Raw genomic sequence first — 106,507 nt, 5'->3', positions numbered from 1 at the left:
CCGGCTTCCTGCGCCCGCGGCCGGGGCGCGCGGGACCGCCGCGGCCGCTGCCGGCCGTCGTCGGTGCGCCCGTCGGCGCGGTCGCCGCCTTCCTCGGCGTGGGGGGCAGCGTGATGACCGTCCCCGCGCTGCGGCGGGCCGGGCACACGATGCACGTGGCGACCGCGCTGGCCAACCCGCTGACCCTCGCGACCGCGCTGCCGGCCGCCGCCGTCTTCCTGGGCGCCTCCGCGGGACCCGCCGATGCCCACGCGCACGTGTCCCTGGTGGGCCTCGTCGACCTCCGCGCGGCCGGGGCACTGCTCCTGGGCGCCCTGCCGGTGATCGCGGTGCTGCGCCGGCGACCGCCGCACCTTCCCGACCGCCTCTACGCCTGGACGTACGTCGCGCTGCTCGCCGCGGTGGCGGTCGCGATGGTGCTGTGAGGCGCCGTCAGGCGATCACGGCCTCCCAGGTGTCGACCGCGAAGTGGACCGTCATGCCATGGCGGCCGTACAGCCGCGGGGCGCCGGTCGCGTTGGCGGTGTCGACACCGAGGCCCACCGTGTCCCGGCCCCGGGCGGCGAAGGCCGCGAAGGCGTGCCGCAGCAGGAACCCGCCCAGGCCGCGGCCGCGGGCCTCGCGCAGCACGCCGAGGCTCCGGATCCAGCCCATGGCCTCGCGGTCGTCCCGGGCGAGCAGGAACCCGGCGTCGCCCAGGTCGTCGGCCTCGGCGAGCCACACCAGGGACCAGTCGAGGCCCGTGGCGTCGATGTCGTCGAGCCACAGCCGGTAGGGGCGCGGCCGGAAGTCGAAGTGCTGGGCGAACGACCGCTGGTACAGCTCGTGCACCCGGACGCGGTCCGCCTCCGTGGCACACGCCCGCACCCGCACGCCCGCCGGGGCCCCGGGCGGGAGGTCGGCCGCCGGGTCCAGCGCGCGGCGCAGGACGTGGTGGGTGCGGACGACGCTCCAGCCGCGCTCGGCGAGGAGCGCGGTGTCGGTCGTGGGCGTGGCGTTGAGGTGGAGGTGGACGACGGCGCGCTCCGCGCCGTTGGCCCGGGCCTTGGCCAGGGCGCGGGCCTCCATGGCCACCAGCACGCGCAGCCCGGTCCGCTGGTGGCCGGGCAGCACGTAGTGGTCGATGTCGACGCGCTCCCCGCCGGACTCGTCCCACAGCAGCCCGTACGCGACCAGCCGGCCGTCGTCGAAGGCGAGCCACGAGTCCCGGGTCAGATCCGTCTGCTGGTGCTTCAGGTCGGCTTCGACGGTGTGCTGGTCGGTCTCGGGGCGGCCGATCTCGATCCGGTCGATCTCGTTGAGGAGTCCGGTGATGGCGGGGGCGTCGGCAAGGGTGGCCGGTCGCAGGTCGGCGGTGGACATGAGGAGCAGAGTCGGGCACGCGGCGGGTGGCCGCAACGGATTTTCCGCCGGACGCGACGGAATGACGTACTGCGGCGAACCGGGGGCATACGGATGTCCCGAGGCCTTCTCCCCCGCCGACCCACGGGAGTTCCCTGTGACGCCGAGCCTGCGCACCGCCCGCGCGTGCCGTGCCGCCGCCGCGCTCCTTGTCGCCGCCGCCGTGTACGCGGCCATCCGCCACTCCTGGCTGACCCTGCCCGGACTGTACGTCGCCGCGGTCTTCGCCTGGTGCGCCGCCCGTGAGGCCGCGGAGCACCGGCGCAGGGTCGCCCTGGCCCGGCGGGCCGAGCTGCTGGCCCGGCCGGAGCCGCGGGATCCGTTCGCGCCCGGTCTCGAGCCGTGCTGCGCGTTCTGGCGGCACTCCGAGGGTGTCGTGCACGGACCGGAGTGCGCGCGCCCCGTGGCCGACCGTGTCCCGCTGCCCGAGGACTGCTGCGAACGGTGGTGGACCTCGCTCGGCGCGCGGCACGACGCGGGCTGCCGTCGTCGCGCCGGCGCCCCGGGCCGGGGCCGCGCCCGGCCGGCGTCGCAGTAGCCGGGTCAGGGCCCGAGTGGTTCCCGCCCCAGTGCCGTCCGCAGGGCCAGCGGGGTGGCGGCGGCCCAGGCCTGCGGTGAGCAGGAATGGGGGTAGGGAACGGGCGCGGTGGTCGCCGAGCGGTCGTATCCGGCGAGGACCTCGGGCAGCCGGTGGCCGTGATGGGCCGCCGCCGCGACGAGTCCCTCCGCGACGGTGCGCACCTCCGCCGCGAGTCCCTGCCGGGCCAGGCCCAGGACGATGACCGCGTTGTCGTGCGGCCAGGCGCTGCCCCGGTGGTAGGACAGCGGGTGGTACGGACGCTGTCCGGCGGCGAGGGTGCGGATCGCCCAGCCGGAGAAGAAGTCCGGCTCGAGGAGTCGCCGGCCCACCCGGCGGGAGCGTTCCGGGTCGAGGATGCCCGACCACAGCAGGTGCCCGGCGTCCGAGGCCAGCGCGTCGACCCGGCGGCCGTCGCCGTCCAGCGCGAGGGCGGGGAAGTCCGCGTCCGGCATCCAGAAGTCCGCCGTGAAGCGGTCCCGCAGCCGGGCGGCGCGCTCGCGGAGCCGACGAGCCCAGGCCTCGTCCCGCCAGACGGCGTCGGCGAGTTCGGCGGTGCGCAGGAGTGCGTCGTAGGCGTAGCCCTGCGCCTCGCAGACCGCGACGGGTCCCCCGGCCTGGGTTCCGTCGCGGAAGCAGACGGCGCCGGCGGAGTCCTTCCAGTTCTGGTTGACCAGCCCGCCCGGGTCCGGGTCGTACACGAGGTACCCGTGCTGCTCCAGGCCGCCGTCGGTGAGCATCCAGTCCACGGCCCGCCGGGCGTGCGGTTCCAGGCGTTGTGCCAGGGCCCGGTCGCCGGTCGTCTCGTGGTGGGCGTGGAGCAGGACGAGGAAGAGCGGGGTGGCGTCGACGGCGCCGTAGTACCGGCCGTACGGGACCTGCCGGAAGTGGGCGAGTTCGCCGTGCCGGGTCTCGTGGACGATGCGTCCGGGCTGCTCGCCGCTGAAGGGGTCGTGCCGCCGGCCCTGGGTGGCGGCGAGCGCGCTGAGGACGGCGGCGGACGTCGCGGGCCGGTACGGCAGCAGGAAGTAGGCGGTCAGCAGTGAGTCCCGGCCGAACAGGGTGAAGAACCACGGGATGCCGGCGGCCGGGACCCGCACGTCCTCTCCGTCGACGCCGGGGACCGGGATGGTCAGCAGGTCGATGTCGGCGAGACCGCGTGCGCAGGTGCGCGTCAGGTCGTCCGTCGCGCTGTCGGGCCGTACGGGACGCCGTACGGCGGCGGGGGTAGGGGTGGGGGCGGGCGGCCGGGTCCGTCCGTGCGGGTGGGCGCGGACGGTCAGGTGCAGGTCGGCCCGTCCGTGCGCGTCGAGGGGCAGGTGCCAGGTCAGCTTCCGGGCGGTGGAGCGCGGCTGGTCCCGCGCGGGGGCCGACTCGCCCGGGGCAGGGCTGCAGGTGAGTTCGGTCCGGGCGTGCCAGTCGGCTCGTCGGTAGCTGAAGAGCACTCCCTCGGCGGTGTCGCGGCTCTCGTACTCCGCGCCGGGCTTGGCGTAGTGGCGGTCGTCGGCGCGGAGTTCGAAGAGGTCGGCGAAGTCGGCGTCGACGGTGAGGTCGAGGCGGGCCGTCACGGCGTCGGGGCGGTTGCTGACCAGGCTCAGGTGTTCGGTGAACGTGCCGGCGGTGACGCTCTGCCGTCGGAAGACGGTGTACGCGGGCGGGTTGTCCCGGGTGCCCTCGGGGGTCAGCACGCCGGTGGCCGTGTCGTCGGTGTCCGCCGTGGCGGGCACGAGGGCGACCGGAGCGGTGCCGTCGACGGTGAGGCGCCAGCGGCTGAGGTGCCGGGCGTCCTGGCGGAACAGCCCGTCGGGCGCCGAGCCGCGGACGCCGCTGATCGCGCCGTCGGTGCCGAGGCGGACGAAGGTGGCGTCGCGCACCAGTTGGACGCGGGGGTCGGCCGCGGTCATGCTCCGGTCTCCTTCGGGTCGGCGCTGAGCAGGTCGAGCGTGAGCGCCGCGGTCCAGGAGAAGTGCCGGGTGCCGCAGGCCGCGCCGGTGGCGGGGTCGACGTACTCGGCGAACCCGGAGCGTCCGGCCTCCGCGAGGAACCCGGCGCGCAGGCGCGCGGCGTCCTGCCCCAGGCCGTGGGTGCGCAGCCCGCGCTCGATCAGCCAGGCCGTGTTGAACCAGGCGGGACCGCGCCAGTACCGGGTGGGGTGGAAGGCGTGCCCGGTCAGGTCGTAGCTGGGCACCAGGTCGGTGGCCGGCGCGCTGAAGTGCGGTCCGGTGAGCGTGGCGTGCAGCCGCCGGACGACGTGCCGCGGCAGGCGCGGGACCAGGAGCGGGATCAGTCCGCTGACGGTCCGCTCGTCGACCGGTGTGCCGCGGTGCAGGTCGCGCACGCGGAACAGGCCGGCCTCCTCGTCCCAGAGCCGGTCCACCAGCGCCCGGGTCAGTTCGGCGGCCCGCTCGGTGTGCCGCCGTGCGGGCAGCCCCAGTTCGCGTGCCATGGCGGCCAGGGCCAGTTCGCTCACGATCAGCAGGGCGTTGAAGGCGGGGTCCTCCACGGCGAAGAGGTGCCGTACGACGCGGTCGTCGTAGCCGGCCTCCCGGTACTCGGTGGCCAGCCGGACGTACCGGCCGTAGTCGAGGTCGGTGGGCCGGTCGACGGGGCGGCCGTGGTCGAGGTCGGCGCGCCGGAAGGTGCCGGGCGGGCTGGGTTCGACCCGTCGCAGGGCCCGGTCCCAGCTGGGGCTGTTGTCCATGCCGGGTTCCCACGGGTGGACGACGGCCGCGAGGCCGCCCCCGCCGAGGTCCCGGCGGTCGAGCAGGTAGTCGTGCCAGGCGGCGAGCCTCGGCCGGACCCGGGCGAGGAAGCCGCGGCGCCGGGACTCGGCCGGGTCGGCCCGGTGCACCAGCCAGGCGGCCAGGGCGTGCACGGGCGGCTGGACGATGCCGGAGGTCTCGACGGACGAGGGGGCGCCGGCGGCCCGGCCCGCCGTGGAGGACTGCCAGAAGTCGGGGCTCGGGAAGTAGGCGTCGTGCGGCAGGGCGGGGTTGAAGACGATGTGGGGCACGCGTCCGTCGGCCCACTGCGCGGCCAGCAGGGACTCCAGTTCCCGCTGGGCGCGGCGCACCGAGAGGTGGCGCAGCCCGATGGCGACGAAGGCGGAGTCCCAGCTCCACTGGTGCGGGTAGAGGGTGCGGGAGGGGACGGTGGAGGCGCCGGTCCAGTTGTCGAGCAGGACCCGCGCCGCACCGCGCCGCAGGGTCAGGTCCGCGGGCGCGGTGGGCGCGGGCCGGTCCAGGAGGTCCAGGGGGGAGTTCACGCGCCCGACCTCTTGAGGAAGGCGGGGACGGAGCGCACGGCCTGGACGGGGTCCCCGGTCAGCCGGGATTCGAGGGCGAGGTGGCCGTCGTAGCCGACGGTGTGCAGGGCGCCGAGCCAGGCGGGCCAGTCGAGGTGCCCGGCGCCGGGCTGGAAGCGGTTGGAGTCGGAGACCTGGGCGTGGCCGATGACGTCGGCGTGGGCGACGATGGCGGCGGCGGGGTCGCTCTCCTCGATGTTCATGTGGTAGCTGTCGATGCCGATCCGGACCGAGTCGAGGCCGACGGCGCGGATCAGGTCGGCGGCCTGGTCCAGCCGGTTGACCATGTGGTCCTCGTAGCGGTTGAGCGGCTCCAGGAAGAGCGTGACGCCCTCGCTGCGGGCGTGCTCGCCGAGTTCGGTGAGCCCGGCGAGGAGCACCTCGCGGTCCTCCTCCTCGGTGCGCGGCGGCTCGAAGGGCGGCAGCCGGCGGGAGAACATGCCGTACGAGGCGGGGGTCTGGGCGCCCACTCCGCCGATCTCGGCGATCACGGTGAGCTGGGACTTCATCTGGGCGACGGCGTCGCGGCGCAGCTCCTCGTCGAAGGCGCCGAGGAAGTGCAGCATGTCGACGCAGACGGTCGGCATGACGACGCCGTCCTCGCGGGCCCGGCGCAGTTCCTCGCGCCGGGAGGCGAAGTGGAAGTCGCCCTTGCCGCGCAGTTCGATCGCGTCGTATCCGGCCTGCTGGGCGAAGTCCCACTTGGCCTGCAGAGTGTCTCCGGGCAGGAGTTGTTCCTGGACGGCGGTCTTGAGCATGGGGGTGCCTCTGCCTTTCGGGGCTCTCAGAATTCCAGGACGACCTGCAGCGCCTCGGCGGGCCGCTCGTCCAGCAGTACGTAGGCGTCGGCGGCGTCGGCGACGGGGACGACGTGGCTCACCAGGGAGTCGACGTCCACCTGGCCCTCGGCGACCAGGCGCAGGAAGGTCCGCTGGAGGCGTTCGACACTCCAGCGGTTGGACAGCTGGGGCGGGACGCCGCCGATCTGGGAGCAGATGAGCTGGACCCGGTTGTGGTGGAACTCGTCGCCGAGGCGCAGGCCGATGCCGTCGCCCTGGTAGAAGCCGGAGGCCACCACCCGGCCCCCGGCCGCGACCGAGCGCAGCGCCTCGTGCAGGGCCGGGTAGGCGCCGCTGATCTCGATGGCGAGGTCGGCCCCGAGGCCGCCGGTGGCCTCGCGGACGCGTTCGGCGACGGCGTCGGTGCGGGCGTTGAGGGTGTGCTGGGCACCGTAGTGCTTCGCGGTCTCCAGGCGGCCGTCGAGGGCGTCGACGGCGGTGACGCGGGCGCCGCTGAGCCGGGCGAGCCGGGTGGTGAGCAGGCCGATGACGCCCTGCCCGAACACGGCGACGTCCTCGCCGAGGTGGATGTCACCGGCCAGGACCGCGTTGTACGCGATGGCGCCGACCCGGGCGAAGGCACCGGCCAGCGGTTCGAGACCGGCCGGCAGGGTGTGGCCGACCATGCGCTCGGCGGGGACGACGCCCTCGCTGCGGTGGCCCCAGATGCCCCACACCAGGTCGCCGGGGACCGGCAGGCCGGGGGTGCCGGCCAGCTCCGGGGAGACCTCGACGACCTCGCCGACCTCGGAGTAGCCCCAGCCGGCCACCGGGTACTCGATGCCGGGCGCGCCGTCCCGGAAGAGGCGTGCCTCGGGGTCCCAGGTCCGGGTCAGGTACGGGTTGGTGCCGCGGTAGGCGGTCAGCTCGGTGCCGGCCGAGATGCCCGAGTAGCGGGTGCGGACCCGCAGGTGGCCGGGCGGCAGTTCGGCCCTGGTGTGCTCGGCCACCTCCACCTGGCGGGGGCCGGTGAACTGGACGACGCGCTCCACGGATGACACGGGCGACACGGATGACACGGAGGGCTCCGGAAGGGTTGCTGATGCGGTTGCGTCGACAATATCCGCAACTTATGTCTTGTCAACAAGCAAAAGTGATGCTGTGATGCGTGACGAGCAGACGTAAGTCGGAACGAGGACACTCCATGCGCATCAGGACCCTGCGGTCGAGGACGATCGCGGTCGGCGTCACGGCAGCTTTGGGAATCGGGCTGCTCTCGGGCTGCGCGAGCAGCACCGGGCCCGGCAAGCCGGACCGTGAGATCACGGTCTGGTCGCAGGAGAACCTGCCGGACCGCGTCGCCGCGACGCAGAAGGTCATCGACGGGTTCGAGAAGAAGACCGGCGTCAAGGTGAAGCTCGTCGGGGTCGACGAGGGGCAGATGCCGCAGCTCATCATGTCGGCGGCGGCCTCGGGCACCCTGCCCGACGTCATCGGCGCCGCACCCATGGGCCAGGTCTGGCAGATGTACAGCAACGGCCTGCTGAACACCGACATCCCGAAGCGGATCGTCGACGGGCTGGGGCGCGACACCTTCAACGCCAACGCGCTGGAGCTGACGTCCGACGGCGGCACCAGCCTCGGCGTGCCGTCCGACGCCTGGCTCCAGCTGCTGGTCTACCGCAAGGACCAGTTCGGGCAGAAGGGCCTGTCCGCTCCGGACACGTACACGAAGGCGCTGGCCGCCGCCAAGGCACTCACCACCAAGGGGCACGACGGAATCTCGGCGGCCACCGACCCCAGCGACGTCTTCACCTCCCAGAGCTTCGAGAGCCTCGCCCTGGCCAACGACTGCCAGCTGGTCGACGACCGGCACGAGGTCGCCCTCGAATCGCCGCGCTGCCAGGCGGCCTTCCGCACCTACGACCAGCTGGCCCGCGGCTACGGCGCCCCGGGTACCCAGACCGTGGACTCCACCCGCGCCACCTACTTCGCGGGCCGGTCCTCCATGGTCATCTGGTCCTCGTTCCTGCTCGACGAACTCGCCGGACTGCGCAAGGACGCCCTGCCCAGCTGCCCCCAGTGCGCGAAGGACCCGCGGTACCTGTCGGACCACAGCGGCATCGTCACCGCGATGAAGGGGCCCGACGCCGAGGATGCCGCCCAGTTCGGGGAGATCACCTCCTGGGTGACCACCAAGACGGCCGAGACGGCGGCGTCCCGCGAGTTCATCGAGTACATGATGGGCACCGGCTACGAGTCCTGGTTCGGCATGGCGCCCGAAGGCAAGATCCCGGTCCGCAAGGGCACGGCCGCCGAGCCCGAGCGCTACCTGGACGCCTGGCGGCACAGCGACATCGGCGTGGACACCCGCGAGCCCCTGGACGAGGTCTTCCCCAGGACCCTGCTGGACCAGCTCGCCGACGGCGTCAGCAACATGCGCCGCTGGGGCATCACGCAGGGCGAGGGGGCCCTCGTCGGCGCCACCAACGGCGAGCTGCCCGTGCCGAAGGCCATCGGCGCCATGACCAGCGGCCAGAGCTCGCCGTCCGAGGCGGCGCGCGACGCCGACGAAGAGGTCGCCGCACTCAAGAAGTCCCTGCAGTAGCCGCCCGCCGCCTGCACATCACGAAGGTCTCTCATGCCCACAGCCCCAGCCGGCGCGCCGCAGCGCCGGGACACCAGCCACCGCTCCACGGACCCGTCCGGGGACCGGCCCCCCTCCCCGGGCCGCCGCCCGCTCACCGCGAGCCGGCGCGCCAACCGCGCGGGACTCGCGTTCGTCTCCCCCACCTTCGTCGTCGTCCTCGTGGTGGTCGTGCTGCCCATCGCGTGGACCGTGCTGCTGGCCTTCCAGAAGGCCAGGCTCGTCGACATCCAGGGCATGGGCCTGTTCGGCAACTGGTCCCTGGACAACTTCTCGCAGGTCTTCGACTCGGCGGGCTTCTGGTCCAGCCTCGGCACCACCCTGCTGTACACGGTGGGCGCCACGCTCGGCTCGGTCCTCCTCGGCCTGGTCGCCGCGCTCGCCCTGCGCAAGCCGTTCAGGGGCCGCGGGCTGCTGCGCGCGGCGATGCTGCTGCCGTACGTCGCACCGGTCGTCGCCGTGGCCTTCGTCTGGGAGGTCGCGCTCAGCCCGCAGTACGGCGTGGTCAACGACTGGGGCCGGCGGCTGTTCGGCTGGGACGACCCGATCGCCTTCCTGTCGACCCGTCAGTACGAGGTCGACCTGCTGGGACTGCACTTCGACGTCCCGCTGGCGCTGCTGACCGTCATCGTCTTCGAGTGCTGGCGGTACTTCCCCTTCGCCTTCCTGTTCATCCTGGCGCGACTGCAGGCGGTGCCCGACACGCTGGAGGAGGCCGCGCTGGTCGACGGCGCCACGCCGACCCAGCGGTTCCGGCACGTGCTGCTGCCCCAGCTGATGCCGGTGATCGCGCTGCTGTGCGTGCTGCGCTTCATCATGACGTTCAACAAGTTCGACGACGTCTACCTGCTCACCGGCGGCGGCGCCGGCACCGACGTGGCCGCCGTGCGCGTCTACGACTTCCTCACCGCCCGCTACGACGTGGGAGCGGCGGCCGCGCAGGCGCTCGTCCTGGCCCTCTCGCTGATGATCCTGCTGGGCTTCTACTTCAAGTTCTTCGGCAACAAGGTCCAGGAGGAAGCGTGACCGGCAAGACGGCCCTGACCCGGGCCCGGTTCGAGGAGAGGTTCTTCGGCGTCGCGCGCTGGATCGTCATCGCGTTCCTCGCCGTGATCACCCTCCTGCCGTTCTACTACATGGTGCTGCTGTCGCTGAAGCCCATCGACGCGCTGCTGCTCGACCCCGGCTCCCTGTGGATCTCGGCCAAGGACTTCACCCTCTCCACCTACCGGGACGTGCTGCGCTCCACCGACGACGGCGGCCAGGGCTTCCTGAAGTTCCTCCTCAACTCGGCGCTGGTCTCCCTCGGCACGGTGGTGCTGACCCTCGTGGCCGCCGTGCCCGGCGCCTACGCGGTGAGCCGGCTGAAGTTCTTCGGCCACCGCCAGGTCAGCGCGCTCTTCCTGGCCGTCTACCTCTTCCCGGCGACGCTGCTGGCCGTGCCCCTCTTCGTGATCTTCGCGAAGATCGGCCTCTCCTCCAGCCTGGTCGGCCTGGCCGTCGTGTACGTCGCGCAGACCGTGCCGGTGTCGATCTACATGCTGAAGAACTACCTCGTCACCATCCCCGCCTCCATCGAGGAGGCGGCCGCGCTCGACGGCTGCTCCCGCCTGCAGACCGTGCGCAAGGTGATCCTGCCGCTGGCCCTGCCCTCCCTCATGGCGACGGGCCTGTACGTCTTCATGATCGCCTGGAACGAGTTCCTCTTCGCGCTGCTGTTCCTGGCCGCCGACCCCGGCCAGTGGACCGTCTCCCTGGGCCTGGCCCAGCTGTCCAACGGCATCGAGGTGCCCAAGACCGTCCTCATGGCCGGTTCCGTGGTGCTCACGATCCCCGTGGTACTTCTGTTCTTCGCCGCCGAACGCCTGCTCACCGAGGGGCTGACCAGTGGCGCCGACAAGAGTTGAGCCGTGGGGGACTCCATGATGACGTCAAGTCAGGCCAGCGCCGGTGAACTGCTGCACCTGATCCGCAGCGGCCGCGCCAACACGCGGGCCGACCTCCAGCAGGCGACCGGCCTGTCCCGCTCCACCGTCGGACAGCGCCTCGACCTGCTCAACCGTGCCGGGTGGCTGCGCCACAGCACGGGTGCCTCCACCGGCGGACGCCCCTCCCACCGGATCGTCTTCGACCCCGGCCACGCCTCGGTCATCGCCTTCGACCTGGAGACCCGGCACGCCCGCGCCGCGGTGCTCGACCTGGCCGGCAACATCCTGGCCGAGCACACCGGCCCGATGGACGTCGACGCGGGCCCCGACCGGGTCCTTCAGGGGCTGGCCGACTGGTTCCCTGACCTGATCGCGGCGGCCGGTGTCCCGGCGTCCCACGTGGCGGGCATCGGCCTGTCCGTGCCCGGCCCGGTGGACTGGGAGACCGGGCGGGTGATCGAGCCGCCCATCATGCCCGGCTGGGACCGCTACCCGATCCGGGAGCGGCTGCAGGAGGCGTACGCGGCCCGCCTGGGCCTGGACCCGGCGGCCGCCGCGGCCGTACCGGTCCTCGTGGACAACGACGCCAACCTCATGGCCCTGGCCGAGCACCAGGCCAACCACCGCGACTGCGCCTCCTTCGTGCTCCTGAAGGTGTCCACCGGCATCGGCGCGGGGGTCGTCATCGGGGACCGCCTGTACCGCGGCATCGACGGCGGGGCGGGCGACATCGGGCACATCCGCCTGCACGACCGGTCCGACGCGCTGTGCATGTGCGGCTCCCACGGCTGTCTCGCCGCCGTGGCCAGTGGCCGGGCGATCGCCAGGGAACTGGCCGCCCTCGGCCAGGACACCGCCTCCGGACGGGACGTCAGGCGGCTGCTCAACGAGGGGCACCCCGACGCGGTCCGGCTGGCCCGCGAGGCGGGACGTCGGGTGGGCGAGGTCCTGGTGACCGTCGTGACCCTGCTCAACCCCGGGGTCCTCATGATCGCCGGAGAGCTGGCCGGGGTGCCCTTCCTCACCGGGGTGCGGGAGCTGGTCTACCAGCGGGCCATGCCGCGCGCCACCGCCAACCTCCAGGTCGTCACCTCGCGGCTCGGCGACCACGCGGGGCTCGTCGGAGCCGCCGCCATGGTCGTGGAGCACCTCTACTCCCCCGCCGGCGCCGACGCCCGGCTGGAACGCCTCGCCTCCTGACCGCCGCCCGTCCGCCCCGACGGATCGCCGGGAGACCTTCGAAGACAGGAAGACCGTGACCGCTGTCCCCGCCCCCTGGACCGACCGGCCCGTCGAGGTCGGGCTCGTGGGTGCCGGCCCCTGGGCCCGCGCCATGCACGCCCGGGTGCTCGCCGCCGGGCCGGAGACCCGGCTCACCGCGGTCTGGGCCCGCCGCACCGAGGCCGCCCGCGAGACCGCCGCCCCCTACGGCGCCCATGTCGCCGCCGAATTCGAGGAGTTGCTGGACCACTGCGAGGCCGTGGCGTTCGCCGTGCCGCCCGCGGTCCAGGCCGAGCTGGCGCCACTGGCGGCGAAGCGGGGCAAGGACCTGCTGCTGGAGAAGCCGCTCGGACCCGATCTGGCCGCGGCCCGTCGCGTGGCCGACGCGGTCGCCGAGGCCGGAGTCGTCTCCCAGCTCGTGCTGACCAAGCGCTACCACCCGGCCACCCGGGCCTTCCTCGAAGCCGCCCGCTCCTTCGAGGCGGTCGGGGCCCGCTCCTGCTACCTCCACGGCGCCTTCCTGCACGGGGAGTTCGCCACCGGCTGGCGCCTGGAGCACGGGGCCCTGCTCGACCTCGGCCCTCATCTGCTCGACCTGCTGGACGCCGCGGTCGGCCCGGTGACCGCCGTCCGGGCCACCGGTGACCCGCGCCGCTGGGTGGAACTGACCTGCGAGCACGAGAACGGCGCCGTGAGCCAGGCCTCGCTGTCCGGTTCCGTGGCCGTCCCCCGCGCGCTGACCCGCGTCGAACTCTTCGGTCCCGCCGAGCCGCTGGTCTACGACACGGCCGGCATCGACCACGAGGAGTGCTGGCCCGTCCTGCGCCACGACTTCGCGACGGCCGTCCGCACCCGTACGCCGACGCCGGTCGACGCCGGACGCGGCCTGTACCTGCAGACCCTCCTCGACGGTGTCGTGTACGGCTAGGACGGGTCAGTCGAGGACGGCGGTGGCCTCGACCTCGATCAGGTGCTCGGGCACGTCCAGTGCCGCGACGCCCAGCAGGGTGGCCGGCGCGGCCGGGGTCACCCCCAGCCGTGCGGCCGCCCGCTCGATGCCCTCCAGCAGGAGGGGCATCTTGTCCGGCGTCCAGTCGACGACGTGGACGTTCAGCTTGGCGACGTCCGCGAAGGAGGCGCCGGCCGCCGCCAGGGCAGTGGCGACGTTGACGTAGCACTGCTCGGCCTGCGCGGCCAGGTCTCCTTCGCCGACGGTGACGCCGTCGGCGTCCCAGGCGACCTGTCCGGCGACGAAGACCAGTTTCGATCCGGACGCGATCGACACCTGCCGGTAGACGTCGACCGCGGGCAGCCCGCCGGGGTTCACCAGGGTAATGGCCATGACTTCGCTCTCCTTGCCCATGTGCTCTCTCGTGGTTACTCGGGAACCGTAGGAGAGTGGCCGCCGACGTGGAAGAACGCACTTTTCGGTGACTGGGGAACCCGAAGGTGACCGAACAGGTCAGCGGCTTGCGCGGCGTGGATCAGGCGCATCGGCGGCCGGGGCGCGGAAGACGGCCAGGCGCAGGACGACGAAGCGTACGACGGTGACGGCGACGGACGTGGCGGCGAGGACCGCGGTCTCGGCGGCGGGCGAGGCGTCGGGCCGCCGGTGCGTGAACCACAGCACGGCACCGGAGGTGACCAGGTAGCCGAGCAGGAACAGGCCGCCCGCTCCGAGGTGCGCGCGGGCCGGTTTCGTGGCGGCGTGCCGGAACGTCAGCCGCCGGTTCGCCTCGGTGTTCAGCACCGTCAGCACCAGGAGGGAGACCAGGTTGGCGACGGCCGGGGGCGACCACGGGCGCAGCCCCCAGTAGAGCAGCGCCTGCCCGGCGGTCGACGCGACGCCGATCGTGACGAACCAGCCGACCTCCCGCGACCACATCGCGCGCTCCCCTGCAGTCGACCGATCTCCGCACTCCCCGGTGGCGCAGCGTACTACGACCCCACCAGCCGCTTTGCCTTGTCTTTGCCTTTCGGGAACCCTGTGGTCCCCGGGAGCGTTCATCGTGGTGACCGCGGGAGACCGCGGCCGAGGACAGACCGATACGCAGCAACAGAAGCCGAGGTGGCACGAGTGGCGATGTGGGACAAGATCAAGGACCAGGCCAAGACCTTCCAGCAGTCCCAGGGCAGCACTCGGGGAGCGAGCGGATCCGGCCAGGGATCGCACGGACCCGTCGGGGGTGGCAGGTCGGGCTCGTCCTCCGGCGGTTCCAAGGCCCAGCTGATCGGGATGTTCAAGTCCCAGCTCGCCTCGGCCAAGAACGAGCTGAAGAGCGGCGCCTACCGTGACGCCAGCATGGCCATGTGCGCGCTGGTCGCCGCCGCGGACGGCCGGGTGGAGCCGGCCGAGCGGCAGCGCGTGGAGGAGCTGATCGTCTCCAACGAGGTGCTGCAGAACTTCCCGGCGGACCAGCTCCGCCAGCGGTTCAACCAGCACGTGGACCGGCTCCTCGCCAACTTCGAGCAGGGGAAGGCCGAGGCACTCCAGGTGATCGCCAAGGCCGCCAAGAAGCCCGCGGAGGCCCGTGCGGTGGTCCAGACCGGCATGGTCGTCGCCGGTGCCGACGGGACCTTCGAGCAGTCCGAGCAGTACGCGATCCGTGAGGCGTGCACCGCACTGAACATCCCGCCCTCGGAGTTCGGCGTCTGACCCCACGCCCCGCGAGCACCGTCGGCCGGGAAAGGGTTTGACGGCCGTCCGTGACCAAGGGTCGGATAGGGGCCCATGAGTTCAGGGCAGCAGCATCCGGACCTGCGCCGCGTCGACGACCGTCTGGTACGGCGCCTGGTCGACGGGCAGTTCCCGCTATGGGCGGGGCTGCCCGTCGAGCGGTTCCCCTCCGGCGGCACGGTCAACGCCATGTACCGGCTGGGCGAGGACATGGTGGTACGGCTGCCGCTGGTCGAGGGCGGCGTGGCGGACGTGGCGACGGAGCGGACGTGGCTGCCCCGGCTGGCGCCCCTGCTGCCCACCGCGGTGCCCGAGGTGCTGGGGGAAGGGGCGCCGGCCGACGGCTATCCCTGGCCGTGGTCGGTCTACCGGTGGCTGCCCGGTCGGATCCCCGAGGCCGGCGCGCTGACCGAGCCCGTGGCGCTGGCCGAGGATCTGGCCGCCTTCGTGGCGGCGATGGGCGGCATCACCCTGCCGCACGCGCCGAAGGCGTACCGCGGTGGGCCGCTCGCCGCGCTGGACGGGCCGACGCGGGCCGCGCTCGACGAGCTGCGCGGCCTGCCCGAGGAGGGCGTCGACTGCGACGCGCTGGCCGCGGTGTGGCAGGACGCGCTGCGCGCTCCCATCTGGCAGGGGCCGCCGCGCTGGCTGCACGCGGACCTGATGCCGGGCAATCTGCTGGTGAACGGCGGCAGGCTGTCCGCGGTGATCGACTTCGGCTGCATGGGGGTGGGCGATCCGGCCTGCGACCTCTTCCCGGCGTGGAATCTGCTGCCGCCCGGCGCGCGGGAGGTCTTCCGCGAGGCCCTCGGCGTGGACGACGCGACCTGGCGGCGCGGCCGGGGCCGCACCCTCTCCCAGGCCCTGATCGCCCTGCCGTACTACCGGAAGACCAACCCCGCGATGGCCGGCAACGCCCGTCATGTGCTCCGGGCGGTACTGAGCGACAGGCCCTAGGGCGCGATCCCCACGCCCTCGATCCTGCTCCACGCCCGTTCCCGCGCGGCCGTCATGGCGGGCCAGGCGAGGCCGCCCGGCCGGGGCCGCACCCGTGAGGCGTACGGGGCCGGACGGAAGCCCGGGTCGTAGAAGCACCCCTCGCCGTACCTCGCGTCGAAGGCGGCACAGGAGGCGGCGATCGACCGCGGGCCCGGCTTGCGGCCGGTGCGCACCCAGGAGTCCAGCGCGGCCAGGGAGTTGGCGTACTCGGAGTCGCTCAGCGAGCTGTGCTCGTGTTCCCGCGTGAAGGTCTGGACGAGGTTGTGGTCCCGGCCGGCGCCGCGGAGCGTGGCGCGGTAGGCCGCCTCGTGCTCCACGAAGGCCGTCGGGTCGTCGATGGCGTGCAGGGTGAGGACGGGGAGGGAGACCTGGCCGGTGAGGTCGCTGTCCCAGGACAGGTCGCGCCGTGCGGTGGGGTCGGCCGAGAAGCGCTCGACGCCCGCGTTGAGCGCCTTGTCGTCGTGCGAGCCCGAGTAGCGCACCCCCCGGTTGCTCCAGGGGTTCCGCCCGCCGAGCCGGTCGGAGACGATGTCCCGGAAGGTGAAGGTGGCGAACCGCAGATGTGATTCCAGGGTGCGCTCGGGGATGCCGGTGACGGCGAGGATGTCGTCGAGGTTGCGCTGCTGGAGCGCGGTCCGCTCCGCCGGGTCCGAGGCGTGGCCCGTGCACTCCTGGAGGCGGGCGCGCAGCCCGGCGGTCGTCATCGTGGAGCCGGGGCGCAGGCCCTGCCACAGCGGGTACTGCGGCTCGGTCGGACGCGGGTGGTTGTGGCAGTAGTACTGGTAGACCACCCGCAGGTCCACCCGGTAGTCGTAGCCGCGCGAGCCGCCGCCGAGCACGCCGTTGGTCAGCAGCACCCCGTCGTAGGCGCCGGGGCGACGGCCGTAGGTCTCGGCGGCCTTGGCGGCGACGTTCCCGCCCCAGGACTGGCCGTGCAGGTAGGTGTGTTCCGGCCGGCCGAACCGTTCGGTGAACAGGCGGCGCACGTTCTCCGTGTCGGCGGCCGCCATGCGGGCCCCGTAGCCGCCGCGCCGGTAGGAGGAGGCGGCCCAGGCGTATCCCTGGTCGACCAGCACGGCCCAGCGTTCCAGGTCCTCGGTGCTGCGGGCGGGGTCCGAGGCGTCGCCCAGGTCGGGGCCGCCGTGGGCGTGCACGACGAGGGACCCGTTCCAGCGGTGGGGTACGGCCATCGTGTAGTGGGCGCCGCGCGCGTCCCGGCCGGTGTAGCAGGTGGCCTTCCCGGCGAGGGCGGGCGGGCAGTCGGCGGCCACCGGCTGCTCTGCTACCGCCGCGGGGGCGGCGGAGACGTTGCCGAGGGTGCCGAGGAGGACGGCGGTGAGCGCGGCGGCGACCACCGCCGGGCGGCTTCTGCGGTGGGCGGGCCGGGTGTCGTGCCGGGGAGCGGGGGGTGCGGTCAAGGTGGGGCTCCTGTACGTGCTGCTGCGGGCCGGCGCGAAGTCGCGTCGCGAGCGGGGATGTTAGGAATCTCCCGGAGCCGGAGCCACCCCTTCGGCCGTTGCGTTCATAGTGTTCGCCGCCCCCTGCTGCCCTCCACCGTCCCGGGACTCCGAGCGTTCCTGCGCGGCCTCTTGACGACCCATTGGTCTCTACCTATCGTCACCGCCCAGTCGAACGTTCAGAACACCACCCAACGTTCACATACTCGAACGAATGGACCCCCCACATGTCCTCTGCTCCCCCGCGCCGCCACCGCAGATCCCGCGCCGTCCTCCTTGCGGCCCTCACCGCCGCGCTCGTCGGCACCCTGCTGGCCGGTCCCGGCACGGCCACCCCCCGCGCGGACGCCGCACCGGCCGCGTTCACGCATCCCGGAGTCACCGTCTCCCAGGGGCAACTCGACTTCGTCCGCACCAGGATCGACGCCGGGGCCCAGCCCTGGAAGGGCGCCTTCGACCAGATGATGGCGAGCAGGTACGCCGACCCGAACCGCAGCCCGAAGCCCCGCGCGGTGGTCGAGTGCGGTTCCTACTCCAACCCGAACTACGGCTGCACCGACGAGCGCGAGGACGCGATCGCGGCCTACACCAACGCGCTGGCCTGGTACTTCACCCGTGACGAGCGCTACGCCCGCAAGTCCATCGAGCTGATGGACGCCTGGTCCGCCGTGATCCGGGACCACACCAACAGCAACGCCCCGCTGCAGACCGGGTGGGCGGGCTCCTCGTGGCCCAAGGCCGCCGAGATCATCAAGTACACGTACGGCGGCACCTGGGCGAACTCAGGCCGCTTCGCCACCATGCTCCGGGACGTCTACCTGCCCGAGATCGTCAACGGCTCCAACTCCAACGGCAACTGGGAGCTGACGATGACGGAGGCCGCCGTCGGCATCTCCGTCTTCCTGGAGGACAGGGCCTCCTACGACCGGGCGATGGCCAGGTTCCGCACCCGCACGGCCGCGTACGTGTACCTGGACTCCGACGGGGACCTGCCGAAGACCGTCCCGAGCCAGCACCTCGACACCCGGGACAAGATCGTCAAGTACTGGCAGGGCCAGTCCACCTTCGTCACCGGCCTCACCCAGGAGACCTGCCGGGACTTCACCCACACCGGGTACGGCATCTCGTCCATCTCGCACGTCGCCGAGACCAGCCGCATCCAGGGACAGGACCTGTACGGCACCGACGTCGGCGAGCGGCTGCGGCACGCGCTCGGCTTCCAGGCGAAGTACCAGCAGGGCGCGGGCGTGCCGAGCTGGCTGTGCGGGGGCGCGCTCCACCTCGGCCTGGGTCCGGTGACCGAGGTCGGCTACAACGCCCTGCACAACCGCCTCGGTTTCGCCATGGACAACACCGAGGCGCTCACCGAGCGCACCCGCCCCTCCGGCACGAACAACCTGTTCGTCGCCTGGGAGACCCTCACCCACGGCGACAATCCCGCCTGAGCGGGCAAGGGTTGACGTCCAGTCAGCTGTCGTAGTCCACGGTCAGCTTCTCGGAGACCGGGTACGACTGGCAGGTCAGGACGTAGCCGGCGTCGACCTCGGCCGCCTCCAGCGCGTAGTTGCGCCGCATGTCGACCCGGCCGTCGGTGACCAGGGCCCGGCAGGTCCCGCAGACCCCGCCCTTGCAGGCGAAGGGCAGGTCGGGGCGGGTCTGCTGGGCCCCGTCGAGGACGGACCGGTCCCGGGAGAGCGGAGCGGTCGTGGAGCGGCCGTCCAGGGTGACGGTGACCTCGCTGACGGGTCCCCGCGGGCCGCTCTCCTCGTGGCGCACCTCCCGCACGGGCTCGTCGTCGGCGTAGAACAGCTCCCGGTGGACGTGCTCGGCCGGGACGCCCAGACCGCTCAGTACCTGCTGGGCGTCGGCGACCATGCCCTGCGGTCCGCACAGCCACCAGTGGTCCGCGCTCTCCGCGTCCAGCAGGGAGCCGATGAGCGCCGCGAGCCGTCCGGCGTCCAGGCGGCCGGAGAGCACCTCGGCCTCGCGGGGTTCGCGGGAGAGCACGTGGGCGAGGTGGAAGCGGGTCGGGTGCAGGTCCTTCAGGTCGGCCAGCTCGTCGGCGAACATCACCGTGTCGGTGCGCCGGTTGCCGTAGAAGAGGGTGACGGTGGAGCGGTCGTCGGCGGCGAGCACCGACTCGGCGATCGACACCATCGGGGTGATGCCCGAACCGGCCGCGACCAGTACGTGGTGGCCGGGGGTGGAAAGGTCGGGGGTGAACAGGCCGGTGGGCGCCATCACCTCGACGGTGTCGCCCGGCCGCACCTCCTCGACCAGCCACGCCGAGAACAGTCCGCCCGGCACCACCCGCACCCCGATGCGCGGCGCCGAGCCGGCCGGTGCGCAGATCGAGTACGAGCGGCGCTCGTCCCGGCCGTCCACCTCGCGCCGCAGGGTCAGCGACTGACCGGGCGCGAAGGCGAACTCCCCGGCCAGTTCGCCGGGGATCTCGAAGCTCACGGCCGCGGCGTCCACGCACAGCCGCTCGACGGCCGCGACGCGCAGACGGTGGAAGGCGGGCCGGCGGCGGGTGCGCACCGGCGGCGCCGGGACGGGGGCGGTCGGGGCCATCAGATCTCCTTGACGTACTCGAACGGCTCGCGGCAGGCCCGGCAGCGCCACAGGGCCTTGCAGGACGTGGCGGCGAAGCGGGAGGTCTCCTCGGTGTCCGCCGAGCCGCAGCGGGGGCAGGGCACCGCGGGCCGGGTGGGCGACAGCACCAGGGGGACCGGGCCGCGGGGTGCCGCACCGGGCGGGGCGATGTCGTGCTCGGCGAGCTTCCGGCGGCCCGGCTCGGTGATCCAGTCGCTCGTCCAGGGCGGGTCCAGGACGGTGCGGATCTCCACGCGCGGGTACCCGGCCTCGCGCAGCCTCGCGGCGACGTCCGCCCGCATCTCGGCCATGGCCGGGCAGCCCGAGTAGGTGGGGGTCAGACCGGCGACCACGGTGCCGTCCGCGGCCACCTCGACGTCGCGCAGAACGCCCAGGTCGGCGAGGGTCAGCATGGGCAGCTCGGGGTCGGGCACCTGCTCGGCGACCTGCCGGGCGCGGCGCGCGTCCAGGAGCGCGGGGCCTTCGGTCACCATGTCGCCTCCGGGTGGGCGCGGGCGACGCCCTGCAACTCGGTGAGGAGCGGCGCCAGGTGTTCGGTGTGCTCGCCGGCGCGGCCGGAGCCGGCCGAGGGACGGTAGACCGGCAGGGGCAGTCCGGCGGCCTCCGTGACCTGGCGCAGGTCGTCGGCGACCTCGTCCCGGACGTCGTACGCCGTGTGCAGTTCCCCGAGGTACGGGGCGACCCGGTCGAGCGCGGCGCGCATCCTGCGGCGGGACTCGTCCGTGCCGTCACCCAGGCGCACGCACCACTCGGCGGCGTACTGGCGGTGGTACGTCAGCTCCTTGACGCCCTTGGCGGCGACCGCCGCCAGCACCGGGTCGGGGTGGTCCTGAAGCCGGCGGAAGTGGGCGAGGCGCCAGCTGGAGAGCACCAGCAGCCGCACCACGGCGAACGCGAAGTCGCCGCCCGGGAGTTCCGCCAGGCGGACGTTGCGGAAGTCGTCGGCGTCCCGGAAGTAGGCGTAGGCGTCCTCGTCGCGGCCGGTGCCGTCCACCTGCCCGGCGCGGGAGTAGAGCAGGCGGGCCTGGCCGAGGAGGTCGAGCCCGATGTTGGCCAGCGCCACCTCCTCCTCCAGCTCCGGCGCCCGCGTGACCCACTCGGCGAGCCGCTGGGCGCTGACCAGGGCGTCGTCGGCGAGCGCCACGCAGTCCGCGGCCAGCGCTCCGGCGTCGACGCCCTCGGGCACCGTGGTGTCGACGCCGTGCAGCGGGTCCTCGAAGCCGGTGCCGTAGGCCCAGCGGGTGTCGTCCTCGTGCCCCTCGGCCAGGGTGAGGTAGACGTGGTCGTCACTCATGCCCTGCTCCTAGATGTGGGGGACGTCGTCGGGGATGTCGTAGAAGGTCGGGTGGCGGTAGACCTTGTCGGCGCTGGGGGCGAAGAAGGGGTCCTTCTCGTCGCGGGTGGAGGCGGCGATGTGCTCGGAGCGCACCACCCAGATGCTCACGCCCTCGTTGCGCCGGGTGTAGAGGTCGCGGGCATGGGTGAGGGCCATGGCGTCGTCGGCGGCGTGCAGCGAGCCGACGTGGACGTGGTTGAGGCCGCGCTTGCCGCGCACGAACACCTCGTACAGCGGCCAGCCCTGCTTCTCGGGCTTCCCGGGGGTCATGCCGCCGCTCCCTTCTCCGCGCGGGCGGCCTGCTTGGCGGCGTGGGCGGTGGCCGCCTCGCGCACCCAGGCGCCCTCCTCGTGGGCGGTGCGCCGCCGCTCCATCCGCCGGTCGTTGCAGGGCCCGTCGCCCTTGATGACGCGCATCAGCTCGTCCCAGTCGGGGGTGCCGAAGTCGTGGTGCCCGGTCTCCTCGTTCCAGCGCAGCTCCGGGTCGGGCAGGGTGACGCCGAGCTTCTCGGCCTGCGGGACGGTCATGTCGACGAAGCGGCGGCGCAGTTCGTCGTTGCTGTGCCGCTTGATCTTCCAGGCCATCGACCGCGCCGAGTTGGGCGAGGCGTCGTCGGGCGGGCCGAACATCATCAGGGACGGCCACCACCAGCGGTTCACCGCGTCCTGGACCATCTCCCGCTGGGCGTCGGTGCCGCGCATCATGGTCATCAGCAGCTCGTAGCCCTGCCGCTGGTGGAAGGACTCCTCCTTGCAGATGCGCACCATCGCGCGCGCGTAGGGCCCGTAGGAGCTGCGGCACAGCGGCACCTGGTTGCAGATCGCGGCGCCGTCCACGAACCAGCCGATCACGCCGACGTCGGCGAAGCTGAGAGTCGGGTAGTTGAAGATCGACGAGTACTTCTGGCGGCCCTCGATCAGCCGCTGGGTGAGGTCGTCGCGGTCCGCGCCGAGGGTCTCGGCCGCCGAGTACAGGTACAGGCCGTGCCCGGCCTCGTCCTGGACCTTGGCGAACAGGATCGCCTTGCGGCGCAGCGACGGGGCCCGGGTGATCCACTCGCCCTCGGGCTGCATGCCGATGATCTCCGAGTGCGCGTGCTGGGCGATCTGCCGGATCAGCGTCTTGCGGTACCCGTCGGGCATCCAGTCCCGCGGCTCGACGCGCTGGTCGCGCGCGATCGTCGCGTCGAAGTGCTCCTGGAGTCCGTCCGGCGCGTCCGGGGGCGGCGCCTCGGCGGCGTGTGTCGTGGTCATCGTCACCAGCTTCCCAACCGACCATTCGTTCGGTATCAGTGTGACGTGTTTCCGCGCGCCGGGCAAGAGCCGGAGCGCCGCCGGTCACACTCTTGACAGCGCCGCCGCGTGGCTGGATTACTTGGCCTTGCCGCGTGCTAACCGAATGGTCGGTCGGGAGACAGGGTGGTGGGTACGGTGTCGCAGGCCACTGAGCAGACACCCACGGAGGCGATGTTCTCCGCGGACGAGGCCTCCCGGGGGCTCGGCATCGAGCTGGTGGAGCACGGCGCGGGCAGAGCCGTGGTCCGCATGACGGTGACCCCGGCGATGGTGAACGGACACCGGATCGCCCACGGCGGCTTCCTGTTCCTGCTGGCCGACACCGCCTTCGCCTGCGCCTGCAACAGCCACGGTCCGGTGACCGTGGCGGCCGGCGCCGACATCGTCTTCGTCGCCCCGGCCCGGGAGGGCGACGTACTCGTGGCCCTCGCCGAGGAGCGCGCCCGGTACGGGCGCAGCGGGATCTACGACGTGAGCGTGCGGCGCGGTGACGAGGTGATCGCGGAGTTCCGCGGCCGAAGCCGCAGCGTGCGGGACGACGGGCGGGGCGGGGGTGCGCGGGACGACGCAGGCAGCCGCCACGCGCGGGACGACACGGCGCGCGAGACGCCGGGCACGACGACGAAGGAGTCGCGATGAGCAGCGAGCCGACGACCGGGGCGGCCCCGGCGCCCCGACCGGGCGAGCCCCTCCCCCACGACCTGCTGGACGACGCCGAGCGCCTGTCCGGGGAGCAGCTCCGCGAGCTCCAGCTGGACCGCCTGCGCGCGACCCTGCGGCACGCCTACGACAACGTCGAGCTGTACCGCAAGAAGTTCGACGCCGCCGGGGTCACCCCCGACGACTGCCGCACCCTGGCCGACCTGTCCCGGTTCCCCTTCACCACCAAGGCGGACCTGCGGGACACCTACCCCTTCGGCATGTTCGCCGTCCCGATGGCCGACGTGCGGCGCGTGCACGCCTCCAGCGGCACCACCGGCCGCGCCACCGTCGTCGGGTACACGGACAACGACCTGTCCATGTGGGCGGACGTCATAGCCCGTTCGATCCGCGCGGCCGGCGGCCGGCCGGGCCACAAGGTGCACATCTCCTACGGCTACGGCCTGTTCACCGGCGGCCTCGGCGCGCACTACGGCGCCGAACGGGCGGGCTGCACGGTGATCCCCGCCTCCGGCGGCATGACGGCACGTCAGGTACAGATCATCCAGGACTTCCGGCCCGAGATCATCATGGTCACCCCGTCCTACATGCTCACCCTGCTCGACGAGTTCGAGCGGCAGGGCGTCGATCCGCGCACCAGCTCCCTCCGAGTCGGCATCTTCGGCGCCGAGCCGTGGACCGAGGAGATGCGGCGCGAGATCGAGGAGCGCATGGACATCCACGCCGTGGACATCTACGGCCTGTCCGAGGTGATCGGCCCCGGCGTGGCGCAGGAGTGCGTCGAGACCAAGGACGGGCTGCACATCTGGGAGGACCACTTCTACCCCGAGGTGGTGGACCCGCTCACGGACGCCGTGCTGCCCGCGGGCGAGGAGGGCGAGATCGTCTTCACCTCCCTCACCAAGGAGGCGCTCCCGGTGATCCGCTACCGCACGCGCGACCTGACCCGCCTGCTGCCCGGCACCGCACGTCCCGCCTTCCGCCGGATGCAGAAGGTCACCGGGCGCTGCGACGACATGATCATCCTGCGCGGGGTGAACGTCTTCCCCACCCAGGTCGAGGAGATCGTGCTGCGCACGCCGGGCGTCGCCCCGCACTTCCAGATCCGGCTCACCGAACGCGGCCGCATGGACCACATGACGGTGCGCGTGGAGGCCCGGCCCGACGCCGGTCCCGGACAGCGCGAAGCCGCCGCGCGAGCGATCGGGCAGGGCGTCAAGGACGGTGTGGGCGTGACCGTGGAGGTGGAGGTCGTCGAGCCGGAGACCCTGGAGCGCTCGCTCGGCAAGATCCGCCGGGTGTGGGACCTGCGGGGCGCGTGAAACGTGAGCACGAACACGTCCGTTCGCGGGTCGTGCTGGTGTGCGGGAAGAAACGGATGGGCAGTAAAGGCATGATCGGGGGAGGTTGAGTACATCCTGGGGGGACATCCGGTGCGTGTGTGTGTGATCGGTGCAGGCCTGTCGGGGCTGGCGGTGGGCCACGCCCTGAAGGAGCGCGGCATCTCCTTCGTCTGTCTGGAGAAGGCGCCCGACGTCGGCGGGATCTGGCGACAGCCGGGGGCCGGTGAGCGGGGACCGGGCTATCAGTCCCTGCACCTGAACACCGCCAAGCAGCTGACCGGTTACGCGGACTTCCCGATGCCGTCCTCGTACCCGCTCTACCCCCGGCACAGCCAGGTCGCCGCCTACCTGCGGTCCTTCGCCGAGTGGGCGGGACTGCTCGACCACGTCGAGCTGCGGACCGAGGTGCAGTCCGTCCGCCAGGCGCCGGACGGCACCTGGACGGTCGTCAGCCGGGGCCCGGACGGCGCGCGGAGCTCGCGCCGGTTCGAGCGGGTGGTCGTCGCCTCCGGCCACCACACCGACCCGGCCCTGCCCGATCCCCTTCCGGCCGGTGCGGAGTCCTTTGCCGGAACGATTCTTCACTCCCTCGACTACCGCGACGGCGCCGACTTCGCCGGCCGGCGCGTGGTCGTGGTGGGCCTCGGCGCCTCGGCGGTGGACATCGCCGCGGACCTCTCCCGGCACGCGGAGCGGACCCTGCTCTCGGTGCGCCGGGGACTGCACATCGTGCCCAAGCAGCTCTTCGGGATGTCGGTCGACGAGATCGCCGAGGCCCCGTGGTGGAACGAGATGTCGTTCGCCGAGCGGCGCCAGTGGGTGGAGCAGGCCCTGCTGGTGGCCCGCGGCAGACTGTCGGACTACGGCCTGCCCGAGCCCGACCACCCGGTCTTCTCCTCCGCGACGACCCTCTCGGACGAGATCCTCAGCCGGATCCGGCACGGGGCGGTGACCCCGAAGCCCGCGATCGCCTCGTTCGAGGGCGACCGGGTCGTGTTCACGGACGGCAGTTCCGAGACCGCCGACGCGGTCGTCTACTGCACCGGCTTCCACATGACCTTCCCCTTCCTGCCCCCCGGCTGCCCGGTGGCGGCGGACGGCTCGGTCGAGCTGTACCGGCGGGTCGTCCCGGCGGACCGACCCGGTCTGTACTTCGTGGGACTGGTGCGGCCCGTGGGCGCCATCACCCGGCTGGTGGAGGCCCAGGCGCAGTGGGTGGCCCGCCTGATCGACGGCGCCGCCGCACTGCCCGCCGCCGAGGAGATGCGCGAGGAGACCGGCACGTACCTGGCCGGCATCGTCCAGCGCTACGGCCGGACCCGGGGCGCCTCGATCCAGGTCGACGTGGGTCCGTACCTGGCGGAGTTCCGCGAGTCGCTGCCCGTGTGACCGTCCCGCCGGGCGTCCTCGGCGACGATGCCCGGCCGCGTTCGTACAGGGCTCCCGGTGGATCGCACCGGGAGCCCTGTCGTGTGCGGACGGCCCGCTCAGCGGACCGACAGCGGCCGGCGGGCGGTCTCCGCGGCCGGCGGCCGGACCGCGTACGCCTCCGAGGAGAGGTACGCCGTCACCCGCGGCGGCCGGTCCCGCTGGTGGGCCAGGGCCAGGTAGGCGATCAGGCCCACCCCGTCCTCGGGCCGCCGCGCGGTGAGGGCGGCCAGGGCGCGGTCGAGCACGGAGGCGTCCATGCCGTGGTGGCGCAGCACTCTCGTCGCCCGCGCCAGGGCCTCGCCATCGTGCCGGACGTAGTCCCTCACGGGGATGTGCAGGGTGAAGCCGCTCGGCCGCGCGGTGCCGGTGTCGGTGAAGGAGTGGCAGGACAGGCCGGGCCGCCCGCCGAGCCCGGCCGTGTCCGGTCCGAGGCCCGCGGCCGTGCGGAAGAAGCCTTCGACCGCCGCGGGCCCGGGGCCCGAGTCCATCCGGGACAGGCGCCCGGCCTGACCGGCCGTGAGGTTGTCGTGGCGCACGTAGACCTTCACCCGGGGTTCCGCCCAGTCACCGAGGTCCAGGGCGAGGAACGGGTGTCCGCTGCCCGGGGGCAGGCTGTCGAAGGCCCTGCGGTGCCCGAGCCGGTTCAGGGCTTCGCGCACCGTCGCGGCGGAACGTTCCTCCCCACGTGCCGCCGGGTTGAGATACACCTTGACCCCGGGTACGCCGCCGGGCCTGAGTTCCAGGGCGCACCACAGGGCGAGGGGGCCGTGCGGAGCGGGTGGCAGGAACAGGTCCTGGAGTGCGTCGAGGGCGTCGGTGGTGAAGTGCCAGCGCCGCGCCATGGTCCGGATCGCCTCGAGTCCGGCACGGCCGTTGTGAGCCAGGCTGTCTGCGCCGCAGCCCGGTTCCACGAGGACCCGCATGGCGGGTGCCGCGTCCGGCCGGAAGGAGAGGGAGAACTCGACGGGGGTGTGGTCGTCGGACAGGAAGGTGCGGGCGGGCGGCGCCAGACTCAGTGGCCGCTCGGCCACCGGGCCCAGTGCGTCGGTCAGGACCTGTGCATAGGTCTCGACGTCGGTCCGGGAGAGGCGGGCGACCGCGCCGAGTCTTCGCAGCTGACCCCCGGTGAAGGAGCCGAGCGTGGGTGCGCCCCGCGGGTCCGTGCCCCTCGGTGCGGCGGTCACCGGCCTGTCCCCGGCCGGAGCCGCACAAAGCGATACCCGCCTCGGGGGGCGGGTATCGGTGGGTTCGGCGCCGGGAAAGCGGCGTTCGTGGATATGTGGTCCACGACACCTCCTTTGACTCGTAAGCAACTCGAATACCGCGTTGCTCACTACCCGTGCCGTTCGATCTTCATGCGAAAGGGGCGGATTGGGAGGGTGTTGCGCACATCACCGTGTCAGCCAGTTGAGGAACTGGCTCCACATTCCCTTGTGTTCGGCGGGACGGGCCGCACCCGCGGACCTCTCCTGCTCTGCCCCCGCGGTAACCGGCGCCGGAGCGCCGCGCCGCGCGGAACGCACCGGGGTGAACCGGGCCGGAAGCGTGGCCAGGGCCCGGTTGAAGGGGCCCGGACGCCACGTCAGGCTGTCCTCGGGGACGGCGAGTTCGACGTCGGGCAGTTCGTTGAGCAGGTGCTCGATGGCCGTGACCGTGATGTGCCGGGCCGGTTCCTTGGACGGGCAGGCGTGCGGGCCGGCGCTCCAGGCGAGGTGGGCGCGGTTGCTGCCCGCCTGGCGGGAGGCCTTGAGGGCCGGGCCGGTGTTGGCGGCGGCGAAGCTGACCAGGACGAGTTCGCCCGCCTGCAGGTGCTGTCCGGCGAGTTCGGTGTCGGCGGCCGGGTAGTGCGGGGCGTAGTTGGCCATGGGCGGGTTCTCCCACAGCGTGTCGTCGAGCGCCTCGTCGATCAGCCCGCCCTCGCGGGCGTACCGCTCGTGGGTCAGGAGCCGGTGCAGGGTGTTGCCGAGGAGGTTGCGCAGGGGTTCGGCTCCCGCCCCGAGCAGCAGGGCGAGCTGGTGGACCATCTCCTCGTCGTCGAGCCGGGCCTCGTGCTGCATCAGCCAGGAGGTGACGTCGTCACCGGGCTTGCGCCGCTTGAGCGCGACGAGTTCCCCCACCGCCTGGAAGAGCACCGCGGTGGCCTTCTCCGCGTTGACCCCGTCGAACATGCCGGAGATGCCGAACAGCACCCGGTCGCCGATGTCGGCGGGGCAGCCGAAGAGTTCGTTGAACACGAACAGCGGCAGCTGCTTGGCGTAGTCCCCGAGCAGGTCGGCCGAGCCGCGGGCGCCGAACTGGGAGACGAGGTAGCCGGAGATCTGCTCGGTGCTGCGGCTCAGTCGCCGGGTGTCCACCCGCGCCATGCTGTCGGTGACCGCCTGGCGCAGCCTGAGGTGGTCGGCTCCGTCGGCGAACATGCAGTTGGGCCGGTAGGCCAGCAGCGGCGCGACGGGGCTGTCCGGGCTCACCTTGCCCTCGTTGAAGGCCCGCCAGCGGCGCGCGTCCTTGCGGAAGGTGCTGGAGTCCTGCAGCAGTTGGAGCGCCGCCGCGTAGTCCGTGACCAGCGTCGCCTCGACGCCCGGGGCGAGTTCGACGGGGGCCGCGGCCCCGTAGTGGCGCAGGTACTCGTAGTACGCCTGCGGGTCGGCGGCGAACTCCGGCCCGTGCAGCGGCACCCGGGCGCCGGAGCCGTGGGCCGGGCAGCCGGGCGGCGGCACCGGGGCGGTGTCGTGGGCGTTCATGTCTGCTCCCAGCTCCTAGCGGGTGCGGTCCAGCAAGTAGCGGACGAGGGTGGTCAGTGCGGCGGCCGAGGACTTCTCGTCGCGGGCGTCGCAGGTGACGACGGGGGTGTCGTCGAGCAGGTCGAGCGCCTCGCGCAGCGCCCGCTCGTCGCGCAGCGGCGTGCCGTCGAAGTGGTTGACGGCGATGGCGTAGTCGAGCCCGTAGTGCTCGATGAGGTCGATCACGGGGAAGGAGTCAGCCAGCCGCTGCGGGTCGACCAGCACCAGGGCGCCGAGCGCGCCGCGGGCCATGTCCTCCCACATCTGCACGAAGCGCTGCTGGCCGGGGGTGCCGAACAGGTAGAGCACGACGCGGTCGCTGATGGTGAGGCGACCGAAGTCCATGGCGACCGTGGTGGTGGTCTTGCCGTGGACCCCCTTGAGGTCGTCGACCGACTCGGCGGCCTGCGTCATCGTCTCCTCGGTGGACAGCGGCTCTATCTCGGAGATGGAGCCGATGAGGGTGGTCTTGCCCACCGCGAAGTGGCCGACGACGAGGATCTTCACCGCCGTCTGGGTCGCTCCCCCGCGTACGTAGTCCCGCTCATCCAAACTTGGCGCGGAGCCCATTGAGCACCTCCTCCAGGATCTCCTTGTCCGCGAGGCGGGCGCGGGCCACCGGCGGGCGGGTCATGAGGTGACCGCCTTCCATCAGGGAGGCCAGCAGGATCCGCACGACACCGAGCGGGAAGTGGGTGTGTCCGGCGATCTCCGCGACCGAGAGGTAGCCGGCGGAGCAGAGCTCGAGCAGGCTCTGCTCCTCGGGGGACAGCCGGGCCGGCCGCTGCGGCTGCCCGGCGGAGGCGGTGACCAGGGTGATGAGGGAGAGGTCGTCCTCGTCGGGCAGGCCGCGGCCCTTGGTGATGACGTACGGCCGCACTAATTCCGGCGCCTCGGGCTGCCAGCCGTCGTGGCCGGTCATGAGCGGGCGCCCAGGTTCTCGCGCGGCGGCGTCGTCAACCGCTTGCCGAGCTGGGCCACGAGCTGCTGCATCCGGAAGGTGATGTCCGCCATGTCGACCTCCGGGGAGGCGGACACGCCGAGGTAGGCGCCCTCACCCGCGGAGATCAGGAACACCCAGCCGCCGTCGAACTCGACCAGCGTCTGCCGCCACGTCTGGGTGGGGTCCTCACAGAAGAAGGCGAGGGTGCGGCTGAGCGACTGCACGCCGCTCATCGCGGCGGCGACCCGGTCGGCGTCGTCCTTGTCGAAGTCCTGCGTCCGGGCCATCAGCAGGCCGTCGGCGGAGATCAGGACCGCGTGCAGGGCCCCGGGAATCTCCAGGGCGCTGTCGAGCATCCATGACAGATCGTCGTTCACGAGACCTCATGTCCTTCGCTGCTTGCACCAGGTGTTTCGCTCGTCCGGCCGGCGTGGTCCGGGCTCGCCGGTTCGGAGACCCGGCCGGACTGCGTTCCGCGCTGGAAGGCACCCATGACCTGTGCCTGCTCGGAGTCGGAGCGGCCCGCCGCGCGGGGGGCGGAGGCGCTGCCGGGCACGATGGCCATCGGCCGCTTGCGGCGGCGCCGGGGCAGACCGTCGCCGGTCTCGGAGGAGCCGAGCGACGCGGCCTCCGGTCCGCCGTCCGGGACCGGCCGGGCCGTGCCGCGGGCGGCCGGTGCGGGGGCGGGGGCCTTCTTCTCCGGCATCGCGGTGAGCAGTTCGTGCGGCAGCAGGACCACCGCCCGTACACCTCCGTAGGGGGAGGAGGAGTCCACCGACACCTCGAAGCCGAATCGTTCGCACAGCAGGCCGATGACGGCGAAGCCGAACTGCGGCGGGTTGCCGAGCCCCGCCACGCCCGAGGCGCGCTCGGTGGCGAGCAGCTTGTCGGCGCGGGCCCGCTCCTCGTCGCTCATGCCCACACCGGCGTCGTCGACCACGACGCAGATGCCCTTGGGGACGGTCCGGATGTTGATCTCGACGACGGTGTCCGGGCTGGAGTAGCTGGTGGCGTTGTCGAGCAGCTCGGCGAGGGCCAGCGCGACCGGCTCGACGGCCCGGCTGGTGATGCCGAAGTCGACCTGGGAGAGGATGTCCACCCGGCGGAAGTGCCGGATGCGTCCCTGGGCGCTGCGCACCACGTCGTAGACGGAGGCGGTGTCGCGCCGCCCGCCGAGCCAGCCGTCGCACAGCACGGCGATGGACTGGGCCCGCCGGCCGAACTGCGAGTTGGTGTGGTCGATCTCCAGCAGGTCCTGGAGGAGGGCCGAGTCGCCGTACTTGTTCTGCAGTCGGGAGAGCACCAGCTGCTGTTCCGCGGCGAGGCCCTGAAGGGTCCGCATCGCGGATTTCAGCACCGTCTTGGTCTCGTCCTCGGCGCGCTCCTGGGCGGCCTGCACGGACTTCCCGTAATCGTTCTCCAGCTCGGTGTAGTGATCCCTGAGCCCCTGGACCTGCTGCCGCAACGCCCGTGCCGCCTTGCGCTGGCGGCGGATGAGCACGGCGGCGGCGACGAGGGCGACGAGGGCGACCCAGAGCAAGGGGTTCCCTGTGTATTCCGTCATAAGACTCTCTTCAGGCGACTGACAGCCGGCTTGCTGAATTCCCGTCCGTGCGGGCGGCCCGGTGGACTGCCCGCACCGGGGGTAGCTGCCCGGGCTGCCCCTTACGTCGGGGATGCCGTCTTTCACCCATCCGCCCGCTCCGCAAACGCGGTGATCGTATCACCGCATGATCAGCTGAATTCACGTCAAGAAGTGCCCACAGCTGACCGGTTGAGACCGGCGGACACGCCGACCTGGGCGGTGGGTACAGTCGGCCCCGTGAAAGATGCACAAGACACCTTCCGGCCGAGTACGGGCCCGGCGCCGGGCGGCACGGGGTGACACCGGAGGCCATGGCCGCGGTGTTCACGGCGGGCGTCGGGGCCGGTGCCATCAACAGCGTCGTGGGCTCCGGCACGCTGATCACCTTTCCGGTGCTGCTGGCCACGGGCCTGCCGCCGGTCACCGCCACCGTCTCCAACGCGCTCGGCCTCATCCCCGGCTCCATCAGCGGGGCCATCGGCTACCGCGAGGAGCTGCGCGGGCAGGGTCGGCGCGTCCTGAAACTCGGGTCCGGGGCGCTGCTGGGCGGCCTCGCGGGCGCCACGCTCCTGCTGACCCTGCCCGCCGACGCCTTCGAGACGATCGTGCCGGTCCTGGTGGGCCTCGCCCTGCTGCTGGTGGCGTGCCAGCCGCAGATCGGCCGGCTGGTCCAGCGCCGCCGGGCCCGCAACGGCACCTCCCCCCGCCGCGACGGCGGCCCGCTGCTCTTCACCGGCCTGACGCTGGCCAGCGTCTACGGCGGCTACTTCACCGCCGCCCAGGGGATCATCTACCTGTCCCTGATGGGCATGCTCCTGGACGAACCCCTGCAGCGGCTCAACGCGACCAAGAACGTCCTCGCCGCCGTCGTCAACACCGTCGCGGCGCTCTTCTTCCTCTTCGCCGCGGACTTCGAGTGGACCGCCGTGGGGCTCCTCGCCGTCGGCTCGGGCCTCGGCGGCTACGTCGGCGCGAAGGTGGGCCGCCGCTTCAGTCCCGCGGTCCTGCGGGGCCTGGTCGTGACGGTCGGCACGGTCGCCCTGGTGCAACTGCTGCTCCGCTGAGACCTCGCCGACCGCTCCCCGCAACGCGGTGCGCCGCCCCGGCCCCGTCCCCCGGCATAACGCCGCGTTATGCGAAGCCGGGATTGTTCGGGCGGCGGCCGGGCCCGACATGCTGTGGGCGCCCCCCACACACCCGCACGCGCCCAGGCGCGTGTCGTCGGAATCGAGGAGCCTTGCGCACAACGAGACTCGTCCCCACCCTGCTGGCCGCGCTCGTGGCCGCGCTGCTGTCCGCCCTCACCCTCGCGCCGTCCGCCTCGGCGGCCGAGCCCCGGCCCGGAGACGGCGGCCCCCAGCCGATCATCGGCGGCGGCTACGCGCAGAACGCCCCCTGGGCGGCCAGGCTGTTCTCCAACGGCACCCAGACCTGCACCTCGACCATCATCTCCGCCACCTGGATCCTCACCGCCAAGCACTGCGTCAGCGGCGGCAACCTGTCCTTCCGCATCGGCAGCCTCGACCAGGGCTCCGGCGGCACGGTGGCGAACGGCGTCCAGACCGTCACCAGCCCCTCGGCGGACCTCGCGCTCGTCCGGCTCGACCGCTCCGTCTCCGCCTCCTACGCGCGGCTCGGGCAGCCGGGCACGGTGCGGGTCGGCCAGACCGTGCAGGTCTACGGCTGGGGAGCGACCTCCCGCTGCGGCTCGGAGATCAACTGCCAGTCCCAGTACCTCAAGGTCGCCAACGTGAGCGTCACCCAGGGCTGCTACGACGCCTACTACGGCCAGGCGATATGTGCCCGGCCCGTCGACGGCATCACCGCGGGCGGCGACTCCGGCGGTCCGATGACGGCCGGCGGCGTCCAGGTGGGCGTCGCCTCGACCAGCGACCGGCAGAGCACCACGGCGTACACCAACGTGACCGCCTACCGCTCCTGGATCCAGTCGGTGGCGGGCGTCTGATCCCTCCCGCCCCCGCGCCGGTCCCGCGCCCGCCCCGCCACCGCGGAGGCGGCCGCGGGACCCCCGCGTTCGCCCGCTCCCCGAGTGCCGCCGCGGACGCCCCCGATGCCGCCGCTCACCGTCCGGGGAACGGACGGCCCGGCAGGCGTGTGGCGAGTACATCTAGTGTTCTGGGTGAACGACCCAGGGGTGTACGCGCGCGAAGGAGTCACGGCATGACCGGCCAGACAGCCAGCTCCCGGACGGACGAGCACGAGGCGGCCGTGCTCCGGCTCCAGGACGTGAGCGTGCGCCGCTTCACGACCGACCAGCTGATCCTCGACGCCGTCGACTGGACGGTCCGGCCGGGCGAACACTGGGCGCTGCTGGGGGCCAACGGCGCCGGGAAGACCACCCTGCTGCGGCTGCTCGGCGCGCTCATGCACCCCACCACGGGCACGGTCGAGGTCCTCGGCAGCCGGCTCGGCCGGGTGGACGTCCGTGAGCTGCGGGCGCGCATCGGCCACGTCAACTCCGCCCAGCGGGTGCCGCAGGACCTCACCGCCCACGCGGTCGTGCTCACCGGCCACAGCGGCACCGTGCAGCCCCTGTGGCGCACATACGACGACGAGGTCCGCCTGCGCGCCCGCGACCTCCTGACCGAGCTGGGCGTCAAGGAGCTGACCGACCGGCCCTACGGCGTCTGCTCGGGCGGTCAGCGGGCGCGGGTCCTGATCGCCAGGGCGCTGATGGCCGATCCGGCCCTGCTGCTCCTGGACGAGCCGTTCAACGCTCTGGACCTGCCCTCCCGCGAGGACCTCGTCGAGGCGATGCACCAACTGGCCGAGGGGAGGCCGCAGCTGGCCACCGTGACGGTCACCCACCATCTGGAGGAGCTGTTCCCGGCCGTCAGCCACGCCCTGCTGCTGCGCGAGGGCCGGATCCTGTCCCGGGGTGCGGTGGACGAGGTCCTGACCGACTCCCTGCTGACCGCCTGCTTCGGCCGGGACATCACGGTGGCCCGGCGCGACGGCCGCTGGTCGGCGTACTCGGGCCGCCGCGTTTCCGGAACATGACACGCCCACGAAGGTGTCGTTGCACTACCGGTGGAGCCCTCCGGTAGCCCTTGACCGGGTTTCACCCCCTGGTTAGCGTCCACGGCATGCGGACATCCCGGCAGTTCACGAAGCGGCGCGCCATCGATCTGATGCGCGTCGCCACCGCGGTGTGTAGCTGAACCCCACCGCCCGACTGCCCCTTTCTCCCGTATCCCGTGAAGGCCGTCATGACCTCTCGCACACCCCTGTCCGGATTCCGGCGCCGTTCCGTCCTGGCCGCACTGGCCCTCCCGTTCGCCCTCGCCTCCTGCGTGGCCCGGGCCGGGTCCACGGCGGACGCCAGGGACGTCTCGAAAGAGCGGATCCCGGCCGCGGTCGCCCGCGACACCACGCTCACGGTCGGGGCGCCCGACCTCAAGGTCGCCCTCGAACTGTCGGGCCAGATCGACGAACTGCCCTTCAAGGTGAAGTGGGCCAACATCAGCGGCGGCCCCCAGTGCTCGGAGGCCTTCCGCGCCGACGCGCTCGACGTCTGCTCGGCCGCGGACATCCCGTCGATCAACGCGCACTGGACGGGCCTCGACACGAAGCTCGTGGCGGTGAGGTTCCGCACCGATCCGCTCAAGAACCCCATCTACGAACTGGGCACGGCCCCGGGCTCCGGCATCAGGACCCTCGCGGACCTGCGCGGGAAGAAGATCGCCTACAGCCCCGGGCAGGCCCAGGGCGCGCTGGTGCTGCGCATCCTCCAGAAGGCCGGGCTCACCCAGCAGGACGTCGAGCTGGTCGAACTCGCGAGCACCGGTGACGTCTATCCCACCGCGCTGGGCAACCGCCAGGTGGACGCCGCCCCCCTCGCGGACGTCAACATCAAGCGCTATCTGGCGAACTACGGGAAGGAGGGCGGTTCGACCATCAGGCACGGGCTCCGGGACGACCCGGCACACCTGTGGGCGCTGACCGACTCCGTCGCCGACGCACGCAAGTCGGCGGCCGTCCGTGAACTCGTGAAGTTCTGGGCGCGGGCCCAGATATGGATCGACCGGCACCCGAAGGAATGGGTCGCGGGCTATTACGTGAAGGACCAGGGTCTGGACCGCGAGGACGGCGAGTACCTCGTGCGGCGAGCCGGCCATCCGGACCTTCCCGCCGACTGGACCGAGGCCGTCCACCGGCAGCAGCGGACCATCGACCTGCTGGCCGAGGAGCAGGACCGCGAACCGTTCGACGCGGGCCTGCTCTTCGACCGCCGCTACGAGGCGGTGGCGGCGCGGGCCGTCGCCGGTGAGGGGACGCCGTCATGAGCGCCACGACCCTGGACGAGCAGGCACCGCCGGCGGCGCCGCCCGCACCGGCCGCGGTCCGCCCCCGTCACTCCCGCCGCGGGCGCCCGGGGCCCGGCAGGCCCGTCCCGTACGGCTGGGCGATCGGCCCGGTGCTGCTGCTCGTCCTCTGGGCGGCGGGCTCGGGACTCGGTCTCTTCGACGTCCGCAGCCTCCCGGCACCGTGGACCATCGCCACTACCGCCGGCGATCTCGTCGACAGCGGCAAGCTCCAGTCCCACCTCGGCACCTCCGCCCAACGCGCCCTTCTGGGCCTGCTGTTCGGGGTCGCGGCCGGGCTGGTGCTCGCACTCGTCTCCGGTCTCAGCCGCGTCGGCGAGGCGGTGATCGACGGCCCGGTGCAGATCAAGCGGTCCATTCCCTCGCTCGCCCTGATCCCGCTGCTGATCCTCTGGTTCGGCATCGGCGAGACGATGAAGGTCGTCACGATCGCCCTCGGTGTTCTCGTACCGGTCTACATCCACACGCACAACGGGCTGCGCACCATCGACAGCCGTTACGCGGAACTCGCCGAGACGGTACGCCTGGGCCGGTTCGCCTTCGTCCGGCACGTCGTCCTCCCCGGCGCCCTGCCCGGCTTCCTGCTCGGCATGCGGTTCGCGGTGACCTCGGCCTGGCTGGCCCTGGTGGTGGTGGAGCAGGTCAACGCCACCAGCGGCATCGGCTACATGATGGAGCTTGCGCGGACGTACGGGCAGACCGACGTCATCATCGTCGGCCTCGTCGTGTACGGCCTGCTCGGCCTGGCCTCCGACGCACTCGTACGGCTCGTGGAGAGGAGGGCCCTGTCATGGCGGCGCACGCTGGCGGGCTGAGGACGACCGGGGACCGCGCGGCGGTCCGCATCGAGAACCTGGTGCGGTCCTTCGGCGACCGCAGGGTGCTGGACGGGCTCGACCTGTCCATCGCGGCCGGTGAGTTCGTGGCGCTCCTCGGCCGCAGCGGCTCCGGCAAGAGCACGCTGCTGCGGGCCCTGGCCGGACTCGACCACGAGGTGGCGGGCAGCGGGGACCTCACCGCTCCCGAGCATGTGTCCGTCGTCTTCCAGGACGCACGGCTGCTGCCCTGGAAGCGGCTGCTCGACAACGTCGTGCTGGGCCTGTCCGGCCCGCTCGCCGGGGACCGGGGGCGCGAGGCGCTCGCCGAGGTCGGGCTCGCCGGGCGCGAACGGGCCTGGCCCGTGGAGCTCTCGGGCGGCGAACAGCAGCGTGTCTCGCTCGCCCGCTCCCTGGTGCGCGAGCCGCAACTGCTCCTCGCGGACGAGCCGTTCGGCGCGCTGGACGCGCTGACCCGCACGCGGATGCACACCCTGCTGCGGCGGCTGTGCGAGCGGCACCGGCCCGCCGTGCTGCTCGTCACCCACGACGTCGACGAGGCCATCGCGCTCGCCGACCGGGTCGTGGTGCTGGACCGGGGCCGGATCGCGGCCGACCTTCCCGTGGCGCTCCCGGCGCCGCGCGGCCCCGGCGGCACCGCGTACGCGGCCCTGCGCGGCCGGCTGCTCGCCCACCTGGGCGTGGACGTCACCGAGGACATCACCAACGCCGAGGAGGAGAGGGCGGCATGAGCCGGACACTGCGTCTGAACCTGTTCGTCTACCCGGGCGGACACCACGAGGCCGCCTGGCGGTACCACGGCACCGACCCGGAACGCCTCCTGGACATCGGCTTCTACCAGGACCTCGCCCGGCGGGCGGAAGCGGCCGCCTTCGACGCCGTGTTCTTCGCCGACGGGCCGTCCCTGGCGGACAACGTGCGCTACGCCAGCCGCTTCCGGCTCGAACCGTTCACCTGGCTGTCGGCCGTCGCCGCGGCCACCGAACGCATCGGCCTGATCGCCACCGCCTCGACCACGTACACGGAGCCGTACAACCTGGCCCGGCTCTTCTCCTCCCTCGACCACCTCAGCGGGGGCCGGGCCGGCTGGAACATCGTCACCACCGGCGCCCCGCAGGCCGCCGGGAACTTCGGCCTCGACGAGCACCCGGTGCACGCCGAACGGTACGAACGCGCCCGGGAGTTCGTGGAGGTGGTGACGAAGCTGTGGGACAGCTGGGAGGACGAGGCACTCGTCGCCGACCAGAAGTCCGGCCTGTTCGCCGACACCGACCGCATCCACGAGATCGACCACACGGGCCCCCGGCTGAAGGTGCGCGGGCCCCTGAACCTCCCCCGCTCCCCGCAGGGCCGCCCGGTGTACGTCCAGGCGGGATCGTCCGAGGACGGCCGCTCCTTCGCCGCCGCGTACGCCGAGGCCGTGTTCACGGCACACCAGACGCTCCGCGGCGGTCAAGAGTTCTACGCCGACCTCAAGGCGCGGGCCGGGGCGCTCGGCCGCGACCCGGACCGGCTGCTCGTACTGCCCGGCATCAGCCCCTTCATCGGTTCGACCGAGGCGGAGGCACGGGCGTTGCACCAGGAGTTCGACGACCTCACCCAGCCCGAGTACTCGCTCCAGCTGCTGCGGCGCCTGCTGGGCCTGGAGCTGAGCGCCGCCGAGCTGGACGGTCCCGTGCCCCGGCGGCTCATCGAGACCCGGGGCGAGCGCGGCAACGGCAGCCGCTTCCGGCTGGTCCTGGACATCATCGACCGTGAACAGCCCACGGTGCGCGAGTTGTTGCACCGTCTCGCGGGCGCCCGTGGCCACCGCGTGGTGACCGGGACACCCGAACAGGTCGCCGACCAGCTCCAGGAGTGGTTCGAGCACGGGGCGGCCGACGGTTTCAACGTCATGCCGCCCTGGCTGACCGGGGGCTTCGACCTCTTCGCCGACCAGGTGGTGCCCGTCCTGCGGGGACGGGGCCTGTTCCGCGCCGCGTACGAGGGGACCACGCTGCGCGAGCACTACGGCCTGCCGCGGCCCGCCGCCGAACCCGTCCGCTGAGGGTGGGCGAACGCGGCCCCGGGCACAGCGGCGCACGCGAGTCCGGGGCCGCCACGCGGCTCCCCTGTCAGGCGCAGCCCCAGGCGGACATCCCCTGCATACGGGCCAGGCGTTCCGCCACGGCGATCTGCTCGGCGCGGCTGGCGAGGTCCGCCCGCGGGGCGTACTTGAGGCCGCCGGCCGCGATCCAGCTGGACCGCGCGAACTGCAGCCCGCCGTAGTAGCCGTTGCCGGTGTTCGCCTGCCAGTTGCCGCTGGACTCGCACGCGGCGATGGCGTCCCAGTCGGTGCGCAGGGGCACCGACGGCGCGGCCACCGCTTCACCGGTCGCGCCGAGGGCGGTGGCGGCGACCAGGGTCACCGCGGCGGTGCGGATCCTGCGGCCACGCGAACCGCGCACGTCGCTCTGACGATCATTTCGTCTACAGATCATACGATGACTGTTACACCAGGTGACCGCCCGCCGCCGTACCGGCGGCCGCGTCTTGGGCCAGTCGGAGCACACCTCGTCCCCCGCCCGTCGCCCGTTTCACGGCGCCGACCGTACGCGCCCCGCGCCGTCCGGCACCGCCGCCTCGGCGGCGAGGTAGTCCGGGACCGCCTCCTTGTCGACGAGCCGGTTGAGGCGGCTCGGGACGTCGAAGCCGATCAGCACGATCACCACGAGGGTCAGCGAGAAGGTGAGCACGGCGAGCGACTGGCCCAGGGACATGGTCGAGGCGAGCTTGGCACCGAGCACCGGGGCGACGGCGCCGCCCAGCGCGCCGACGTTGTAGGTGAAGGCCAGGGAAGCGGCCCGGGACTCGGTCGGGAAGTGCCCGGCGACGAACTTGGGCAGCAGCCCGGAGATGCCCTGCATGCAGGCGAGCATCAGGAACAGCAGGATGCCCAGCTGGAGTTGGCTGTCCCGGATCGCGAAGACGGGGAAGACGAAGGCGATGCCCACCACCAGGGTGCAGGCGTACGCCCTGCGGGTGCCGAACCGGTCGCCGACGAAGCCGGTGACGACGCAGCCCGCCATCGTGCCGAACCCGGCGTAGTACAGCGCGTCGCTGACCTGTGCCGGGGTGAAGCCCAGCTCGGTCTTGAGGTAGGTGGGCAGCAGTGCCTGGACCGGCCAGCTGTAGAGGAAGGCGCAGAAGACGGTGACGCAGAGCGCGACGAACAGCACCCACCGCTTGCGGCCCCCCAGTTGCACCGCGAAGGCGACGAGACAGGCCGTCGCCAGGACGGACAGGACGGGCACGGCGCCCGCGCCGAGCGGGGTGAACACCGCGAAGAGCGAACCCGTGGCGACGACCGCGAGCACCGTGTTGACCGTCGCCCGGCGGCGGCCCGCGAACAGCGGCCGGAAGGGGTTGGGCCGTTCACCGGTGGCCCCCACCCGTGCCTCCCAGTCGTCGGCCTCGGGCAGCGCCCGGCGTACCCACAGGGCGACGACGACGGGGAACAGGCCGATGTAGAACAGCCAGCGCCAGCCGTGTCCGGGCACGACGTGTTCGTAGACCTCGGCCGCCAGGACGCCGCCCAGCGAGAAGCCGGAGATGAGGAAGCCGGAGGCGCGGTTGCGCAGCCGGGCGGGCCAGCTCTCCAGGACGTAGGTGGCGCTGGCGCTGTACTCGCCGGCCATGCCCATGCCGATCAGCAGGCGGGCCGTGAACAGGCTGGTGTAGTCCCAGGCGAAGCCGCAGGCGAAGGTGCCGACCGAGTAGAGCAGGATGCTGGCCACCATGGCGCTCTTGCGGCCGAACCGGTCGCCGAGCGCGCCGAGCACCGCGCCGCCCAGCCAGCGGGTGATGAAGGCTCCGGAGACGAGGCTGGCGGACTCGACGGTCGACAGTCCGAAGTCGTCGGCGATCTCGGTCAGTACGAGGGTGATGAGGACGAAGTCGAAGCCGTCGAGGAGGTAGCCGATCCAGGCGGCGAAGAAGGACTTCCACTTCTCCCGGGTGATCTCGCGGTACCAGGGCCGGGAGGTCGGGGTGGTGCGCGCAGATGACATGGCGATCCTAAGCGGGTGGGGAGACGCGCGTCGCGGACGGATGCGGGGGCGGGCGGGACCGGGGGGTCAGAGGAGTCCGGCCTCGGCGAGCCGGTCGCGGACCCGGGCCACGGCCGGCGCGTCGAGCGGTACCTGCGGTGCGGCGGTGGCCGGGCAGTCGATGAGGCCCAGCAGGTGGGCCGCGGCCTTGAAGGCGCCGAGCGCGCTGGAGCTGCCGCCCATCAGCGCGGGATCGCCCGCGTCGGTGAGGGCGAACAGGGCGGCGAGCCGGTCCTGTTCGGCCCTGGCGGCCGCCCAGTCCCCGGCCCGGGCGGCCGCGTAGAGGCGTACGTAGCCGTGGGCGTCGACGTTGCCGAGGCCGGGCACGACGCCGTCGGCGCCGGCGAGCAGCGCGCCGTCGACGGTGAGTTCGGAGCCGGTGAGCACGGTGAAACCGGGGGCGCGGCGGCGGAGTTCGACCAGCAGGCGGCGCAGGGAGCCCTCGTCGCCGCTGGAGTCCTTGAGCCCGGCGAGGGTGCCGTCCCCGGCCAGGCCGAGGACCAGGTCGCGGGGCAGCTTGGTGTGCAAGGCGACGGGGATGTCGTAGGCGAACAGCGGCAGGGCGGCTCCCTCGCGGACGCGCCGGAAGTGGTCGGCGATCTCCACGGGGTGGGTGCGGGTGTAGAAGGGCGCCGTGGCCACGAGGGCGTCGGCGCCCGCCCGGACCGCGTCGGCCGCGCGGTCGAGGACGCGGGCCGTGGTGGTGTCGATGATCCCGGCGAGGACGGGGACGCGGCCCGCCGCGGCGTCCACGGCGGCCTCCAGCGCGGTCAGCCGCTGGGCGTCGGTGAGGTAGGCGGCCTCGCCGCTGGATCCCAGCAGGAACAGTCCGTGCACCCCGGCCGTGATCAGGTGCTCGGTGAGCCGGCGCACGGAGGCGGTGTCCACCTCCCCCTGCGGGGTGAGGGGGGTGATGACCGGGGGGACGACGCCGCTCAGCGGCATGGGGACGGGCATGCGGTACTCCAGGTCGCGCTGTCCCCGTCCCGGGACCGCGGCGGGCAGCAGCACACCGAAGCCCCTGGTGACGGGGGACGTAGGATGTCCCACGTCCTGTTAGAGTGACACATGGCAGAGCAGGGGATGTCAAGGGTCGAGAGGGGACGTCACATGGGCTCGGTCGCCGCCGACGCCGAGGAGAAGATCAAGGAGCTGATCGTCGAACGGGGCCTGGGTCCCGGTGACCCGCTGCCCACCGAGACGGAGCTGATGGAGCGTTTCGGCGTCAGCCGCAACTCGCTGCGGGAGGCGCTCAAGTCCCTCCAGGCCATGCACATCGTCGAGATCCGCCGCGGCTTCGGGACCTATGTCGGGACCATGTCGCTGGAGCCGATGACCGAGGCCATGGCGTTCCGCACGGTGGTCGGGCACCGCCGGGGCCACGGCAGCCTGCTCGAACTGCTGCAACTGCGCGAGGCCCTGGAGGCGGGACTCATGCACCGGCTCGCCGGGCGGCTGCCCGAGGAGGATCTGGCCGAGCTGGACGCGCTGGTGGAGACGATGCACACGGAGGTGCGCGAGGGCGGCGAGATCGCGTCCCGCACCGACCGCGCCTTCCACCGGGTACTGCACCGCTCGCTCGACAACGACCTGCTCAGCGAGCTGCTCGACGCCTTCTGGAGCGCCTTCCACCGGGTGCGCGCGCAGGCGCGGGGGATCGGCGCGGCGGCCGACGGCGAGGAACTGGCCCGGATGCACGCCAGGATCGTCGAGGCCGTGCGCGCCGGTGACGCGGAGGCCGCGGAGACGGCCGTGCACCGGCATTTCGACGACATCCGCGGGCGGCTGTCCCAGCACTGACCGGGTCGGCGGACGCCCCTCGTTCGTGTGAAGAAGCGCGAGGGTGTCGCCCAGTCGGGTGACGGCCGGGCGGACGCGTCGCCGCGCGCGCTTACCGTTTCGCGGTGACCTCGATCTCCACTGACCCGCGCCCCCTGCGAACCGCCGACCTCGGCACGCTCGTCATCATGTGCTGGAGCCGTGCGACGCCCGACGGCGACGTCCCCTTCCTCCTCGCCTGCTCCCTCGGCGACGGGGAGGGCGGCCCGGAGGCGGCCCCGGCCGCCGTCGAGGGGCTGCTGAGCCGCGCCGGAATCGCGGTGGGTGGCGACACCGTCCTGGACGCCACCGTCCTGCCCGACCTGCCGATCGGCCTGCTCGTCGTGCCGGGCGCGGCGGCCCTCACCATGCCGGGGGTCAACGCCCAGTTCGTTCCCACCCCTCAGTGGCGGGCGGCGGTCGACCGGCAGGGATACGCCTGTCTCATCTTCGCCACGCGCCCGTGGTCCGGGGGCGAGCCGGGCGACGGTGCGGCGGTCGCCGCGTTCGCCAACCACGAGGACACGCTCTCCTCTGCGGCGCAGCTCGTCCTGCCCGTGCGCAGCCTGCGGAGCTGACACCCGGCGCGTGCCCCGCCCACGGCGCGGCGGCGAGGCGTCTCACGTCCACAACTCGCCGCTGTCGCACACCCGGGCGCCCATGTTCCGCTCCATCATGCGCAGCGCCGCGTCCGCCAGGTCGGCGTGGATGTGGGCTACCGCGTCACGCGGAACGATGACTTGCAGATGGCGGATGTGGGCGTCCAGCGCCGAGTAGAGCACGCACTGCTCGGTCACCTGCCCGCACAGCACGAGCCGGTCGATCCCCTGCTGGTGCAGCAGATAGGTCAGCGGGGTCTCGAAGAACACCGAATGGCGTGCCTTGACCACGAAGAGGGAGGACTCGTCCGGCTTCAGCGGCTCGACGAGCCGGGAGTGCGGCCCGGAGAGGGCCTTGTCGAGGATCTCGCCGTGGTGCGAGCGCCACTCCCCGAAGTTGTCGTTGACGTAGATCACGGGGACGCCCTGCCGCCTGGCCCGGTCCAGCAGGCCGGTCACGTTCGGCAGCACGGATTCCACGGCGGGGATCAGGAACTCGGCGTCCTGGTGGTCGTAGGTGTTGATCATGTCGATGACGATCAGTGCGGTCTTGCCCATGCCGCACAGGTTGCCACCGGACGGCGGTGAAACCCCTCTCCACCCGCCGATCGCGGGTCGGTGGGCCGCCCGTCTCACCACAAGGCCCGCCCGGACGGCTCCGTCCCGTTCCCCTCCGGTGGAAGCTGCTCCCAGGGCGCCGGTCCCCCGCCCTCGCACCAGTCGCGCAGCTGCTCCTCGTTCACGCAGACTATGCCGCACCACTCGGCGTAGTCGGCGGCCGGTGTGGTGAAGTCGCTGCTGGTGACGAGGACCGCCACGTCGGCCCCGTGCACGGTGTAGCAGGTGCCGCCGAAGCGCTGGAGGTCCTGGGAGCCGACTTTGTTGTCGTCGCCGTAGCGCTTGCACTGGATGACGACCCGCCGGCCGTCGGGAGCCACCGCCAGCACGTCGGCGCCGAGATCGCCCGCCCCGCCCACGACCTCGACCTCGGTGCAGCCGTCGCGCCTGCACAGGTCCGCTATCGCCTCCTCGAACTCGTCGGGGCTGAGCTCCTCGTGCTCGGCGCGGACCACCACGGTGGCCTCCTCGGCGCACGCGTGCTCCCTCCCTTCCGCCGCGCGCCCCTGCTCCAGTTCGTCGAGCGCCGTCGCCGTGGCCGCCGCCAAGGCGTCCGTGGTACGAAGGGCCGCCCGCGCGGCGGAGCCCCGTCTCCGCGCGCTCCGGCGCAGGAGGGCGGCCGTGACCACACCGAGCACCAGGACGAACACCCAGGCCGGCCGCCGCTGCGCCACGTCGAACGCCATGCGCACGACCCATCCCACCAGGACCAGGGCGACGGCGGCGAGGGCGAACGTCACGGTCGTCGCCCGGAGGTCGAAGCGACGCCTCACACGTCCGCCACGGACATGGCGTTCAGGCACGGTCACGTTGGTCGTTCCTTCCCGGGTGGCCGACATGAAGATCACGTACGCCTTGTGCCCAAGAACCACCCGTTCAGCGTTCGTTCATGACACGCCGTCGGATGGCTCATCCGAGCCGTCCGGGAATATTCCCGGCATATCTTTCGGAATATGAAGAAATGCCATGTCGTGTACCTGGTGTGCACCGCAGCCATGATCGGGACGGGGCTCGGCGCGGCCCCGGCGTCCTCCGTCCCCAGGACCCACCTGGTCCACCCCGGAGAATCGATCCAGAAGGCGGTGGACGCCGCCAAGGCTGGTGACACCGTTCTCGTCACCACCGGCACCTATCACGAGAGCGTGAAGGTCAGCACCCCCGGTCTCACCCTGCGGGGCATGGGCCGCTCCACGGTCATCAGGCCCAGCACCAAGAAGGCGGCCGCCAACACGTGCGCCGAGGGCGGCAACGGCATCTGCGTGATCGGCACGAAGGACGAGAACGTCAAGGGCATCACCGTCTCCGACCTGACGGTGACCGGCTTCACCCGTACCGGTGTGTTCTCGATGGCCACCGACGGGCTGACGGTCCGGAACGTGAACGCGGTGAAGAACGGCGTCTGGGGCATCGCCCAGGAGCGGTCGGTCCACGGCATCATCCGCGGCAACACCGCCCGCGACAACGGCGACGCGGGCGTCTTCCTCGCCAACACGGTCAAGACCGAGGAGGGCGCCGCCGACACCGAGGGCACCCTCGTCGCGCACAACCGGCTCGAGGGCAACCGGATCGGCGTCACCGTCCGGCGCCTGCGCAACCTCGCCGTCGCGGGCAACCACATCACCGGCAACTGCGCCGGTGTGTTCGTCGTCGGCGACGAGAACGCGCCCAAGGCCGGTGACCTGGTCGTGCGCGACAACCACATCGTGCGCAACAACAAGTCCTGCCCGAAGACCGACCGGCTGGAGGCGCTCCAGGGCTCCGGCATCGTGCTGACCGGCGTCGAGAAGGTGCTGGTCGCCGACAACACGGTCGAGGGCAACTCGGGCAAGTCATCGATGTCCGGCGGCATCGTCCTGGCCTCGAGCATGGTGGGCGCCGCCAACTCGAAGAACGAGGTCAACGGCAACCGGCTGAGCGCGAACTCCCCCGCCGACCTGGTCAACGCCGGGACCGGCGACACCGGCAAGAGCAACACCTTCAGCGGCAACACCTGCGGCGCCTCCAAGCCCGCGGGCCTGTGCTGAGCCGGCCGTAACCACCCGTGGACCGAAGAAGGCCCGTGGACCGAAGAAGGAAGGAAAGCGGCACATGACGACCGCACAGACTGCCCCACCCCCGCCCATGCGGCTGAGGGAGCTCGTGTTCGGGGCGGCATGTGCCGCCGCCCTCCGCGCGGCCGCACGGCTCGGCGTCGCCGACGCCCTCGGCGACACCCCCATGGCCGTGGAGGACCTCGCGGCCGCGGTGAAGACCGAGCCCAAGCCGCTGCGCCGACTGCTGCGCGCCCTGACCTGCTACGGCGTCTTCACCGAGCACCGGAACGGGACCTTCGCGCACACCGACATGTCCCGCCTGCTGCGCGAAGACGACCCGCACAGCCTGCGCAACATCACCCTGTGGTGCACCGAACCGTGGACCTGGGACGCCTGGCCCCTGCTCGACGAGGCGGTGCGCACCGGCTCCAACGTCGTCGAGGGCCTGTACGGCAAGGAGTTCTTCACCTACCTCAACGAGGACGCGCCCCAGTCGGCCGAGGTCTTCAACCGTGCCATGACGACGTCCAGCCGGCAGTCCGCCCAGGACGTCGCCGCCCTCCTCGACCTGTCGGCGAGCACCTCGGTCGCCGACATCGGCGGCGGCCAGGGACACGTGGTGGCGAGCCTGCTGGAGAAGTACCCGACCATGCAGGGCACCCTGCTCGACCTGCCGCGGGTGGTGGAGAACGCCGACCCCCGGCTGCGCGAGGGCGGCGCGCTCGCGGACCGCGTCCGCATCGTGCCGGGCGACTGCCGCGAGGCCATCCCCGTGCGGGCCGACGTGTACGTCATCAAGAACATCCTGGAGTGGGACGACGACAGCACCGCCCGCGCGCTGCGCAACGTCATGGCGGCGGGCGGCCCGGGGGCGCGGGTCGTCGTCATCGAGAACCTCGTCGACGACACACCGTCGATGCGTTTCAGCACCGCCATGGACCTGCTGCTGCTCCTCAACGTCGGCGGTGCCAAGCACACCACCGACAGCATGGTCGGCCGGCTGACCGAGGCGGGACTCGTCATCGACGACATCCGCCCGGTCAACCCGTACCTGCACGCCTTCGACTGCACCGTGCCTGAGTGAGCCGACCCCCGCACGCACACGCGTCGGCCGCCGGACCGCCCTTGGGCGGTGCGGCGGCCGACGCGTGGGTGCGGGCCGTTCAGGCGTCCGGCGCGCGCCGGTCGGTGACCAGCTCCATCCGGGCGCCCTCCAGCGCGCGGACGAGTCCGCCGCCCGTCGGGGAACCGGCGTCCGTGAAGCCGTCCAGCAGGGTCGTCAGCTCGGACACCCGGCCGGCGTCCGGCAGACCGAGGGTCACCGCGGGTTCGCCGTCGTGGAGGTCGCCGCGTACGTCGACCAGCCGCACCACGACGTCGTCGCGCTGGAAGATGGTGCTGCACAGGACGAGGCTGCGCGGATCCCTGGCCGCCGCCTCGTCGTGCTCGGCGAGCAGCTGGGCCAGCCGCATGCCGCAGCCCGGCCGGGCCGGGTACGACAGCGCGTGCCGCTGCGCCTCGCCCCGCTGCTCCCCCGCGGTGACGTGGTGGACGGCGGGCAGCGCCGCCCGCGTGTAGAACACCCGGGCGGACTCCGGGTCGCCGAGGTCCCGGTCCTGTTCCAGGTACGGGTTGATGGCCTCCTCGACGGCCCGCACCTCGGGCTGTTCGGCCACGTGCCGCAGCGCGGCGAGCAGGTCGCCCCGCACCTCGATCGCCCGCACCACCCGGTTGCCGTGCAGGAACAGGGACGTGCGGCACAGTCGCGTGGTGTCGTCGACCCGCGGCTCGGGCGAGGCGTAGTCGGCGAGGATCTTGCCGACCGCCTCCTCACCGCCCGGTTTCACCGTGAAGGTGAGCGCGTGCCGGATGATGCCGTCGCCGATGCGCGGCGCGGCCTGCAGTCCGCCCCGGGAGGGATCGGCACCCGCCGCCGGACGGCCGGTCTCGCGGACCACGTGGAAACGGAGCGACCGGGTGTCCCGCACACAGCTGTGCAGCGGCTTGACCATCCGCACGTGCTCTTCGCTGCTCACCCAGTTCAGAAACGGCGGCGCGCTCTCCCACTCGCTGGTGATGAGCCACTGGGAGGGGTTCTCGATGGACTGGCACAGCTGCTCGCCGATGTGCCCGGGGACGGACTCGACGTGGCTGCGCAGGTTCTCGTAGGTCTCGAGGAACTGCTGCTGGGCTCCGTCGTAGACCTCCACCAGCAGGACGACCCGCAGGCGGGAGCCGTCGAACACGGACTGGGAGACCTGGTGCGACAGCTGTCGCGTCAGCGGTTCGGAAGCAGGGGTGGACGTGGTGGTCATCCTGCGCACATCTCCTTCGCGGGGGCGGAACTGAACGTCGGCCGCGGTGATGCGACGCCGGCTTGCCTCGATCCTGTGCCCGGCTCCGACGGCGCGCGACCGGGATGCACTGCGCGGGTGACCGGCACCGCGGCCGGCCGGGGCGCGGCCTCAGCCGAGGTGCGCGAAGACGACCAGGTTGTCCGTGTAGTCCTTGGCCTTGTGGTCGTAGTCGCCGGCACAGGTGATGAGCCGTACCTCGGGCCGGTCGGTGTCGCCGTAGACGCGTTCACTGGGGAACTCGTCCTTGGCGAAGGTCTCCAGGTCGTCGACGACGAAGGTCGCCTCGCGCCCGTCCGCGCGCTCGACCCGGAACTTGTCGCCCTTGTCGAGCTGGTCGAGGCGGGCGAAGACGGCGGCCGACGTCTTCGTGTCCACGTGCCCGGCGATGATCGCGGTGCCTCTCTCGCCCGGGGAGGTGCCCTTGGCGTACCAGCCGACGAGGTTGGTGTCGCCGGCGGGCGGCGGCTGCAACTGCCCCTTGTCGCCGATGGCGAGGTCGGTGAAGGGCGCGTCGACCGAGATCTCGGGGATCCGCAGGCGCACCGGTTTCGACCGGGGCAGGGCGGAGTCCGCCGCGCCGGTCGCGGGCGGCGCGGACGAGGCGGTCGTGCCGGGGTGGGCGGGCAGCGGGGGGCGGGCGGAGTCGGCGGACGTGTCGTTGCCGCCGACCAGGCTCACCGCGAGGATCAGCAGGGCCACGGCGCACAGCACCATCAGGCCGGAGCGGGAACCCTGACCGGTCGTCGTCTCGTCGTCGGCCGGGGCGGGGGCGGAAGGGGGGACTGACATCGGGGACGACCTCACTGGAGCACGGCGGGGGCGGACACGATGGGCGGGAGGCGAGCCGGGCCGCCCCGTGGTTCCTGGGTGGCGGCCCGGCTGCTATCGCGCCCGGCACGGCTTAAGCCACTCCGTGAGCCGACTTCTTGCGTCGGGCGGCGTAGAGGCCGGTCGCGGCGACGGCCAGGACGGCCAGCCCGCCGGCGGTCGTGGTCGGCGTGGCCAGGCCGCCACCGCCGGTGTGCATGCCACCGCGCGGCTTCTCGTGCTCGCCGCCGCCCCGGGAGCTCTCGCCCTCGTCCTGCCGGTAGGTCTGCGAGCCGCCTTCCTTGGACTCGCGGCCGCCGCCGTCCCAGTCGCCCTCGTTCACCGCGGCCAGCGCACCGCCGCCGGTGTGCATGCCGCCGCGCGGCTCGTCGTGCTTGCTTCCGTCCTCGTGCTTGCCTCCGTTGTCGTGCTCCTTGCCGGAGGACGCGTCCTCGTGGTCCCAGTCGCCCTCGGTCACCGCGGCGAGCGCGCCACCGCCGGTGTGCATTCCGCCGCGCGGCTCGTCGTGCTTGCTTCCGTTGTCGTGCTCCTTGCTGTAGGAAGAGTCGTCGTGGTCCCAGTCGCCACCGGCCGCCGCGTAGGCACCGGGGGCGCCGAGGACGAAGACGGCCGAGGCCGCCGCCGTGGTCAGGAGCATGCGAGCAGAACGCATCTGAGGTTCCTTCCGTCACGACCGGGCAGCTGGTGCTTCGTCAGCTGAGGGGACCCGGCCCCGACGTGAATCACCGTCAGCCCACCGCCCGTCTCGCACCACTCAAGGCGCTCAGCCGGGTGAACACCCCGCCCGTTCGGGTGCCGGGAACGCTTCCCCGGGGCCTGTGAACTGGTCCCGGACGGCTGCGGAGTTGGGCCGGTCCGGACGGGGTGTCACCCCGGGGCGGCCTGCCACCCCCGCCCGCGGCCCCTGGTCCGCTACTCCTCCGGCTCCGTGTGGGTCGGGTCCCCCACCTCGGCCTCCTGGCGCCGCGAGCCGGGCGCGGCCCGGTCGGGGGCGGCCTCGCTCTGCCCGGACTGGGGCGGCGGAGGCGGCTCGGTGTCGCCGGGGGCGCCCATGCCGGCGGCGGGCACCCGCAGGGCGAGCAGGGCGACGTCGTCCCCGCGGGGCGCGATGCGCGCGAGCAGTTCGTCGCAGAAGTCGTCGACGTTCCACCTGTCCACCCGCCGGGCGAGTACGCCGGCGTGGTGGCGGAGCTGGTCCATGCCCACGTCGATGGGGAGGTCCCGGCTCTCCACCAGGCCGTCGGTGTAGAGCAGCAGGAGGCTCTCCGGCGGGAGGTCCTCACGCGTGTCGGGCCAGTTCAGGCCGAGGCGCAGGGTGGCGCTCATGCCGATGAGCGGGCCGTGGCCGCCCTCCAGGAAGCGCGTCTCGCCGTCCCGTGTGACCAGCAGGGGCGGTGGGTGGCCGGCGTTCACCCAGTGCAGCCGCCAGGGGCCGCCCTCGGCGCCTTCGACGCGGGCGAAGACGAGGGTGGCCATGGGCGCGTCGCTGGTGTTGGTCACGGCTTCGTCCAGGCGGCGCATGATCACGCTGGGCGGCTCCTGGTGGTCCCAGGCGAGGGCGCGCAGCATGTTGCGGACCTCGGCCATGTGGGCGGCGGCCTGCAGGTCGTGTCCGACCACGTCCCCGATGACCAGGGCCATCACGCCGTCGCCGAGGAGGAAGGCGTCGTACCAGTCGCCCCCGACCTCCATGGCGCTCTCGGCGGGCCAGTAGCGGGCGGCCATCCGGAGGTGGTCGACCTGCGGGAGCGGGGTCAGGAGCTGGCGCTGCATGGTCTCGGCGACGTTCTGCTGCTCGTGGTACAGCCGGGCGTTGTCCAGGACCATTCCGACGCGGCGGCCGATGTCGGCCAGCAGGGCGATCTCCGCCTCGGTGTGGGCGGGGCGCCCTCCGGCGCGGGCCACGGTCAGGATTCCGTAGGACCGCTGCCGGGTGCGGAGGGGGACGACGACGGCCGCGTGGCCGCCGAGCCGTTCGAACAGCACCCGGTGGGTGGCGGCGAGCGGGTGCTCCGGGTCGTGGAACAGCTGGTCGGCGCCGAGCGGGACGGGCCGGTCGCCCTTGAGGAGCAGGGTCAGCGCGGCGCGGGCCTGGTCCGGCAGCGAGGTCATGGGTCCGCGCAGTGCTCTGGCCCGGCCCGGCTGGTCGCTGCTGCGGACGGCCACCCGCTCCAGTACGTCCGACTGGCCCGAGAAGACCTCGACCGCCGCCCACTGGCCCAGTTCCGGCACCAGCAGCCGCACGAGGCGGCGCAGGGTGGTGGAGGTGCGCTCGGTGGGGACCAGCACGGTGGAGATCTCGGCGACCAGGTGCAACTGGGCGGTGAGGTTCTCCAGGGCGGTGGTCCGTGCCTGGGTCTCCTCGGCGGCGCTGCGGTGCAGGCTGAAGTCGTGGAAGACGAGCACCAGCCCTTCCTGCCGTCCCCCGCGGACCAAGGGGGTGGTGGCCCAGATGATGGGGACCGTGGTGCCGTCGGCCCGCTGGAAGTACTCGTCGCTCCCCTCCTCGGCGGGCACCCCGTGCAGGGGGCGGCGCAGTGCGCAGCGCTCGCGCGGCACGGGGCTGCCGTCGGCATGCCGGTGCAGGAGGTCGTGCGCGTCGTGCCCGAGCATCTCCTGCTCCGACCGTCCCAGCAGGTGCTCGGCCCAAGGGTTCACCGAGGTGATCCGGGCGGTGGGGCCGAGGGTGAGGACTCCGGCGCCCAGGGCGCGCAGGACGGCGCGGGCGAAGTCGGGCTCCGGCGCGCCGTCCGTCCCGTCCGACGTGTCGTGGCCCGGTTCCTCGCCGTCCCGGGGGCCGGCCCAGCGTGACGTCACGACCCTCACAGCCTTCCGATGCCGTCCTCCCGCCAGGTTCCCCCGGCGGGCGGGGACGAACCGCTCCGTGCGGCCGAAGGGGGGAGGCCCCGGACGCGTAATCCGGTCGCTCCGCCGGGCCGGACGCCGTACCTTCGCGTGATGCCCGAACTTCGAACCGATCGTCTCGTGCTCCGCGACTGGCGGACGTCCGACCTGGACCCGTGGGCGGCCATGAACGCCGATCCGGTGGTTCGCGCGTACTTCCCGCAGGTCCTGACCCGGGCGCAGAGCGAGGCGTCCGTGGCCCGCTTCCAGGCCGACCTCGACCGGCGGGGCTGGGGCTGGTGGGCGGTGGAGATCGCCGCCACCGGCGAGTTCATCGGCTTCGCCGGGCTCGATCCCGTGGAGGACGGCATGCCGTTCACCGGGGTGGAGGCGGGCTGGCGCCTGGCCCGCCCGGCCTGGGGCCACGGCTATGCCACCGAGGCCGCGCGGGCCGCGGTGACCCACGCCTTCGAGTGCCTCGCACTGCCGGAGGTGCTCGCGGTGACCACGGCCGGCAACCTGCGCTCGCGGGCGGTGATGGACCGGCTCGGCATGACCTACGACCCGGCCGACGACTTCGACGACCCGGAGATCCCCGAGGACAGCCCCCTGCGCCGCTGTGTCGTGTACCGACTCCGCGCCGGGGCCCCTCGGCCGGGCGACCGGTAGCCGGGGCCGCCGCGTACGACGGCCGAGGTGGCCGTGCTGCTCAGGCCGATGACATGCTGCCGCACAGGCCGATGGCGCCCCCGTGCGGCCACAGGCTCGTCGCCGCGTGCGGTGGAGGGTCAGGCAGGCCGGCCGAGGGGGGCGGTCGGCTGGCCGGTGAGACCCACCGCGGCCCTCATGCGCTTGCCGACCGGTTCCCGGTGCACCTCGAAGCTCTCGCAGACGGCCGTGACGATCTCCAGCCCGTGCCGGCCGATCCGGCCGGGGTCGGCGGTCGCGGGCACGGGCAGCACCGGCGCGCTGTCCCACACCGTGACCTCCACCCGGTCCTCCGCCAGTTCGAGTTCGACCAGCGACGGGCCGGGCGCGTACTTGCAGGCGTTCGTCAGCAGCTCGCTGACCACCAGCTGCACCACTTCCACCGCGCGGTCGGACACCGCGGCGCCCTGAGCCTCGCGCACGCGTGCCAGGAACGCCCCGGCCAGTTCCCGGCCCCTGGCGATGTCGCCGGGCCTGCCCTGGTACTCCGCCGAAACCTTGACCGGTACGTCACTCAGCCGGTCCCCCGTGTGGGCAGCCCCGTCCATCCGATCCGCCCTCTTCCTGAGCCTTGACCGCTACGCCAGCCCGTCTACCCCCGAATCCGGCAAACATCACCCGCCCCATCACGACCCGCGCGGCGGGAATCGTGGCCGAGCGCGCTCTCGGAGATGTCGATGCCCTCGGCCGCGAGACGCGGTCCGGTGAGGGCGCGCGGGAGCCACTCGCCGCCGTCGCAGCCCAGAGCGCGGAGGCGCGCCCGGTCTCCGGGCCGCCCGGCCCGGCAGGCGCGGAGCGGTCCGACTCGGCGGGTTCCGGGGCTGGTCGGCGTCGGGCGGGTGACCGATCCTGTTGACCACGTAGTCGGGCCGCGGCGGTCGCCGGGGCCGCACGGCCGGACTTGGGGGGGGTGGCCACGTGGTGCAGGACGGACGGGTCTCCGCGCGGAAGGCCGACCGGGGGCGGGCCGCGCCCACGTGCCCGGTCGGCCGCGCGGCGGACGGGACCTGGCAGGTGCACGATTTCGCCGTCGCACGGGCGCTGCTGCGCCATCCGGGCACCGTGCAGGCGGGGCTCGGCGTCGAGACGGTGGAGAAGCTCCCGCCGCGCGTCCGCCGGCCCGTGCTCTACCGGGACGGCCCCGAGCACCGGGAGCACCGCAGGCAGACCGCCCGCTTCTTCACCCCCCGCCGGGTGGACGAGCACTACCGCGAGCCGATGGTCCGGATCGCCGAGGAGCAGCTGGCCGTCCTGCGCTCGGCGGGCGAGGCCCCGCTCTCCGATCTCGCCTTCGGTCTGGCCGTCGGCGTGGTGAGCGAGGTCGTCGGGCTGCGCTACGGCAGGCCCGGCATCCGCCGCAGGCTGGAGCGGTTCTTCCCGGAGAAGTTCGGCGAGCCCGGTCTGACCAGTGTCCGGGGCCTGTACTGGCTGGTGCGGCAGAACACCAACTGGCTCCGCGTCCACCTGGCCGACGTGCGTCCCGCCGTCCGCGCGCACCGGCGCCGTGCGCACGACGATCTGATCTCCCACCTGATCGCGGAGGGCTGCTCGGACGTCGAGATCCTCGGTGAGTGTCTGACGTTCGCCGCGGCCGGCATGGTCACCACCCGCGAGTTCGTGTGCCTGGCCGCCTGGCACCTGTTCTCGGACGCCGAGTTGCGCGACCACTACCGGTCGGCGGACGAGGCCGGGCGTCTCGCCGTCCTCCAGGAGCTGCTGCGGCTGGAGCCCGTCATCGGGCGGTTGCGCAGGCGGGCCACCGAGCCGCTGGAGCTGTCCTGCCCCGACGGGCCGGTGACGGTGCGCCCCGGCGAGTACGTCGAGGTCCACCTGGACGACGCCAACGCGGACCCGGAGGCCGTGGGTGAGGAGCCGCTGCTCGTCCGCCCGGAACGCGCCGAGGCGGTCGGAGCGGGGCTCTCCTTCGGGGACGGACCGCACCGGTGTCCCGGGGCGCACATCGCCCTGCTGGAGACGGACGTGTTTCTCAGCCGCCTGTTCGCCCTCGACGGGATCCGGACGACCGGGGAGCCGCGGGTCGCCTTCCAGGAGGCCATCGACGGCTACGAGATCCGCGACCTGACCGTGGCACTCCCCCGGGCCGGCCGTGGCTGACCGGCCCGGGGACCGCCGTACGGCGTCGGTGGTGCGGCGTCAGCCGCCCAGGGCGCCGAGGACGACGAGCTTGGCCTCGTCCTGCACCTGCCGGAGGTGGTCCGCGCCGAGGAACGACTCGCCGTAGATCTTGTAGACGTCCTCGGTGCCGGAGGGCCGGGCCGCGAACCAGGCGTTCTCGGTGGTCACCTTGATGCCGCCGATCGGGGCGCCGTTGCCGGGCGCCTCGGTGAGCACGCCGGTGACCGCCTCCCCGGCGAGGGTGTCGGCCGTGACCTGGGCCGGGGACAGCTTGGCCAGCCGGGCCTTCTCCTCGCGGGTGGCGGGGGCGTCGATGCGGGCGTACGCGGGCTCGCCGAACCGGGCGGTGAGCGCGGCGTAGTGCTCGGAGGGGGTCTCGCCGGTGACGGCGGTGATCTCGGAGGCGAGCAGGGCGAGGATGATGCCGTCCTTGTCGGTGGTCCACACGGAGCCGTCCCGGCGCAGGAACGACGCCCCGGCGGACTCCTCGCCGCCGAAGCCGAGGGAGCCGTCGACCAGCCCGTCCACGAACCACTTGAAGCCCACGGGCACTTCGACCAGGCGGCGGCCGAGGTCGGCGGCGACCCGGTCGATCATGCCGGAGGACACCAGCGTCTTGCCCACGCCCGCGTCGGCCGGCCAGTCCGCGCGGTGGGCGTAGAGGTAGGCGATGGCGGTGGCGAGGTAGTGGTTGGGGTTCATCAGGCCGCCGTCGGGGGTGACGATGCCGTGGCGGTCGGCGTCGGCGTCGTTGCCCGTGGCGATGGTGAAGCGGTCGCGCCGCTCGATCAGGGAGGCCATGGCGTGCGGGGACGAGCAGTCCATGCGGATCTTGCCGTCCCAGTCCAGCGTCATGAAGCGCCAGGTCGGGTCGGTGAGCGGGTTGACCACCGTCAGGTCGAGGCGGTGCTCCTCGGCGATCCGTCCCCAGTAGGCCACGGAGGCGCCGCCCAGCGGGTCCGCGCCGATGCGCACGCCCGCGGAGCGGATCGCGTCGAGGTCGAGGACGCTCGGCAGGTCGCGGACGTAGGCGTCGAGGAAGTCGTGGCGGCCGGTGCCGGGGGCGGCGAGCGCCCGCGCGTAGGGGATGCGCCGTACGTCCTTCAGTCCGGCCGCGATGATCTCGTTCGCCCGGTCCTGGATCCAGGAGGTGGCGTCCGAGCCCGCGGGGCCGCCGTTGGGCGGGTTGTACTTGAAGCCGCCGTCGGCGGGCGGGTTGTGCGAGGGGGTGACGACCACGCCGTCGGCGAGGCCCGAGGTGCGGCCCCGGTTGTGGGTGAGGATGGCGTGGGAGACCGCCGGGGTGGGGGTGTAGCCGTCCGCGCTGTCGATGCGGACGGTCACGTCGTTGGCGGCGAACACCTCCAGTGCGGTGACCCGTGCGGGCTCGGACAGGGCGTGGGTGTCGGCGCCCAGGAAGAGCGGGCCGTCGGTGCCCTGTGCCGAGCGGTACTCGCAGATGGCCTGGCTGGTGGCGGCGATGTGGTCCTCGTTGAACGCCGCCGCCAGGGACGAACCCCGGTGTCCGGACGTTCCGAAGGCCACGCGCTGCCCCGGCTCCGCCGGGTCCGGGTGCAGGGCGTAGTACGCCGTCACCAGCCGGGCGACGTCGATCAGGTCCTCGGGGCCGGCCGGCCGGCCGGCTCGGTCGTGCTGCATGCGCCCACTCCTCCGCGTAGGTCGGGACTTCGCTCGCGAGTCCCATCTTCCCCTGTCCGGGGAGTGGTGCCGTGCGTGGTGGCCGGTGTCAGATCCGGCCGCCGGTGAGACGGGTGAGGGGACCGTGCGTGTGACGCCCGGCGCGGCGGCCCATCGCGTAGGACGCGGCGGTGACGGCGGTGAGGCCGGCGCACACCCCGGCGGCGACGAGTTTGCGCTGGGCGACCACCGTCCACGCCGTCTTCGCCGTGGCCGCGACCTGTTCCGAGGTGGTGACGACGGCCTGGCGGCCGGCCGCGACGGTCTTGGCCGCCGTCTGCACGGCGCCGTTCGCGGCGTCGGCGGAACGCTGGGCGCCGGCCTTGGCCGCCGACGCGGCGTCACTCGCCTTGCCCGCGGCGGCCTGTCCCGCCCGTGCGGCGTTGTCCCGTTCGTCTGCGCGGACGGGTCACCGCCGCGGACCGGGCAGCTCGCGCGGCTCCAGCCTCGCCTCGACCGCGGTGTCACCGTCGCGTACCACCACGTAGGCGCCCTTGCCCGGGACTTCGGTGACCGCCTCCACCAGTTCGGTGCCGCGGTAGACGAGGCCGACGCCGTCGTCCGTGCAGTGGGCCGTCGGCAGGGTGCCGTCGGCGACGAGCCGGTGGATCAGCGGGCGGCGGCCCGGGTCGACGTCGTAGTGGACCCCGTTGCCGTAGGGCAGGAAGTCCAACGCGTCGGTGATCGGGCGCAGTTCGGGTCCGAAGGAGTCGGTGGCGCCGCCCTGGAACCAGCACAGGGAGCCCGCGCTCACGCCGCTGAGCACCACGCCCGCCTCCCAGGCCCGGCGCATGATCCGGTCCAGGCCGTGCACGCGCCACACGGCCAGCAGGTTGGCCACCGATCCGCCCATGACCCAGACGACGTCCTGGGCGAGCACGGTCTCCTCGATGTCCTCGACGTTGGGCATGGGGAACAGGTGCAGCGGTGTCAGGTCGAACCCGGCGACGCGGGCGGCCTCCGTCATGCGGGCGGTGAAGTGCTCGGCGTCCCCTATGGCGGTGCCCACGTACAGGACGCGGGGGCGTCGGCCGTGCGCGCCCGAGAGGTCCACCGCGTGGTGGACCAGGGCGTCGAAGGCCACCATGGTCCGGCCGCCCGCGCGGTGGCCGCCCGAGGTGGCGAGGATGGTGGGTTCGGGTGCCGTCATGGCGGTGATCCTAACGACGGCTCGACGGCGGCAGTTGGGCCGCGCTCACCTGCTCGCCCAGCACCTCGGCCAGGAACCGCACGAGCCAGCGCTGGGCCGGGCTGCGGGAGGACTCGTGCCGTGCGTACAGGGCGATCTCGATGGGCTCGGTCTCGAACGGCAGCCGTACCAGGCGCACCCGGTGGGAGGCCGTGAAGACCTCGCCGACGTACTCGGGGACGATGGCCACCAGGTCGGTCTGTTCCAGCAGGTAGGGCAGCATCGAGAAGCGGGTGGCGTCCACGGCCACCCGTTCCAGGAGCCCGTGGGCGCCCAGCAGGGCCCTGGGGGTGACGTGGCCGCTCGGTCCGAACACGGTCGCGTGGTGCTCGGCCGCGAGGTCCGCCGGGGTGACCGCGTCGCCCCGCACGCGCGGATGGTCCGCGGCGACCATCAGGACGTAGCGCTCACGGAAGAGCGGAATGCGCACGGTGAGGTGCGAGGTGATCACCGGGGTGGCCACGAACGCGTCGAGGTCGCCGCGGCGCAGCTGCCCCTCGGCGTCCTCCACGTCGAAGGGGCGGACGGTGAAGGACACCCCCGGCGCCCGCTCGCGCGCGGCGGCCACGAGCCTCGGCAGCAGCGTGGCCTCGCCGAGGTCGGACAGGGCGATGGTGAAGCGGCCCGACATGCTCCCGGCGTCGAAGACGTCGCCCTGGCGGACCGTCCCGTCGATCTCCGCCAGCGCCCGCTGGAGCGGCAGGTACAGCCGCCGGGCACCGGCGGTGGGGGTCAGCCCGCGTCCGTTGCGGCGGAACAGCTCGTCGTCGAAGTGCCGGCGCAGCTTGCCCAGGCTGTAGCTGACGGTGGGCTGCGTGACGTGCAGCGTCTCGGCGGTGGCCGTGACGCTGCCGGTCTCGTAGAGCAGCACGAAGACGCGCGCCAGGTTGAGATCGAAGGTGCCCATATCGACGGACTCTATATCGCAATGGCGAAACATCTATTGGTGCCCATGTCGCGGGGTGCCTAGCGTGTCCCGCGTCACTTCCGAAAGGAACGTCCGTGCCATCCGTGCGCCGTGTCTCCCACGCTTTCCTGGAGCGCCAGGGGCTCACCACCGTCTTCGGCAATCCGGGCTCCAACGAGCTGCCCTTCCTCGCCGGACTGCCCGACGGCTTCCGCTACGTCCTCGGTCTGCACGAGGGCGCCGTCGTCGGCATGGCCGACGGGTACGCCCAGGCGACCGGCCGCCCGGTGCTGGTCAACCTGCACGCCGCCTCCGGTTCCGGCAACGCGATGGGCGCCCTGACGAACGCCGTCGCCTCCCGTACACCGCTCGTGCTGGTGGCCGGGCAGCAGGTGCGCCCCGCCATCGGCCCCGAGGCCAACCTGGCCAGCATCGACGCCCCCGCCCTGATGAAGCCGCTGGTCGGCTGGGCGGCGGAACCGGCGTGCGCCGGGGACGTGCCGCGCGCGCTCGCCCAGGCCGTCTTCGAGGCGCGGCTCCAGCGCCGGCCGACCTACCTGTCGGTGCCGTACGACGACTGGTCCGCCGAGGTCGACGACAACGCCCTGGCCGTGCTCGACCGGCGGGTGCTGCGGGCCTCGGTGCCGGGCGGCGAGCAGCGCCGGTGGCTCGGGGAGCGGGTCGCCTCGGCCCGGCGCCCCGCGCTCGTGCTGGGCGGCGACATCGACTCGGCCGGCCGCTTCGACGACGCCGTACGGCTGGCCGAGCGCCTGGGCGGTCCGGTGTGGGCGGCGCCCTCGCAGTTCCGGCTGCCGTTCCCGAACCGGCATCCGCAGTTCCGGGGCGTGCTGCCCGCCGGGATCGCGCCGGTCTCGGAGGCGTTCGAGGGCCACGACCTGGTGCTCGTGCTGGGCGCGCCGGTCTTCCGCTACCACGAGCACCTGCCCGGCCGGTACCTGCCCGAGGGCACCCGGCTGATCCAGGTGACCGAGGACGCCTCCGCCGCCGCGCGGGCGCCGATGGGCGAGGCGCTGGTCGCGGACCCGGGTGCCGTCATCGACGTACTCCTGGAGTCGCTGGACGCGACCGGTGCCCCCGTCGGCGCGGACGCCTACCGGCCCGTGCCGGAGCCGCTCACCGCCGAGGGGCCGGGGCTCCACCCCGAGCAGGTCTTCGCCGCGCTGCGCGAGGAGATGCCCGAGGACACCGCGTACGTCGTCGAGTCGACGTCGACCAACGCGGCGTGGTGGCGGCAGATGGACCTGCGCCGTCGGGGCTCCTACTACTTCCCGGCGGCCGGCGGCCTCGGTTTCGGGCTGCCCGGCGCGGTCGGTGTCGCGATGGCCCAGCCCGGCCGTCCGGTGGTCGGCGTGATCGGGGACGGTTCGGCCAACTACGGCATCACCGCCCTGTGGACGGCCGCGCAGCACCGGGTCCCGCTGACCGTCGTACTGCTGCGCAACGGCACGTACGGGGCGCTGCGCTGGTTCGGCGGTCTGCTCGGGGTGCCGGACGCGCCCGGGCTCGACATCCCGGGCCTGGACTTCACCCGCGTCGCGGAGGGCTACGGCGTCCGCGCCCAGCACGTCGGCGGGGCGGCGGAGCTGCGCGCCGCGCTCGCCGAGACGCCGGATTACCCCCGGCTGATCCAGGTGGACACGACGCTCACCACCCCCTCCTGAACCGACGCGGACCCGAACCCGACGGAAGACCCCAACCGAAGACCCCGACCGAAGACCCCGACGAGAGGGACGACGATGACACTCCTGGACAGCGACGTCTGGGGCGGGAAGTTCCACAGCGACGGCTGGCAGGCCTCCCCCACCGGGCAGCCGGTGATCGAGCCCGCCACCGGTGACCGGCTCGGCACGGTGGGCCTGGCCACGGCCGAGGACGTGAACCGCGCCGCCGCCCGGGCCGCCGAGGCCCAGCGTGAGTGGGCGGCGACCTCGCCGCAGCGGCGGGCCGCGGTGCTGCGGCGCGCCGGGGAGCTGTTCACCGAGCACGCCGCCGAGATCGAGGACTGGCTGGTGCGCGAGGCCGGCTCGGTGCGGTCCAAGGCGGGCTTCGAGGCGGGGCTGGCGATCGGCGAGTGCTTCGAGTGCGCCGGGCTGCCGACGCATCCCCAGGGCGAGGTGCTCACCTCGGAGGACGCCCGCTGGTCGCTCGCCCGGCGCCGCCCCGCCGGTGTCGTCAGCGTGATCGCCCCCTTCAACTTCCCGCTCATCCTCGGCCTGCGTTCGGTGGCCCCCGCGCTGGCGCTCGGCAACGCCGTGCTGCTGAAGCCGGACCCGCGCACCGCGGTGAGCGGCGGTGTCGTCATCGCCCGGATCTTCGAGGAGGCGGGGCTTCCGGCCGGTGTCCTGCACCTGCTGCCGGGCGACGGGTCGGTCGGCCGGGCGGTCGTGGAGGCGCCCGAGGTCCGGGTGATCTCGTTCACCGGTTCCACTCCGGTCGGGCGGGCCATCGGCGAGCAGGCCGGGCGGCTGCTGAAGCGGGCGCACCTGGAGCTGGGCGGCAACAACGCGCTGGTCGTGCTGCCCGGCGCGGACGTGGCGAAGGCCGCCTCGGCGGGCGCGTTCGGCTCGTACCTGCACCAGGGGCAGATCTGCATGACGACCGGCCGGCACCTCGTGCACGAGTCGCTGGTCGAGGAGTACACCGCCGCGCTCGCCGCGAAGGCGGAGGCGCTGCCGGTGGGCGACCCGGCGCGGGAGGACGTGGCGCTGGGTCCGATCATCGACCGCCGGCAGCTGGAGCGGGTGCACGGCATCGTCACCGACAGCGTCGCGGCGGGTGCCAAGGTCGCCGCGGGCGGCGAGATCGACGGCGCCGGCTACCGCGCCACCGTGCTGACCGGCCTGACGACGGACATGCCGGCCTGGCGCGAGGAGATCTTCGGCCCGGTCGCGCCCGTCATCTCCTTCTCCACCCCGGAGGAGGCCGCGCGGATCGTCAACGACTGCGAGTACGGGCTGTCGGTCGGCATCCTCGGCGACGTGGGTACGGCGATGAAGCTCGCCGACCGGATCGACTCCGGCAAGGTGCACATCAACGAGCAGACGGTCAGCGACGAGCCCAACGCCCCCTTCGGCGGGGTCAAGGCCTCCGGCACCGGTTCCCGGTTCGGCGGCGCCGCGGCCAACGTCGAGGCGTTCACCGAGACCCAGTGGCTCACGGTCCGCCCGGACATCGCCGACTACCCGTTCTGATCCCCTCCGGTCACCCGTACCGGTCCCACCCGGCCGCCCCGGCCGGTCCGGCTCCGCTCACTCACACCCGTCCCCGGGGGGAGAGTCACCATGGCTTCCACCACCACGTCCGGCGCGCCCGCGCGGACCGGCCCCGCCGCGAGCGGCACGTGGACGGTGATCCTGTGCTGGATCACCGTCCTGCTGGAGGGCTACGACCTCGTCGTCCTCGGCGCCATCATCCCCACCCTGCTCAAGACCCACCACCTCGGCATGACCGCGGGCGACGCGACCACCATCGCGACGCTCTCGCTCGTGGGCGTCGCCATCGGCGCGGTCTGCGTCGGTCCGCTGGCCGACCGGCTGGGCCGGCGCCGCCTGCTCATCGGCTCGGTCGTGCTCTTCTCGGTCCTCACCATCATGGTGCCGCTGGCGAACTCCGTCGCGATGTTCGCCGCGCTGCGCCTCCTCGCCGGTCTGGGCCTGGGCGCCTGCATGCCGGTCTCGCTCACGATGATGGCGGAGCACCTGCCCGCCGGCCGCCGGGCGCGGGCCAGCACCCTGACGATGACCGGCTACCACACCGGTGCGGTGATCACCTCGCTGCTCGCGCTGCAGGTGACGGACAACTGGGAGATCCTCTTCTACCTGCTCGGTGTCGTCGGCCTCGTGATCGCCGCGGTCCAGTGGTTCAAGCTGCCGGAGTCGGCGGCCTTCGAGCGGGCCAGGCAGGACGGGGCGCGGCGGGTGCCGTTCACCGAGCTGCTCAAGCCGGCGTACCTGCGGGCGGGCCTCGGCATCTGGGTCGCCTCGTTCATGGGCCTGCTGCTGGTCTACGGCCTGAACACCTGGCTGCCGAAGCTGATGAACGACGCGGGCTACCCCGTGCCGACGGCCGTGACCCAGCTCCTGGTGCTGAACATCGGCGGCGTCGTCGGCCTGGTCCTGGGCGGGTACGTCGCCGACCGGCGGGGCATCAAGGGCACCACCATGGTCTGGTTCGCGGTCTCGGTGCTCATGCTGGCGTGTCTGAGCATCAGGATGGAGAGCGACCTGCTGCTCAACGTCGTGGTCTTCTTCACCGGCGTGTTCGTCTTCTCGGCCATGGTGCTCGTCTACGCCTACGTGACGCACTACTACCCGGCGTCCGTGCGGAGCACCGCGCTCGGCTCGGCCTCCGGGATCGGCCGGATCGGGTCGATCGTCGGCCCGTCGATCACCGGCGCGCTGGTCGCGTCGGGGGTCGGTCACCCGTGGGGCTTCTACTTCTTCGCCGCGGTGGCGGTCCTCGGCTTCCTGGCCGTGCTGACGCTGCCGCGCGACGGCGGGGGCGAGCCGGCCGGGTGACCTCCCGAGGACATGAGGAACGGGAGCAGTGGGCCGCGGCCCACTGCTCCCGTCGGTGTCCACAGGCCCGTGTATCAGTCCTTGTCGACCTTCTGGCCCAGCACCTTGCCGTTGGCCGCGTCGACGGTGACGGAGGTCTTGTTCCAGTTGCTCTTGTCGACCACGTCGACGCCCCAGACGACCTGCTGGTCGTCGTTGTCACCGAGTTCGACGTGGGTGACGGTGCCCTTGGCCTTGGCGGTGGCCGCCTTGACCGCCTGCTCCGGCGTCTGCTTGGCCTTGTCCAGCCACTGGGTGATCTGGGTCTTGTCGTCGGGGTCCTGGTCCGGGTCGACCATGGTGCGGAAGACCTTGCCGTTCACCGCGTCGATGTCGATCCGGTGCAGGGTGCCGTCGGACTGGGCGACCTTGGCCTCCCACTCCGGGGCGCCCTCGCTGGGCGCGGGGTTCGGCATGCTGGGGCTCGGGGAACCGGTCGGCGAGCCGGTCGGCGACGCGGTGGCGTCGGCCTCGGTGCGCTTGAGTTCGAGGTCCACGAGCTTGCCCTCGGGGACCTCCTTGACGGCGGTGGCGGCGGCCTTGTCCCAGGTGACCTTCGTCGCGGAGACGAGGTCCTTGCGCTCGGTCCGGTCCTCGTTCATCGAGGGAGAGCCGGTGGGGGACGGGGACTGGGTATCGGTGCCGGTCGGGGAGGGGGACTCGGTCTGAGCCGCCTCCGCGACGCTGGAACGGGTCGTATCGGCGTTGGTGCAGGCCGTCAGCAGCAGGGCGGAGGCGCCCAGGGCACCGACCACGGCCAGCGAACGCAAGGGGGGAAGTCGTCGTGCAGAGCTCATGATGCTGTCCGTAACCGCTCCGTCACGCAGACACACCGGTCCGGTATGAAAATCACTCGATTGGCCGGGGTGGGGCGGTTCTGCGGGCCGCGGGGCCGACGGGGCCTTCAGCGCGCGCGTACGAACTCCACCCGACCGGTGCCCGTGGCGGTGGTCGCCGGGCATCGGGGCAGCGTCCGGATCCCGCCCCCTTCCAGCCACTCCCGGTAGGCGGTGGACTGGCGGGCGACCTCCCAGTACGCGTCCTCCAGCGCCGGGAAGACGGCGTCCAGCTCGGCCCGGGTGCGGGCGGCCAGCAGCAGGCGTACGCCGAGGGGGTCGCCGTACAGGCGCCGTACCGCCATGTCGGGGCGGGACTGGGAGCTGGGCTGGCAGACCGTGACGACCTCGCCGGTGGCGACCAGGGAGGCGGCGGTGTGGTAGTCGCCGTGCAGCACACGGGGGTTGAGGCCGACGGCGCGCAGCATGCGGTGCACGCCGTCCCATTCGCCGTCGACGGTGGGGTCGACCATCCACCGGTCGTCGGCGAGGTCGGCGAGCCGGACGACGGGCCGGGCGGCCGCGGGGTGGTCGGCGGGCAGCATGACGAACTGCGGTTCGCGCTCGACCAGGACCCGCAGCCGCAGGCCCTCGGGGATGCGCAGCGCACTGCCCTCGACCTCGTGCACGAAGGCGACGTCGAGCTGCCCTTCGGTGACCCGGCGCAGCAGCGCGTTGGCGGAGACGTCCATCTGCAGGGTGGGCTCCAGGCCCGGCCGTCTGAGCCGGCGCAGCCAGCCGGCCAGGGCGCGGCTGGCCGTGGAGCCGACCCGCAGCCTGCTGTCACCGCCGGCCGCCGCGGCGCGGGCCTCGCGGACCAGCGTGCTCATGTCGGTCAGCAGCGGCCGGGCCCGCCCGAGGACCGTCCGGCCGAGCGGGGTGGGGCGGCAGCCGGTGCGCTCCCGGGTGAACAGGGGGCCGCCCAGGGCCTGTTCGATCCTGGTCAGTTGGGTGCTCAACGTGGGCTGCGCGACGCCCAGTTGGCGTGCCGCCCGGTGCAGGCTACCGGCGTCGGCGATGGCGCACAGTGCGCGTAGGTGCCTCACCTCGAGCTCCATGCAGGGAGCGTAAAGCGGAACAGTTGGTTGCGCCAGGTGAACAAAACGCGGCGGAACAGGGCGAGTTCTGCACTCTGGTCAAGGCCGCAACGAGTGACCGGACGAGGGGTGATAGCCCGGCCCTATCACCTGTTGCCATCATCACAGCGGGCTCACGGGCGCTCCACACTCACCGATGACGACTTCTCCCCACTCCCCCACTCAAGGAGTCATCGATGCGTATCACCCTGCCCCTGCTGTCCACCGCGGTCGGTCTCGGCCTGACGGCGGCCGTGCTCGGCACCGGCCCCGCCGCGACGGCCGCGGCCCCCCAGGAGCCGGCCCGGGCCGCCCAGCTCGGCTACCAGCCCTCGGCCGGCTCGGGCGAGGACGCGGCCGCCAACCGTGCGTTCTTCGAGGCGGTCGTCAAGTCCGTCGCCGAGAAGCGCGCCGCCAACCCGTCGGCCACCGCGGCCGTCACGGTCTACTACAGCGCCACCAACGCGCCGAGCTTCCGTTCGCAGATATCCCGCTCGGCCCAGATCTGGAACAGCTCGGTGTCCAACGTGCGGCTCGCGGAGTCGGGTTCGGGCGCGGACTTCGCGTACTACGAGGGCAACGACTCGCGCGGCTCGTACGCCTCCACCAACGGGCACGGCAGCGGGTACATCTTCCTCGACTACCGGCAGAACCAGCAGTACGACTCCACCCGCGTGACCGCTCACGAGACCGGGCACGTGCTCGGCCTGCCCGACCACTACTCCGGGCCGTGCAGCGAGCTGATGTCGGGCGGCGGCCCCGGCACGTCCTGCACCAACCCCTACCCGAACTCCACCGAGCGCAGCCGGGTGAACCAGCTGTGGGCCAACGGTTTCCAGGCCGCCCTCGACAAGGCGCTGGAGAAGACCTCCCAGCGCTGACGCCGACGGTGGACCTCGTGTGGGCGGCCCGGCCGGGCCGCCCACACGCGCGTACGCACGCCCGTGCCCTCCGCTTGCTCAACCTCCCGCGGGGTAGTCGGTGTTCACTCTGCAGTGACATCCCGAAGGAGTCGACGTGGACGAGCGGAAGGCACCTGTGGACGACGGTCTCGGCGATCTGGAGCCGGGCACGAGACAGCGCGCGCAGTTGCGCGGTCGCGTCGCCGACATCGCCTGGACGGCCTTGTGCGTGGTGCTCGCGCTGTGGGCCGTGTGGAGCGCCGTCGATCTCGCACGCGGCGCGACGGCGTGGGCGTACTGCGCCGTGGCCTGGGTGCTGCTCGCCGTGGCGCTGAGCCTGCGGGCGGCGGCGGTCCGGCGCAGGACCTCGCTGTAGCGGGAGCGGTTCCGGGCGGCACGGATCCGGGGGTCACAAGGGGGTGGGCAGGGCGGCGCCCACGGCCCCGTGGACGGCCCGGGCGAGCCGGGCGCCCCACTCGGACCGGGGGCCCGCGAAGGCGTGCACCTCGGCGCCGTCGTGCGGGGAGCGGGCGGCGACGCACACCGCGTCGGTGGGGGTGCCGGAGCAGTCGAGACCGGCGTCGAGCAGCGCCTGGACCTTGGCCTCGGTCGCCGTCATGACCGCGTTGACCAGGGCGGCGTCGCTCAGTGCGACCGGCAGTGCGGCGACGATGTTGACGGTTCCCGGCAGCGCGGCCCCGGTGGCGCACTCCTCCGGCGCGGCCGCCCAGCCGCGCACCGAGACGCCGGCGGTCGCGAGGGCCTCCGCCCCGCCGTCCCGGGCCCGGCCGTGGGCGGACACGTCGGCGGCGGTCATCAGGCCCACGCCCGGCCCGCGGGCACCGGCGGCACGGGCCAGGTCGGCCAGGTGCCGTGCGGGGTCGGTGCGCAGGTAGCCGTGGGCGACCTGGGCGTTGAGCACCCAGGCGCGCTCGGCGATCCCGCCGCCCAGCACCGCGCTGCTGGCCATCCGCCACCCCGGCCCCGGGCACCACAGCAGGGCGTGCAGCCGTTCGCCGTCCTCCACCCGGGTCAGGTGTCGCGGGTCCAGCAGACGGGCGGCCCCGGTGCAGGGCGGCGGCAGGAGGGCGGGCACGGGTCGGGGCTCCCAGCGGTGATCGGCGGAGGTCGGAGGCGGACCGGACGATCGTACTCAGGGCCGGTGTCCCGGCGGCCCCGCGACCGGTCCGTCGCGGGGCGCATTGCGGAGCCGGGTCAGGGCACCTTCACTGAACACAACTTCGCCGCCAGGCGACGGATCGGAGGCCGCGATGCTGTCCCACACCCTGGAGCATGGGGTCCTGGTCATCACGGTGGACCAGGACCCGGGAATCGACGGGCGGGCCACGCTGACCACGCACATCACCAACCTGGTCGACGCCCATCAGCCGACCCCCGTCGTCATCGTCCTGACCGACCGGGCGGGCGGCCACGCCGCGGTCAGCGCGGTACTCCGGGCGCACCAGTGGTGCGGGCGGCTGGGTGTCCTGATGTCCGTGGTCACGCACAGCGCGCCGGTCCGGCGGCTGCTGGCGGACAACGCCGACACCTCGGGTCCCCGCCTGGTGGTGCACGCCCGCGTCGACACCGCGATCAGTACCGCGTTCACCGCGGCGGCCTAACGCCCGTACCGGAGTTCCGCGGCGGCCGTCGGCGGCCCGGGGCGCCGCTACTGCCGGCCGAGCCAGAGGTCGGGGCCGAAGACCTCGTAGTGGATGGCCTCGGCGGGCACCCCTCGGCTCAGCAGGTCGCCGCGGACCGCGCGCATGAAGGGCACCGGTCCGCACAGGTAGGCCGTGAGGCCCTCGGGCAGGTCGAGGCCGGTGAGGTCGGCACGGCCGGCGGACGCCTCCGGCGCCCGGTCGCCGGGCTCCTCGTACCACAGGTGGAGCCGGGCGTCGGGCAGCGCGCGCACCAGGTCGAGCTGCTCCTGCCGGTGGGCGTGGTCGTCGGGGGTGCGGTCGGCGTGCACGACGGTCACCGGGCGGGTGGCGCCGGCCGCGGCCAGGTGGTCGAGCATGGAGAGGATCGGCGTGACGCCGATGCCGGCGGAGGCCAGCAGCAGCGGGCCGTCGTGCTCCGCCAGGGCCAGGTCGCCGGCCGGCAGCGACACGCTGAGCACGTCGCCCTTGCGGGCGTTCGCGTAGAGCCAGGAGGAGACCTCGCCGTCCGGCTGCCCGCCGCCCCGGACACGCTTGACGGTGACGCGCAGGCCGGAGCGGCCGGGCGCGGCGGACAGGCTGTACTGGCGGATCTGCCGGGCGCCGTCGGGCAGTTCGACCTGGATGCTGACGTACTGGCCCGGCCGGAACGGTACGACGGTTCGGTCGTCGGCCGGCTCCAGTACGAGGGAGACCGCGTCGGCGCTCTCCTCGACCCGGTCGACGATCTCCATGGGGCGCCAGACGTCTCCGTCCGCGACGCCCTTGCGCGCGTAGAGCCGCGCCTCCAGGGCGATGAGCGCGTTGGCCATCAGCCAGTAGACCTCGTCCCAGGCCCGGGCGACCTCGGGGGTGACGGCGTCACCGAGCACCTCGGCGACGGCGGCCATGAGGTGCCGGTGGACGATCGTGTACTGGTCGGAGGTGATGCCGAGCGAGGCGTGCTTGTGCGATATGCGCGAGAGCATCACGTCGGCGCGCTCGTCCGGGTTCTCCAGCAGCAGACCGGCGAACGCGGCGACGGAGCCCGCCAGGGCCCGCTGCTGCTCGCCGTTGGCCTGGTTCCCGCGGTTGAACAGGTCCCGCAGCAGTTCGGGGTGGGCGTCGAAGAGCTTGCGGTAGAACAGGTCGGCGATGTCACCGATGGCCGATCCGACAGCGGGAAGAGTGGCTCGGACCACGGGAACGGACTGTTCGGAGAGCACAGCGACTCCTTAATTGGTAGATGAGATTCGTGTTTCAGGTCACAGCTCGGCGCCTTCGGGGCCGCCGCCCGTCATCCCGGGGGGCGGTCCGTCAGGCCGATCAGGACCGGGCCGGTCGGTGAGGCCACCAGGTCGGTCACGGTCAGCGGGTCGAGCGCGGCGTAGAACGCCTCCTGGGCGTCGCGGAGCGCCCCGCGCAGCCGGCAGGCGCCGCGCAGCGGGCACGGGTTGTCGCCCTCGCAGTCGACCACCTCGGCATCGCCCTCCAGTTCGCGCACCAGCCAGCCCACCGAGGCGCGCCGCCCCAGGTCGGTCAGGGTCAGCCCGCCGCCGCGACCGCGCCGCGCCTCCACCACCCCCAGGTGCCGCAGGCGGGTGATGGCCTTCGCCGCGTGGGTGTACGGCACACCGACGACCTCGGCCACCTCTCGGGTGGCCATCGGTTCGTCACCGTCTCTCACGACCGCCAGGCGCATGACGGAACGCAGCGCCAGGTCGGTGAACTTCGTCAGCCGCACACCGGAAAGCTATCAAATACGCATGCTAGATTCGCCTTTACCCGGGGTACGGACCCTGTGCAGTGCGTCACTGGAGCGGCCGCACCCGGGGCACCGCTCAACAGGGCGGCGTACGGGCACGGTTGGGCACACGGATCGGCGGCATTCGATGGCAGTGGAAGACAGCGGCTCCTCCGGTACGGCGGCGGACTCGCCCCTCCCCCGGGTGCTGTGCGACACGGCGGAGCTCGTGTCCCTGGGCCGCGACGCTCCGGCCGGCGCGCTGTGGAAGCTGGCGGAACCCGGACGGCAGCTCGACGCCAACGTCGTCCGCCTCCCCGCCGGGGGACGGGTGGACACCCACACCGAGCCCGACCTCGACGTCCTGCTCCTCGTCCTCGACGGGGCCGCCCGCCTCGACTCCACCGAAGGCGAACACCCCCTGCGCACCGGCGTCCTGACCTGGCTGCCGCACGGCTCGGCCCGGGCCGTGCTCGCCGGGCCGGACGGGGTGACGTATCTGACCGTGCACCGCCGGCGCCCCGGCATGCGCATCCAGCCCCCACAGGCCGCCGGCCGACTGCGGCCCTCCCTCGGCGGCGACGGCGCCTGATCAGGGCGCGGGCGACGTCGGCGGGCCGGCGTCCTCCCCGCGCGCGAGGGCCCGCAGCGCCGTGTGGCGTTAAGCCCGGGTCGCGACCTCGTCGAGTTCGCCTTCCTGGACCCGCGGGCCCGGCAGGGGTTGAAGGCTGCCCCGCCCGGCAGGCGGGCCCGCCGCTCGGGGCGGATCGTGAACATCTCGTCCTTCGGCGGTCTCGCGGCCTTCGCGGCGACCGGCCACCACCACGCGACCAGGTCCGCGCTCGAGGGACTGTCCGAGTCGCCGGCCGCGGAAGTCGCGCCCCCCGGCATCGCGATGGCCCTCGTCGAGTCCGGCGGTCTGCGTACCCAGTGGGCCGGAACCGCTCACCGTGCCTCGGAGCGCAGCTGGGTGAGGGACCGCGCGGTCAGGGGCCGGGGCTCCGCGTCGGGGTCGACGAGGACGACGGTGCAGGTGGCGGCGTGGGTGAGGGCGCTGGTGAAGCTGCCCTCGGCGAACTGGGCCAGCGGGCCGCGCGGTGAGCGCCCGACGGCGACCGTGCGGGCCCCGACCTCGGCGGCGTGCCGGGCCAGGGCGCGGCCCGCGGCGGCGTGGTCGCCGACGCCGGTGAGGATCTGGCCGGTGGCGGCCACGCCGAGGCCGCCCAGCCGGTCGAGGTGCGCGGTGACGGCGGCCTTCGCCTGTGCTTCGGTCTCGGTGTCGGCGGCCTGTTCCTCGACGACGGCGGTCTGCCGCACGTGCACGATCTCCAGCGGGCTCCTGGTGTCGCGGGCGAGGCGTGCCGCGGCGTCCACGACGGCGGCCGCCTCGGGGTGGGCGCCGACGGCCACGACCACGGGCGGCGCGTCGGTCGATGCCGGGGTGCCGACGGGCGTCAGCGTCGAGGCGACGGGTTCTCCCTCGCCGGTGTCCGCCTCGGCCTGGCGGAGCAACCGGTGTCCGCTGGCCAGGACGGGGATGGCGAGGAGGAAGGTGGCGGCTCCGACGTAGAAGGGGACGCTCAGGTCGGTGGCGTCGGCGAGCTTTCCGGCGACGTAGGGGGCCAGTCCGCCGCCGATGAAGCGCAGGAAGCCGTACGCGGAGGAGGCCACGGGGCGCTCGACCGGCGAGACGAGCATGACGGCCTGGGTGGTGAGGGTGTTGTTGATGCCGATGAAGGCGCCGCTGACGATGACCGCGACGATCACGGTGGTGGGGTCGGTGACACCCGCGGCTATGACGGCCATGACGATGCCGAGGCCGAGCAGGTTGGCGTAGAGGACGGGCGCGGTGCCGTAGCGGGCCTGCAGGCGGGGTGCGAAGAAGACGCTGAAGGCGGCGACCAGCAGACCCCAGGCGGTGAAGACCAGGCCGAGCTCGTGGGCGTCCAGCTCCATCGGGTACGGGGCGTAGCCGAGCATGGTGAAGAAGCCCCAGTTGTACAGCAGGGCCATGATGCCCATGGTCAGCAGGCCGCGATGGCGCAGGGCCTTCAGCGGGGCGAGCGGTGAGGTGACCCGCTTGGGCCTCGGCAGGTCGGGGACGAAGGCGAGGGTGGCGATCAGCGCGACGGCCATCAGGGCGGCGACGCCGAAGAACGGGCCGCGCCAGCTGATGCCGCCCAGCTCGCCGCCGAGCAGGGGGCCGACGGCGATGCCGAGGCCCAGGGCGGTCTCGTAGAGGATGATCGCGCCACTGAAGCCGCCGCTGGCGGAGGCCACGATGACCGCGAGGGAGGTGGCGATGAACAGGGCGTTGCCCAGTCCCCAGCCGGCCCGGAAGCCGACGATGCCGTTGATGGAGCCGCTGGCGCCGGCCAGGGCGGCGAAGACGACGATGACGGCGAGGCCGGTGACCAGGGTGCGCTTGGCACCGATGCGGCTGGAGACCCAGCCGACGAAGAGCATGGCGACGGCGGTGACGATCAGGTAGCTGCTGAACAGCAGGGAGACCTGGCTGGGCGTGGCGTCGAGGCTCTCGGCGAGCGCCGGCAGGATCGGGTCGACCAGGCCGATGCCCATGAACGAGATGACGCAGGCGAAGGCGACGGCCCAGACGGCCTTGGGCTGCCGGAAGGGACTGGCGGCCTTTCCACGGGGTGCACTCATGCGCGGTCTTCCTCCGGGGTGGACGGACGGTTGCGGATGACCCGGGCCAGGGCCAGGAGCGCGGTGCTGGTGGCCGCCTGCTCCGGCCCGGTCATGTCCTCCATGAGCTGCCGCAGGGCGTGGGCACGCTCGGCGCGCCGCGCGGCCACGACGTCGAGGCCGGTGGGTGTCACCGCCACGAGCACGACGCGGCCGTCGCTCGCGTCGGCGGTGCGCCGGACCAGGCCCGCGCGCTCCAGACGCGTGACGAGCTGCGTCATGTTCGGCTGGGAGACGCCCTCGGCCCTCGCCAGCCCGGTCAGCCGCTGGGGACCCTCGCGGCTCAGCCTGGCCAGCGTCGAGGAGGCGGCGGTGCTCAGGCCGCCGGTCCGGGCGCTCTGCCGCACGTACCGGACCATCTGCTCCACGGCGATGATCAGGTCGTCCGGATCCGGTGCGTCCCGGGTCGGACCGCTCGGGCCCGCGCCCTCCTTCGGTACATCCATAAGCGCATTATGCATTTAGATGTAGCGTGAAACAAGATGGATCGCCGCGGCCTCCCCCGTTGCGCCCGCCCGTCCCCGGGGCAATCGTCAGGGGAACGAGGGAGGAAACCGCATGGACGACTGGCGCGGGTTCGCGGAGCAGATGGCGTCGCTCGCACGCGATCTGCTGGCCCAGGAATCGGTGAACGACACCCTCAGGCGGATCACCGCCTCGGCCACCGAACTGGTGGCGGACTGCGACGCCGCCGGCATCCTCATCCTGCGCGGCGGCAAGGTGCAGTCACTGGCCCCCACGGAACAGGTGGTGATCGACAGCGACGACCTGCAGGGGCGGGTCGGAGAGGGGCCGTGTTTCGACGCCGCCCGCACCTCCACGGGGGAGCGCAAGTTCCGGATCGTCGACTTCGCCGACGAGGCGGTGCGCTGGCCCAAGTACGTCCCGGAAGCGCGCAGGCTGAACCTCGGCAGCATGATGGGCTTCCTGCTGTTCACCGAGGACGAGGACCTCGGCGCCCTGAACCTGTACTCCTACCGGCCCGGCGCCTTCACCGAGGCCGACGAGACGGCGGGCTGGCTGCTGGCCTCCCACGCGTCGGTCGCCTTCTCCAGCGCCCGTACCCACGCGCAGTTGCAGGAGGCCATCGGCACCCGGCACACCATCGGGGAGGCCATGGGCATCCTCATGGGCAGGCACCGCCTCACCGAGGACCAGGCCTTCGCCGCGCTCCGCCGGTACTCGCAGGACCACAACGTCAAACTCCGGGACGTGGCGGTACGGGTCTGCGAACGGGGCGGCCTGCCCTGAGAGAGCGCGGGGCGTTTGCTTCCCGCCCCGCGGGTAACTCCGGCATTCCGGACACCGAACCCGGGAGGCGCCATGTGGAAGCGCAAGGGCAGGAAGGACCGTCGGGCCGCCGAGCCGGTCCCCATGGAGCTGTGCGACCTGTGCGCCAGGGTCTTCCCCGAGGACGAGTCCGTGACGGGCTACGTGCCGGACTCGTCCGCGGTGCACGCCACCAACGAGTGGTTCGACGGGCTGCGGCTCATCACCGCGTGCTCGGACGACCACTTCGACGTGATCAAGGAGGGGTACGCGCACCGCCCCTTCGTGGACGAGGAGCTGTGGGCGGCGAAGCTGACCCGGGCCCTGACCACCGGCCCGCCGGCCCTGTCCATGGACCAGCTCGGATGCCGGACGGGACTCCAGGAGCCCCAGATACGCGCCGCCGTCGCCTGGCACAACGAGCGCGTGCGGGAAGCACAGGATCGCAGCGACCCCTGAGGTCACCGCCCCGGGCCACCGAGCCCTGGTGCCGGCGTCAGCGCGGCGGACGGACCCCGTGCACCCGGTAGGGCTCCGCGTCGGCCCACCTGACGTCCAGGCCGAGACCGGGCCGCGAGGTGTCGGGGCGCAGCGCCCCGCCCTCGGGCGACAGGACGCCGTCGAACAGCAGCCGCTCGACGCGCACGTGGTCGTGGAAGTACTCCAGGTGCCGCAGCCGCCGCACGGCGCAGAAGGCATGGGCGGACACGGCGGGCGCGCAGTGCGCGGACAGGTCCAGGTGCCGGACGGCGGCCAGACCGGCGACCTCCAGCACGCCGGTGATGCCCCCGCACCGGGTGACGTCGGCCTGGAGGCAGTCCACCGCGGGCCCCTCGGCCAGGTTGGCGAAGTCCTGAGCGGTGAAGGCGTACTCCCCCGCGGCCACCTCGAGCCGTGCCGGGCCCCGCTCGCGCAGCATCCGCAGCCCCTCCAGATCCGCGGAGCCGACCGGTTCCTCGAACCAGCGCACGTCCCACTCGTCGTGGAAACGGTGCGCCCAGTACAGGGCCTCCTTGCGGCCGAGCGCCCCGTTGGCGTCGGTGAACAGCTCCGTCCCGTCCCCCACCGCCCGGCGTACGGCGGTCAGGCGCCGCGGGTCGGCGTCCGGTTCCCGGGACGTCTTCAGCTTCACGCTCCCGATGCCCTCCTCGGCCCATCCGGCGAGCTGGCCGGTGAGGCGGTCCAGGGGGTAGTTGGTGAAGCCGCCGCTGCCGTAGACGGGCACCCGGTCGTGGTGGGCCGGCAGGAGCTGGACCAGCGGAAGCCCCAGCAGCCGTGCCTTGAGGTCCCACAGCGCCACGTCGACGGCGGACAGGGCCATGGCCCCCGTGCCGGGGCGGCCGGCGTTGCGCATCCGCGCGCCCATCCGCTCCCACAGGGCGGGCGGCGAGGAGACGGGGCCGCCCTGGACGACCGGCGTGAGCACGGAGTGCACGAAGGACGCCACCGAGACGTCCCCGTAGGTGTAGCCGAGTCCGGTGCGGCCACCGGCGTGCACGCGCACCAGGACCAGGGTCGTGGCGTCCCACTCCAGGGTGCCGTCCTGCTCGCGGCCCTCGGGCCCGTCGGTGGGGATCTCGAAGGCGTGCACGTCGACCGCGTCGACCACGCACTCGTCCAGTGTCCTCGTCTCCGGGCCGGTCACCGACGTCATCGCGCACTCCCTCGCCCTCGCGTCCCCGTGGCCGGTTCCCCACGCCGTCCGGTCCATGCGCGGGCCGTCCGGGTCAACCGACGTTTGTCCGGGCGCGGGCCGGGTCACTCAGTTCCCCGTCGCGAGCCATCGAAAGGACGCCCGAGGAGCCCCCGTGAACCGGTTGTGGCGGCCGTTCCACCGTGCGTGGGACTGGCTGGCCGCGTCCGCCCTGGTCCGGCGCGGCCGGGACCTGGAGCTGATGCACAGGGCCATGGGCTTCGCCACCCTCGCCCTGGTCACGCTCGCCCCGCTGCTGATCGTGGTGGCTGCGGCCGACCCGCTGGGCCGCGGGGGCTTCGCCTCGTGGCTGGCCGACGGCATGGGGCTGTCCGGACGGTCGGCCAAGGTGCTGACCGACATCATCAGCCCGCCGACCAAGGTCGTCGGCACGACGAGCGTGTGGGGCGGAATCCTGCTCGGCGTGTTCGGCGTGTCCTTCGCGGCGAGCGTCCAGAACGGCTACGAGCGCATCTGGGAACTGCCCGCCGGCCCGTGGCACCGCATCTGGCGCCAGATGACCTGGGTGGTCCTGCTGACCGCCTACCTCTACCAGGAGGTGCAGACCCGGACCGCGCTGCACGGTTCGGCGCGGATCGCGCTGTCGACCGCCAGCGGCATGCTGTTCTTCTGGTGGGGCCAGCACTTCCTGCTGGGCGGCCAGGTCCGCTGGCGCGATCTGCTGCCGGGAGCGCTGGCCACGATGGTGGGCCTGATCGGCCTGCGCGGCTTCTCGTACCTCTTCTTCACGCCGCTCATCCTCGACAACGCCTTCAGCTACGGCGCGGTCGGCATCGTGCTGGTGGTGGAGTCCTGGCTGATCGGGGTCGGGTTCGTCGTCTTCGGCGGCGCGATGGTCGGGCACTGGTTCTGCGAGCACCACTGGTGGGCGCGGAACATCGACCGCAGACCGGACTGACCCGCGCAGGGCCCGTCAGCCGGCGCGCCGGCGCAGTCCGCCCGCGAGGGCCGCGGCCACCGCACCGGTCGCGGCCGTGGCCAGGGCCAGCGGCCGGCGGTTGCGGGAGATCCAGAACTGGACGCTGCGCGAATGGGCCTCGTCGTCGAAGATCCCGTGCGCGCCGTAGTCGTCCGGGGCGGTGTCGTCCGGCGGCTTCCAGAGGTTGACCGGCCGCGACGGGTCGACGGGCCGGTCCGTCTGCTGCCCGTCGTAGCCGGTGCGCGCCAGGTAGCGGTCGAGGAGACCCGGGGCGAGCTTCTGGCCCAGCAGCGTGGCGACGGTGGAGCCGCCCACCCAGTACACGCGCCGCTCGGGATGGTCCGCGGCGTGCAGCACCGCCCGGGCGGCCACCTCGGGCTGGTAGACGGGGGCCACCGGGCGCGGATGGCGGGGCAGCCGGGTGAGGACCCAGCTGAACTGGGGCGTGTTGAGCCCCGGCATCTGCACCATGGTCACCCGCACCCCGCTGCGGTCGTGCAGCAGTTCGCAGCGCAGCGACTCGGTGAACCCCTGGATGGCGTGCTTGGCCCCGCAGTAGACGGCCTGGAGCGGGACGCTGCGCTCGGCCAGGGCCGATCCCACCTGGACGATGGTGCCGCGATCACGCGGTGTCATGCGCCGCAGGGCGGCCTGGGTGCCGTGGACGAAGCCGAAGTAGGTCACCTCGGTGGCCCGTCTCAGCTCCTCGGGCCGGATCTCCGGCACGGGCGCGAAGACGGTCGAGAACGCGGCGTTCACCCATACGTCGATCGGGCCGAACTCCTCCTCGACGCGGGTGGCCGCCGCGTCCACGGCCTCCGCGTCGGCGACGTCCACGACCAGCGGCAGCGCGCTCCCGCCGGCCGCGCGCACCTCCTCGGCCGCCCGTTCGAGGGCGTGCTCGCCCCGCGCGAGCAGGGCCACCGCGGCCCCGCGCGCGCCGAACGCCCGGGCGGTGGCCCGGCCGACGCCGCCGGTCGCGCCGGTGACGACGACGACCTCGGTGCCGTTCGTCCCCCGGTGACGGACGCCGCTCACTTCTTGCCCCGGCCGGGGAGGTGCTCGGCGTACTCGGTGAGCTTCTGGCGTACGCCCTTGGTGGCGATCCCGGTCAGCTCCGGGTCGTGCAGCGCCGCCTTGATGGCCTTCTTGCCCTGGTCCTTCATGATGTGCGGCGGGATCGGCGCGATCTCCGCGTCGACCTTGAACTCCAGGACCACGGGCCGGTCGGCGGCGAGTGCCTCGTCCCAGGCGGAGCCGACCTTCTTGGGGTCGGTGCAGACGATGCCCTTGAGGCCGAGGAGTTCGGCGTAGGCGGCGTAGGGGACGTCGGGGATGACCTGGGAGCCCGGGTACTTGGGGTCTCCGGCCATGGCGCGCTGCTCCCAGGTGACCTGGTTGAGGTCCTGGTTGTTGAAGACGCAGAAGATCAGCGGCGCCGACCCGGACAGGCGGTCCAGGTAGCGCTTGACGGTGATCATCTCGTTCATGCCGTTCATCTGGAACGCGCCGTCCCCGATGAAGGCGATCACCGGGCGCTCGGGGTAGGCGAACCGCGCCGCGATGGCGTACGGCGTGCCCGGGCCCATCGTGGCCAGGGTGCCGGAGAGCGAGGCCTGCATGCCGTCGCGCAGCATCAGGTGGCGCGCCCACCAGTTGGTGCCCGAACCGGAGTCGGCCGTCAGGATGACGTCGTCCGGCAGCCGCGGCGAGAGTTCGGCGGCGACGGCCTGGGGGTTGATGGTCTTCTCGAAGTGCTCGCCCGCCCAGCGGTCGCACAGGTCGTGCCACTCCCGCACGTCCTTCTCGATCTTCTCCCGCCAGCCCCGGTCCTCCTTGCGCTGGAGCATCGGGATGAGGGCGCGCAGGGTCTCCCTGGAGTCGCCGACGAGATGGGCGTCCATGGGATACCGGATGCCGATCATGCGGCCGTCGATGTCGATCTCGACGCCCCGGGCCTGCCCCTCCTCGGGCAGCCACTCCGAGTACGGGAAGCTGCTGCCGACCATGAGCAGGGTGTCGCAGCCCTTGATCATGTTGTCGCTGGCCTTGCTGCCCAGCAGGCCGATGGGCCCGGTGACGTAGGGCAGGTCGTCGGGCAGCACCTCGCGGCCGAGCAGGGCCTTGGCGACGCCGGCGCCGAGCAGTTCGGCGACCTCCTTCACCTCGGCCTCGGCCTTCGCCGCGCCCTGGCCGACGAGCATGGCGACCTTGTTCCCCGCGTTGAGGACGTCGGCGGCCTTGCGCAGCTCGTCGAGGTCGGGCAGCACCCGCGGTTGGCTCCAGCCCACGCTGGAGAAGACGGACCCGTGCTCCCTGGGCGGGGAGGGCTGGGCCTCCTCCTCCTGGATGTCGTTGGGGATGATGATGGTGGCGACGCCCCGGGTGGTCAGCGCGGTCTTGAAGGCCCGGTCGATGACGTGCCGGGCCTGGCCCGGGTGCACGACCATCTGGCAGTACTCGGACACGTCCGCGAAGAGCTGGTCGAGGGCGATCTCCTGCTGGTAGTGGGTGCCCAGCGACAGCCGCTTCTGCTGGCCCACCACCGCCACCACGGGCTGGTGGTCGAGCTTCGCGTCGTAGAGGCCGTTGAGCAGGTGCACGGCGCCCGGTCCCGACGTGGCGACGCAACAGCCCACCTCGCCGGTGAACTTGGCGTGGCCGCAGGCCATGAACGCGGCCATCTCCTCGTGCCGTGCCTGGATGAACTCCGGGTCGCCGTCGGCCCGGTCGAACGCGCCGAGCAGACCGTTGATGCCGTCACCCGGATAGCCGTACACCCGCTGGACGCCCCACTCGGACAGACGCTGGAGCACATAGTCGGCGACTTGGGTCATGGAGCTCTCCCGGACGTGGGGGGACGACGGTCGGCTTGTGGGGTTACCGTCGCAGCCGCTCCTAAACCGGCAGTCCGTCCCCTTCCGCCCCTCTCGCGCCCGGTCGCCTAGGCCGGCGGCGGTGCCGTGCTCGCCCGGGTCACCAGCCGGGTCGGCACCAGCGTCGTGCCCCGCTCCGGGCCGGCCGCGCGCATCTTGCGCAGCACGGCCCGCACGCACAGCCGCCCGACCTCGGCGAAGTCCTGGTGGACGGTGGTCAGCGGGGGCAGGAAGGACCCGGCCTCGGCGATGTCGTCGAAGCCGATGACGCTGACGTCCTCGGGCACCCGCCGGCCGCGTTCGTGCAGGGCGCGCAGCAGGCCGAGGGCCATCTGGTCGTTGGCCGCGAAGACGGCGGTGCAGTCCTCGCGGTCGGCGAGTTCCAGGCCGGCCCGGTAGCCGGACTCCGCCGACCAGTCGCCCCGGACGAGCGGCGGCGGGGTGCGGCCCGCCTCGGTGAGCGTCCGCCGCCAGGCGTCGGTGCGGCGCTGGGCGGCGAAGGAGCCCTCGGGGCCACCCAGGTGCCACACCGTGTCGTGCCCGAGGTCGAGCAGGTGGCGCACGGCGGCGCGGCTGCCGCCCGCCTGGTCGGTGTCGACGACCGTGTAGGTGTCGCCGGCGTCGGAGTCGACCACGACGACCTGGACGTGCGGCGGCAGTTTGAGGGAGGCCGCGTCCAGGAGGTGGACCTCCATGATGACGATGACCGCGTCGACGGCCAGTTCCTCCAGGCGCGAGAAGGCGCCGCGCACCTCGTCCTGGGTGGGGACGGCGACCGGCAGCAGCGTCACCGCGTACCCCTCGCTCGCCGCGGAGGTCGCGATGGCCTCCAGGGTGCGCACGTTGCCCGTGGTGGCCAGCGTGAAGGTGATGACGCCGATGGTGCGGAACTCGCCCCGTTTGAGGGCCCGGGCCGCGCTGTTGGGGCGGTAGCCCAGCTCCTTCATGGCCGCCAGCACCTGCTGCCGGGTCTCCTCGGTCACGCCCGCGTAGCCGTTGGAGACGCGGGAGACGGTCTGCGAGGAGACTCCGGCCAGCCGGGCCACGTCCGCCATGGAGGCCGTGCGGTCCCGGCCGCGCCGGGGACGCGCGGGTGCGCTCGTCGGGACTTCCTCAGCCGTGCTCACTCGCCGTCAGCCGCCTCTCTGTCGCTGTCAGGTCCGGGTGTGAAAGGACCCTTGACCGTCGTCATCGGGGCAGTGTAGACATGCCGCCATCAGATGTTTACGTAAACATAACAGCTCGGCGCCCTTTCGCGGAGCCCGATGTTTACGCAAACATCGGCGAAGTTCCAGCACGTGGACGAGCGAGGACGACATGACGACGCTGCAACCGCCGGCCGCCGCCGAGCCGCGGCCGGCCCCACCCCCGGTGCGGCGGGACCGCCGTTCCTGGACGGGGTGGGGCTTCCTCGGTCCCTTCGTGGCCGTGTTCGCCCTGGTGTTCCTGGCGCCCATCGCCTACTCGGTCTACCTCAGCCTCTTCCGCGACCAGCTGATCGGCGGGACCACCTTCGTCGGCCTGGACAACTACGGCGAGGCGCTCAAGGACGAGCAGTTCTGGGCCTCGCTCGGCCGGGTCTCGCTCTTCCTCGCCGTACAGGTGCCGATCATGCTCGGCATCGCGCTGCTCGTGGCCCTGGCGCTGGACAGCGGCCGCCTCTACGGCCGGGACTTCTTCCGCATCTCGATCTTCCTGCCGTACGCCGTGCCCGCCGTGGTGGCCACCCTGATGTGGGGCTTCATGTACGGCACCCGCTTCGGCCTGGTCGGCGACATCAACGGCGCGCTGGGCGTCTCGCTGCCCGACCCGCTTTCCCCCGACCTGGTGCTGGCCTCCATCGGCAACATCGTGACCTGGGAGTTCGTCGGCTACAACATGCTGATCTTCTACTCGGCCCTGCGGGTGGTCCCGCACTCGCTGTACGAGGCGGCGCAGATCGACGGCGCCGGCCAGATCCGCGTGATCACCGCCATCAAGCTCCCGGCCATCCGCGGGGCCCTGGTGATCGCGACGATCTTCTCGATCATCGGCAGCTTCCAGCTCTTCAACGAGCCCAGCATCCTGCAGCCCCTGGCGCGCAACGCCATCACCACGGACTACACGCCGAACTACTACACGTACGCGCTGTCCTTCAACGGACAGCAGCACAACTACTCCGCGACGGTCGCCATCGTCATGGGGCTGATCACCATGGTCATCGCCTACGCCGTGCAGCTGCGCGGCATGCGCAAGGGAGTGTGAGGCAGCGATGACCAGTCCCGTCGCCAACGTTTCCGACCGTTCCACGCCCGTGCCGTCCGGCACCTCGGGCTCCGTCCCCCGGCTGCGTTCACCCCGGCGCCGGCACTCCGCCGACCAGCCCCGGCGCAGCGTGCTGCTGACCGCGCTCACCGCGCTCGTGCTGCTGTACAGCCTGGTGCCGCTGGTCTGGCTGGCCATCAGCGCCACCAAGACACAGGAGGGACTGTCCCGTTCCTCCGGTCTCTGGTTCGACGGCGACTTCGCGCTGTGGGACAACATCACCGAGACGTTCACCTACGACGACGGCGTCTTCACCCGCTGGCTGCTCAACACCCTGCTGTACGTGGGCCTCGGCGCGGGCGGCGCCACCTTCCTCGCCGTGCTCGGCGGCTACGCGCTCGCCAAGTTCCACTTCCCCGGCCGGCGTGCCGTGTTCGCCGTCGTCATCGGCGCGGTGGCGGTGCCGGGGACGGCGCTGGCGGTGCCGACCTTCCTGATGTTCAGCAAGATGGGGCTCACCAACACGCCCTGGGCGGTGATCATCCCGTCCCTGATCTCGCCGTTCGGCCTCTATCTGATGTGGGTGTTCGCCACCGAGGCCATCCCGACCGAGCTGATGGAGGCGGCCCGCATCGACGGGGCGGGCGAGGTGCGCACCTTCTTCCGGGTCGCCCTGCCGCTGCTGGCGCCCGGCATCGTCACCGTCCTGCTCTTCACCATGGTCGCGACCTGGAACAACTACTTCCTGCCGCTGGTCATGCTCAAGGACCCCGACTGGTATCCGCTGACCCTGGGGCTCAACAGCTGGAACCAGCAGGCCGCGACCGCGGGCGGCGAGGCCGTCTTCAACCTCGTCGTCACCGGGTCCCTCATCACCATCCTGCCGCTGATCGCCGCCTTCCTGCTGCTCCAGAAGTACTGGCAGTCCGGCCTCGCCGCCGGAAGCGTCAAGGAATAGCCCTCCCCCTCTCCTGCCCATCACCGTCAACCCCGCCAACCCTCAACGGTGCCGGTTCCGGCCACGAAGAAGTGGAAGCACGCCCATGCCCACACACCTGACCAAGCACTCGCGCCGCCTCCTGCGCGCCACGGTCCTCGTCTGCGCCCTCGCCCTGGGCGCGAGTGCCTGCGGCGACTCCGACGACGGGGGGCCGGGCAACAAGGCCGTCTCCGAGGCGGACATACAGGCGGCCCTCAAGGAGGGCGGCACCCTCACGGTCTGGGCCTGGGAGCCCACCCTCAAGCAGGTCGCCACCGACTTCGAGAAGGCGCACCCCGGCGTCAAGGTCGACCTCGTCAACGCCGGGACCAACAAGGACCAGTACACGGCGCTGCAGAACGCCATCTCGGCGAAGAAGGGCGTCCCCGACGTCGCCCAGATCGAGTACTACGCGATGGGCCAGTACGCCCTGACCAAGCAGCTCACCGACCTCAAGTCCTTCGGCGCCGACAAGCTCTCCGCCAAGTACTCCCCCGGCCCGTGGAACGGGGTGAAGGCCGGTTCGGACGGCATCTACGCGCTGCCGATGGACTCGGGCCCGATGGCGCTGTTCTACAACAAGAAGGTCTTCGACAAGTACGGCATCGAGGTGCCCACCACCTGGGCCGAGTACCTGGACGCCGCCCGCGACCTGCACAAGGCCGACCCGAAGGCGTACATCACCGCCGACAACGGCGACGCCGGGTTCGCCACCAGCATGCTCTGGCAGGCCGGTTCGCGCCCCTACACGGTCGACGGCACCAAGGTGAAGATCGACTTCTCCGACCAGGGCGCCAAGACGTTCACCGGCACCTGGCAGAAGCTCATCGACGAGAAGCTGCTCGCCTCCGTCCCCGCCTGGACCGACGAGTGGTACAAGGGCCTCGGCGACGGCAGCATCGCGACGCTGGCCACCGGCGCCTGGATGCCGGCCAACCTGGAGTCCGGTGCGAAGGCGGCGTCCGGTGACTGGCGCGTCGCCCCGATGCCGCAGTGGACCGCGGGCGGCAAGGCCAGCGCCGAGAACGGCGGCAGCGCGCTCGCGCTGCCGGAGCTGGGCAAGAACGAGGCGCTGGCGTACGCCTTCGTCGAGTACGCGAACGCCGGGGACGGCGTGCAGACGCGGCTGAAGAACGGCGCCTTCCCGGCGACCACCGCGGATCTGCAGTCCACGAAGTTCCAGGACACCGCCTTCCCGTACTTCGGCGGCCAGAAGGCCAACAAGATCTTCGCCGAGTCGGCCGCGGACGTCCCCGACGACTGGTCGTACCTGCCCTACCAGGTCTACGCGAACTCGGTCTTCAACGACACCGTCGGCAAGGCCTACGTCTCCGGCACCACGCTGGCCGAGGGCCTCAAGTCCTGGCAGGAGGCCTCGGTCAAGTACGGCGAGGAGCAGGGCTTCACCGTCGAGAAGTAGCGCACGCCCCCACCGGAAGGACCGCCATGATCTCCACCCTCCACTCCCGCCCGCACCGGGGGACGGACGGTGTGCCCGCCCCCCGTCTCGCCTACGGCGCCGACTACAACCCCGAGCAGTGGCCGCGGGAGGTGTGGGAGGAGGACGTACGGCTGATGCGCGAGGCCGGTGTCAACATCGTCTCGCTCGGCATCTTCTCCTGGGCCCGCATCCAGCCCGGCCCCGACGCCTGGGACTTCGCCTGGCTCGACGAGGTGATGGACCTGCTGCACGAGCACGGCGTCGGGGTCGACCTGGCGACCGCCACCGCCTCCCCGCCGCCCTGGCTGACCACCGCGCACCCCGAGATCCTCCCGGTCACCGACCGGGGCGAGACGCTGTGGCCGGGGGCGCGCCAGCACTGGCGCCCGACCTCGCCCGTCTTCCGCGAGCACGCCCTGCGCCTGGTCCGGAAGCTGGCCACCCGCTACGCCGACCACCCGGCGCTGGTCGCCTGGCACGTCAACAACGAGCTGGGCTGCCACAACGTCTACGACTACTCCGACGATGCGGCCCGTGCCTTCCGGGACTGGCTGCGCGCCCGGTACGGCACGACGGACGCCCTCAACCACGCCTGGGGCACGGCGTTCTGGTCGCAGCGCTACGGCGACTGGGAGGAGATCCTGCCGCCCCGGCTGGCGGCCTCGCACCCGAACCCGACCCAGCAGCTGGACTTCAAGCGGTTCTCCTCGGACGCGCTCAAGGACCACCTGCGCGCGGAACGGGACCTGCTGCGGGAGCTGACGCCCGACGTCCCCGTCACCACCAACTTCATGGTGATGCCCGGCACCAAGGGCATGAACTACGCGGACTGGGCCGGCGAGGTGGACTTCGTCGCCAACGACCACTACGTCGTCCCGCACCCGCAGGCCCGCGACGAGCTGTCGTTCTCGGCGAACCTCACCAGCGGCATCGCGGGCGGCCGCCCCTGGTTCCTGATGGAGCACTCCACCAGCGCCGTCAACTGGCAGCCCGTCAACCTGGCCAAGCAGCCGGGCGACATGGCCCGGGACTCGCTGACGCACGTGGCGCACGGCGCCGACGCGGTGTGCTTCTTCCAGTGGCGCCAGTCGGCGGCCGGCGCCGAGAAGTACCACTCGGCGATGGTCCCGCACGCCGGTGCGGACAGCGACCTGTTCCGCTCGGTGGCCGCGCTCGGCGACACGCTCAAGACGCTCGCGCCGGTCGCCGGGAGCGAGCGGGAGCCCGCCGAGGTGGGCATCCTCTTCGACTGGGAGTCGCGGTGGGCGAGCGAGCAGGACTCGCACCCCACCTCGCTGCTCGACTACCACCAGGAGGCGCTCGACTGGTACTCGGCGCTGCTCTCCCTGGGCGTCCGCGCCGACGTCGTCACCACCGGCGCCGACCTGAGCCGCCACCGGGTGCTGATCGCGCCGGTGCTGCACCTGGTCCCGGCCGAGCTCGCCAAGGACCTCACCCGCTACGCCGAGCAGGGCGGGCACCTGGTCACCACGTACTTCTCCGGCATCGTGGACGAGAACGACCACGTCTGGCTGGGCGGCTACCCGGGCGCGCTGCGGGACCTGCTCGGCATCCGCGTCGAGGAGTTCGGTCCGCTGCCCGCCGGGCAGAGCGTGGAGCTGGACGACGACACCACCGGCGGCCTGTGGACCGACCACGTCACCGTCACCGCCCCCGAGACCGAGGTGCTGGTCCGCTACCGCACCGGTGCGCACACGGGCCGCCCCGCGGTCACCCGGCGCCGAGCGGGCGGCGGTTCGGCCGCCTACGTCTCCACCCGGCTCGGCGCCGAGGGGCTGGCCGCGCTGCTGCCGAGGCTGCTGGAACCGGCCGGGGTGACGAGCGAACTGCCCGCCCCGGTGCGCGGGCGGGTCGAGACCACCGTGCGCCGCGGCCCCGGCGGACGCTTCCTGTTCCTGGTCAACCGGACCGACGAGACCGTGACCGTCCCCGGGCTCACCGGCGAGGTCCTGGTGGGCGGCACCGGCGACGAGGGAGCCGTCGTCCTGCCGGCCCGGGCAGTCGCCGTCCTGCGCACGCCCACCGGCTGACGCACCCCGCACCACCACCCCTGTCCCCCCGGAGCGGCACGCACCCGCTCCGGGGCCATCCCCTCCTGCCCTCGACCGGGCGGAAGGGGCCACCGCAGCGACCACACCTTTCCGTTGGGAGCACACGATGGCACGCCGTACCCGCAGCAGAAACCTCCTCGGCACCGCGGTCCTGACCGCCCTGACCACCGGGGCGGCCCTGCTCGGCGCCCCCGCCCGGGCCGAACCGGCCTCGGCCGCCGCCTCCGTCACGGTGCGTCCGGACCCCTCGTACCGGCAGGAGGCGTTCGAGGGCTGGGGCACCAGCCTGGTCTGGTTCGCCAACGCCACCGGCGACTACCCGCCCGAGATCCGCGAGAAGCTGGCCCGCCTGCTGTTCGGCGACGACGGACTGGGCCTGAACATCGCCCGCTACAACATCGGCGGCGGCAACGCGCCGGACGTCGAGGACTACCTGCGGGCCGGCGGGGCGGTCGAGGGCTGGTGGAAGGCGCCCGCCGGCACCACGCGCGAGGACACCGGCTGGTGGAGCGCCGACGACCCGGCCGACTGGAACGAGGACGCCGACGCCACCCAGCGCTGGTGGGTCGAGCGCATCAAGGACGACATCGACCACTGGGAGACGTTCAGCAACTCCCCGCCCTGGTTCATGACCGTCAGCGGTTACGTGTCCGGCGGCTTCGACTCGTCCGCCGACCAGCTCAAGCCCGAGTCGGTCGACGACTTCGCCGCCTACGTGGCCGGGGCGACCAGACGACTGGAGAAGGCCGAGGGCATCAAGGTCGACACCGTCGACCCGTTCAACGAGCCCAACACCCCGTACTGGGGCACTCGGTTGGGCGCCGACGGCGAGCCCGTCGGCGGCCGGCAGGAAGGGGCCCACATGGGTCCCGAGCTGCAGCGCGAGGTCCTCCGGGCGCTGGCCCCCGCACTGCGGAAGGCGAAGGTCAAGGCGGACATCTCGGCGATGGACGAGACCAACCCCGGCACCTTCGCGAAGAACTGGAGCGCCTACTCCGCGGCCGACCGCGCTCTCGTGGGCCAGATGAACGTCCACACCTACGGCACCGGGCAGCGCACCACCGTGCGGGACCTCGCCAAGGCCGCGGACAAACCCCTGTGGATGAGCGAGGTGGGCGGCGACTGGGGCGACGGCCAGGACTTCGAGGACATGCGGCCCGGCCTCGGCCTCGCCCAGCAGATCGTCGACGACCTGCGGGAACTGGAGCCCCGCGCCTGGGTGTTCTGGCAGCCCGTCGAGGACTACGACAACATGAAGCCCGGCGGCGAGTCCGCGAAGGGCGGCAACTGGGGCAGCATCCAGCTCCCGTTCGACTGCACCGCCCGGGACACCCTGGAGACCTGCCCGATCCGGACCAACACCAAGTTCGACACCGCCCGCAACTTCACCCACTTCATCAAGCCCGGCGACCGGCTGATCAAGACGGACGACACCTCCAGCGCCGCCGCCGTCACCCGCGACGGCAAGGGCGCCTCACTCGTCCACGTCAACCGCACCACCGAGGCCCGCACGGTCACCCTCGACCTGTCCAAGTTCCGTGACGTGAGCCGCCGGGCCACCGTCACTCCCGTCGTGACCAGCGCCGACGGCAAACTGGAGCGGCGGGCCCCGATCAGGGTGAGCGGCCGCACGGCCGCCTTCACCGTGCCCGCCCAGTCCGTCACCTCGTTCGAGATCAAGGGCGTCTCGGGCGTCGCGAAGGACGCCGCCGAGCCGCGCGAGGGGCACACCTACACGCTGACCGGCGTACAGAGCGGCAAGGCCGTCACCGTGGCCGCGGACGGCACGGACCTGGTCCTCGGCACCGGGGAGGGCACGAGCGCCCAGCGGTGGCGGCTGAGCGCCGTGCGCCCCGACAGCGGGGTCCGCGACCGCTACGTCTTCACCCGGCCCGAGGACGGCACGCGCCTCGCCGTACGCGACGACGTCCCGGTGGCCGAGCCCGACACGGGCAGGCGGGACAAGGCCGCCCAGTGGCTGATGTCGAGCACCGGCGACGGCACCTGGACCCTGGTCAACGCGGCCACCGGGCGTCTGCTCGAAGTGGGCGGCCAGGCGACCCACGAGGGCGCGGCCGTCACGACCTGGCCGCCCAACTCCGGTGCCAACCAGCGCTGGACGCTGACGGACGTGTCCGCCGGCTGATCCCCTCCCCCTTGCCGCCGGTGCCGTCCGCACGGCCGACGCCCGTGTGGACGGCACCGGCGGCCCGCCCCGTACGGACCCCAGGAGAGCGCATGACCACCGACCCCCGTGAGCACGAGGTCCGCCGCAGGATGGCGGCCCGGGAGCTGTACTCGGACGGCGGACCGGGCCTGGCGGGCCTGGCGGAGGAGCGGCTGCGCGGCAAGGAACTGGCCGACGCCTACCACCGGACCGGCGCGCGGGACGAGGAGGGCCGCCGGGCGATCCTGAAGGAGATGCTCGCCTCGCTGGGCACGGGGGTGTGGATCGAGCCGCCGCTGCACGTGGCCTACGGCAACCGGGTGCACCTGGGCGACGACGTGTACGCCAACTTCGGCCTCACCCTCGTCGACGACGTCGAGGTCTTCGTCGGCGACCGGGTGATGTTCGCCCCGCACGTGACCGTCAGCACCACCGGACACCCCGTCCACCCGGACCTGCGCGGGGACGGGTCGCAGTTCTCGGCGCCGGTGCGCATCGAGGACGACGTGTGGATCGGGGCCGGCGCGCTGATCATGCCGGGGGTGACCGTCGGCCGGGGCTCGGTGGTCGGCGCGGGCAGTGTGGTGACGGCCCACGTGCCGCCGATGACGGTCGTCGCCGGGAATCCGGCCCGGGTGCTGCGCGAGATCACCGACGCCGACCGCGAGTGGGCCTACCGTCCGCCCCGCACCCTGGGCCGCCCCGGCCGGGACGGGTGACCGGGTGACCGGGTGACCCGCAACTTCCGTCGCCCGTCCGGCACATGGCGCGGCTCCACCGCAGTACGATGATCGAGAACTGCGGTGGAGCGTCACCTCCCGGAGCACGGAGCCTGCCATGACCACGGACCACACCCAGCCTCCCCACATCGACACCGGCCGGGCCCACCCCGCGCGGGTCTACGACTGGCTGCTGGGCGGCAAGGACAACTACCCGGTCGACGAGGCGGTGGGCGAGACCCTGCCGCCCGAGGCGCGGGACGCGGCGCGGCAGAACCGCGCGTTCATGAACCGCGCGGTGGCGCACCTCGCGGCCCAGGGCATCGACCAGTTCCTGGACATCGGCACGGGCATCCCGACCGAGCCCAACCTGCACCAGATCGTCCAGCGGACGGTGCCGGCGGCCCGGGTCGTCTACGCCGACAACGACCCGATCGTGCTGCGGCACGCGGAGGCCCTGCTGGTCAGCAGCCCCGAAGGGGCCACTGACTACATCCAGGCCGACGTCCGGGAGCCCGGGGAGATCGTGCGGCACGCCCGCGGGATCCTGGACTTCGACCGGCCGATCGCGCTGTCGCTGATCGCCCTGATGCACTTCGTCCCCGACGACCAGGACGCCCACGGCATCGTCCGGGGCCTGGTCGAGACCCTCCCCCCGGGCAGCCACCTGGTCCTCTCGCACGCCGCGATCGACCTCTTCCCCGAGCTGGCGGAGCAGGTGATCGCCCAGTACGCCAAGGGCGGCATCCGTCTCGGCTTCCGCACCCGGGCGGAGGTCGCCCGCTTCTTCGACGGCCTGGAGATGGTGCCGCCCGGCCTGGTCACGGCCACCGAGTGGTACGGCGAGGGCCTGGAGCCGCCCGCGCCCGAGGAGAGCGGTATCTACGCGGGCGTGGCGCGCATCCCCTGACGGGGACGGGGACGGGGGCGCGGGGCGGTGGCTCAGCGGCGGCGCCCCCGCGCCGCCCAGCCGCTGCCGATCCCGGCGACGTGCAGGGCCAGCAGGGCGAGGCCGATGAGCATGACGTTGGTGGAGGTGAAGACGTCGTTGGTCGAGACCTCCGCCGCGTTGATCAGCCAGGCGATGAGGAACAGAACCGCCGCGATGATGGCGAGCACGGTGTACATCCCTTCGGATCGGCGGCACCGGAGCGGCGCCGTGTCTCGCGTATGCCCCCGACGGGCCGCGTGACACGGCGGAGGGCGCCGAAGGCTCCGTACAGTGGAGGGACCGGATCGCGGCGCGAGTGCCCGGTCCCCTCTCGCACCTCGTCCCGGAGCCCCCATGCACGACCCGTCCACCGCGCCGGACGACGGCTCCGGCACCCTGTTCGGCCTGGACGCCCTCACGCCCCGTCCGGCGCCCGCCGCCGGTCCGCTCTTCCGGGACTCCGCCGCCGCCCGCCGGCTGCTGCCGGTGCGCGAGATCCACGCCGAGCCCGCCGCGGCCGCCTCCCCGCGCGGCCGGCAGGTCATCGCCCGGTTCCCCGACGCCCGGGTGGTCGAGGTGGACTCCCACTGGGGCATCCCCGGGCTGCACGGCAACGAGGGCAACGTCGAGCGCTGGGTGCGGGTCAAGGGCGAGACGCTCGTCCTGGGCGAGCGGAAGACGCTGGCCACCCGCCCCAACGGCCGCTCCGCGGACTGGATCGCACCGGGCGCCTCCAACGGCTGCGCCATGGCCTGCGCCTACTGCTACGTGCCGCGCCGCAAGGGATACGCCAACCCCGTCACCGTCTTCACCAACGTCGACCGGATCATCGCCCACCTCGGCCGGCACATCGCCCGGCAGGGGCCCAAGCGCGAGCCGAACCAGTGCGACGCCGACGCCTGGGTCTACGACGTCGGTGAGAACGGCGACTGCTCGGTGGACGCCCTGATCTGCGACAACACCGCGGACCTGGTGCACGCCTTCCGGCAGTGGCCGACGGCCAAGGCGTCCTTCGCGACGAAGTTCGTCAATCCCGACCTGCTCGCCCTGGACCCGCGCGGCCGGACCCGGATCCGCTTCTCCCTGATGCCGCCGGACGACTCCCGGCTGCTGGACGTGCGCACCTCGCCCGTCGCCGAGCGCATCGCCGCGGCCGGCGACTTCCTGGACGCCGGCTACGAGGTGCACTTCAACCTCTCCCCCGTGGTGGTGCGGCCGGGGTGGGAGGAGGCCTGGGCGGAGCTGCTGCGGCACCTGGACGACGTCCTGCCCGACCGGGTCAGGCGACAGGCCGCGGCGGAGGTCATCATGCTGACGCACAACCGGGGGCTGCACGAGGTCAACCTGGGCTGGCATCCACGCGCCGAGGAGGTGCTGTGGCGGCCGGAGCTCCAGCAGGCCAAGCGCTCGCAGAACGGCGCGCTCAACGTGCGCTACCGGGCGGACGTCAAGGCCGGGGCGGTCGCCCGGCTCCGTGCGCTGGTCGCCGACCACGCGCCGTGGCTGCGGATCCGGTACGCCTTCTGAGACCGACCGCGAAGCCACCCGTCGCCCCTTAGGTAAGGCGAACCTAAGATCAGATAATGTTTCGTGTGCAACAACTGCCGGAAGCATCCCTTCCGGCGGTTCCGCAAGCACACTGGGGAGCCGGCCTTGCCGCACACGATGGACACGACCGGAGACCGGCCGGACGCCGCCACCGCAACTGCCACCGCCGCCGCCGAGGAGGGCTGGGTCGAACTCGGCTCGCGGGCGCAACTGCGCGAGCTGCTGGGCGAACCCTGGCCCGTCGTCATCGACAAGGTGCACGACCGGCTCACGGACGACGACCGGGACATCCTGGCCCGCTCCCCCTTCTGCCTCCTGGCGACCTCCGACGCGGGCGGCAACTGCGACGTCTCGCCCCGCGGCGACACCCCCGGCTTCACCCACGTCGTCGACTCCCGCACCCTCGCCCTGCCGGACCGTCCGGGCAACCGGCGCGGGGACAGCTTCCACAACATCCTCGACAATCCGCACGCCGGCCTGCTCTACCTGATCCCCGGCGGCAAGGAGGTGCTCCGGGTCAACGGCCGGGCCCGGATCCTCACCGACGCCCCCTTCTTCGACGCGATGGCGCGCGACGGACGGCGTCCGGACCTCGCGCTGGTCCTGGAGATCGACGAGATCTATCTGCACTGCCCGATGTCCCTGAACCGGGCGGGATTGTGGAAACCCCGCCCGCCGAAGGCCAGTTGAGACCTTCCCCCGACCGGGAACGCGGGGGCGGGACGGTTGTCGCGGATCCGGTGTGACCCCGCCCCTACCAGCACTTCTTAGGTTAGGCTAACCTTCATCGCGTGAGATCAGGTGAAGACGCAGCCGGTACCCCGCGCCTGCGCGGTCATGACCTGTCGGCGACGGGCGTGACCGTCGCGTACGACGGTGTCGATGTCGTGCACGACGCCGCGGTCAGGCTCAGGCCCGGCGAAGTGACCGTCCTGGTGGGTCCCAACGGCAGCGGGAAGTCGACGCTGCTGCGGACCGTCGCCCGGCTGCAGCGGGCCCGCGGTGCCACGCTCAGTCTGGACGGCACCACCGACGGACTGGCGCTGACGTCCCGTGAGTTCTCGCGGTACGTCGCGCTGCTGACGCAGGGACGGCCGACGCCCGGCGGGCTGACCGTGCGGGACGTCGTCGAGTTCGGCCGCTATCCGTACCGGGGCCGCTGGGGGCGGCCCGATCCGGACGGCCCGGCCGCCGTCGACCGGGCGCTCGCGCTCACCGGTGTCGACGGCCTCGCCGACCGCGGTGCCGACCACCTCTCCGGCGGGCAGCTGCAGCGGGTGTGGCTCGCGAGCTGCCTCGCCCAGGAGACCGGCGTACTGCTCCTGGACGAACCCACGACCTACCTCGACCTGCGCTACCAGGTCGAACTCCTCGACCTGATCCGCGACCTGGCGGACGACCACGGCATCGCCGTCGGTGTCGTCCTGCACGACCTCGACCAGGCGGCCGCCGTCGCCGACCGGATCACCCTCCTCGAAGCGGGCCGGATCGTCGCCGACGGCCCGCCCGAGGAGGTGCTGACGCCGGAGCGGCTGACCGCCGTCTACGGCATACGGATCGACGTCGACACCGACCCCCTGACCGGCCGGCTGCGCACCCGCCCGATCGGCCGCCACCACATACGGACCCCCGAAAGGCTCGGCACCACCTCATGAGACGCCTCCTGCTCACCGCGGCCGCCACCACCGCCGCGGCGCTCGCCCTCGCCGCCTGCGGCACCACCGAACCCGCCGCCGACAAGACGGAGAAGAAGGCCTCCGAGGCGATCACGCTCAAGGACGGCAAGGGCACCGAGGTGAAGCTCGACGGGCCGGCCACCAAGGTCGTCGCCACCGAGTGGAACGTCGTCGAGAGCCTCGTCTCGCTGGGGGTCGACCCGGTCGGCGTCGCGGACGTCAAGGGGTACAAGACCTGGGACAGCGCCGTCCCCCTCAAGAACGAGCCCAAGGACATCGGCACCCGCGGCGAGCCGAGCATGGACACCGTCGCCTCCCTCGCCCCCGACCTCATCGTCGCCACCACCGACCTCACCCCGGCCGCCGTGAAGCAGCTGCGCGAGGTCGCCCCGGTGATCGAGGTGACGTCCGCCGACGGCACCGGTCAGATCGACCAGATGCTGGAGAACATCGACCTCATCGCCCGGGCCACCGGCACCTCGGACAGGGCGAAGACCGTCCGCGCGGACTTCGAGGCCAAGGTCGCCGCGGGCAAGAAGGCCCTGGCCGGCGCCGGAGCGGCGGGCGAGAACTTCGCCTTCGCCGACGGCTACGTGGCCTCCAATCAGGTCTCGATCCGCCCCTACACCGCGACCTCGCTGATCGGTGAGGTCAACGAGGCCATCGGTCTGAAGAACGCCTGGACCGTGAAGGGTGACGCTGCCTACGGCCTCGGCACCACCGACGTCGAGGGCCTGACCAAGCTGCCGAAGGACACCCGGTTCGCCTACATCGGCAACGACGACGACCCGAGCGCCACCCCCTTCAGCGGCGAGCTGGCCAAGAACTCGGTGTGGAAGTCCCTGCCGTTCGTGAAGGCCGGTGACGTGCACCGCCTCGACGACGGCATCTGGATGTTCGGCGGTCCCGGGTCGATGGAGGCGTACATCGACTCCGTCGTCGCCGCCCTGACGAAGTAGCGGAGCCATGGCCGTCACCGCAACCGAACCCACCGCGGCCCGTCCGACGACGGCCCCCATCTCCCGGTCGGGCGCGGCCGCGGTGACGGCCGGAATCGTCCTGCTGGTCGCCGTGCTCGCCGTCGTCGACATCACGCAGGGCACCGCCGCCGTCGGGCCTTCCGAGGTCCTCAAGGCCCTGACCGGGCAGGCCGATCCGGACGACGCGTCCGTCGTCGTCGCCTCCCGGCTGCCCCGGATGACCGCGGGGCTCCTGGTCGGCGCCGTCCTGGGCACGGCGGGTGCCGTGCTCCAGGCGGTCAGCCGCAACGTGCTGGCCTCTCCCGACACCCTCGCGGTGAACGCCGGTTCCTACCTCGCGCTGGGGCTGGCCGGTGCCACGGGCGTCTCGCTGCCGATGCTCGCCTCCTCCGGCGTCGCCTTCGTGGGCGGCCTGGCGGCGGCCGCCGTCGTGCTCGGGCTCTCCGGCCTCGGCACGGGCACCGTCCGCCTCGTGCTGGCGGGCACCGCGCTGATGCTGGGCCTGAACTCCATGACGGAGGGACTGCTGCTGCTCTACCCGGAGCAGACCGAGGGCCTCTACGCGTGGAACCAGGGCAGCATCGCCCAGAACGGCTTCGACGGCGTCCTGCAGATGCTGCCGATCGCCCTGGTCGGGCTGGCCGGGCTGATGCTGACGGCCCGCCGGGTGGACGCGCTGGCCCTCGGCGACGACGCGGCGCGCGGTCTCGGCGTCCCGGTCCGGTCCACCCGCGTCACCGTCGTCGTGCTCGCGGCGCTGCTGTCCGCCGCCGCCGTCACCCTCGCCGGGCCCATCGGCTTCGTCGGCCTGTGCGCGCCCGCCCTGGTGCGCCCGCTCGCCCGCCGGTTCCGCGGCTTCGCCCGCTCCCGTACGGCGATGCCCGCGGCGGCGCTCACCGGCGCGGCCCTGGTGCTGGGTTCGGACGTGCTGCTGCGGGCCCTGGTCGCGGACGACCGCGCGGTGTCCGTGCCCACGGGTGTGGTCACCAGCCTGGTCGGCGCCGTGTTCCTGGTCGCCATGGCGCTGCGGGTGCGGGACACCGCCGGGGCCGGGGCGCCGGACCGGCTGCGGATCCCGAGCCGCGCGGTGTTCCTGGCCACGGTCGCCGTCCTGGTCGTGGCCCTGGTGGGGCTCGTGATCGCCGCGGTGCTGGTGGGCGACACCAAACTGCTGCTCGGTGACGTCGTCAACTGGGCCCAGGGCCGGGCCGGGCGGACCGTCTCCTTCGTGCTGGACACGCGGGTGCCGCGGGTGCTCGCCGCGCTGGGCGCGGGCGCGGCGCTCGCCCTGGCCGGCACGCTCGTGCAGGCCGTCACCCGCAACCCGCTCGCCGAGCCGAACGTCCTCGGTGTGACCGGCGGTGGCGCGCTGGGGGCGGTGATCCTGGTGACCACCGTGCCGGCCGCCGGGACGTGGGGCGTGGCGGGAGCCGCGTTCGCGGGGTCCGCCGTCACCGCCGTCCTGGTCTTCGGGCTCGCCGCCCGGGGCGGTTTCCGGCAGAACCGGCTGGTCCTCGTCGGTATCGGCGTGGCCTCGGGGACGGCGGCGCTGATCAGCCTGCTGATCGTGCTCACCGACCCGTTCAACGCCACCAAGGCGCTGACCTGGCTGTCGGGTTCGACCTACGGGCGGACCATGCCGGACGTCGTACCGGTCGCGCTGGCGCTGGTCGTCGGCATCGGTGTGGCGGTCGCCCGGCGCACCGAGCTGGACCTGATCTCGCTGGACGAGGACACACCGCGGCTGCTCGGCCTGCGGCTGGCCCCCGGGCGTCTCGGGTTCCTGGTGCTGAGCGTCGTCCTCAGCGCGACCGCCGTGGCCTGCGCGGGCACCATCGGGTTCGTCGGGCTGGTGGCCCCGCACGCGGCCCGCGCCCTGGTGGGCCGGCGGCACGTGCGGGTCGTGCCGGTCGCGGTCCTCCTCGGCGCCACGCTCGTCTGCGCCGCCGACCTGCTCGGCCGCACGGTCCTCGCCCCGGCCCAGCTCGGCGCGGGACTCATGACGGCGGTGATCGGAACGCCGTACTTCCTGTACCTGCTGGTACGGAGCCGCCGCTAGCCGGCGCGGGGCAAATCCGGGTGCCGGTGGGCCGGGTGCCCCCGTACGGTGCCGTCATGGACCGGCGCACCGCGGACGGGGGCCACGCGGGCCTGCTGAACGTCATCGACCTCGAAGCCACCTGCTGGGACGGGCAGCCGCCGCCCGGCGCGGTGAGCGAGATCATCGAGATCGGGCTCGCCGTGGTCGACCTCGACGCCGGGGAGCGGGTGGCCCGGCACCGGTTCCTGGTGCGGCCCGCCCGCTCCCGGGTCAGCGCGTTCTGCACGGAGCTGACCGGCATCACCCAGGCCGAGACCGACCGCGGCGTGAGTCTCGCGCGGGCCTGCGACACGCTGGTGCGGGAACACGGCGCGGGCGTACGGCCGTGGGCGAGCTGGGGCGACTACGACCGGAAGCAGTTCGTCCGCCAGTGCGCGGCCGACGGGGTGCCCTACCCCTTCGGTCACCCGGCCGAGCGCGCGCACACCAACGCCAAGGCCGTCTTCACCGAGGCCCACGGGCTGCGCCGGCGCCCCGGCATGGCGCGGGCGCTGGAGATCGCCGGTCTGCCCCTGGAGGGGCGGCACCACCGGGGCGTGGACGACGCCTGGAACATCGCGGCGCTGGTGCTCCAGCTGGCCGGCCGGGGCGCCTGGCCCGGCTCTTGTTAGACGCGACGTCAAGTTACTGAACCGTAATGGGCCAGGTGCTACCCCCGGTAACTCCTGTCCGGTTACGGTCCCGTAGCCCCACAGGAGCAGCGCGACCACGGCCCTGACCCCACGGGACCGCGGACGACCGGATCCGGCCCTTCCCCAGGAGGTTCGCCATGCCCCCACGTCCCCGCATGCTCGCCGCGGCGATCGCCGCGGCCCTCGCCCTCGGTGCCCAGGCCGTCCCGGCCGCCGCGGCCGACGGCCCGGCCGGCGACTCGACGACCACGACGTCCCGCGGCGTCGAGATACCGGCCTTCTACACACCGCCGTCCGAACTCCCCGGCGCCGACGGCGCGCTGATCCGCAGCGAGCCGCTCCCCCTGGCGCTGAGCCTGCCGGGCATCGACGGCCCGCTCCCCGGCCGGGCGACCCGGCTCATGTACAGGTCCACCGACGCCAACGGCGAGGCGGTCGCCGTGACCGGCGCCTACATCGAACCGGCCGCGAAGTGGCGCGGCGACGGGCCCCGCCCCCTGGTCGCCGTGGCGCCGGGCACCATGGGGCAGGGCGACCAGTGCGCCGCCTCGATGGCCCTGGAGCACCCGTTGCGGCTCAACGGGCAGACGGTCTCGGTCGGTTACGAGGACCTGTCGGTCTACCGGCTGCTGCTGCGCGGCGTCGCCGTCGTCGTCACCGACTACGTGGGCCTGGGCACCACCGACCGGCTGCACACCTACGTCAACCGGGTCGACGGGGCCCACGCCGTACTGGACGCCGTACGCGCCGCGCGCTCCCTCGACTCGGCGTCCGTCACCTCCGGCTCCCGCGTGGGTCTGTTCGGGTACAGCCAGGGCGGCGGCGCCACGGCGGCCGCGGCCGAGCTCCAGCCCTCCTACGCCCCCGACGTCCAGCTGTCCGGCACCTACGCCGGCGCCCCGCCCGCCGACCTCACCGAGGTGACCCGGGCCATCGACGGCAGCGACCTCGCGGGCGCGCTGGGCTGGTCGCTCAACGGCTTCCTGCAGACCGAACCGGCCCTGCGGCCCATCGCCGACCGGTACATCAACGAGGCCGGCCAGGAGGCGCTCAAGGACCTGTCGACCATGTGCGTGGGCGACGCGCTCTTCGGCTACGGCGGCGACAGCAGCACCGGCTGGACGAAGACCGGGCAGTCCATCAGCGACGTCATCCGCGCCGAGCCCGCCCTCCAGAGCTTCCTCGCCGAGCAGCGCATCGGCTCGCTCAGGCCCGGCAGCCCGGTCCGGGTGGCCACGGGCGTCAGCGACGACCTGGTCCCCCACGGCCAGGCCCGGCGACTGGCCGCCGACTGGTGCGCCAAGGGCGGGAAGGTGACCTACGTCCCCGTGCTGCTGCCGGGCGTGGGCAGCGGCCTGCTCAACCACTTCGGCCCGCTGCTCACCGATCAGGGCAACGCCCTCTCCTGGCTCACCGACCGGCTCTCCGGCGAGCCCGCGGGCTCCAACTGCTGGAGCATGCCCGCACAGCCCTGAGCCGTTCCCCCGGCATGCGCCGATCCTCGGTTGTGGCACAGAATTCGCTCAGGCGAATCGTGGCGGAGCGACAGAGAGGCAGCGGCGTGGTGGACGCGAAGCCCGACGGCGGGTCCGGCCCCCCGCGCGGGGCGAAGATGCCGAGCACGGTCGCGCATCTGCCGCGGCAGGTGCGCGAGGAGCTGGCCCGCCGGCTCCGCCGCACCAGGCGGGCCTTTCGCGAGGAGGACGTCCAGGTCGTCGAGGCACCGCTGCTCAAGCGCGCGGTCGGGGCCTCGGCGCTCGGGAACTGCATGGAGTGGTTCGACTTCGGCGTCTACAGCTACCTGGCCGCCACCATCGGGAAGGTCTTCTTCCCCGGCGCCTCCCCGGCCGCCCAGGTCATCTCCTCCTTCGCCACCTTCGCCGCGGCCTTCGTCGTACGCCCGCTCGGCGGTCTGGTCTTCGGACCGCTCGGGGACCGCGTCGGCCGGCAGAAGGTGCTCGCCACCACCATGATCATGATGGCCCTCGGCACCTTCTCCATCGGCCTGATCCCCAGCTACGCCACCATCGGCATCGCCGCCCCGATCCTGCTGCTGCTCGCCCGGATGGTCCAGGGCTTCTCCACGGGCGGCGAGTACGGCGGCGCCACCACCTTCGTCGCCGAGTACTCACCCGACCGGCGGCGCGGCTTCCTCTCCAGCTGGCTGGACTTCGGCACCTTCGTCGGCTACGCCCTGGGCTCGGCGCTGGTCACCGTCCTGAACCTGTCGCTGACCGACGACCAGATGCTCGCCTGGGGCTGGCGGCTGCCGTTCCTGATCGCCGGTCCGCTCGGTGTCATCGGCCTGTACATGCGGCTCAAGCTGGAGGAGTCGCCCGCCTTCCAGCAGCAGCTGGACGAGCACGAGAAGGGGCTGGCCCAGGAGTCGGCGGGCAGCGAGTTCAGGACCATCGTGCGCGAGCACTGGCGCCCGCTGCTGGTCTGCATGGGCCTGGTGCTGCTCTACAACGTCACCAACTACATGGTGACCGGCTATCTGCCGACGTACCAGACGGAGACCCTGAACCGTTCCAGCGGTTTCGCGGACGTGCTGGTGCTGATCGGCATGGTGTGGATCGTGCTGCTGATCACCTTCCTCGGCCGGCTCAGCGACCACGTCGGCCGCCGTCCGCTCTACGCCACCGGGGCCGCGGCGATGATCGTCCTGGCCGTCCCGGCCTTCCTGCTGCTGAAGGCGGACGGCGTCTGGGCGCCGGTCGCCGGGGTCCTGCTGCTGTCCACCCTGCTGGCCTGCTTCGCCGCGCCCAGCGCCGCGACCCTGCCGGCGCTGTTCCCGACCGCCGTGCGCTACGCCGCCATGGCCATCGGCTTCAACTTCGCCGTCGCGGCCTTCGGCGGCACCACGCCGCTGGTCGCGGAGGCGCTGGTGAGCATCAGCGGCGACGACCTGATGCCCGCCTACTACCTGATGGTCGCGGGCGCCATCGGCCTGGTGACCGTGCGGTTCCTGCCCGAGAGCGCCCAGGTGCCGCTGCACGGCTCGCAGCCCATGGTCGGCTCCCGGCAGGAACAGCGCGAGCTCATCAGCACCTCGAAGGACCTCTACAGCTTCTCCAAGGACCGCTCGGGCGCCCTCTGACCGCCGGCCGCGGACCGCCGTCCGCGCGCGAACGAGACGGCACCCGATCCCGCGGCGACCCCGGCGAAGACCAGGGTGCTGCCCACCGCCTGGGCGGCGCCGAAGGAGCCGGTGCCGACGAGCGGCGCCGTGCAGGCGGCGGCGACCGGGATCAGCCCGGAGAACAGGGTGGCGCGCTCGGCCCCGATCCGCTGCATGCCCATGTACCAGCACACGAACCCGACGACCGTGACCACCACCGCCTGCCACAGCAGCGCCCCCGCCTCCACCGCGTCCGGCCGGCGCAGCCACCCGGCCCCGTCGGCCAGGACACCCGCCACCGCCGACTCGGCCGCCGCGATGCCGCACACCACGGTGGACAGCAGCCGCGGGCCCAGCGGCCGCAGTACGGGCACGGCCAGGACCGCGAAGCCGACCTCCCCGGCCAGCGCGCACACGGAGAAGGCGATGCCCGCGCCGTCGGTGCGCCCCCAGCCCTGGACCGTGAAGGCCCCCACGGCCACGGACAACGCCCCGTACAGGACGGCCCGTTGCGGACGGCGCCCCTCCAGGAGGGGGACGAGGACGGCGACCACCACGGGCGCGCAGCCCACGAAGACGCCGGGTACCGCGGGCTCCGCCGTGCGTTCCGCGGCGAGGACGGCCAGGTTGAAGCCGACCATGCCCACGGCCGCGAGCAGCGCGAGCCGCAGCCACCGGCCGGCGCCGAGCGCCCGCAGCCGGGCCGTCGCGCCGGGCCCGGCCAGCGGGACGAGCAGCAGGAAGGCAAGACCGTAGCGCAGGAACTGGCCGCCCGCGTACGGGTAGTCGCCCAGCAGGCTGTTGGCGGTGAAGGATCCTCCGACGAGGACACAGGCGAATGCGGCGAGCAGGGCCCCGCGTGTGGTGGTGGCGTTCATGGCGACGACGCTAGAGAGCCCGGCGGTCCGCCACGGGGTCCACTTCGCGTGCGCTGTCGGGGACCAATCCGCGCCGGGGCCGCTCACACACCCGTCACGGGTCCTCCCTCCTGTGCATGTCTCGGAGATCGGGGGTAGTCGGAGGGCCCCGGTGTCAACACATCGGCGAATCAACGGATTTGACGGCAATGACCGGACATGGGAAAGGACTGCCAGTGCGCACCAGCAAAGTGGCGACCGCTGTGGCGGCCGCGAGCGTCTCCGTCGCGTTACTGACCGGCTGCGGCGGCGATTCGGGTGACGAGGGCAAGCCGTTCGAGGGGCAGAGCGCCGACGACGTCGCCGCGAAGGCCGTCGAGGCCACCCGGCAGGCGAAGTCCATGCATGTGAAGGGCGACACCCGGTTGGAGGACGGCAGCACCGTCACCATCGACGTCTCGGTCGACCAGGAGAAGAACTGCCAGGGCACCATCGGCGCCGGCGGGACCCGGGCGGACGTGCGGCACACCGAATCGACCCTCTACCTGCGCGGTGACGAGCAGTACTGGCAGACCGCCCTGAAGCAGCAGCCCGACGCGGCTCGGAAGATGGCGCCGAAGCTGCGCGACAAGTGGGTGAAGATGCCGGCGAACGACGCCACGACCGCCGGGGTCTGCGACAAGCAGGGCTTCGTCGCCGCCATGGACGAGGACGAGTCGGAGCGCCGGGGCATGAAGCGCGGCTCCACGACGGAGGTGAACGGCGAGGAGGCCCTGGAGCTGACCAAGGACGCCTCCGGCGGCGAGAAGCTCACCCTCTACGTCGCCACCGAGGGCGAGCCGTACCTCCTGAAGACCACCACCGAGGGCGGCAAGAACCCCGGCAGCGTCACGTTCAGCGAGTACGGGGAGACGGTGGACCCCGAGCAGCCCCCGGCCGGGGAGACGGTCGACATGAAGGAACTCGCGGGCGAGCAGCAGACCTGACCGTCCTAGGCGCCGGCGCTCCCCGCTTCCCCGCGCTCCCGGTCCGAACTGGGCCACACATAGGGCAGGTCGTCCGGGACCCCGGGGAACAGCTCGGCGTACACCGCGGGGTCCTTGCGCACCAGGGCCGAGCGGTGGCTGCGGTGGAAGGTCTCGTCGCCCAGCCAGGGCGGCAGTTCCCCGGCGGCCGCCAGTTCCGGCTGGTCGCGCACCGGCTCGCCCGGACGCACCTCGGCGAGCCCGGCGACGAGTGAGGCCGCGCAGCTGTCCTGGTGCCCGTGCTCGCGCCAGACCCGGCAGACGTCCAGGCCGTAGCGGACGAGTGCCTCCTCGTATCCCGTCCACATCCGCACCGCCGGGTGGTGGCGCCAGCCGTAGCCGGGGACGGTGAGCCCGCGCAGCACCTGGAGCGCCTCCACGCGCTGTTTGCCGAGGCGGCGCCGGTCCAGCGCCAGTGCCGAGTCCCGGAAACCGGGGTGGGGGAGGAAGGTCTGCATCGCGGTGCCGCTCCGTTCAGCCGGGGAACCGGCCGCGGGCGCGCAGGTGTCCGCGGCGTTCGGCGTAGGCGAGGTCGTCGCGCCACAGGCGGCCCGCGGCGGCCCGCATCAGCGGGCGCAGGGCCGGTGCCAGGCGGCGGGCCAGGGGGAAGCCGGGCCGGTCCGAGGTGGCGAGCACCGCCTCGACGACCGCGGTGCGCGGCCGGCCGCTCCCGTCCGGTCCGAGCGGCGTGGCGTGGCTCTCCACGACGGACCCCGTGCCCTCGCCGTCGGTGATCCGCATGACGACGGTGCGGGGTCCGGGCGCGGTGAACTCGGCCCGTACGGGGACGACCAGGCGACCGGCCAGCCGGAAGGACACGTCCACGACGAAGCGGTCGTCGTCCCCGTCGCCGTCACCGCCCCCCGCACCGGCCCCGCCGTCGCGCGGCGTCTCTCCGGGCGCCTGGACGACGGTGAGGTCCACGAAGGAGTACGGGTGGAACCAGGCTCCGTGCCAGGGGTCGAGCCGGTTGGCGACGACGTCCTCGGGTTCGCAGTCCCCCGCCCCGCGCCACACGGACGTCAGGGCCGTCGCCCGGGGCGGCCGGGCGGGCACGAAGGGCGCCGGGGTCGGGGGCTCCTCCCCCACGGTGTCCAGCCGTACCCACACCAGTACGCCGTCGTCGTGCACCGGCAGCGGTTGCCAGCCCGCGAACGGGGCGCCGTCCAGGGCGAGTCCGTGCCAGTGGCACACGAGCGTGCCGCACCGCACGGGGCTGTCGGCCAGCGGGGCGCCGAGGTGGGGGCAGGCGCCGGGCCCGCCCACCAGGCGCCCCCGCGCGTCCCGCCAGACGACGACCTCCTCGCCGGCGACGGTGCCGGACAGCGGGCGCGTGCGGCGTACGTCGGTGCTCGCGCCGAGGACGTACCAGTTGCCGGAGGGGCGTGCCAGGGCGCGTTCGAGGGCGCCCGCGATGACGGCGGGGCGTGCCTCGCGCCAGGTCGGCCGCTGGTGCTGCCAGGGGACCGCGTGGCGCCGCAGCCGCAGGGGGAGGCGTCCCCGGCGCGGGCGGGGGTCGGTGCTCATCCGGGCTCCTGCGCGTCGAGGGCGCCGCCGCGGGGCACCGGCGCGTACGTGGGGGCCCGACGGGCGCGGAGCCGGACGGACAGGACCCGTGCCAGTCCGCCGGCCGCGACGGCCGCGCGGCGACGGCGGGAGACCACCGCGCGCCGGTGCACAACCGCGTACCCGCCCTCCGCGACGGCGTCGAGGATGTTCCGGTAGAGCAGGTACGCGGTGCGGATGCAGGGCCGTGCGACGGGGTCGAGCATGGCGAGGCCGGGCTCGGCCTCGCGGTAGACGCCCCGGGTGAGGTCCTCGGCGGCCCGCAGCGCGGCGGTGACGCGCCCGTCGTGGCGGCCGGTGTGCCTGCTCCAGAGCAGCAGGTCGCGGTGGACGCCGTGCGCGGCCAGCAGGTCGGCGGGGAGGTAGACCCTGCCCCGGTCCAGGTCCTCGCCCACGTCCCGCAGGAAGTTGGTCAGCTGGAAGGCGACGCCCAGCGCGGCGGCGTGCGGGGCGGCCAGGGCGCGGGCGGTCACGGTGCCGAGGACGGGCAGCATCTGGAGGCCGATGACGGCGGCCGAGCCGTGCATGTAGGCGCGCAGGTCGGCGTAGGTGGCGTAGTCGGTGACGGTGAGGTCGGCGCGCATCGAGGCCATGAAGTCGGTGAAGTGCGCCGGTTCGATGGCGTACCGGTCGGCGGTGTCGGCCAGGGCGAGCACCACGGGTTCGGCGGTCGGCCGGCGGCCGGTGAGCGCCCGCCGCAGCAGTCCGTCCAGGCGGGTGAGGGCGGCGGCGCGCTCGTCGGGCGTGGTGCCGGCCCCGGTGTCGTCGACGATGTCGTCCGCCCACCGCGCGAACCCGTACAGGGCGTGCACGGCCGGTCTGCGGTCGGCCGGCAGCAGGCGGGTGGCCAGGAAGTAGGTGCGTCCGTGGCGGGCGTTGAGGAGCCGGCAGCGGGTGTAGGCGGCGCGCAGCTGCGGGTCGGTGATGCCGGCGGCGTCCAGTTCGTGCCGCGTCATCGGTGCCCGCCCCGGGCCGCCGCGGGGCGGGTCCGCGGTCCGGTGATGCGGGCGGCGGCCAGCTTCCCGGAGAGAAGTACCGTCGGTACGCCGACGCCCGGGGTGGTCCCGCAGCCCGCGAGGACGGCGTTGTCGGTGCCGCGCACCAGATTGCGGGGGCGGAAGGGCCCGGTCTGCGCGAAGGTGTGGGCCACCGAGAACGGGGTGCCCGCGGTGTGCCCCTGTGCGGTCCAGTCGGCGGGCGTCACCAGGCACTCCTCCTCGACCGCCGCGGCGATCCCGGTCAGCCCCCGGTGTTCCAGGGTGGCCAGCAGACGGTCGCGGTAGCGGGGCGCGAGGTCGCTCCAGGCGCGGGCGCCGGGGCCGATGTCGGTGTTGGGGCAGGGGGCGAGGACGTAGTGGAGGTGGCGGCCCTCGGGCGCGAGGGCGGGATCGTGGGCGGTGGGCCGGGTGATCAGCAGGGACGGGTCGGTCATGAGGGTGCCGGTCCTGGTGAGTTCGTCGAACGTCCGTCGCCACTCGGCGCCGAAGGACAGCGTGTGGTGGGCGAGGTGCGGCCAGGTACGGGTGGTGCCGGCGTGCAGGACGACGGCGGAGGGCGCGTGCCGCAGGGTGAGGGGGCGGCGCGGGCGGCGGCCGAGAAGCCGGTGGGCGACGGGCAGGTCGGGGGTGAGGACGACGGCGTCGCAGGGGACGCGCTCGTGGTCCATGACGACCGCGGTGACGCGGGTGCCGGACCGCTCCAGGCGGGTGACGTCCCGGCCCAGGCGCAGATCGGCCCCGGCGGCGACGGCCGCGTCGGCCATGGCGCGGGGTAGGGCGTGCATGCCGCCGCGCGGGAAGTAGACGCCGGCGACGGTGTCCATGTAGGCGATGACGGCGTAGGCGGCCAGCGCGCGGGACGGTGCCACACCGGCGTACAGGGCCTGGAAGGAGAAGACCCGCTGGAGCCGTTCGTCCGTCAGGAACCGGCCGATGCGGGCGTCCAGGCGGCCGAAGCCACCGAGGGCGGCGAGCCGGGCCAGGTCGGGGGTGAGCAGGCCGAGCGGCGAGTCGAAGTTGGCGTCGATGAACCGGCGCAGCTGCACGGCGTACAGCCGGCCGAGCCAGTCGCGCAGCCGCCGGTACCCGGCCGCCTCCCGGGCCCCGGCGAACCGGTCGACCTCCGCCTCCATCGCGTCGGCGTCCGTGTGCACGTCCAGGGCGGTGCCGTCGGCGAAGCAGGCGCGGTAGGCGGGGTGCAGGGGCAGGAGTTCGACGCGGTCGCGCAGCCGCTCGCCGACGGCCGCGAAGGCCTCGTCGGCCAGGTCCGGCATGGTCAGCACGGTCGGGCCGGTGTCGAGGTGGTAGCCGCCGAGTTCGCGCCGCCCGGCCCGGCCGCCGGGCAGCGGTTCGCGTTCCACGACGGTCACCCGGCGTCCCGCGCCCAGCAGGTGCAGGGCGGCGGACAGCCCGGCGAGTCCGGCCCCGACGACCACGACGTGGTCGGTGCGCCCGGGCAGCGTCCGCGTCACCGCGGGCTCCGGCCCGCGGGCGGCCGGTTTGGCCGGTGGTCGCCGTGGTCGGCCGTGCTGGGGCACATCGCGGGTCCTCTCGTGTGGTCGGCGTCATGCCTTCCCCCTCGGCTCCCGGCGCGACGCCACCGGAGCCGGTTCCCGGCCCCGCGGTCACCCGTCCGGTGGTATCGCGTCCCCCGGCGGGTACCCGTGTCGCGCCGTCCTGCGCGCCGTACGTTCGTGGACGGCGCGGGGCCGGAATACTCCGCCGGACCGGACCGGCGGACGGACCGGCGGGAAGGAGGCGGGGTGCTCGACGCGGACATCGTGGTCGTCGGCGCGGGGGCGGCCGGGCTCTCGCTGGCGCACCGGCTTCCGGCGCGGGCCTCGCCCGGTGCGGTGTCCTCCGTCGTCCTGGTCGATCCGCCGCCCGGGCCGCTGCGGCCCCCGCGCCGCACCTGGTGTTTCTGGGAGGCCGGGCCGGGCCGCTTCGACCCGGCCGCGACGGCGTCGTGGGAGTGGCTCCGGGTGCACGGCCGGGACGGGAGGGCCGTCCGGCGGCACATCGCGCCCGTCCGCTACAAGATGATCCGCTCGGACGACTTCGAGGCCCTGGTGGAACGGGATCTGAAGGCCCGTCCGGGGCTGCGGCGCGTCGAGGCCACCGTCGGCGCGGTCACGGGCCTGCCGGACGCCACCGTGCGGGTGGCGGCCACGGACGCGACGGGCGCGCCGGTCGTCCTGCGCGCCCGCTGGGTCTTCGACTCCCGCCCGCCCGAGCGGCTGCCGGCCGCCCGCACCCGCCTGCTCCAGCACTTCCGCGGCTGGTTCGTCCGCACCGAGCGGCCGGTGTTCGAGCCGGAGGTGGTCGACCTGATGGACTTCCGCACCGCGCAGCCGGCGCGGGGTCTGTCCTTCGGCTACGTGCTGCCGACCGGACGGCACACCGCGCTGGTCGAGTACACCGGATTCGGCCCGGCGCCCCTGACGTCCGACGCGTACGACGACGCGCTGGAGGACTACGCGCGCCGCGTCCTGCGCACCGGCGCCGTCGAGGTCCTGTCGACCGAGCAGGGGGTCATCCCGATGACCGACGCCGACTTCGGGCGGCGGGACGAGGGCGGCGACCGCGTGTTCCGGATCGGCGTCGCGGGCGGGGCGACCCGGGCGTCCACCGGCTACACGTTCGCCGCCGTGCAGCGGCAGTCCGAGGCCGTGGCCCGTGCGGTGCGCGCGGGCCGCCGGCCGGTACCGCCGCCCCCGCATCCGGCGCGGGCCCGGCTGATGGACGCGGTGCTGCTGCGCGCGCTGGACACCGGCCGGGTCGACGGCCCCGACCTCTTCTTCCGGCTGTTCGACCGCGTACCCGCCGCGCGGCTGCTGCGCTTCCTGGACGGCCGGTCGCGACTGTACGAGGACCTCGCGGTCGGCGTGCGCGTCCCCGTCCTGCCGATGCTGCGCACGGCGGCCGAACTGCCGTGGCTGCGGCGCCGCCACCTTCCCCCCCGCTGAGCGCCGACCCCGGGAGTCACCGATGCCCTCGCTCCACGACGCGGCACCGCCCGCCGCCTTCGACCACGGGGCGGCCCACCGCGGCCGCCTCTCCGAGAGGACCGCAAGCGGTGGGCTCCGCGGCGGCGGCACGCGAGGCGGCCGTGCCCGAAGCGGTGCTGCGCGGTGATCCGGCGCGGTGGGGTCGGGCGGGGGGCCGAGGAGCGGCCGCCGGGGCGGGACCGGCGGGCGCGGGTGCTGC

103 protein-coding genes and 2 pseudogenes are annotated in these 106,507 nt (G+C 73.0%); 55 read left to right on the top strand and 50 right to left on the bottom strand.

Annotation, left to right across the window (positions count from 1 at the left end; genetic code table 11):
- On the top strand, window positions 1–425 hold a 425-nt coding region (locus BZZ08_RS15765), incomplete at its 5' end, for a TSUP family transporter (protein ID WP_157953341.1).
- 7 nt (window positions 426–432) lie between these two features.
- Here the strand turns inward: BZZ08_RS15765 and BZZ08_RS15760 are convergent.
- Window positions 433–1,362, bottom strand: a complete 930-nt coding sequence (locus tag BZZ08_RS15760; RefSeq protein ID WP_104632843.1) for a GNAT family N-acetyltransferase — start codon at window positions 1,360–1,362, stop codon at window positions 433–435.
- Between the two features lie 136 nt (window positions 1,363–1,498).
- Here BZZ08_RS15760 and BZZ08_RS15755 point away from each other — a divergent pair, with 136 nt between their 5' ends.
- Window positions 1,499–1,939, top strand: coding sequence for a hypothetical protein (locus BZZ08_RS15755; protein ID WP_104632842.1), 441 nt, complete (start codon window positions 1,499–1,501; stop codon window positions 1,937–1,939).
- Window positions 1,940–1,944: 5 nt separating this feature from the next.
- Here the strand turns inward: BZZ08_RS15755 and BZZ08_RS15750 are convergent, their stop codons facing one another.
- Genes BZZ08_RS15750 through BZZ08_RS15735 form a run of 4 tightly spaced genes read right to left on the bottom strand, consistent with a single transcriptional unit; the run spans window position 1,945 to window position 7,113 of the window.
- Window positions 1,945–3,882, bottom strand: a complete 1,938-nt coding sequence (locus BZZ08_RS15750) for an amylo-alpha-1,6-glucosidase (RefSeq protein WP_104632841.1) — start codon at window positions 3,880–3,882, stop codon at window positions 1,945–1,947.
- Complete coding sequence (locus tag BZZ08_RS15745) at window positions 3,879–5,243, bottom strand: MGH1-like glycoside hydrolase domain-containing protein (RefSeq protein WP_104632840.1); 1,365 nt, start codon at window positions 5,241–5,243, stop codon at window positions 3,879–3,881. The genes BZZ08_RS15750 and BZZ08_RS15745 overlap by 4 nt, the downstream gene beginning before the upstream one ends.
- Window positions 5,240–6,040: a sugar phosphate isomerase/epimerase family protein gene (locus tag BZZ08_RS15740; RefSeq protein WP_104632839.1), complete on the bottom strand. Its 801-nt coding sequence runs from the start codon at window positions 6,038–6,040 to the stop codon at window positions 5,240–5,242. Before BZZ08_RS15740 ends, BZZ08_RS15745 begins: the two co-directional genes overlap by 4 nt.
- Window positions 6,041–6,066: 26 nt before the next feature.
- Window positions 6,067–7,113, bottom strand: a complete 1,047-nt coding sequence (locus BZZ08_RS15735; RefSeq protein ID WP_104632838.1) for a zinc-binding dehydrogenase — start codon at window positions 7,111–7,113, stop codon at window positions 6,067–6,069.
- Window positions 7,114–7,265: 152 nt separating this feature from the next.
- Between BZZ08_RS15735 and BZZ08_RS15730 the strand changes: the two genes are divergently transcribed.
- The 5 genes from BZZ08_RS15730 to BZZ08_RS15710 are packed head-to-tail and all read left to right on the top strand — an operon-like array spanning window position 7,266 to window position 12,785.
- The gene (locus BZZ08_RS15730; RefSeq protein ID WP_104632837.1) at window positions 7,266–8,669 is read left to right on the top strand and encodes an ABC transporter substrate-binding protein; all 1,404 of its coding nucleotides are present in this window, start codon (window positions 7,266–7,268) and stop codon (window positions 8,667–8,669) included.
- A gap of 33 nt (window positions 8,670–8,702) precedes the next feature.
- Window positions 8,703–9,734 (top strand): carbohydrate ABC transporter permease, encoded by a 1,032-nt coding sequence (locus tag BZZ08_RS15725; RefSeq protein WP_104632836.1) that lies wholly within the window; start codon window positions 8,703–8,705, stop codon window positions 9,732–9,734.
- Window positions 9,731–10,615, top strand: coding sequence for a carbohydrate ABC transporter permease (locus BZZ08_RS15720; protein WP_104632835.1), 885 nt, complete (start codon window positions 9,731–9,733; stop codon window positions 10,613–10,615). Before BZZ08_RS15725 ends, BZZ08_RS15720 begins: the two co-directional genes overlap by 4 nt.
- Before the next feature lie 18 nt (window positions 10,616–10,633).
- Complete coding sequence (locus tag BZZ08_RS15715; RefSeq protein ID WP_198601496.1) at window positions 10,634–11,836, top strand: ROK family transcriptional regulator; 1,203 nt, start codon at window positions 10,634–10,636, stop codon at window positions 11,834–11,836.
- A gap of 55 nt (window positions 11,837–11,891) precedes the next feature.
- Window positions 11,892–12,785 carry a Gfo/Idh/MocA family protein gene (locus BZZ08_RS15710; RefSeq protein ID WP_104632833.1) on the top strand — a complete coding sequence of 298 codons (894 nt, stop codon included), beginning with the start codon at window positions 11,892–11,894 and terminating at the stop codon, window positions 12,783–12,785.
- 6 nt (window positions 12,786–12,791) lie between these two features.
- Here the strand turns inward: BZZ08_RS15710 and BZZ08_RS15705 are convergent, their stop codons facing one another.
- Window positions 12,792–13,199, bottom strand: coding sequence for a RidA family protein (locus tag BZZ08_RS15705; protein WP_104632853.1), 408 nt, complete (start codon window positions 13,197–13,199; stop codon window positions 12,792–12,794).
- A 120-nt stretch (window positions 13,200–13,319) separates the two neighbouring features.
- Window positions 13,320–13,742, bottom strand: a complete 423-nt coding sequence (locus BZZ08_RS15700) for a GtrA family protein (RefSeq protein ID WP_104632832.1) — start codon at window positions 13,740–13,742, stop codon at window positions 13,320–13,322.
- Between the two features lie 192 nt (window positions 13,743–13,934).
- Between BZZ08_RS15700 and BZZ08_RS15695 the strand changes: the two genes are divergently transcribed.
- Together BZZ08_RS15695 and BZZ08_RS15690 are read left to right on the top strand one after the other, a co-directional pair.
- Entirely contained in the window at window positions 13,935–14,513 is a 579-nt protein-coding gene (locus tag BZZ08_RS15695) for a tellurite resistance TerB family protein (RefSeq protein ID WP_104632831.1), read from the top strand.
- 75 nt (window positions 14,514–14,588) lie between these two features.
- Complete coding sequence (locus tag BZZ08_RS15690; protein ID WP_104632830.1) at window positions 14,589–15,491, top strand: aminoglycoside phosphotransferase family protein; 903 nt, start codon at window positions 14,589–14,591, stop codon at window positions 15,489–15,491.
- Here BZZ08_RS15690 and BZZ08_RS15685 read toward each other — a convergent pair.
- Window positions 15,488–16,951, bottom strand: a complete 1,464-nt coding sequence (locus tag BZZ08_RS15685; protein WP_104632829.1) for an alpha/beta hydrolase family protein — start codon at window positions 16,949–16,951, stop codon at window positions 15,488–15,490. The genes BZZ08_RS15690 and BZZ08_RS15685 overlap by 4 nt on opposite strands.
- A 266-nt stretch (window positions 16,952–17,217) precedes the next feature.
- Here BZZ08_RS15685 and BZZ08_RS15675 point away from each other — a divergent pair, with 266 nt between their 5' ends.
- Window positions 17,218–18,435, top strand: coding sequence for an alginate lyase family protein (locus BZZ08_RS15675; RefSeq protein ID WP_104632828.1), 1,218 nt, complete (start codon window positions 17,218–17,220; stop codon window positions 18,433–18,435).
- Window positions 18,436–18,457: 22 nt separating this feature from the next.
- Here BZZ08_RS15675 and paaE read toward each other — a convergent pair whose 3' ends face one another.
- From paaE to paaA, 5 genes are read right to left on the bottom strand one after another with little or no spacing between them, the layout of a single operon-like run.
- Complete coding sequence (gene paaE, locus BZZ08_RS15670; RefSeq protein ID WP_104632827.1) at window positions 18,458–19,564, bottom strand: 1,2-phenylacetyl-CoA epoxidase subunit PaaE; 1,107 nt, start codon at window positions 19,562–19,564, stop codon at window positions 18,458–18,460.
- On the bottom strand, window positions 19,564–20,079 hold the full coding sequence (paaD, locus tag BZZ08_RS15665) for a 1,2-phenylacetyl-CoA epoxidase subunit PaaD (RefSeq protein WP_198601494.1): 516 nt from the start codon (window positions 20,077–20,079) through the stop codon (window positions 19,564–19,566). Before paaD ends, paaE begins: the two co-directional genes overlap by 1 nt.
- The gene (paaC, locus tag BZZ08_RS15660; RefSeq protein ID WP_104632826.1) at window positions 20,073–20,900 is read right to left on the bottom strand and encodes a 1,2-phenylacetyl-CoA epoxidase subunit PaaC; all 828 of its coding nucleotides are present in this window, start codon (window positions 20,898–20,900) and stop codon (window positions 20,073–20,075) included. Before paaC ends, paaD begins: the two co-directional genes overlap by 7 nt.
- A 9-nt stretch (window positions 20,901–20,909) precedes the next feature.
- Entirely contained in the window at window positions 20,910–21,212 is a 303-nt protein-coding gene (paaB, locus tag BZZ08_RS15655; protein WP_104632825.1) for a 1,2-phenylacetyl-CoA epoxidase subunit PaaB, read from the bottom strand.
- Complete coding sequence (gene paaA, locus BZZ08_RS15650) at window positions 21,209–22,195, bottom strand: 1,2-phenylacetyl-CoA epoxidase subunit PaaA (protein WP_104632851.1); 987 nt, start codon at window positions 22,193–22,195, stop codon at window positions 21,209–21,211. The genes paaB and paaA overlap by 4 nt, the downstream gene beginning before the upstream one ends.
- Before the next feature lie 165 nt (window positions 22,196–22,360).
- On the opposite strand from paaA, the gene paaI reads away from it, so the two are divergent.
- The 3 genes from paaI to BZZ08_RS15635 all read left to right on the top strand — a co-directional run bounded on the left by paaI (window position 22,361) and on the right by BZZ08_RS15635 (window position 25,629).
- Window positions 22,361–22,876 carry a hydroxyphenylacetyl-CoA thioesterase PaaI gene (gene paaI, locus BZZ08_RS15645; protein WP_104632824.1) on the top strand — a complete coding sequence of 172 codons (516 nt, stop codon included), beginning with the start codon at window positions 22,361–22,363 and terminating at the stop codon, window positions 22,874–22,876.
- The gene (gene paaK, locus BZZ08_RS15640; protein WP_104632823.1) at window positions 22,873–24,219 is read left to right on the top strand and encodes a phenylacetate--CoA ligase PaaK; all 1,347 of its coding nucleotides are present in this window, start codon (window positions 22,873–22,875) and stop codon (window positions 24,217–24,219) included. Before paaI ends, paaK begins: the two co-directional genes overlap by 4 nt.
- Window positions 24,220–24,330: 111 nt before the next feature.
- Entirely contained in the window at window positions 24,331–25,629 is a 1,299-nt protein-coding gene (locus BZZ08_RS15635; RefSeq protein WP_104632822.1) for a flavin-containing monooxygenase, read from the top strand.
- 98 nt (window positions 25,630–25,727) lie between these two features.
- Here BZZ08_RS15635 and BZZ08_RS15630 read toward each other — a convergent pair whose 3' ends face one another.
- From BZZ08_RS15630 to BZZ08_RS15605, 6 genes are all read right to left on the bottom strand, one after another.
- Complete coding sequence (locus tag BZZ08_RS15630; RefSeq protein WP_104632821.1) at window positions 25,728–26,855, bottom strand: tryptophan dimethylallyltransferase family protein; 1,128 nt, start codon at window positions 26,853–26,855, stop codon at window positions 25,728–25,730.
- A 207-nt stretch (window positions 26,856–27,062) separates the two neighbouring features.
- The gene (locus tag BZZ08_RS15625) at window positions 27,063–28,412 is read right to left on the bottom strand and encodes a cytochrome P450 (protein WP_104632820.1); all 1,350 of its coding nucleotides are present in this window, start codon (window positions 28,410–28,412) and stop codon (window positions 27,063–27,065) included.
- 15 nt (window positions 28,413–28,427) lie between these two features.
- Window positions 28,428–29,021: a GTP-binding protein gene (locus tag BZZ08_RS15620; RefSeq protein WP_104632819.1), complete on the bottom strand. Its 594-nt coding sequence runs from the start codon at window positions 29,019–29,021 to the stop codon at window positions 28,428–28,430.
- Window positions 28,996–29,373 (bottom strand): DUF742 domain-containing protein, encoded by a 378-nt coding sequence (locus BZZ08_RS15615; protein ID WP_104632818.1) that lies wholly within the window; start codon window positions 29,371–29,373, stop codon window positions 28,996–28,998. The genes BZZ08_RS15620 and BZZ08_RS15615 overlap by 26 nt, the downstream gene beginning before the upstream one ends.
- Entirely contained in the window at window positions 29,370–29,771 is a 402-nt protein-coding gene (locus tag BZZ08_RS15610) for a roadblock/LC7 domain-containing protein (protein WP_030183598.1), read from the bottom strand. The genes BZZ08_RS15615 and BZZ08_RS15610 overlap by 4 nt, the downstream gene beginning before the upstream one ends.
- Window positions 29,768–30,958 carry an ATP-binding protein gene (locus BZZ08_RS15605; protein ID WP_104632817.1) on the bottom strand — a complete coding sequence of 397 codons (1,191 nt, stop codon included), beginning with the start codon at window positions 30,956–30,958 and terminating at the stop codon, window positions 29,768–29,770. The genes BZZ08_RS15610 and BZZ08_RS15605 overlap by 4 nt, the downstream gene beginning before the upstream one ends.
- 332 nt (window positions 30,959–31,290) lie before the next feature.
- Here BZZ08_RS15605 and BZZ08_RS15600 point away from each other — a divergent pair, with 332 nt between their 5' ends.
- From BZZ08_RS15600 to BZZ08_RS15570, 8 genes are all read left to right on the top strand, one after another.
- Window positions 31,291–32,043 carry a sulfite exporter TauE/SafE family protein gene (locus tag BZZ08_RS15600; protein WP_198601492.1) on the top strand — a complete coding sequence of 251 codons (753 nt, stop codon included), beginning with the start codon at window positions 31,291–31,293 and terminating at the stop codon, window positions 32,041–32,043.
- Window positions 32,044–32,216: 173 nt separating this feature from the next.
- Window positions 32,217–32,945 (top strand): S1 family peptidase, encoded by a 729-nt coding sequence (locus BZZ08_RS15595; RefSeq protein WP_198601491.1) that lies wholly within the window; start codon window positions 32,217–32,219, stop codon window positions 32,943–32,945.
- A gap of 215 nt (window positions 32,946–33,160) precedes the next feature.
- Window positions 33,161–34,000, top strand: coding sequence for an ABC transporter ATP-binding protein (locus BZZ08_RS15590; RefSeq protein ID WP_104632815.1), 840 nt, complete (start codon window positions 33,161–33,163; stop codon window positions 33,998–34,000).
- Between the two features lie 86 nt (window positions 34,001–34,086).
- Window positions 34,087–34,161 (top strand): putative leader peptide, encoded by a 75-nt coding sequence (locus BZZ08_RS40100; protein ID WP_352146619.1) that lies wholly within the window; start codon window positions 34,087–34,089, stop codon window positions 34,159–34,161.
- Between the two features lie 48 nt (window positions 34,162–34,209).
- Window positions 34,210–35,286: an ABC transporter substrate-binding protein gene (locus tag BZZ08_RS15585; RefSeq protein WP_104632814.1), complete on the top strand. Its 1,077-nt coding sequence runs from the start codon at window positions 34,210–34,212 to the stop codon at window positions 35,284–35,286.
- Complete coding sequence (locus BZZ08_RS15580) at window positions 35,283–36,140, top strand: ABC transporter permease (RefSeq protein ID WP_104632813.1); 858 nt, start codon at window positions 35,283–35,285, stop codon at window positions 36,138–36,140. The genes BZZ08_RS15585 and BZZ08_RS15580 overlap by 4 nt, the downstream gene beginning before the upstream one ends.
- A complete protein-coding gene (locus BZZ08_RS15575) occupies window positions 36,116–36,892 on the top strand; it encodes an ABC transporter ATP-binding protein (RefSeq protein WP_104632812.1) in 777 nt (258 codons plus the stop codon). The genes BZZ08_RS15580 and BZZ08_RS15575 overlap by 25 nt, the downstream gene beginning before the upstream one ends.
- Entirely contained in the window at window positions 36,889–38,208 is a 1,320-nt protein-coding gene (locus tag BZZ08_RS15570; RefSeq protein ID WP_104632811.1) for an LLM class flavin-dependent oxidoreductase, read from the top strand. Before BZZ08_RS15575 ends, BZZ08_RS15570 begins: the two co-directional genes overlap by 4 nt.
- A gap of 67 nt (window positions 38,209–38,275) precedes the next feature.
- Here the strand turns inward: BZZ08_RS15570 and rpfE are convergent, their stop codons facing one another.
- The 3 genes from rpfE to BZZ08_RS15555 all read right to left on the bottom strand — a co-directional run bounded on the left by rpfE (window position 38,276) and on the right by BZZ08_RS15555 (window position 41,206).
- Entirely contained in the window at window positions 38,276–38,641 is a 366-nt protein-coding gene (rpfE, locus tag BZZ08_RS15565; protein ID WP_104632810.1) for a resuscitation-promoting factor protein RpfE, read from the bottom strand.
- A gap of 96 nt (window positions 38,642–38,737) precedes the next feature.
- The gene (locus tag BZZ08_RS15560; RefSeq protein ID WP_104632809.1) at window positions 38,738–40,210 is read right to left on the bottom strand and encodes a sialate:H+ symport family MFS transporter; all 1,473 of its coding nucleotides are present in this window, start codon (window positions 40,208–40,210) and stop codon (window positions 38,738–38,740) included.
- Window positions 40,211–40,276: 66 nt separating this feature from the next.
- Window positions 40,277–41,206 (bottom strand): dihydrodipicolinate synthase family protein, encoded by a 930-nt coding sequence (locus tag BZZ08_RS15555; protein WP_104632849.1) that lies wholly within the window; start codon window positions 41,204–41,206, stop codon window positions 40,277–40,279.
- A 153-nt stretch (window positions 41,207–41,359) separates the two neighbouring features.
- Here BZZ08_RS15555 and BZZ08_RS15550 point away from each other — a divergent pair, with 153 nt between their 5' ends.
- Both BZZ08_RS15550 and BZZ08_RS15545 read left to right on the top strand, forming a co-directional pair.
- Window positions 41,360–42,049, top strand: coding sequence for a FadR/GntR family transcriptional regulator (locus BZZ08_RS15550; protein WP_241965484.1), 690 nt, complete (start codon window positions 41,360–41,362; stop codon window positions 42,047–42,049).
- 104 nt (window positions 42,050–42,153) lie between these two features.
- Window positions 42,154–42,645 (top strand): DUF5949 family protein, encoded by a 492-nt coding sequence (locus BZZ08_RS15545; protein WP_104632807.1) that lies wholly within the window; start codon window positions 42,154–42,156, stop codon window positions 42,643–42,645.
- A gap of 42 nt (window positions 42,646–42,687) precedes the next feature.
- On the opposite strand, the gene BZZ08_RS15540 is transcribed toward BZZ08_RS15545, so the two are convergent.
- On the bottom strand, window positions 42,688–43,224 hold the full coding sequence (locus BZZ08_RS15540) for a cysteine hydrolase family protein (RefSeq protein WP_052840335.1): 537 nt from the start codon (window positions 43,222–43,224) through the stop codon (window positions 42,688–42,690).
- A 74-nt stretch (window positions 43,225–43,298) separates the two neighbouring features.
- Complete coding sequence (locus BZZ08_RS15535; RefSeq protein WP_104632848.1) at window positions 43,299–44,093, bottom strand: restriction endonuclease; 795 nt, start codon at window positions 44,091–44,093, stop codon at window positions 43,299–43,301.
- 144 nt (window positions 44,094–44,237) lie between these two features.
- Between BZZ08_RS15535 and BZZ08_RS15530 the strand changes: the two genes are divergently transcribed.
- Both BZZ08_RS15530 and BZZ08_RS15525 read left to right on the top strand, forming a co-directional pair.
- Window positions 44,238–45,308 (top strand): right-handed parallel beta-helix repeat-containing protein, encoded by a 1,071-nt coding sequence (locus tag BZZ08_RS15530; protein WP_104632806.1) that lies wholly within the window; start codon window positions 44,238–44,240, stop codon window positions 45,306–45,308.
- 64 nt (window positions 45,309–45,372) lie between these two features.
- Entirely contained in the window at window positions 45,373–46,401 is a 1,029-nt protein-coding gene (locus BZZ08_RS15525; protein ID WP_104632805.1) for a methyltransferase, read from the top strand.
- Between the two features lie 79 nt (window positions 46,402–46,480).
- On the opposite strand, the gene BZZ08_RS15520 is transcribed toward BZZ08_RS15525, so the two are convergent.
- From BZZ08_RS15520 to BZZ08_RS15505, 4 genes are all read right to left on the bottom strand, one after another.
- Complete coding sequence (locus BZZ08_RS15520; protein WP_104632804.1) at window positions 46,481–47,632, bottom strand: SchA/CurD-like domain-containing protein; 1,152 nt, start codon at window positions 47,630–47,632, stop codon at window positions 46,481–46,483.
- Between the two features lie 150 nt (window positions 47,633–47,782).
- Window positions 47,783–48,463: a class F sortase gene (locus BZZ08_RS15515; RefSeq protein WP_198601490.1), complete on the bottom strand. Its 681-nt coding sequence runs from the start codon at window positions 48,461–48,463 to the stop codon at window positions 47,783–47,785.
- A 112-nt stretch (window positions 48,464–48,575) separates the two neighbouring features.
- Window positions 48,576–49,154: a hypothetical protein gene (locus BZZ08_RS15510; protein WP_104632803.1), complete on the bottom strand. Its 579-nt coding sequence runs from the start codon at window positions 49,152–49,154 to the stop codon at window positions 48,576–48,578.
- A gap of 260 nt (window positions 49,155–49,414) precedes the next feature.
- Window positions 49,415–51,319 (bottom strand): SpoIIE family protein phosphatase, encoded by a 1,905-nt coding sequence (locus tag BZZ08_RS15505; RefSeq protein ID WP_198601489.1) that lies wholly within the window; start codon window positions 51,317–51,319, stop codon window positions 49,415–49,417.
- Window positions 51,320–51,460: 141 nt separating this feature from the next.
- On the opposite strand from BZZ08_RS15505, the gene BZZ08_RS15500 reads away from it, so the two are divergent.
- On the top strand, window positions 51,461–52,015 hold the full coding sequence (locus BZZ08_RS15500; RefSeq protein WP_104632801.1) for a GNAT family N-acetyltransferase: 555 nt from the start codon (window positions 51,461–51,463) through the stop codon (window positions 52,013–52,015).
- A gap of 119 nt (window positions 52,016–52,134) precedes the next feature.
- Here BZZ08_RS15500 and BZZ08_RS15495 read toward each other — a convergent pair whose 3' ends face one another.
- Window positions 52,135–52,602 carry an ATP-binding protein gene (locus BZZ08_RS15495; protein WP_104632800.1) on the bottom strand — a complete coding sequence of 156 codons (468 nt, stop codon included), beginning with the start codon at window positions 52,600–52,602 and terminating at the stop codon, window positions 52,135–52,137.
- 370 nt (window positions 52,603–52,972) lie between these two features.
- On the opposite strand from BZZ08_RS15495, the gene BZZ08_RS15485 reads away from it, so the two are divergent.
- Window positions 52,973–54,169, top strand: coding sequence for a cytochrome P450 (locus tag BZZ08_RS15485; RefSeq protein ID WP_104632799.1), 1,197 nt, complete (start codon window positions 52,973–52,975; stop codon window positions 54,167–54,169).
- A gap of 39 nt (window positions 54,170–54,208) precedes the next feature.
- Here the strand turns inward: BZZ08_RS15485 and pgm are convergent, their stop codons facing one another.
- From pgm to BZZ08_RS15465, 4 genes and pseudogenes are all read right to left on the bottom strand, one after another.
- Window positions 54,209–55,849, bottom strand: a complete 1,641-nt coding sequence (gene pgm, locus BZZ08_RS15480; RefSeq protein ID WP_104632798.1) for a phosphoglucomutase (alpha-D-glucose-1,6-bisphosphate-dependent) — start codon at window positions 55,847–55,849, stop codon at window positions 54,209–54,211.
- Window positions 55,850–55,937: 88 nt separating this feature from the next.
- Window positions 55,938–56,270: pseudogene (locus BZZ08_RS15475) on the bottom strand (hypothetical protein); the annotation flags it as partial.
- Between the two features lie 27 nt (window positions 56,271–56,297).
- Entirely contained in the window at window positions 56,298–57,038 is a 741-nt protein-coding gene (locus BZZ08_RS15470) for a Type 1 glutamine amidotransferase-like domain-containing protein (RefSeq protein WP_104632797.1), read from the bottom strand.
- Between the two features lie 10 nt (window positions 57,039–57,048).
- The gene (locus tag BZZ08_RS15465; protein WP_104632796.1) at window positions 57,049–57,984 is read right to left on the bottom strand and encodes a LysR family transcriptional regulator; all 936 of its coding nucleotides are present in this window, start codon (window positions 57,982–57,984) and stop codon (window positions 57,049–57,051) included.
- Between the two features lie 95 nt (window positions 57,985–58,079).
- Between BZZ08_RS15465 and mdlC the strand changes: the two genes are divergently transcribed.
- From mdlC to BZZ08_RS15450, 3 genes are all read left to right on the top strand, one after another.
- Window positions 58,080–59,666: a benzoylformate decarboxylase gene (mdlC, locus tag BZZ08_RS15460; RefSeq protein WP_104632795.1), complete on the top strand. Its 1,587-nt coding sequence runs from the start codon at window positions 58,080–58,082 to the stop codon at window positions 59,664–59,666.
- 75 nt (window positions 59,667–59,741) lie between these two features.
- A complete protein-coding gene (locus BZZ08_RS15455; protein ID WP_104632794.1) occupies window positions 59,742–61,196 on the top strand; it encodes a benzaldehyde dehydrogenase in 1,455 nt (484 codons plus the stop codon).
- Between the two features lie 90 nt (window positions 61,197–61,286).
- Window positions 61,287–62,522, top strand: coding sequence for an MFS transporter (locus BZZ08_RS15450; RefSeq protein ID WP_104632793.1), 1,236 nt, complete (start codon window positions 61,287–61,289; stop codon window positions 62,520–62,522).
- A 74-nt stretch (window positions 62,523–62,596) separates the two neighbouring features.
- Here BZZ08_RS15450 and BZZ08_RS15445 read toward each other — a convergent pair whose 3' ends face one another.
- Both BZZ08_RS15445 and BZZ08_RS15440 read right to left on the bottom strand, forming a co-directional pair.
- Complete coding sequence (locus tag BZZ08_RS15445; RefSeq protein ID WP_104632792.1) at window positions 62,597–63,358, bottom strand: PepSY domain-containing protein; 762 nt, start codon at window positions 63,356–63,358, stop codon at window positions 62,597–62,599.
- A 107-nt stretch (window positions 63,359–63,465) separates the two neighbouring features.
- Window positions 63,466–64,455: a LysR substrate-binding domain-containing protein gene (locus BZZ08_RS15440; RefSeq protein WP_104632791.1), complete on the bottom strand. Its 990-nt coding sequence runs from the start codon at window positions 64,453–64,455 to the stop codon at window positions 63,466–63,468.
- Between the two features lie 215 nt (window positions 64,456–64,670).
- Here BZZ08_RS15440 and snpA point away from each other — a divergent pair, with 215 nt between their 5' ends.
- The gene (snpA, locus tag BZZ08_RS15435; protein ID WP_104632790.1) at window positions 64,671–65,354 is read left to right on the top strand and encodes a snapalysin; all 684 of its coding nucleotides are present in this window, start codon (window positions 64,671–64,673) and stop codon (window positions 65,352–65,354) included.
- Window positions 65,355–65,490: 136 nt separating this feature from the next.
- Window positions 65,491–65,751 (top strand): hypothetical protein, encoded by a 261-nt coding sequence (locus tag BZZ08_RS15430; RefSeq protein WP_104632789.1) that lies wholly within the window; start codon window positions 65,491–65,493, stop codon window positions 65,749–65,751.
- Between the two features lie 33 nt (window positions 65,752–65,784).
- Here the strand turns inward: BZZ08_RS15430 and BZZ08_RS15425 are convergent, their stop codons facing one another.
- The gene (locus BZZ08_RS15425) at window positions 65,785–66,471 is read right to left on the bottom strand and encodes an adenosylcobinamide amidohydrolase (protein WP_104632788.1); all 687 of its coding nucleotides are present in this window, start codon (window positions 66,469–66,471) and stop codon (window positions 65,785–65,787) included.
- 175 nt (window positions 66,472–66,646) lie between these two features.
- Between BZZ08_RS15425 and BZZ08_RS15420 the strand changes: the two genes are divergently transcribed.
- Window positions 66,647–66,997, top strand: coding sequence for a hypothetical protein (locus BZZ08_RS15420; protein WP_104632787.1), 351 nt, complete (start codon window positions 66,647–66,649; stop codon window positions 66,995–66,997).
- A gap of 47 nt (window positions 66,998–67,044) precedes the next feature.
- Here the strand turns inward: BZZ08_RS15420 and BZZ08_RS15415 are convergent, their stop codons facing one another.
- Both BZZ08_RS15415 and nsrR read right to left on the bottom strand, forming a co-directional pair.
- Window positions 67,045–68,241 carry a globin domain-containing protein gene (locus BZZ08_RS15415; protein ID WP_104632786.1) on the bottom strand — a complete coding sequence of 399 codons (1,197 nt, stop codon included), beginning with the start codon at window positions 68,239–68,241 and terminating at the stop codon, window positions 67,045–67,047.
- Between the two features lie 71 nt (window positions 68,242–68,312).
- On the bottom strand, window positions 68,313–68,759 hold the full coding sequence (nsrR, locus tag BZZ08_RS15410) for a nitric oxide-sensing transcriptional repressor NsrR (RefSeq protein ID WP_104632785.1): 447 nt from the start codon (window positions 68,757–68,759) through the stop codon (window positions 68,313–68,315).
- 148 nt (window positions 68,760–68,907) lie between these two features.
- Between nsrR and BZZ08_RS15405 the strand changes: the two genes are divergently transcribed.
- Window positions 68,908–69,351, top strand: a complete 444-nt coding sequence (locus BZZ08_RS15405; RefSeq protein WP_104632784.1) for a hypothetical protein — start codon at window positions 68,908–68,910, stop codon at window positions 69,349–69,351.
- 63 nt (window positions 69,352–69,414) lie between these two features.
- A pseudogene (locus BZZ08_RS39840) lies at window positions 69,415–69,696 on the top strand (SDR family NAD(P)-dependent oxidoreductase); the annotation flags it as partial.
- A gap of 8 nt (window positions 69,697–69,704) precedes the next feature.
- Here BZZ08_RS39840 and BZZ08_RS15395 read toward each other — a convergent pair.
- Together BZZ08_RS15395 and BZZ08_RS15390 are read right to left on the bottom strand one after the other, a co-directional pair.
- Window positions 69,705–71,426 carry an MFS transporter gene (locus BZZ08_RS15395; protein ID WP_157953340.1) on the bottom strand — a complete coding sequence of 574 codons (1,722 nt, stop codon included), beginning with the start codon at window positions 71,424–71,426 and terminating at the stop codon, window positions 69,705–69,707.
- Window positions 71,423–71,911, bottom strand: coding sequence for a MarR family winged helix-turn-helix transcriptional regulator (locus BZZ08_RS15390; RefSeq protein ID WP_104632783.1), 489 nt, complete (start codon window positions 71,909–71,911; stop codon window positions 71,423–71,425). Before BZZ08_RS15390 ends, BZZ08_RS15395 begins: the two co-directional genes overlap by 4 nt.
- A 112-nt stretch (window positions 71,912–72,023) precedes the next feature.
- On the opposite strand from BZZ08_RS15390, the gene BZZ08_RS15385 reads away from it, so the two are divergent.
- Window positions 72,024–72,716: a GAF and ANTAR domain-containing protein gene (locus BZZ08_RS15385; protein WP_104632782.1), complete on the top strand. Its 693-nt coding sequence runs from the start codon at window positions 72,024–72,026 to the stop codon at window positions 72,714–72,716.
- 72 nt (window positions 72,717–72,788) lie between these two features.
- On the top strand, window positions 72,789–73,193 hold the full coding sequence (locus BZZ08_RS15380; protein WP_104632781.1) for a hypothetical protein: 405 nt from the start codon (window positions 72,789–72,791) through the stop codon (window positions 73,191–73,193).
- A 37-nt stretch (window positions 73,194–73,230) separates the two neighbouring features.
- Here BZZ08_RS15380 and BZZ08_RS15375 read toward each other — a convergent pair whose 3' ends face one another.
- Complete coding sequence (locus BZZ08_RS15375) at window positions 73,231–74,388, bottom strand: enolase C-terminal domain-like protein (RefSeq protein WP_104632780.1); 1,158 nt, start codon at window positions 74,386–74,388, stop codon at window positions 73,231–73,233.
- Between the two features lie 154 nt (window positions 74,389–74,542).
- Here BZZ08_RS15375 and BZZ08_RS15370 point away from each other — a divergent pair, with 154 nt between their 5' ends.
- The gene (locus BZZ08_RS15370; RefSeq protein WP_104632779.1) at window positions 74,543–75,346 is read left to right on the top strand and encodes a ribonuclease BN; all 804 of its coding nucleotides are present in this window, start codon (window positions 74,543–74,545) and stop codon (window positions 75,344–75,346) included.
- Between the two features lie 15 nt (window positions 75,347–75,361).
- On the opposite strand, the gene BZZ08_RS15365 is transcribed toward BZZ08_RS15370, so the two are convergent.
- The 3 genes from BZZ08_RS15365 to BZZ08_RS15355 all read right to left on the bottom strand — a co-directional run bounded on the left by BZZ08_RS15365 (window position 75,362) and on the right by BZZ08_RS15355 (window position 79,370).
- The gene (locus BZZ08_RS15365) at window positions 75,362–76,405 is read right to left on the bottom strand and encodes an SDR family oxidoreductase (RefSeq protein ID WP_104632778.1); all 1,044 of its coding nucleotides are present in this window, start codon (window positions 76,403–76,405) and stop codon (window positions 75,362–75,364) included.
- Complete coding sequence (locus BZZ08_RS15360; protein ID WP_104632777.1) at window positions 76,402–78,204, bottom strand: thiamine pyrophosphate-requiring protein; 1,803 nt, start codon at window positions 78,202–78,204, stop codon at window positions 76,402–76,404. Before BZZ08_RS15360 ends, BZZ08_RS15365 begins: the two co-directional genes overlap by 4 nt.
- Before the next feature lie 107 nt (window positions 78,205–78,311).
- Window positions 78,312–79,370 carry a LacI family DNA-binding transcriptional regulator gene (locus BZZ08_RS15355; protein WP_104632776.1) on the bottom strand — a complete coding sequence of 353 codons (1,059 nt, stop codon included), beginning with the start codon at window positions 79,368–79,370 and terminating at the stop codon, window positions 78,312–78,314.
- A gap of 190 nt (window positions 79,371–79,560) precedes the next feature.
- Between BZZ08_RS15355 and BZZ08_RS15350 the strand changes: the two genes are divergently transcribed.
- The 7 genes from BZZ08_RS15350 (at window position 79,561) to BZZ08_RS15320 (ending at window position 88,775) form a co-directional block, all read left to right on the top strand.
- Window positions 79,561–80,487: a carbohydrate ABC transporter permease gene (locus BZZ08_RS15350; RefSeq protein WP_104632775.1), complete on the top strand. Its 927-nt coding sequence runs from the start codon at window positions 79,561–79,563 to the stop codon at window positions 80,485–80,487.
- A 7-nt stretch (window positions 80,488–80,494) separates the two neighbouring features.
- Entirely contained in the window at window positions 80,495–81,445 is a 951-nt protein-coding gene (locus tag BZZ08_RS15345; protein WP_104632774.1) for a carbohydrate ABC transporter permease, read from the top strand.
- Between the two features lie 85 nt (window positions 81,446–81,530).
- Window positions 81,531–82,886, top strand: a complete 1,356-nt coding sequence (locus BZZ08_RS15340) for an ABC transporter substrate-binding protein (RefSeq protein ID WP_104632773.1) — start codon at window positions 81,531–81,533, stop codon at window positions 82,884–82,886.
- A 26-nt stretch (window positions 82,887–82,912) separates the two neighbouring features.
- The gene (locus BZZ08_RS15335) at window positions 82,913–84,958 is read left to right on the top strand and encodes a beta-galactosidase (protein WP_104632772.1); all 2,046 of its coding nucleotides are present in this window, start codon (window positions 82,913–82,915) and stop codon (window positions 84,956–84,958) included.
- Window positions 84,959–85,085: 127 nt separating this feature from the next.
- Complete coding sequence (locus BZZ08_RS15330) at window positions 85,086–87,125, top strand: RICIN domain-containing protein (RefSeq protein WP_104632771.1); 2,040 nt, start codon at window positions 85,086–85,088, stop codon at window positions 87,123–87,125.
- A gap of 92 nt (window positions 87,126–87,217) precedes the next feature.
- Window positions 87,218–87,865 carry a sugar O-acetyltransferase gene (locus BZZ08_RS15325; RefSeq protein WP_104632770.1) on the top strand — a complete coding sequence of 216 codons (648 nt, stop codon included), beginning with the start codon at window positions 87,218–87,220 and terminating at the stop codon, window positions 87,863–87,865.
- 118 nt (window positions 87,866–87,983) lie between these two features.
- Window positions 87,984–88,775 carry an SAM-dependent methyltransferase gene (locus BZZ08_RS15320; protein WP_104632769.1) on the top strand — a complete coding sequence of 264 codons (792 nt, stop codon included), beginning with the start codon at window positions 87,984–87,986 and terminating at the stop codon, window positions 88,773–88,775.
- Between the two features lie 32 nt (window positions 88,776–88,807).
- Here BZZ08_RS15320 and BZZ08_RS15315 read toward each other — a convergent pair whose 3' ends face one another.
- Entirely contained in the window at window positions 88,808–88,993 is a 186-nt protein-coding gene (locus BZZ08_RS15315) for a hypothetical protein (protein ID WP_059298917.1), read from the bottom strand.
- A 157-nt stretch (window positions 88,994–89,150) separates the two neighbouring features.
- On the opposite strand from BZZ08_RS15315, the gene BZZ08_RS15310 reads away from it, so the two are divergent.
- The 8 genes from BZZ08_RS15310 to proP all read left to right on the top strand — a co-directional run bounded on the left by BZZ08_RS15310 (window position 89,151) and on the right by proP (window position 98,833).
- Entirely contained in the window at window positions 89,151–90,323 is a 1,173-nt protein-coding gene (locus BZZ08_RS15310) for a spore photoproduct lyase family protein (RefSeq protein ID WP_104632768.1), read from the top strand.
- Window positions 90,324–90,449: 126 nt separating this feature from the next.
- A complete protein-coding gene (locus BZZ08_RS15305; protein ID WP_104632767.1) occupies window positions 90,450–91,034 on the top strand; it encodes an MSMEG_1061 family FMN-dependent PPOX-type flavoprotein in 585 nt (194 codons plus the stop codon).
- A 101-nt stretch (window positions 91,035–91,135) separates the two neighbouring features.
- Window positions 91,136–91,999 carry a siderophore ABC transporter ATP-binding protein CdtA gene (gene cdtA / locus BZZ08_RS15300; RefSeq protein WP_104632766.1) on the top strand — a complete coding sequence of 288 codons (864 nt, stop codon included), beginning with the start codon at window positions 91,136–91,138 and terminating at the stop codon, window positions 91,997–91,999.
- Entirely contained in the window at window positions 91,996–92,979 is a 984-nt protein-coding gene (locus BZZ08_RS15295; RefSeq protein WP_104632765.1) for an iron-siderophore ABC transporter substrate-binding protein, read from the top strand. Before cdtA ends, BZZ08_RS15295 begins: the two co-directional genes overlap by 4 nt.
- A gap of 7 nt (window positions 92,980–92,986) precedes the next feature.
- Window positions 92,987–95,059 (top strand): siderophore ABC transporter permease CdtC, encoded by a 2,073-nt coding sequence (gene cdtC / locus BZZ08_RS15290; RefSeq protein ID WP_104632764.1) that lies wholly within the window; start codon window positions 92,987–92,989, stop codon window positions 95,057–95,059.
- Between the two features lie 56 nt (window positions 95,060–95,115).
- Window positions 95,116–95,712 (top strand): 3'-5' exonuclease, encoded by a 597-nt coding sequence (locus BZZ08_RS15285; protein WP_104632845.1) that lies wholly within the window; start codon window positions 95,116–95,118, stop codon window positions 95,710–95,712.
- A gap of 158 nt (window positions 95,713–95,870) precedes the next feature.
- The gene (locus BZZ08_RS15280; RefSeq protein WP_104632763.1) at window positions 95,871–97,208 is read left to right on the top strand and encodes a lipase family protein; all 1,338 of its coding nucleotides are present in this window, start codon (window positions 95,871–95,873) and stop codon (window positions 97,206–97,208) included.
- Between the two features lie 137 nt (window positions 97,209–97,345).
- Window positions 97,346–98,833 (top strand): glycine betaine/L-proline transporter ProP, encoded by a 1,488-nt coding sequence (gene proP / locus BZZ08_RS15275; RefSeq protein WP_104632844.1) that lies wholly within the window; start codon window positions 97,346–97,348, stop codon window positions 98,831–98,833.
- Here the strand turns inward: proP and BZZ08_RS15270 are convergent.
- The gene (locus BZZ08_RS15270) at window positions 98,797–99,732 is read right to left on the bottom strand and encodes a DMT family transporter (RefSeq protein WP_104632762.1); all 936 of its coding nucleotides are present in this window, start codon (window positions 99,730–99,732) and stop codon (window positions 98,797–98,799) included. The genes proP and BZZ08_RS15270 overlap by 37 nt on opposite strands.
- Before the next feature lie 215 nt (window positions 99,733–99,947).
- On the opposite strand from BZZ08_RS15270, the gene BZZ08_RS15265 reads away from it, so the two are divergent.
- Complete coding sequence (locus BZZ08_RS15265; RefSeq protein ID WP_104632761.1) at window positions 99,948–100,697, top strand: hypothetical protein; 750 nt, start codon at window positions 99,948–99,950, stop codon at window positions 100,695–100,697.
- A gap of 5 nt (window positions 100,698–100,702) precedes the next feature.
- Here BZZ08_RS15265 and BZZ08_RS15260 read toward each other — a convergent pair whose 3' ends face one another.
- From BZZ08_RS15260 to crtI, 4 genes are read right to left on the bottom strand one after another with little or no spacing between them, the layout of a single operon-like run.
- On the bottom strand, window positions 100,703–101,194 hold the full coding sequence (locus tag BZZ08_RS15260) for an MSMEG_6728 family protein (protein WP_104632760.1): 492 nt from the start codon (window positions 101,192–101,194) through the stop codon (window positions 100,703–100,705).
- Between the two features lie 16 nt (window positions 101,195–101,210).
- Window positions 101,211–102,263 carry a DUF5914 domain-containing protein gene (locus BZZ08_RS15255; protein ID WP_104632759.1) on the bottom strand — a complete coding sequence of 351 codons (1,053 nt, stop codon included), beginning with the start codon at window positions 102,261–102,263 and terminating at the stop codon, window positions 101,211–101,213.
- Entirely contained in the window at window positions 102,260–103,258 is a 999-nt protein-coding gene (locus BZZ08_RS15250) for a phytoene/squalene synthase family protein (protein WP_104632758.1), read from the bottom strand. Before BZZ08_RS15250 ends, BZZ08_RS15255 begins: the two co-directional genes overlap by 4 nt.
- Window positions 103,255–104,772: a phytoene desaturase family protein gene (gene crtI, locus BZZ08_RS15245; protein ID WP_104632757.1), complete on the bottom strand. Its 1,518-nt coding sequence runs from the start codon at window positions 104,770–104,772 to the stop codon at window positions 103,255–103,257. Before crtI ends, BZZ08_RS15250 begins: the two co-directional genes overlap by 4 nt.
- A gap of 291 nt (window positions 104,773–105,063) precedes the next feature.
- On the opposite strand from crtI, the gene BZZ08_RS15240 reads away from it, so the two are divergent.
- A complete protein-coding gene (locus tag BZZ08_RS15240; protein WP_104632756.1) occupies window positions 105,064–106,266 on the top strand; it encodes a lycopene cyclase family protein in 1,203 nt (400 codons plus the stop codon).
- Window positions 106,267–106,507: the final 241 nt, after the last annotated feature.

The organism is Streptomyces sp. MH60, from assembly GCF_002939385.1.
Classification (GTDB): Bacteria; Actinomycetota; Actinomycetes; order Streptomycetales; family Streptomycetaceae; genus Streptomyces.
The sequence above is the reverse complement of the archived record's forward strand: the minus strand, read 5'-3'. Positions and strand labels throughout refer to the sequence as shown.

Coding starts and splice junctions, on each gene's coding strand:
- BZZ08_RS15760 (WP_104632843.1), bottom strand. CDS start 1,362: ATGTCCACCGCCGACCTGCGACCGGCCACCCTTGCCGACGCCCCCGCC.
- BZZ08_RS15750 (WP_104632841.1), bottom strand. CDS start 3,882: ATGACCGCGGCCGACCCCCGCGTCCAACTGGTGCGCGACGCCACCTTC.
- BZZ08_RS15740 (WP_104632839.1), bottom strand. CDS start 6,040: ATGCTCAAGACCGCCGTCCAGGAACAACTCCTGCCCGGAGACACTCTG.
- BZZ08_RS15730 (WP_104632837.1), top strand. CDS start 7,266: ATGCGCATCAGGACCCTGCGGTCGAGGACGATCGCGGTCGGCGTCACG.
- BZZ08_RS15725 (WP_104632836.1), top strand. CDS start 8,703: ATGCCCACAGCCCCAGCCGGCGCGCCGCAGCGCCGGGACACCAGCCAC.
- BZZ08_RS15715 (WP_198601496.1), top strand. CDS start 10,634: ATGACGTCAAGTCAGGCCAGCGCCGGTGAACTGCTGCACCTGATCCGC.
- BZZ08_RS15705 (WP_104632853.1), bottom strand. CDS start 13,199: ATGGCCATTACCCTGGTGAACCCCGGCGGGCTGCCCGCGGTCGACGTC.
- BZZ08_RS15700 (WP_104632832.1), bottom strand. CDS start 13,742: ATGTGGTCGCGGGAGGTCGGCTGGTTCGTCACGATCGGCGTCGCGTCG.
- BZZ08_RS15690 (WP_104632830.1), top strand. CDS start 14,589: ATGAGTTCAGGGCAGCAGCATCCGGACCTGCGCCGCGTCGACGACCGT.
- BZZ08_RS15675 (WP_104632828.1), top strand. CDS start 17,218: ATGTCCTCTGCTCCCCCGCGCCGCCACCGCAGATCCCGCGCCGTCCTC.
- paaE (WP_104632827.1), bottom strand. CDS start 19,564: ATGGCCCCGACCGCCCCCGTCCCGGCGCCGCCGGTGCGCACCCGCCGC.
- paaD (WP_198601494.1), bottom strand. CDS start 20,079: ATGGTGACCGAAGGCCCCGCGCTCCTGGACGCGCGCCGCGCCCGGCAG.
- paaC (WP_104632826.1), bottom strand. CDS start 20,900: ATGAGTGACGACCACGTCTACCTCACCCTGGCCGAGGGGCACGAGGAC.
- paaB (WP_104632825.1), bottom strand. CDS start 21,212: ATGACCCCCGGGAAGCCCGAGAAGCAGGGCTGGCCGCTGTACGAGGTG.
- paaA (WP_104632851.1), bottom strand. CDS start 22,195: ATGACCACGACACACGCCGCCGAGGCGCCGCCCCCGGACGCGCCGGAC.
- paaK (WP_104632823.1), top strand. CDS start 22,873: ATGAGCAGCGAGCCGACGACCGGGGCGGCCCCGGCGCCCCGACCGGGC.
- BZZ08_RS15625 (WP_104632820.1), bottom strand. CDS start 28,412: ATGAACGCCCACGACACCGCCCCGGTGCCGCCGCCCGGCTGCCCGGCC.
- BZZ08_RS15620 (WP_104632819.1), bottom strand. CDS start 29,021: ATGGGCTCCGCGCCAAGTTTGGATGAGCGGGACTACGTACGCGGGGGA.
- BZZ08_RS15615 (WP_104632818.1), bottom strand. CDS start 29,373: ATGACCGGCCACGACGGCTGGCAGCCCGAGGCGCCGGAATTAGTGCGG.
- BZZ08_RS15605 (WP_104632817.1), bottom strand. CDS start 30,958: ATGACGGAATACACAGGGAACCCCTTGCTCTGGGTCGCCCTCGTCGCC.
- BZZ08_RS15600 (WP_198601492.1), top strand. CDS start 31,291: ATGGCCGCGGTGTTCACGGCGGGCGTCGGGGCCGGTGCCATCAACAGC.
- BZZ08_RS15590 (WP_104632815.1), top strand. CDS start 33,161: ATGACCGGCCAGACAGCCAGCTCCCGGACGGACGAGCACGAGGCGGCC.
- BZZ08_RS15585 (WP_104632814.1), top strand. CDS start 34,210: ATGACCTCTCGCACACCCCTGTCCGGATTCCGGCGCCGTTCCGTCCTG.
- BZZ08_RS15580 (WP_104632813.1), top strand. CDS start 35,283: ATGAGCGCCACGACCCTGGACGAGCAGGCACCGCCGGCGGCGCCGCCC.
- BZZ08_RS15575 (WP_104632812.1), top strand. CDS start 36,116: ATGGCGGCGCACGCTGGCGGGCTGAGGACGACCGGGGACCGCGCGGCG.
- BZZ08_RS15570 (WP_104632811.1), top strand. CDS start 36,889: ATGAGCCGGACACTGCGTCTGAACCTGTTCGTCTACCCGGGCGGACAC.
- rpfE (WP_104632810.1), bottom strand. CDS start 38,641: ATGATCTGTAGACGAAATGATCGTCAGAGCGACGTGCGCGGTTCGCGT.
- BZZ08_RS15560 (WP_104632809.1), bottom strand. CDS start 40,210: ATGTCATCTGCGCGCACCACCCCGACCTCCCGGCCCTGGTACCGCGAG.
- BZZ08_RS15555 (WP_104632849.1), bottom strand. CDS start 41,206: ATGCCCGTCCCCATGCCGCTGAGCGGCGTCGTCCCCCCGGTCATCACC.
- BZZ08_RS15550 (WP_241965484.1), top strand. CDS start 41,360: ATGGGCTCGGTCGCCGCCGACGCCGAGGAGAAGATCAAGGAGCTGATC.
- BZZ08_RS15540 (WP_052840335.1), bottom strand. CDS start 43,224: ATGGGCAAGACCGCACTGATCGTCATCGACATGATCAACACCTACGAC.
- BZZ08_RS15530 (WP_104632806.1), top strand. CDS start 44,238: ATGAAGAAATGCCATGTCGTGTACCTGGTGTGCACCGCAGCCATGATC.
- BZZ08_RS15525 (WP_104632805.1), top strand. CDS start 45,373: ATGACGACCGCACAGACTGCCCCACCCCCGCCCATGCGGCTGAGGGAG.
- BZZ08_RS15520 (WP_104632804.1), bottom strand. CDS start 47,632: ATGACCACCACGTCCACCCCTGCTTCCGAACCGCTGACGCGACAGCTG.
- BZZ08_RS15515 (WP_198601490.1), bottom strand. CDS start 48,463: ATGTCAGTCCCCCCTTCCGCCCCCGCCCCGGCCGACGACGAGACGACG.
- BZZ08_RS15510 (WP_104632803.1), bottom strand. CDS start 49,154: ATGCGTTCTGCTCGCATGCTCCTGACCACGGCGGCGGCCTCGGCCGTC.
- BZZ08_RS15500 (WP_104632801.1), top strand. CDS start 51,461: ATGCCCGAACTTCGAACCGATCGTCTCGTGCTCCGCGACTGGCGGACG.
- BZZ08_RS15495 (WP_104632800.1), bottom strand. CDS start 52,602: ATGGACGGGGCTGCCCACACGGGGGACCGGCTGAGTGACGTACCGGTC.
- pgm (WP_104632798.1), bottom strand. CDS start 55,849: ATGCAGCACGACCGAGCCGGCCGGCCGGCCGGCCCCGAGGACCTGATC.
- BZZ08_RS15470 (WP_104632797.1), bottom strand. CDS start 57,038: ATGACGGCACCCGAACCCACCATCCTCGCCACCTCGGGCGGCCACCGC.
- BZZ08_RS15465 (WP_104632796.1), bottom strand. CDS start 57,984: ATGGGCACCTTCGATCTCAACCTGGCGCGCGTCTTCGTGCTGCTCTAC.
- BZZ08_RS15455 (WP_104632794.1), top strand. CDS start 59,742: ATGACACTCCTGGACAGCGACGTCTGGGGCGGGAAGTTCCACAGCGAC.
- BZZ08_RS15450 (WP_104632793.1), top strand. CDS start 61,287: ATGGCTTCCACCACCACGTCCGGCGCGCCCGCGCGGACCGGCCCCGCC.
- BZZ08_RS15445 (WP_104632792.1), bottom strand. CDS start 63,358: ATGAGCTCTGCACGACGACTTCCCCCCTTGCGTTCGCTGGCCGTGGTC.
- BZZ08_RS15440 (WP_104632791.1), bottom strand. CDS start 64,455: ATGGAGCTCGAGGTGAGGCACCTACGCGCACTGTGCGCCATCGCCGAC.
- snpA (WP_104632790.1), top strand. CDS start 64,671: ATGCGTATCACCCTGCCCCTGCTGTCCACCGCGGTCGGTCTCGGCCTG.
- BZZ08_RS15420 (WP_104632787.1), top strand. CDS start 66,647: ATGCTGTCCCACACCCTGGAGCATGGGGTCCTGGTCATCACGGTGGAC.
- BZZ08_RS15405 (WP_104632784.1), top strand. CDS start 68,908: ATGGCAGTGGAAGACAGCGGCTCCTCCGGTACGGCGGCGGACTCGCCC.
- BZZ08_RS15395 (WP_157953340.1), bottom strand. CDS start 71,426: ATGAGTGCACCCCGTGGAAAGGCCGCCAGTCCCTTCCGGCAGCCCAAG.
- BZZ08_RS15390 (WP_104632783.1), bottom strand. CDS start 71,911: ATGGATGTACCGAAGGAGGGCGCGGGCCCGAGCGGTCCGACCCGGGAC.
- BZZ08_RS15385 (WP_104632782.1), top strand. CDS start 72,024: ATGGACGACTGGCGCGGGTTCGCGGAGCAGATGGCGTCGCTCGCACGC.
- BZZ08_RS15380 (WP_104632781.1), top strand. CDS start 72,789: ATGTGGAAGCGCAAGGGCAGGAAGGACCGTCGGGCCGCCGAGCCGGTC.
- BZZ08_RS15375 (WP_104632780.1), bottom strand. CDS start 74,388: ATGACGTCGGTGACCGGCCCGGAGACGAGGACACTGGACGAGTGCGTG.
- BZZ08_RS15360 (WP_104632777.1), bottom strand. CDS start 78,204: ATGACCCAAGTCGCCGACTATGTGCTCCAGCGTCTGTCCGAGTGGGGC.
- BZZ08_RS15350 (WP_104632775.1), top strand. CDS start 79,561: ATGACGACGCTGCAACCGCCGGCCGCCGCCGAGCCGCGGCCGGCCCCA.
- BZZ08_RS15345 (WP_104632774.1), top strand. CDS start 80,495: ATGACCAGTCCCGTCGCCAACGTTTCCGACCGTTCCACGCCCGTGCCG.
- BZZ08_RS15340 (WP_104632773.1), top strand. CDS start 81,531: ATGCCCACACACCTGACCAAGCACTCGCGCCGCCTCCTGCGCGCCACG.
- BZZ08_RS15335 (WP_104632772.1), top strand. CDS start 82,913: ATGATCTCCACCCTCCACTCCCGCCCGCACCGGGGGACGGACGGTGTG.
- BZZ08_RS15330 (WP_104632771.1), top strand. CDS start 85,086: ATGGCACGCCGTACCCGCAGCAGAAACCTCCTCGGCACCGCGGTCCTG.
- BZZ08_RS15325 (WP_104632770.1), top strand. CDS start 87,218: ATGACCACCGACCCCCGTGAGCACGAGGTCCGCCGCAGGATGGCGGCC.
- BZZ08_RS15320 (WP_104632769.1), top strand. CDS start 87,984: ATGACCACGGACCACACCCAGCCTCCCCACATCGACACCGGCCGGGCC.
- BZZ08_RS15315 (WP_059298917.1), bottom strand. CDS start 88,993: ATGTACACCGTGCTCGCCATCATCGCGGCGGTTCTGTTCCTCATCGCC.
- BZZ08_RS15310 (WP_104632768.1), top strand. CDS start 89,151: ATGCACGACCCGTCCACCGCGCCGGACGACGGCTCCGGCACCCTGTTC.
- BZZ08_RS15295 (WP_104632765.1), top strand. CDS start 91,996: ATGAGACGCCTCCTGCTCACCGCGGCCGCCACCACCGCCGCGGCGCTC.
- cdtC (WP_104632764.1), top strand. CDS start 92,987: ATGGCCGTCACCGCAACCGAACCCACCGCGGCCCGTCCGACGACGGCC.
- BZZ08_RS15285 (WP_104632845.1), top strand. CDS start 95,116: ATGGACCGGCGCACCGCGGACGGGGGCCACGCGGGCCTGCTGAACGTC.
- BZZ08_RS15280 (WP_104632763.1), top strand. CDS start 95,871: ATGCCCCCACGTCCCCGCATGCTCGCCGCGGCGATCGCCGCGGCCCTC.
- proP (WP_104632844.1), top strand. CDS start 97,346: ATGCCGAGCACGGTCGCGCATCTGCCGCGGCAGGTGCGCGAGGAGCTG.
- BZZ08_RS15270 (WP_104632762.1), bottom strand. CDS start 99,732: ATGAACGCCACCACCACACGCGGGGCCCTGCTCGCCGCATTCGCCTGT.
- BZZ08_RS15260 (WP_104632760.1), bottom strand. CDS start 101,194: ATGCAGACCTTCCTCCCCCACCCCGGTTTCCGGGACTCGGCACTGGCG.
- BZZ08_RS15255 (WP_104632759.1), bottom strand. CDS start 102,263: ATGAGCACCGACCCCCGCCCGCGCCGGGGACGCCTCCCCCTGCGGCTG.
- BZZ08_RS15250 (WP_104632758.1), bottom strand. CDS start 103,258: ATGACGCGGCACGAACTGGACGCCGCCGGCATCACCGACCCGCAGCTG.